Source organism: Mycolicibacterium austroafricanum (genome assembly GCF_902705885.1).
GTDB classification, from domain to species: Bacteria; Actinomycetota; Actinomycetes; order Mycobacteriales; family Mycobacteriaceae; genus Mycobacterium; species Mycobacterium vanbaalenii_A.
Map to the genome: position 1 here is coordinate 1 of NZ_CACSIP010000056.1, position 115,343 is coordinate 115,343.

At 67.8% G+C, this 115,343-nt stretch carries 88 protein-coding genes, 1 tRNA gene and 4 pseudogenes (1 of these 93 running past the window's edge); 28 read left to right on the forward strand and 65 right to left on the reverse strand.

What is annotated here, in order from left to right; genetic code table 11:
- Positions 1-139 precede the first annotated feature (139 nt).
- The 5 genes from BEMPMBAN_RS28245 to BEMPMBAN_RS28265 are packed head-to-tail and all read right to left on the reverse strand — an operon-like array spanning position 140 to position 6,844.
- A complete protein-coding gene (locus BEMPMBAN_RS28245) occupies positions 140-982 on the reverse strand; it encodes a carboxymuconolactone decarboxylase family protein (RefSeq protein ID WP_159234796.1) in 843 nt (280 codons plus the stop codon).
- 7 nt (positions 983-989) lie between these two features.
- A complete protein-coding gene (locus BEMPMBAN_RS28250) occupies positions 990-2,375 on the reverse strand; it encodes a metallopeptidase TldD-related protein (RefSeq protein ID WP_159234797.1) in 1,386 nt (461 codons plus the stop codon).
- A gap of 4 nt (positions 2,376-2,379) precedes the next feature.
- Positions 2,380-3,897 carry a TldD/PmbA family protein gene (locus BEMPMBAN_RS28255; protein WP_159234798.1) on the reverse strand — a complete coding sequence of 506 codons (1,518 nt, stop codon included), beginning with the start codon at positions 3,895-3,897 and terminating at the stop codon, positions 2,380-2,382.
- 29 nt (positions 3,898-3,926) lie between these two features.
- Positions 3,927-4,769: a CbiQ family ECF transporter T component gene (locus tag BEMPMBAN_RS28260; RefSeq protein WP_159234799.1), complete on the reverse strand. Its 843-nt coding sequence runs from the start codon at positions 4,767-4,769 to the stop codon at positions 3,927-3,929.
- Entirely contained in the window at positions 4,766-6,844 is a 2,079-nt protein-coding gene (locus BEMPMBAN_RS28265; protein ID WP_159234800.1) for an ATP-binding cassette domain-containing protein, read from the reverse strand. Before BEMPMBAN_RS28265 ends, BEMPMBAN_RS28260 begins: the two co-directional genes overlap by 4 nt.
- A gap of 108 nt (positions 6,845-6,952) precedes the next feature.
- Between BEMPMBAN_RS28265 and BEMPMBAN_RS28270 the strand changes: the two genes are divergently transcribed.
- Both BEMPMBAN_RS28270 and BEMPMBAN_RS28275 read left to right on the forward strand, forming a co-directional pair.
- On the forward strand, positions 6,953-7,432 hold the full coding sequence (locus BEMPMBAN_RS28270; protein WP_159234801.1) for a MarR family winged helix-turn-helix transcriptional regulator: 480 nt from the start codon (positions 6,953-6,955) through the stop codon (positions 7,430-7,432).
- Positions 7,433-7,439: 7 nt separating this feature from the next.
- On the forward strand, positions 7,440-8,651 hold the full coding sequence (locus tag BEMPMBAN_RS28275; RefSeq protein WP_159234975.1) for an MFS transporter: 1,212 nt from the start codon (positions 7,440-7,442) through the stop codon (positions 8,649-8,651).
- 3 nt (positions 8,652-8,654) lie between these two features.
- On the opposite strand, the gene BEMPMBAN_RS28280 is transcribed toward BEMPMBAN_RS28275, so the two are convergent.
- A complete protein-coding gene (locus BEMPMBAN_RS28280) occupies positions 8,655-9,389 on the reverse strand; it encodes a VIT1/CCC1 transporter family protein (protein ID WP_159234802.1) in 735 nt (244 codons plus the stop codon).
- Positions 9,390-9,491: 102 nt separating this feature from the next.
- Between BEMPMBAN_RS28280 and BEMPMBAN_RS28285 the strand changes: the two genes are divergently transcribed.
- On the forward strand, positions 9,492-11,456 hold the full coding sequence (locus tag BEMPMBAN_RS28285; protein ID WP_159234803.1) for an acyl-CoA dehydrogenase family protein: 1,965 nt from the start codon (positions 9,492-9,494) through the stop codon (positions 11,454-11,456).
- 16 nt (positions 11,457-11,472) lie between these two features.
- Here the strand turns inward: BEMPMBAN_RS28285 and BEMPMBAN_RS28290 are convergent, their stop codons facing one another.
- Both BEMPMBAN_RS28290 and BEMPMBAN_RS28295 read right to left on the reverse strand, forming a co-directional pair.
- Positions 11,473-11,715, reverse strand: a complete 243-nt coding sequence (locus BEMPMBAN_RS28290) for a hypothetical protein (RefSeq protein ID WP_159234804.1) — start codon at positions 11,713-11,715, stop codon at positions 11,473-11,475.
- A 145-nt stretch (positions 11,716-11,860) separates the two neighbouring features.
- On the reverse strand, positions 11,861-12,340 hold the full coding sequence (locus BEMPMBAN_RS28295; protein WP_159234805.1) for an LppP/LprE family lipoprotein: 480 nt from the start codon (positions 12,338-12,340) through the stop codon (positions 11,861-11,863).
- 225 nt (positions 12,341-12,565) lie between these two features.
- Between BEMPMBAN_RS28295 and BEMPMBAN_RS28300 the strand changes: the two genes are divergently transcribed.
- The 3 genes from BEMPMBAN_RS28300 to BEMPMBAN_RS28310 all read left to right on the forward strand — a co-directional run bounded on the left by BEMPMBAN_RS28300 (position 12,566) and on the right by BEMPMBAN_RS28310 (position 14,507).
- Positions 12,566-13,726 carry a tyrosine-type recombinase/integrase gene (locus tag BEMPMBAN_RS28300; RefSeq protein ID WP_159234806.1) on the forward strand — a complete coding sequence of 387 codons (1,161 nt, stop codon included), beginning with the start codon at positions 12,566-12,568 and terminating at the stop codon, positions 13,724-13,726.
- Positions 13,727-13,950: 224 nt separating this feature from the next.
- Positions 13,951-14,127 (forward strand): helix-turn-helix domain-containing protein, encoded by a 177-nt coding sequence (locus BEMPMBAN_RS28305; protein WP_234897746.1) that lies wholly within the window; start codon positions 13,951-13,953, stop codon positions 14,125-14,127.
- Positions 14,124-14,507 carry a hypothetical protein gene (locus BEMPMBAN_RS28310; RefSeq protein ID WP_159234807.1) on the forward strand — a complete coding sequence of 128 codons (384 nt, stop codon included), beginning with the start codon at positions 14,124-14,126 and terminating at the stop codon, positions 14,505-14,507. Before BEMPMBAN_RS28305 ends, BEMPMBAN_RS28310 begins: the two co-directional genes overlap by 4 nt.
- An 82-nt stretch (positions 14,508-14,589) precedes the next feature.
- Here the strand turns inward: BEMPMBAN_RS28310 and BEMPMBAN_RS33230 are convergent.
- Together BEMPMBAN_RS33230 and BEMPMBAN_RS28315 are read right to left on the reverse strand one after the other, a co-directional pair.
- A pseudogene (locus tag BEMPMBAN_RS33230) lies at positions 14,590-14,682 on the reverse strand (hypothetical protein); the annotation flags it as partial.
- A gap of 306 nt (positions 14,683-14,988) precedes the next feature.
- Positions 14,989-15,414, reverse strand: coding sequence for a hypothetical protein (locus tag BEMPMBAN_RS28315; RefSeq protein WP_159234808.1), 426 nt, complete (start codon positions 15,412-15,414; stop codon positions 14,989-14,991).
- Positions 15,415-15,508: 94 nt separating this feature from the next.
- Between BEMPMBAN_RS28315 and BEMPMBAN_RS28320 the strand changes: the two genes are divergently transcribed.
- Positions 15,509-16,261 (forward strand): hypothetical protein, encoded by a 753-nt coding sequence (locus tag BEMPMBAN_RS28320; RefSeq protein WP_159234809.1) that lies wholly within the window; start codon positions 15,509-15,511, stop codon positions 16,259-16,261.
- Between the two features lie 139 nt (positions 16,262-16,400).
- Here the strand turns inward: BEMPMBAN_RS28320 and BEMPMBAN_RS28325 are convergent, their stop codons facing one another.
- Together BEMPMBAN_RS28325 and BEMPMBAN_RS28330 are read right to left on the reverse strand one after the other, a co-directional pair.
- The gene (locus BEMPMBAN_RS28325; RefSeq protein ID WP_159234810.1) at positions 16,401-16,769 is read right to left on the reverse strand and encodes a hypothetical protein; all 369 of its coding nucleotides are present in this window, start codon (positions 16,767-16,769) and stop codon (positions 16,401-16,403) included.
- Between the two features lie 525 nt (positions 16,770-17,294).
- A tRNA-Asn gene (locus BEMPMBAN_RS28330) sits at positions 17,295-17,370 on the reverse strand.
- 157 nt (positions 17,371-17,527) lie between these two features.
- Between BEMPMBAN_RS28330 and BEMPMBAN_RS28335 the strand changes: the two genes are divergently transcribed.
- Positions 17,528-17,782, forward strand: coding sequence for a hypothetical protein (locus BEMPMBAN_RS28335; RefSeq protein WP_159234811.1), 255 nt, complete (start codon positions 17,528-17,530; stop codon positions 17,780-17,782).
- Here the strand turns inward: BEMPMBAN_RS28335 and BEMPMBAN_RS28340 are convergent.
- The 3 genes from BEMPMBAN_RS28340 to BEMPMBAN_RS28350 all read right to left on the reverse strand — a co-directional run bounded on the left by BEMPMBAN_RS28340 (position 17,779) and on the right by BEMPMBAN_RS28350 (position 21,407).
- On the reverse strand, positions 17,779-18,078 hold the full coding sequence (locus BEMPMBAN_RS28340; protein ID WP_159234812.1) for a DUF7155 family protein: 300 nt from the start codon (positions 18,076-18,078) through the stop codon (positions 17,779-17,781). The two genes, BEMPMBAN_RS28335 and BEMPMBAN_RS28340, sit on opposite strands and share 4 nt — an antisense overlap.
- A gap of 82 nt (positions 18,079-18,160) precedes the next feature.
- Positions 18,161-20,107, reverse strand: coding sequence for a DNA primase (gene dnaG, locus BEMPMBAN_RS28345; protein WP_159234813.1), 1,947 nt, complete (start codon positions 20,105-20,107; stop codon positions 18,161-18,163).
- Between the two features lie 31 nt (positions 20,108-20,138).
- Positions 20,139-21,407 (reverse strand): deoxyguanosinetriphosphate triphosphohydrolase, encoded by a 1,269-nt coding sequence (locus tag BEMPMBAN_RS28350; RefSeq protein ID WP_159234814.1) that lies wholly within the window; start codon positions 21,405-21,407, stop codon positions 20,139-20,141.
- A 65-nt stretch (positions 21,408-21,472) separates the two neighbouring features.
- On the opposite strand from BEMPMBAN_RS28350, the gene BEMPMBAN_RS28355 reads away from it, so the two are divergent.
- Together BEMPMBAN_RS28355 and BEMPMBAN_RS28360 are read left to right on the forward strand one after the other, a co-directional pair.
- Positions 21,473-23,473, forward strand: a complete 2,001-nt coding sequence (locus BEMPMBAN_RS28355) for a TPM domain-containing protein (protein WP_159234815.1) — start codon at positions 21,473-21,475, stop codon at positions 23,471-23,473.
- A gap of 155 nt (positions 23,474-23,628) precedes the next feature.
- Positions 23,629-24,507, forward strand: coding sequence for a type IV toxin-antitoxin system AbiEi family antitoxin (locus tag BEMPMBAN_RS28360; RefSeq protein WP_159234816.1), 879 nt, complete (start codon positions 23,629-23,631; stop codon positions 24,505-24,507).
- Positions 24,508-24,576: 69 nt separating this feature from the next.
- Here BEMPMBAN_RS28360 and BEMPMBAN_RS28365 read toward each other — a convergent pair whose 3' ends face one another.
- Complete coding sequence (locus BEMPMBAN_RS28365; protein ID WP_159234817.1) at positions 24,577-25,992, reverse strand: glycine--tRNA ligase; 1,416 nt, start codon at positions 25,990-25,992, stop codon at positions 24,577-24,579.
- Positions 25,993-26,090: 98 nt separating this feature from the next.
- Between BEMPMBAN_RS28365 and BEMPMBAN_RS28370 the strand changes: the two genes are divergently transcribed.
- Together BEMPMBAN_RS28370 and BEMPMBAN_RS28375 are read left to right on the forward strand one after the other, a co-directional pair.
- Positions 26,091-26,462: an ArsR/SmtB family transcription factor gene (locus tag BEMPMBAN_RS28370; protein WP_159234818.1), complete on the forward strand. Its 372-nt coding sequence runs from the start codon at positions 26,091-26,093 to the stop codon at positions 26,460-26,462.
- Positions 26,459-26,860: a Fur family transcriptional regulator gene (locus BEMPMBAN_RS28375; protein WP_159234819.1), complete on the forward strand. Its 402-nt coding sequence runs from the start codon at positions 26,459-26,461 to the stop codon at positions 26,858-26,860. Before BEMPMBAN_RS28370 ends, BEMPMBAN_RS28375 begins: the two co-directional genes overlap by 4 nt.
- On the opposite strand, the gene BEMPMBAN_RS28380 is transcribed toward BEMPMBAN_RS28375, so the two are convergent.
- From BEMPMBAN_RS28380 to recO, 4 genes are read right to left on the reverse strand one after another with little or no spacing between them, the layout of a single operon-like run.
- Complete coding sequence (locus tag BEMPMBAN_RS28380; protein WP_159234820.1) at positions 26,857-27,045, reverse strand: hypothetical protein; 189 nt, start codon at positions 27,043-27,045, stop codon at positions 26,857-26,859. The genes BEMPMBAN_RS28375 and BEMPMBAN_RS28380 overlap by 4 nt on opposite strands.
- 27 nt (positions 27,046-27,072) lie before the next feature.
- A complete protein-coding gene (locus BEMPMBAN_RS28385) occupies positions 27,073-27,492 on the reverse strand; it encodes a hypothetical protein (RefSeq protein WP_159234821.1) in 420 nt (139 codons plus the stop codon).
- 7 nt (positions 27,493-27,499) lie between these two features.
- Positions 27,500-28,384 (reverse strand): decaprenyl diphosphate synthase, encoded by an 885-nt coding sequence (locus BEMPMBAN_RS28390; RefSeq protein WP_159234822.1) that lies wholly within the window; start codon positions 28,382-28,384, stop codon positions 27,500-27,502.
- Entirely contained in the window at positions 28,329-29,162 is an 834-nt protein-coding gene (gene recO, locus BEMPMBAN_RS28395; RefSeq protein ID WP_159234823.1) for a DNA repair protein RecO, read from the reverse strand. Before recO ends, BEMPMBAN_RS28390 begins: the two co-directional genes overlap by 56 nt.
- Before the next feature lie 63 nt (positions 29,163-29,225).
- Between recO and BEMPMBAN_RS28400 the strand changes: the two genes are divergently transcribed.
- Both BEMPMBAN_RS28400 and BEMPMBAN_RS28405 read left to right on the forward strand, forming a co-directional pair.
- Positions 29,226-30,743, forward strand: a complete 1,518-nt coding sequence (locus BEMPMBAN_RS28400) for an amidase (protein WP_159234824.1) — start codon at positions 29,226-29,228, stop codon at positions 30,741-30,743.
- A 10-nt stretch (positions 30,744-30,753) separates the two neighbouring features.
- On the forward strand, positions 30,754-31,239 hold the full coding sequence (locus BEMPMBAN_RS28405) for a CAP domain-containing protein (RefSeq protein ID WP_159234825.1): 486 nt from the start codon (positions 30,754-30,756) through the stop codon (positions 31,237-31,239).
- Positions 31,240-31,242: 3 nt separating this feature from the next.
- On the opposite strand, the gene era is transcribed toward BEMPMBAN_RS28405, so the two are convergent.
- The 10 genes from era to hrcA form a co-directional block, all read right to left on the reverse strand.
- Entirely contained in the window at positions 31,243-32,175 is a 933-nt protein-coding gene (gene era / locus BEMPMBAN_RS28410; RefSeq protein ID WP_159234826.1) for a GTPase Era, read from the reverse strand.
- A gap of 70 nt (positions 32,176-32,245) precedes the next feature.
- Positions 32,246-32,566, reverse strand: coding sequence for a cytidine deaminase-like protein (locus BEMPMBAN_RS28415; RefSeq protein ID WP_159234827.1), 321 nt, complete (start codon positions 32,564-32,566; stop codon positions 32,246-32,248).
- Positions 32,563-33,870 carry a hemolysin family protein gene (locus BEMPMBAN_RS28420; RefSeq protein ID WP_159234828.1) on the reverse strand — a complete coding sequence of 436 codons (1,308 nt, stop codon included), beginning with the start codon at positions 33,868-33,870 and terminating at the stop codon, positions 32,563-32,565. The genes BEMPMBAN_RS28415 and BEMPMBAN_RS28420 overlap by 4 nt, the downstream gene beginning before the upstream one ends.
- Positions 33,867-34,403 (reverse strand): rRNA maturation RNase YbeY, encoded by a 537-nt coding sequence (ybeY, locus tag BEMPMBAN_RS28425; protein ID WP_159234829.1) that lies wholly within the window; start codon positions 34,401-34,403, stop codon positions 33,867-33,869. Before ybeY ends, BEMPMBAN_RS28420 begins: the two co-directional genes overlap by 4 nt.
- 11 nt (positions 34,404-34,414) lie before the next feature.
- Complete coding sequence (locus tag BEMPMBAN_RS28430; protein WP_159234830.1) at positions 34,415-35,461, reverse strand: PhoH family protein; 1,047 nt, start codon at positions 35,459-35,461, stop codon at positions 34,415-34,417.
- A gap of 81 nt (positions 35,462-35,542) precedes the next feature.
- Positions 35,543-38,431, reverse strand: coding sequence for an MMPL/RND family transporter (locus BEMPMBAN_RS28435; RefSeq protein ID WP_159234831.1), 2,889 nt, complete (start codon positions 38,429-38,431; stop codon positions 35,543-35,545).
- Positions 38,431-38,850 (reverse strand): MmpS family transport accessory protein, encoded by a 420-nt coding sequence (locus tag BEMPMBAN_RS28440; protein WP_159234832.1) that lies wholly within the window; start codon positions 38,848-38,850, stop codon positions 38,431-38,433. The genes BEMPMBAN_RS28435 and BEMPMBAN_RS28440 overlap by 1 nt, the downstream gene beginning before the upstream one ends.
- Positions 38,851-38,960: 110 nt before the next feature.
- Entirely contained in the window at positions 38,961-39,701 is a 741-nt protein-coding gene (locus BEMPMBAN_RS28445; RefSeq protein WP_159234833.1) for a 16S rRNA (uracil(1498)-N(3))-methyltransferase, read from the reverse strand.
- 6 nt (positions 39,702-39,707) lie between these two features.
- Positions 39,708-40,853, reverse strand: coding sequence for a molecular chaperone DnaJ (gene dnaJ, locus BEMPMBAN_RS28450; protein ID WP_159234834.1), 1,146 nt, complete (start codon positions 40,851-40,853; stop codon positions 39,708-39,710).
- A gap of 44 nt (positions 40,854-40,897) precedes the next feature.
- Complete coding sequence (gene hrcA / locus BEMPMBAN_RS28455; RefSeq protein ID WP_159234835.1) at positions 40,898-41,929, reverse strand: heat-inducible transcriptional repressor HrcA; 1,032 nt, start codon at positions 41,927-41,929, stop codon at positions 40,898-40,900.
- A 157-nt stretch (positions 41,930-42,086) separates the two neighbouring features.
- On the opposite strand from hrcA, the gene BEMPMBAN_RS28460 reads away from it, so the two are divergent.
- Both BEMPMBAN_RS28460 and BEMPMBAN_RS28465 read left to right on the forward strand, forming a co-directional pair.
- Positions 42,087-42,401: a type II toxin-antitoxin system VapB family antitoxin gene (locus tag BEMPMBAN_RS28460; RefSeq protein ID WP_159234836.1), complete on the forward strand. Its 315-nt coding sequence runs from the start codon at positions 42,087-42,089 to the stop codon at positions 42,399-42,401.
- Positions 42,402-42,636: 235 nt separating this feature from the next.
- A complete protein-coding gene (locus tag BEMPMBAN_RS28465) occupies positions 42,637-44,163 on the forward strand; it encodes a hypothetical protein (RefSeq protein ID WP_159234837.1) in 1,527 nt (508 codons plus the stop codon).
- A 231-nt stretch (positions 44,164-44,394) separates the two neighbouring features.
- Here BEMPMBAN_RS28465 and BEMPMBAN_RS28470 read toward each other — a convergent pair whose 3' ends face one another.
- From BEMPMBAN_RS28470 to BEMPMBAN_RS28505, 8 genes are read right to left on the reverse strand one after another with little or no spacing between them, the layout of a single operon-like run.
- Positions 44,395-44,610: an MbtH family protein gene (locus BEMPMBAN_RS28470; protein ID WP_159234838.1), complete on the reverse strand. Its 216-nt coding sequence runs from the start codon at positions 44,608-44,610 to the stop codon at positions 44,395-44,397.
- Positions 44,588-45,904 carry an NADPH-dependent L-lysine N(6)-monooxygenase MbtG gene (gene mbtG / locus BEMPMBAN_RS28475; protein ID WP_159234839.1) on the reverse strand — a complete coding sequence of 439 codons (1,317 nt, stop codon included), beginning with the start codon at positions 45,902-45,904 and terminating at the stop codon, positions 44,588-44,590. Before mbtG ends, BEMPMBAN_RS28470 begins: the two co-directional genes overlap by 23 nt.
- Positions 45,901-50,448, reverse strand: coding sequence for a non-ribosomal peptide synthetase (locus tag BEMPMBAN_RS28480; protein WP_159234840.1), 4,548 nt, complete (start codon positions 50,446-50,448; stop codon positions 45,901-45,903). The genes mbtG and BEMPMBAN_RS28480 overlap by 4 nt, the downstream gene beginning before the upstream one ends.
- Positions 50,445-55,664: a non-ribosomal peptide synthetase gene (locus tag BEMPMBAN_RS28485; RefSeq protein WP_159234841.1), complete on the reverse strand. Its 5,220-nt coding sequence runs from the start codon at positions 55,662-55,664 to the stop codon at positions 50,445-50,447. The genes BEMPMBAN_RS28480 and BEMPMBAN_RS28485 overlap by 4 nt, the downstream gene beginning before the upstream one ends.
- A complete protein-coding gene (gene mbtD, locus BEMPMBAN_RS28490) occupies positions 55,657-58,617 on the reverse strand; it encodes a mycobactin polyketide synthase MbtD (RefSeq protein WP_159234842.1) in 2,961 nt (986 codons plus the stop codon). Before mbtD ends, BEMPMBAN_RS28485 begins: the two co-directional genes overlap by 8 nt.
- Positions 58,617-59,930, reverse strand: a complete 1,314-nt coding sequence (locus tag BEMPMBAN_RS28495) for a beta-ketoacyl [acyl carrier protein] synthase domain-containing protein (protein WP_159234843.1) — start codon at positions 59,928-59,930, stop codon at positions 58,617-58,619. Before BEMPMBAN_RS28495 ends, mbtD begins: the two co-directional genes overlap by 1 nt.
- Positions 59,927-60,670, reverse strand: coding sequence for a thioesterase II family protein (locus tag BEMPMBAN_RS28500; protein ID WP_159234844.1), 744 nt, complete (start codon positions 60,668-60,670; stop codon positions 59,927-59,929). The genes BEMPMBAN_RS28495 and BEMPMBAN_RS28500 overlap by 4 nt, the downstream gene beginning before the upstream one ends.
- Positions 60,667-64,167, reverse strand: a complete 3,501-nt coding sequence (locus BEMPMBAN_RS28505) for a non-ribosomal peptide synthetase (RefSeq protein ID WP_159234845.1) — start codon at positions 64,165-64,167, stop codon at positions 60,667-60,669. The genes BEMPMBAN_RS28500 and BEMPMBAN_RS28505 overlap by 4 nt, the downstream gene beginning before the upstream one ends.
- 110 nt (positions 64,168-64,277) lie before the next feature.
- Here BEMPMBAN_RS28505 and BEMPMBAN_RS28510 point away from each other — a divergent pair, with 110 nt between their 5' ends.
- Positions 64,278-65,972: a (2,3-dihydroxybenzoyl)adenylate synthase gene (locus BEMPMBAN_RS28510; protein ID WP_159234846.1), complete on the forward strand. Its 1,695-nt coding sequence runs from the start codon at positions 64,278-64,280 to the stop codon at positions 65,970-65,972.
- An 84-nt stretch (positions 65,973-66,056) separates the two neighbouring features.
- Positions 66,057-66,251, forward strand: a complete 195-nt coding sequence (locus tag BEMPMBAN_RS28515; protein ID WP_159234847.1) for a hypothetical protein — start codon at positions 66,057-66,059, stop codon at positions 66,249-66,251.
- A gap of 12 nt (positions 66,252-66,263) precedes the next feature.
- Here BEMPMBAN_RS28515 and BEMPMBAN_RS28520 read toward each other — a convergent pair.
- Positions 66,264-66,542, reverse strand: a pseudogene (locus BEMPMBAN_RS28520) (acyl carrier protein); the annotation flags it as partial.
- A 596-nt stretch (positions 66,543-67,138) separates the two neighbouring features.
- Between BEMPMBAN_RS28520 and BEMPMBAN_RS28525 the strand changes: the two are divergent.
- Together BEMPMBAN_RS28525 and BEMPMBAN_RS28530 are read left to right on the forward strand one after the other, a co-directional pair.
- Positions 67,139-67,329 (forward strand): annotated as a pseudogene (locus tag BEMPMBAN_RS28525) (transposase); the annotation flags it as partial.
- A gap of 525 nt (positions 67,330-67,854) precedes the next feature.
- Positions 67,855-69,039 (forward strand): hypothetical protein, encoded by a 1,185-nt coding sequence (locus tag BEMPMBAN_RS28530; protein WP_159234848.1) that lies wholly within the window; start codon positions 67,855-67,857, stop codon positions 69,037-69,039.
- A 1,416-nt stretch (positions 69,040-70,455) separates the two neighbouring features.
- On the opposite strand, the gene BEMPMBAN_RS28535 is transcribed toward BEMPMBAN_RS28530, so the two are convergent.
- Complete coding sequence (locus BEMPMBAN_RS28535; RefSeq protein ID WP_159234849.1) at positions 70,456-75,576, reverse strand: type I polyketide synthase; 5,121 nt, start codon at positions 75,574-75,576, stop codon at positions 70,456-70,458.
- A gap of 122 nt (positions 75,577-75,698) precedes the next feature.
- Positions 75,699-76,079, reverse strand: a complete 381-nt coding sequence (locus BEMPMBAN_RS28540; RefSeq protein ID WP_159234850.1) for a nuclear transport factor 2 family protein — start codon at positions 76,077-76,079, stop codon at positions 75,699-75,701.
- A 47-nt stretch (positions 76,080-76,126) separates the two neighbouring features.
- Here BEMPMBAN_RS28540 and BEMPMBAN_RS28545 point away from each other — a divergent pair, with 47 nt between their 5' ends.
- Positions 76,127-76,987, forward strand: coding sequence for an LLM class F420-dependent oxidoreductase (locus BEMPMBAN_RS28545; RefSeq protein WP_159234851.1), 861 nt, complete (start codon positions 76,127-76,129; stop codon positions 76,985-76,987).
- A gap of 5 nt (positions 76,988-76,992) precedes the next feature.
- Here the strand turns inward: BEMPMBAN_RS28545 and hemW are convergent, their stop codons facing one another.
- The gene (hemW, locus tag BEMPMBAN_RS28550; RefSeq protein WP_159234852.1) at positions 76,993-78,198 is read right to left on the reverse strand and encodes a radical SAM family heme chaperone HemW; all 1,206 of its coding nucleotides are present in this window, start codon (positions 78,196-78,198) and stop codon (positions 76,993-76,995) included.
- A 72-nt stretch (positions 78,199-78,270) separates the two neighbouring features.
- Here hemW and BEMPMBAN_RS33235 point away from each other — a divergent pair, with 72 nt between their 5' ends.
- From BEMPMBAN_RS33235 to BEMPMBAN_RS28565, 4 genes are all read left to right on the forward strand, one after another.
- Positions 78,271-78,366 (forward strand): Ms4527A family Cys-rich leader peptide, encoded by a 96-nt coding sequence (locus tag BEMPMBAN_RS33235; RefSeq protein ID WP_425295019.1) that lies wholly within the window; start codon positions 78,271-78,273, stop codon positions 78,364-78,366.
- A gap of 114 nt (positions 78,367-78,480) precedes the next feature.
- Entirely contained in the window at positions 78,481-80,190 is a 1,710-nt protein-coding gene (locus BEMPMBAN_RS28555) for a nitrite/sulfite reductase (RefSeq protein WP_159234853.1), read from the forward strand.
- Entirely contained in the window at positions 80,187-80,894 is a 708-nt protein-coding gene (locus tag BEMPMBAN_RS28560) for a phosphoadenylyl-sulfate reductase (RefSeq protein WP_159234854.1), read from the forward strand. The genes BEMPMBAN_RS28555 and BEMPMBAN_RS28560 overlap by 4 nt, the downstream gene beginning before the upstream one ends.
- Entirely contained in the window at positions 80,873-81,592 is a 720-nt protein-coding gene (locus tag BEMPMBAN_RS28565; RefSeq protein ID WP_200846150.1) for a sirohydrochlorin chelatase, read from the forward strand. The genes BEMPMBAN_RS28560 and BEMPMBAN_RS28565 overlap by 22 nt, the downstream gene beginning before the upstream one ends.
- On the opposite strand, the pseudogene BEMPMBAN_RS28570 reads toward BEMPMBAN_RS28565, so the two are convergent.
- The 3 genes and pseudogenes from BEMPMBAN_RS28570 to BEMPMBAN_RS28580 form a co-directional block, all read right to left on the reverse strand.
- A pseudogene (locus BEMPMBAN_RS28570) lies at positions 81,589-82,011 on the reverse strand (DUF1214 domain-containing protein); the annotation flags it as partial. The gene BEMPMBAN_RS28565 and the pseudogene BEMPMBAN_RS28570 sit on opposite strands and share 4 nt — an antisense overlap.
- Positions 82,012-82,229: 218 nt before the next feature.
- Positions 82,230-83,261 carry an extracellular solute-binding protein gene (locus tag BEMPMBAN_RS28575; protein WP_234897748.1) on the reverse strand — a complete coding sequence of 344 codons (1,032 nt, stop codon included), beginning with the start codon at positions 83,259-83,261 and terminating at the stop codon, positions 82,230-82,232.
- A 64-nt stretch (positions 83,262-83,325) separates the two neighbouring features.
- On the reverse strand, positions 83,326-83,538 hold the full coding sequence (locus tag BEMPMBAN_RS28580) for a hypothetical protein (protein ID WP_159234855.1): 213 nt from the start codon (positions 83,536-83,538) through the stop codon (positions 83,326-83,328).
- A gap of 86 nt (positions 83,539-83,624) precedes the next feature.
- Here BEMPMBAN_RS28580 and BEMPMBAN_RS28585 point away from each other — a divergent pair, with 86 nt between their 5' ends.
- Positions 83,625-85,628: a glycoside hydrolase family 15 protein gene (locus BEMPMBAN_RS28585; RefSeq protein WP_159234856.1), complete on the forward strand. Its 2,004-nt coding sequence runs from the start codon at positions 83,625-83,627 to the stop codon at positions 85,626-85,628.
- Between the two features lie 9 nt (positions 85,629-85,637).
- On the opposite strand, the gene BEMPMBAN_RS28590 is transcribed toward BEMPMBAN_RS28585, so the two are convergent.
- The 8 genes from BEMPMBAN_RS28590 to lepA all read right to left on the reverse strand — a co-directional run bounded on the left by BEMPMBAN_RS28590 (position 85,638) and on the right by lepA (position 103,132).
- On the reverse strand, positions 85,638-86,363 hold the full coding sequence (locus tag BEMPMBAN_RS28590; protein WP_234897765.1) for a sensor domain-containing protein: 726 nt from the start codon (positions 86,361-86,363) through the stop codon (positions 85,638-85,640).
- A 37-nt stretch (positions 86,364-86,400) separates the two neighbouring features.
- Positions 86,401-87,144, reverse strand: a complete 744-nt coding sequence (locus tag BEMPMBAN_RS28595) for a sensor domain-containing protein (RefSeq protein ID WP_159234857.1) — start codon at positions 87,142-87,144, stop codon at positions 86,401-86,403.
- 149 nt (positions 87,145-87,293) lie between these two features.
- Positions 87,294-88,871: an HAL/PAL/TAL family ammonia-lyase gene (locus BEMPMBAN_RS28600; RefSeq protein WP_159234858.1), complete on the reverse strand. Its 1,578-nt coding sequence runs from the start codon at positions 88,869-88,871 to the stop codon at positions 87,294-87,296.
- A gap of 78 nt (positions 88,872-88,949) precedes the next feature.
- Positions 88,950-90,392: a class I adenylate-forming enzyme family protein gene (locus BEMPMBAN_RS28605; RefSeq protein ID WP_159234859.1), complete on the reverse strand. Its 1,443-nt coding sequence runs from the start codon at positions 90,390-90,392 to the stop codon at positions 88,950-88,952.
- The gene (locus tag BEMPMBAN_RS28610; RefSeq protein ID WP_159234860.1) at positions 90,389-91,228 is read right to left on the reverse strand and encodes a leucine-rich repeat domain-containing protein; all 840 of its coding nucleotides are present in this window, start codon (positions 91,226-91,228) and stop codon (positions 90,389-90,391) included. Before BEMPMBAN_RS28610 ends, BEMPMBAN_RS28605 begins: the two co-directional genes overlap by 4 nt.
- Positions 91,225-93,948, reverse strand: coding sequence for a type I polyketide synthase (locus tag BEMPMBAN_RS28615; RefSeq protein ID WP_159234861.1), 2,724 nt, complete (start codon positions 93,946-93,948; stop codon positions 91,225-91,227). Before BEMPMBAN_RS28615 ends, BEMPMBAN_RS28610 begins: the two co-directional genes overlap by 4 nt.
- 80 nt (positions 93,949-94,028) lie before the next feature.
- Positions 94,029-100,499 carry a type I polyketide synthase gene (locus tag BEMPMBAN_RS28620; protein ID WP_159234862.1) on the reverse strand — a complete coding sequence of 2,157 codons (6,471 nt, stop codon included), beginning with the start codon at positions 100,497-100,499 and terminating at the stop codon, positions 94,029-94,031.
- A 701-nt stretch (positions 100,500-101,200) separates the two neighbouring features.
- Positions 101,201-103,132, reverse strand: a complete 1,932-nt coding sequence (gene lepA, locus BEMPMBAN_RS28625; protein ID WP_425295020.1) for a translation elongation factor 4 — start codon at positions 103,130-103,132, stop codon at positions 101,201-101,203.
- 35 nt (positions 103,133-103,167) lie between these two features.
- On the opposite strand from lepA, the gene BEMPMBAN_RS28630 reads away from it, so the two are divergent.
- On the forward strand, positions 103,168-103,779 hold the full coding sequence (locus BEMPMBAN_RS28630) for a type II toxin-antitoxin system PemK/MazF family toxin (RefSeq protein ID WP_159234863.1): 612 nt from the start codon (positions 103,168-103,170) through the stop codon (positions 103,777-103,779).
- Positions 103,780-103,783: 4 nt separating this feature from the next.
- Here BEMPMBAN_RS28630 and BEMPMBAN_RS28635 read toward each other — a convergent pair whose 3' ends face one another.
- The 10 genes from BEMPMBAN_RS28635 to BEMPMBAN_RS28680 form a co-directional block, all read right to left on the reverse strand.
- Entirely contained in the window at positions 103,784-105,172 is a 1,389-nt protein-coding gene (locus BEMPMBAN_RS28635; RefSeq protein ID WP_159234983.1) for an NADH-quinone oxidoreductase subunit N, read from the reverse strand.
- A 24-nt stretch (positions 105,173-105,196) separates the two neighbouring features.
- Complete coding sequence (locus BEMPMBAN_RS28640; protein WP_159234984.1) at positions 105,197-106,687, reverse strand: complex I subunit 4 family protein; 1,491 nt, start codon at positions 106,685-106,687, stop codon at positions 105,197-105,199.
- A gap of 23 nt (positions 106,688-106,710) precedes the next feature.
- Positions 106,711-108,576, reverse strand: a complete 1,866-nt coding sequence (locus tag BEMPMBAN_RS28645; protein WP_234897750.1) for a proton-conducting transporter transmembrane domain-containing protein — start codon at positions 108,574-108,576, stop codon at positions 106,711-106,713.
- A 4-nt stretch (positions 108,577-108,580) separates the two neighbouring features.
- Entirely contained in the window at positions 108,581-108,883 is a 303-nt protein-coding gene (locus BEMPMBAN_RS28650; RefSeq protein ID WP_159234864.1) for an NADH-quinone oxidoreductase subunit NuoK, read from the reverse strand.
- Positions 108,880-109,443, reverse strand: coding sequence for an NADH-quinone oxidoreductase subunit J family protein (locus BEMPMBAN_RS28655; RefSeq protein ID WP_159234865.1), 564 nt, complete (start codon positions 109,441-109,443; stop codon positions 108,880-108,882). The genes BEMPMBAN_RS28650 and BEMPMBAN_RS28655 overlap by 4 nt, the downstream gene beginning before the upstream one ends.
- 4 nt (positions 109,444-109,447) lie before the next feature.
- Positions 109,448-110,287, reverse strand: coding sequence for a complex I subunit 1 family protein (locus BEMPMBAN_RS28660; RefSeq protein WP_200846159.1), 840 nt, complete (start codon positions 110,285-110,287; stop codon positions 109,448-109,450).
- A gap of 56 nt (positions 110,288-110,343) precedes the next feature.
- Entirely contained in the window at positions 110,344-111,417 is a 1,074-nt protein-coding gene (locus BEMPMBAN_RS28665) for a hypothetical protein (protein ID WP_234897751.1), read from the reverse strand.
- Positions 111,408-111,752 (reverse strand): NADH-quinone oxidoreductase subunit A, encoded by a 345-nt coding sequence (locus tag BEMPMBAN_RS28670; RefSeq protein WP_159234867.1) that lies wholly within the window; start codon positions 111,750-111,752, stop codon positions 111,408-111,410. The genes BEMPMBAN_RS28665 and BEMPMBAN_RS28670 overlap by 10 nt, the downstream gene beginning before the upstream one ends.
- A gap of 76 nt (positions 111,753-111,828) precedes the next feature.
- A complete protein-coding gene (locus BEMPMBAN_RS28675) occupies positions 111,829-112,440 on the reverse strand; it encodes a GNAT family N-acetyltransferase (RefSeq protein WP_159234868.1) in 612 nt (203 codons plus the stop codon).
- A gap of 5 nt (positions 112,441-112,445) precedes the next feature.
- Positions 112,446-112,874 carry a CBS domain-containing protein gene (locus BEMPMBAN_RS28680; RefSeq protein WP_159234869.1) on the reverse strand — a complete coding sequence of 143 codons (429 nt, stop codon included), beginning with the start codon at positions 112,872-112,874 and terminating at the stop codon, positions 112,446-112,448.
- Positions 112,875-112,983: 109 nt separating this feature from the next.
- On the opposite strand from BEMPMBAN_RS28680, the gene BEMPMBAN_RS28685 reads away from it, so the two are divergent.
- Positions 112,984-113,844 (forward strand): ribonuclease Z, encoded by an 861-nt coding sequence (locus tag BEMPMBAN_RS28685; RefSeq protein WP_159234870.1) that lies wholly within the window; start codon positions 112,984-112,986, stop codon positions 113,842-113,844.
- Here the strand turns inward: BEMPMBAN_RS28685 and BEMPMBAN_RS28690 are convergent.
- Positions 113,828-114,667, reverse strand: coding sequence for a transglutaminase family protein (locus BEMPMBAN_RS28690; protein ID WP_159234871.1), 840 nt, complete (start codon positions 114,665-114,667; stop codon positions 113,828-113,830). The two genes, BEMPMBAN_RS28685 and BEMPMBAN_RS28690, sit on opposite strands and share 17 nt — an antisense overlap.
- Positions 114,668-114,731: 64 nt before the next feature.
- Positions 114,732-115,343 carry the 3' portion of an alpha-E domain-containing protein gene (locus tag BEMPMBAN_RS28695; protein WP_159234872.1) on the reverse strand. It continues 363 nt past the right edge of the window, so the window shows 612 of its 975 coding nt (coding positions 364-975); the start codon falls outside the window, past its right edge; it ends in the stop codon at positions 114,732-114,734.

The following is a 115,343-nucleotide window of genomic DNA, read 5'->3' on the forward strand; positions in this document are numbered from 1 at the left end:
TTCCTCCCTCCTGAGCGGTCGCGTGGGCGCGGAGAGGGGTATACGCGCCAGACCAATGGATTGCGAGTCCCCGGCTCTAACCGACTGAGCTACCGCCCCGGCGCGACGTGCGCGGCCACCATGGTCGCATACGGCCGACTCAGGCGAAGATCGTCTGTCCTGCGTCGTCCACCTCGTAGCGCTCGGTGCCCTCGGCGACACGCGGCTCGTCGGCGGCCAGCGAGACCGCGATCTTGTTCGCCGCGTTGCGCATCACGTCCAGCGTCAGCTCGATCATCTGCTTGCCCGAGAAGTGCTTGCGCACCCCGTCCGCCACCGACGGGTCGATCTGCGACGGCGTCCAGATCAGCGCGTCGACATAACGCAACGCAGCCTTGTGCGCGTCCGAGAGCTCGTCGGCGGACTCGAAATCCGCGATCTGGCGGTACATGTCCTCCGACCCGCCCGCGTCGAGCGCGTGCCCTTCCCGCAGCGACTGGCACAGCCGGCAGTGGTGCGCCGCCGCGCCACGCAACCGGACGACCTCGGTGGTGACGGGGTCGAGCTTGCTCAGTCGGGCCACCGCGGGCACGAAACCGTTGAGCAGCGCGTCGATCGGGTCGGTGTCGAGGTCCCACCGTACGTCGGCGGTGCGCCCCGGATGCCCAAGGTCGAGGGCCTCACAGCCGGCCCACACCCGCGGCACGAAATCGGCGATGAAGATCGCCACCGCGAGCCGAAAGGCGTTGTCACCCGCGGCGGCGAGGAAACGCCCGCGCTGGTTGTCCCCGATGTTGGTCACGTCCACCGAGAACTGCTCGGCGAAGGCCGCGAGGACGGAGTGCTCCTCGGTGCGCTCATCGGCCAGATCACCCGGCGTCGGTAACGCCGGCAGCGCCAACGCCCGCCCGCACGTCAACCTGATCAAGGTGTCGGTGTTGCTGTCCCCGCAGGACAACGCCACCAGTCCGGCCAGTCGCTCCGAGGGCGTGGGTTCACTCACACCAGGATTATTGCGCCTGACTGACCGAGGACATGTGAAAGTCGGGGATCCGAAGCGAGGGCATCTGGGCGCGGGTCGCCCAATCACCCCACTCCCGGGGCAGGGTGAGCTCGCTGACGCCGGCCTGGGTGGCACGGCGCAACAGGTCCAGCGGGCTCTCGTTGAAGCGGAAGTTGTTCACCGCGGCCGTGACTTCGCCGTCCTCAACGAGGTACACCCCGTCGCGGGTCAGCCCGGTGAGCAGCAGCACCGCTGGATCGACCTCGCGCATGTACCACAGCGTGGTCAGCAGCAGGCCCCGTTCGGTGCCGGCGATCATGTCCTGCAGGCTGTCCTGGCCACCGGTCATCAGCAGGTTGTCGGCGCCCACAGTCACCGGCGCGTCGAACTCCGCGGCCGCCGACCGGGGATACGACAGCGCATTGATCACGCCGTCGCGGATCCAGTCGACGCGCTCGATCTCCAACCCGTTGTCGAACACCGAGGCCCGCTCCGAGGAACTCGCCGTCGCGACGAACGGTGCGCACTCCAACCCGGCCGCGCCGGGGTCTGAATACAGCGTCAACGGCAGCGAGGTCAGTTTCTCCCCCACCCGGGTTCCGCCGCCGCGCGCCGCCAGTGCGGTGCGGCCCTCCTGTGCGCCCCGTCCGCCCATCATCCAGCTCAGGTAGATCATCATGTCCGCCACCGTGGACGGCGGCATGATCGTCTCGTAGCGTCCGGCAGGCATTTCGATGATGCGCCGCGCCCACGACAACCGCGTCGCAAGCTGTTCGAGCATCGGATCCGTTGGAACAGCGGCGAAATCGGGGGTGCCGACGCCCACCCACGCGCTGGCGCCGGCACGCTTGGCGTTGATCTCCACCGAGCCGGTGGGTTCGGTGAACCGCCGGCGCAGTCCGTTGGAGGTCGCGATGAACGTGGTCTCGACGATGTGGCGGGCGTATCCGAACAGCGTGTCACCGCCTGCCGAACCGCCCCTGAAGCCCCGCGACAACGCGCCGGCCACATCACCGAAGACTTCCGCGCCGGTTCCGGGGACGGGCGCGTCCCAGTCGGGCGGCGCATCGGCACCCGGCAGTGCCGGCGCGGCGTCTCTGGCGTGTGGCGCCACTGCTGCGGCCTGTTGGGAGGCTGCCACCAGGTCGGTGATGACGCCCGGGCTCACCGAGCCGGACCGCACGGATCCGACGCACGCGTTGTCACCTTGTCGGACAATCGAAATGATCGTGGTGGTGCGGCCGGTCGATTCGCCGTTGGTGGTCATGGTGTTGTTCGCCCAACGCAGGGAGGCATCCATGCGATCGGTGACCAACACGATGGTTTCGTCGGCCCTGCCGAGTCGGCGCGCTTCGGCCAGCGCAATGTCGACGGCCTGCTGTGCGGTGATCACTGCGCTACCGCCCGCTCTCTTCACGGGTGTTGAGCACGGTGATGCCTCGGAAAAGAGCCGACGGGCAGCCGTGGCTGACCGCGGCGACCTGACCGGGCTGCGCCTTACCGCAGTTGAACGCGCCTCCCAGCCGCCACGTGTCCGGTCCGCCGACGGCCTCGAGCGCTCCCCAGAAGTCGGTGGTGGTCGACTGGTAGGCGACGTCGCGCACCTGCCCGTCGAGCCGTCCGTCGCGGATCCGGAAGAACCGTTGCCCGGTGAACTGGAAGTTGTAGCGCTGCATGTCGATTGACCAGCTCTTGTCGCCGACGATGTAGAGACCGTCGGCCACCCGGGCGATCAGATCGTCAGTGCTCACCTCGTCGTCGCTCGGTTGCAGTGAGACATTGGCCATCCGCTGGATCGGCACGTGGTGGGCGGAATCGGCGTAGGAACAACCGTTGGAGCGCGCCACCCCCAGCCGCGGCGCGAACACCCTGTCCAGTTGATATCCGACGAAGATCCCGTCACGCACCAGATCCCAGCTCTGCGCCCGCACCCCTTCGTCGTCGAAACCCACGGTCGCCAGGCCGTGTTCGACGGTACGGTCGGCGGTCACGTTCATCACCGCCGACCCGTACTTCATGGTGCCCAGCTTGTCCGGCGTCGCGAACGACGTGCCCGCGTAGGCGGCTTCGTATCCGATCGCGCGGTCGTATTCGGTGGCGTGGCCGATCGATTCGTGAATGGTGAGCCACAGGTTGGTCGGGTCGATCACCAGATCGGTCGGGCCGGCCACCACGCTCGGCGCCTTGGCTTTCTCCGCCAGCAGCGTCGGCAGCTGCGCCAACTCGCCGGACCAATCCCACACCTCGTCGCCGGCAACGGCTTCCCAACCCCGCGCGGTCGGCGGCGCCAGCGTGCGCATGGTGTCGAACGTGCCGGCCGCCGTATCCACGGTGACCGCTTCGAAGTTCGGCAGCACCCGCACCCGCTGCTGGGTGATCGAAGACCCGAACGTGTCGGCGTAGAACGTCTGCTCCTTGGCGGTGTGCAGCCCCGCCGACACATGGTCCACGCCGTCGGAGGCCAGCAGCCGGCCCGAGTAGTCCTGCAGCACCGCGACTTTGTCCTCGGCGGCCACGGTGAACGGGTCGATGCGGTACTCCGACACCCAGGACAGGTCGCGGTAGACGGGTTCGGGCGCCAGTTCGATGCGCTCGGCGTTGAGCGCGGCCAGCGTGGTCGCCACCTTCACCGCCCGCCGCGCGGTCTCGGCCGCCGCCGCGGTGTCCAGTTCGGCGTGCGAGGCGAAGCCCCAGGTGCCGTCGACGATGACGCGCACCGCCAGCCCGATCTCGTGGTCGACGACGGCGTTCTCCAGCACACCGTCGCGCACCTGCACGGTCTCGGTGGTGATGGCGTGCACCCGCAGGTCGGCATAGCTCGCACCGGTGGCAAGCGCAGAGGACAGCGCCGCATCCGCCAGCTCATGGCGTGGCAGCGCGAGGAAGTCGGCATCGATTCGTCGGGACCCCGTCACGCGAACCACCGTAGCGGCTGCGTCGGGGATCAGCGCCCGGTGCCGCTGGTGCCCAACACGGTCAGCTCCAGCGCCAGAGCGGTCCCGCACACCGCGATCACGATCGCGAACGCCACCCAGTCCCGACGTTTGGGCCGTGTCGGCGCCGCCGAGATCTGCCCGGCGCCGCCCCGGGCGGTGATCGCGTCGCCCATCTCGTCGGCGCGGCGCAGCGCGACGGTGATCGCCGCGGCGAGCAGATCGATCAGTTCGGCGGCCCATCGACGTCTGCGGCTGCGCCGGGTCGCGTCGACGTCGCGGGGACGCAACTGGCGCGCGGCGTAGAGCACCCGGAACTCCTCGACCAACATCGGAAATGCCCGCAGCGCCAACGCCAGCGTCACCGCCCAGTCGTCGACCGGCACCCGCAACGGGCGCAACGGGCGGCCCAGCGTCGCCACCGCGGGAGCGACCTCGGCGACGTTGGTGGTGAACGACACCATCGCACCGAGTCCGAGCAGCACGATCGTCAGCGCGGCGATCCGCAGGAAGTTCAGCAGCCCGCCCAGACCGATGTCGATCGAGCCGGCCGGGATCACCGGGCTGCCGCCGGCGAACGCCGCGGTGATCGCCCCGAGCGCCACCAGCACCCACAACAACCTCGGCACCGTCGGGAACGCACCGCGCGGGATGTGCGCCAGCCGCGCCGCCACCACGATGAGAACGGCGACGGCGCCGATTGGTACCCAGCCGGGGTAGAACGTCAGCAGCACCCCGATGCCGGCGACGATCAGCAGCTTCGAGCCGGCCCACAGGTCGTGGATGACGGTCTGGCCCGGCACCGGCCGCAGCAGCACCACCTGCCTGCGTTGCTTGCGCGGCGCGTCGGTCATGACAGTCCCCCCGCCGCCGTCGGCACCGCGGCCAGCATCCCGTCCTCGAGGTGCAGGGTGCGCGGGCACAACTCCTCCAGCCCGACGAAATCATGGGAGATCACCACCAGGGTCAGCCCCTCGCGGCGGCGCAGTTCCACCAGCAGCCGCAGCAGACCACGCTGGGAGGCGGCGTCCAGACCTGCCAGCGGCTCGTCGAGGATGAGCGCGCGTGGCTTGCGGGCCAGCAGGCCGGCCAGTACCACCCGCCGCATCTGCCCGCCGCTGAGTTCGTCGACCCGCCGGGAGGCCAGCGTCGGGTCCAGACCCACGGTGTGCAGCGCCTCGGTCACCTTCGCCTGGTTGTATATCGAGAACCCCGCCGACGAGGCGATCTCCAGGGCGACATGGCTACGCATCAGCTGCAGTCGCGCCGCCTGAAATGAGATCGCCACGGCGCCAACCTGATCCGAGACCGGTGAGCCGTCGAGCAGACAGCTGCCCGCCGTCGGCACCGTCAGACCGGCCATGATCCAGGCCAGGGTGGACTTGCCGGACCCGTTGAGGCCGTGGATCAGCACCCCGTCACCCTCGTGGACCGCGAAGTCGATATCAGTCAAAGCGCTTTTTGCCCAAGGGGTCCCGCTGCCGTACTCGTGGCAGACACCGTTGAGTTCGAGGACCGGCGCGCCCCGGGGTTGCTCACCGGCCGTGGTGGCCGCCGGGGCCTCGGCGGTTTCCACCATGTCGACGTTGTCGGCCCCGCCGGTGTTGTCGGAGTCGTCGGCGGCAGCGGAGTCGTTGCCGGTCAGGTTGACGGTGCGGTCGGCGGCATCGGCTTCGTCGTTGTAGTGGGTGATGTGCACCAATGACGTGCGGTGGCGCCCGGTGAGCCCGGACAGCACCGACATCAGGTCCTCGCGCCCGTCCTGGTCGACCATGCTGGTGACTTCGTCGGCGATCAGCAGCGAGGGTTCCCGGGCCAGCGCCGCAGCCACGGCCAGCCGCTGCAGCTCCCCTCCCGACAGCCCCCCGGTGTCTCGCTCGGCAAGCCCGTCGAGGCCCACCTCGGAGAGCAGTTGGCCCACGTCGGTCGACGTGCCGGGCGGCAGACCCCAGACGACGTCATCGGCGACCCGGGTGCCCAGCACCTGACTCTCGGGGTGCTGCATCACCACCGCGGTGCCGCCGAGCTTGCCCAACCCCACTGCGCCGGGCCGTTCGACGGTTCCCGAGGTGGGTTCACGGCCCGACAGCACCAGCATCAGCGTCGTCTTGCCCGAGCCGTTGGCGCCGGTCACCGCCACGTGCTCGCCGGGCTGTACCGACAGCGACACCGGACCGAGTGCGTCGCGGTCGGCCCCCGGGTAGCGGAACCGGACCTCGCGCAGCTGCAACGGCACCGGTTCGACCGGGCCGGCGTCCACCGACGACTCCAACTTGTGCACGTCGGGGATGCCCACCAGGCGTGACATCACCCGCGACAACGCCCACCAGCCGACCAGGCTGACGAACAGGATGCTGAACACACCGGTGGCGAAAAACAACAGCGGCCAGTAGTCCAGCGCTGTCGCAAAGTCCTGCTTGACCCGCTCGGAGGCCTGCTCCATGCCCGGGATGCGGGCCAGGATCGCGGCGGCGCCGGTGACGTTGGCGGTGACCGATTCGAAGATCAGGTGACGCAGCCGGCTCAGGATCGCCAACGCGACCACGGTGCCGGCGCCGAACAGCGCACCGGCGACCAGCGCCGTCGCGACGACCGTCGGGGTGCCGCGGCCGCGGCGCTTGACGATGCCGGTCAGCCCGCCGATGTAGGCGCAGTTGACCACCGTCATGAAGCCACCCATGCCGGCGATGAGAAAGGCGACAAGACCACCGGCAACGGTCGCGGCGATCAGCACCCGCAGCCGGTACCGATAGGCGAGCAGACCCATCGGGACCGTGCCCAGCAGCGACAGCCCCGCCGCGAACGGGACCACGACCGCGATGATCGCGATGGCCGCACACAACGCCGCCATCACGGCGGCTTGAGCGAGTTCGACCGGTTGAAGCGAACCAGTCCGTCGAGGGGCACTCTCCGGGCCGGCCGAGGTCATCTCTTGATTCTGCCAGTCGCACGGGTACTGGCCTGCCGACCGGGTGGTGACCGACGCCACCCCCGACACCGTTGATATACATAGCAATTCTATGTAAACATTGGCGTCATGTCGTCAACTCTCGGCGCGGACCTGCTTTCGGTGGTGGCCCGGATCAACCGGCTGGCCAACCAGCGAGTTCGGATGCCGATTCCCTTCGCCCAGGCCCGGTTGCTGTCCACCATCGAGGACCAGGGCGAGGCCCGCATCTCCGACCTGGCCGCGCTCGACCACTGCTCCCAACCCACGATGACCACGCAGGTCCGTCGGCTCGAGGACGCCGGCATGGTCGCACGCACCCCCGACCCGCTCGATGCGCGCGCCGTGCTGATCCGGATCACCCCCGACGGTGTCGCGGCGTTGCGTCAGGCCCGGCTGGATCGCGGTGCCGCAGTTGATCCGTATCTGGAGCGGCTCAGCGACGACGAGCGCGAGTGCCTCACCGAGGCGCTCGTCGTGCTGCGACGGCTGATCGAGGACGCCACCGCACCCGGCACCGCTGCCCGCCGCCACGACGCCGGCGACAGGAGTACCGCGCCCGGTGTCTGAGAAATCGATGTGGCACCAGCCCAAGGCGGTCTGGGCCGTCGCGTTCGCCTGCGTAGTCGCCTTCATGGGTATCGGCCTGGTTGACCCGATCCTCAAGCCGATCGCCGACAATCTCAACGCCTCGCCGTCGCAGGTGTCATTGCTGTTCACCAGCTACATGGCGGTGATGGGGGTGGCGATGCTCGTCACCGGCGTGGTGGCCAGCCGCATCGGACCCAAGCGCACTCTGCTGCTGGGCCTGGTGATCATCATCGCCGGCGCGGGACTGGCCGGGATGAGCGACACCATCGGCCAGATCGTCGGCTGGCGCGCGTTGTGGGGCCTGGGTAACGCGCTGTTCATCGCCACGGCGCTGGCCACGATCGTCAACTCGGCACAAGGTTCGGTGGCGCAGGCGATCATCCTCTACGAGGCCGCGCTGGGCCTCGGCATCGCGGTCGGGCCACTGGTCGGCGGGCTGCTCGGCTCCCTCTCGTGGCGTGGCCCGTTCTTCGGGGTCTCGGTGTTGATGGCCGTCGCGGTCGTGGTGACCGCGCTGCTGTTGCCGTCGACACCGCGGGCGGTGCGGGCGACCACGCTGGCCGACCCGTTCCGGGCGCTCGCCCACCGCGGCCTGCTCGGCGTCGCGATCACCGCGCTGCTGTACAACTTCGGGTTCTTCACCCTGCTGGCGTTCACACCGTTCCCGCTGGACATGAGCGCCTACGGGATCGGGCTGATCTTCTTCGGCTGGGGTCTGGCGCTGGCCTTCACGTCGGTGTTCGTCGCCCCTCGGCTGCAACGCCGCTTCGGCACGATCCGCACGTTGTGGGTGAACCTGCTGTTGATGACGGCGACGCTGGTGGCGATGGCGGTGTGGACCGACCACAAGGCCGTGCTGGCCGGTTGTGTCGTCATCGCCGGGTTGTTCATCGGCGTCAACAACACCCTGATCACCGAGACGGTGATGAAGGCCTCGCCGGTCGAGCGCGGGGTGGCGTCGGCGGCCTACAGCTTCGTGCGGTTCTCCGGGGCGGCGCTGGCGCCGTGGCTCGCCGGGATGCTCGGTGAGCGGATCAACGCACACGTGCCGTTCTGGGTGGGTGCGGGCGCGGTGCTGCTGGCCGCCGGCGTGCTGGCCGCCACGCGCGCACACCTACCCGACATCGACGCCCCCGAGCCCGAGATCGACGAGCTCAGCGACCATGCCAGGGCGGTCACCGTCGGCAACGACAGCTGACCGTCAACTCACCGCGACCCCGATGAGGTGGCCGACGAGGTAGGTCGCTGCGATCGCGAACCCGCCGAACGCCAACTGCCGCAACGACCCCAGCACAAGCGGCCGGCCGGTGATCCGGGCCGCGGAACCACCGGCGAGCAGCAGTCCGACACCGCCGAACGCAAGGCCGAGCCACAGCGACCCGTATCCGAGCAGGTACGGGATCAACGGGATGATCGCACCGACGGCGAACAGCACGAAAGACGACCCCGCCGCCACCCACGGGGACGGCTTCTCCCGCGGGTCGACCCCGAGTTCCTGCACCAGGTGAAAGTTCAGCGCCCGGTTCTCGTCCCGGTGGATCTCCTCGGTCGCGGTGGCGGCGGTCTGAGGCGTCATCCCCATGTCGGTGAGCATCGCCGCCAACTCGGCCCGCTCGGCCTGCGGATGCAGCCGGAAGGATTTGCGCTCCACCAGCACCTCGGAGTCGATCTGCTCGTTGGCGGTGGTCACCGATGTGTACTCCCCTAACGCCATCGAGAATGCGCCGGCGAGCAGACCGGCGACGCCGCTGAGGACCACGGTCTGAGCGCTCGCACTCGCCGCGACACCCGCGATCAGGGCCGTGTTGCTCACCAGCCCGTCCATCGCGCCGAACGTCGCTGCCCGCAACCACCCTCCGGTGACGTTGGCATGCCGGTGGTCGGCGACGTGCGGCATGCCCGTCGGCGACACGGACGGATCGGCGGAGTCGGCCATGGTGATGATTGAACGCCTGCCGTTCGGCGCTCCGGAAGTCAGGTTCACCTAGGTTTGCAGCATCACAGTTTGTATCCGCGACCCGCGGGCTACCGTCGAGATATGACCACCACTGCGGAGCATCTACGCAACACACTGGACGGCCGCTTTCGCGACGTGAAGAACCGGGTGCGCCAGGAACTCACCCATCAGGTCTTCCGGCCGCACTACACCCCCAACACGGTGATCGCCCGCACCAAGGTGGGTGAGCAGATGCGGATCATGGCCGCCCAGGGCGCGGCCGAAGACGGATTCAAGAAGGAACACGGCGGCAACGGCGACGTGGGCGCCGCCGTCACGCAGATCGAGATGCTCGCGATGAGTGACCTATCGCTGATGGTGAAGGCAGGCGTGCAGTGGGGCCTGTTCGGAGGTGCGGTCGAGAACCTCGGCACCGAACGGCACCACCAGGAATACGTCCCCCGGATCATCAGCCTGGACCTGCTGGGCTGCTTCGCGATGACGGAGACCGGGCACGGCAGCGACGTCCAGTCGCTGGAGACGACGGCGACCTACGATCCGGACACCCAGGAATTCGTCATCGACTCCCCCACCCCGTCCTCACGCAAGGACTACATCGGGGGCGCAGCCGAAACCGCGCGGGTGGCAGCGGTTTTCGCGCAGCTGATCACCCCGGACGGCGAAGGCCACGGGGTGCACTGCCTGATCGTGCCGATCCGTGACGAGGAGGGCAACGACCTGCCCGGCGTGACCACGTCGGACTGTCACTACAAGGGCGGGCTGCCCGGGGTGGACAACGGCCGCATCCAGTTCGATCAGGTCCGTGTCCCGCGGGAGAATCTGCTCAACAAGTACGCCGACGTGGCCCCCGACGGCACGTACACCTCGCCGATCGAGAACATCGGTCGCCGGTTCTTCACGATGCTGGGCACCCTGATCCGCGGCCGCGTCACGGTCGGCGGCAGCGCGGGCGCCGCAACGCGGGTGGGGCTGGACATCGCCACCAGGTACGCGTTGGAGCGCAGACAGTTCTCCGCCCCCGACGACGAGCAGGAAGTGCTGCTGATGGACTACCTGGTCCATCAGCGCCGACTGCTGCCGCTCATCGCACGGTCGTATGCGTTGCAGTTCGCGCAGAACGAACTGGTCGCCAAGTGCCACGAGCTGCAGACCGCCGACGACCCCGACCCCGAGGAGCAACGAGAGCTGGAGTCCCGCGCGGCGGGCCTGAAGGCCGCCAACACCTGGCATGCCACCCGCGCCATCCAGGAGGCCCGCGAAGCGTGCGGCGGGGCAGGCTATCTCGCCGAGAACCGGCTGATCGCGCTCAAGGCCGACACCGATGTGTTCACCACGTTCGAAGGTGACAACCACGTCCTGACCCAGCTGGTGGCCAAGGAGCTGCTAACCGCCTACGCCGACGACATCAAGGGGATGAGCCCGGTCGAGTGGGTGCGCTTCGCGGCGAACTTCGCCGGCGAGCGGGTGATGAAACGCACTGCGGCGCAGACGATCATGCAGACGATCCTGGACACCCGGCAGGACAACGAGGAGGAGGGCAGCCTCTTCAACCGTGGCACCCAGGTGAAGATGTTCGAGGACCGCGAGGAGTACATGCTGGCGTCGGTCGCCCGGCGACTGCAAGGTAAATCCAAGGAGATGAGTGCCTTCGATGCGTTCAATGCCGTGCAGGATCACGTACTGCACGCCGCGACCGCGCACATCGACCGCATCATCCTGGAGGCGTTTGTCGCCGGAATCGACACCTGCGAAAACGACGACGCCCGCGAGATCCTGGAAATGGTGTGTGACCTGTACGCGTTGTCGGTGATCGAAGAGGACAAGTCCTGGTTCGTCGAGCACCGTTTCCTGTCCACCGAACGCTCGAAGGCGGTCACCCGCGGCATCAACGACCGCTGCCGGCGGTTGCGGCCGCACGCGGAGACACTTGTCGACGGGTTCGGCATCCCTGAGCAGTTGCGCTACGCCGAGATGCTGCACCCCGAGCACATTCCCGACGCCGATGACCACACCGAGCAGGACGCCACCAGCGCCGGGGTCATCTGACCGGAAGGCGCGGAGCTCAGCCGCAGCCGCCGCCCCACGCCACCGTTCCGCAGCCCGGTTCGGCGTGCACCGGCGGGCTGAACGACGCCGTCGCCAGCGTCGTCGGGTCCGGGGAGGGTTCGACGGTGGCTCCTGTCCCGCCGACGTGGAACGAGCCACCCTTCGGGTAGGTGCCGGCGTTCGCAACGTCCACGCCGACACCCGTCAACAAGGCGACCGCACCAAGACCTGCCGCAAAGAACCTGAATCGCTTGGACATCTGCTGTCCTCCGAATAGCGGTATCGCGATACTGCGGCGACTGTGCCGATCAGCTCTGACGCTCTCAGGATATGTGCGGTGCGCCGGAAAGTGATTGCCGCGCAGCGCATCAGCAGCAACCTGCCAGTGATCCCACGGCTTTGACTCAGGGGCCGGGGATGGGGTCGAGCACGGTGAGCCTGCCGTCCTCGAGCGTCACCCGGGCCGACCCGATCCCGGTCGGACAGCACGGCTGATCCTGCCCCTGACGCCACTGGTACTGCACGTGCGCGTGGTGGTCCCCCTGTGGGATCACGGTGATGTACGGACGCGGTTCGGGGGTCGGTGAGCCCACCGGGTCGGTGTCGTCGAAGAAGAGCACCTGCTGCGGGCTGTCGGGCGCCTCTCCGTCGGTGACCACCACCCAGTTCAGCCGACAGTCCGGCGCGTTGCCGCGGGCGGTCTCCCGCCACTGGCCGGGCGGCAGCAGTAAGAACTCGGAGGTGACGACCTCAGCCGTCGGTCCGGGGCCGCACGCGGCGGTGCTCGTCGGCGCCGGAGCAGACGGGCTCCACCCGCAGCCCACCGCCACCGCAGCCAGTGTCACCAGCATCACCAGCGCCGCCAGGGGGCGCGAAACTCGCATGCCGCAAGACTAATGCCGCACCGGGCGGTTGCCCGACATCTGAGACGTGTGCTCCCCCGGCTGGACTCGAATTAGCCAAGCAGCAAATAGACACTTGTGGACTTGAGCGGACATAACTGCTCTCACCAGGACTTATCTTTCATGTATGCTGTCCTCAGCAACATCCATAAACTAGGCCAGATAGCACGCGGATGGCCAGACAGATAGCACGAACTGGGGTACTTCATGGCGGGGAAAGCAGGGCGCCGGAGTTGGGGCTGGGTTCGGAAGCTTCCCTCCGGTCGCTTCCAGGCGAGCTACATCGGACCAGACCTAGTCCGTCACCGTGCGCAGCGGACCTACACATCGAAGCTGGACGCCGAGCGGTGGCTGGCCGACGAGCGGTGGGCGATCGAACGCGACCAGTGGACTCCCCCGTCGCAGCGCGCCGCCGAGGAGAAGGCGAGAGGCGTGACCCTCGCGGACTACGGCCCCACCTGGATCGAGCAGCGCACCAAGGGCGGGCAGCCGCTCAAGCCGCGGACAAAGAGTCACTACACGGCCCTGTTCAACGATCACATCAAGCCGAAGCTGGGCAAGCTGGCACTGAAGGACATCACCGCGCAGGCTGTCCGCGACTGGCACGCCCACACCCTTGTGGCAACACCCACCTACCGGGCGCACGCCTACGGGCTGCTGCACGGCATGCTGGCGACCGCCGTCTCCGACGAGTTGATCGCCGTCAACCCTGCACAGATCAAGGGTGCGGCCAAGACCAGCCGGAAGCGACAACCCGTCATTCTCGACGTCGCGGAGGTCGGCGCGCTCGCCGAGGCGATGCCGGAATGGTTGAAGGCGTGGGTACTGATCTCGGCTTGGCTCGGCACCCGCTGGGGCGAGTCCACCGAGTTGCGCCGGAAGGATCTGAACGAGGACTGTTCGGAGATCACCATCAGACGTGGCGTCATCCATCGCGACGGCAAGTGCGTAATCGACACCCCCAAGTCGGGCGACGGTCGCAAGGTGGTCGTGCCGCCACATATCCGCGACGACTTGAAACACCACCTGGACGCCCACGTGGGTAAGGCCTCCGACGTTCTGTTGTTCCCGCCGGCCCGCGGTGGCTGCCATATCCGAGACCGCGTGTTCCGTGACTCCTACTTCGATCCGGCCCTGACCAAGATCGGCCGCGACGGCGAGGCGAAGCCGCGTCCTGCCATCCACGACTTGAGACACTTCGCCGGGACGAACACTGCGCGCGTCGGCAACCTCGTTGAGACGATGGGCCGGCTTGGTCACAAGACTGTGGGCGCCAGTCTCATCTACCAGACGATCGCGCAGGGTCGCGATGCCGAGGTGGCAGAGGCGTTGTCGAAGCTTGCAGAGGTGTCTAAGAAGGCGTCATAGCCGCTCTCCGTGTATGGACCAAAGCATACAAACCCCTTGTGAGCAGCGATAATTCAGTCCCGAAAATGAGACGTCCTGCCTATAGGATTTCGCCACCTCCTTGTTCTAGAGTGCACATCAGCGCCCACGGTCCACGTGGAGCGCCACAACTAAACAGGCGTTCTCACACGCCCACCTTCGACTTCGGCCGAGGGTGGGCTTTTTCGATCCCTATGGAAGGCAATATGTCCAACGAACTGCCGCTACGTCCGACGATCCAACAAGGCGCGGACTATCTCAACTGCTCGACAACGCACGTGCGCCGGCTCATCGCCGAGGGAAAGATTCAGGCACGACGAATCGGCAAGCGTGCCATCCGAATTGAGCGTGACTCGCTTATCAAACTCGGCGGCGCGGTGTGACGGAGACCGATTATGTACCCCCTGACGACTCCTACACGAATGCCGACCAACCAGTGCTGTGGGAGGAACCCGAGGACGACGTTGCCGGCGATGACTTCTCCCACCTCGGCGAGCTGTGGCTAGACGAGGGCGATGGGCACTGGCTCGACTGGGGCGTCGCCGGCGAGGGTTTCCAGCCCCTCAAGGGCGACCTCTACGGCGCCCACGGTCCACACACCGTCCACGAACGGCCGCACCGGCTGGCCGGCGCGGTCCTCCCACTTGTACAGGTGGACGTGGTCAACGGGTGGGGCAAACGTGGTCATCGCTTGTTCCTCTCAACACAATGCGGCGGACAATACGACAACGACCGTAACCCGAGAATGTTCGTTCACCAATAGGCAGTAGTTGGGCGAAAAATGCAGTGTAAGAACACATCTCTCAGATTTTGACGAAGTATTTCAAAGCTTGGCCAAGGTTCGCCTAGGACTCCGGTCCAGCGAATCCGCACAACTCGTGCTCCTCGTCATCGCCGGGGCGGTAGTAAGTGACGCGAATCCATCCCGGCATCCTTTGGGTGATTACGTCACCGGCCCCTTCGACTATCCACTCTTCAGATCGAAGTGCGTAGAACACGTACCCAGGGAGAGTGCGAAAGACGAATGGCACCTTTCCACCGCGAATCCGCGGGGTGTCGGTCTCTCCGCAACCCACCGGACCCGATCCGCCTGATTGACTCAGGATTCGTGGGGCTTCTCTTCGTGCGGTGAAGTCAAGGAAGCCTTCGGAACGAAATCCGCCCTCAGGGTCCGTTGAACGGGTGACCGTGAAACACACATCCGGTAGTCCATCGAGTTTGAAAGCTGCTGTGTCGTCCATCTTCTAGTTCACGTCCCTCTCGTGTACGCGAGCGATGAGATCGCTAATCCAATCGGCGTTGATGACGGCCAGGGTTTCACACTTGGTTTTCCCGCAAGCGCAACCGTTCTCGGTCTCCCTGTGATACCGATAGAGCTTGTCGAACTGGCGCAAGATGTTGTCACGCGAACGGTAAGCCGCGTGCATCTTGGCGCGGTAATCGTCTGCGAGGTCGAGTGCGTCATTGAGTTCGTCGGCCGTCTCACCCCAACGCACTCGGACTTCATATTCGTGATCCTGAGCCATTTTCAGCGGATTACCCTGATGTTCGTTGCAGATCCGACAGCGCCATCCCCGAATCAACCCGTGCGCGTTCCGCACTGCTGACGCCATACGTTCGGCAATTGCCAGCTCGCAGCATTCGCATTGAACTGTGATTGGCAGGTCCATGCATCAACGGTGGCACGCGCCACCGACAACCTTCCGATTCGACTCGCCCGACGCGTCTATGAGTCCAGCCGACCAATCGAAATAGGCTCATGGCATGACACCACCCGCCGAGCAGCCCGACCAATCAGACAGCCGGCACATTCAGCGGTTAGACGAGACCCGTCGCTCCGTAACGGCAACCAGGGAGGCCGAGCAACGTGCCCTCACGCCGGCGGACACTATGGAGGCTCTCGCCCTTCAAGTCATCGGCGGCTGGGAGTCCGTCACGACCGACATCACATGGATTCGGTTCCACCTTGCAGGGTTCGACGCCGACGAACTTGAGGAAGACAGCAAGCTCGCCAGGATCATGCGTGTTGCCGCCGACGAGATCGGAGTTCGATGGCCCCACCAACCATTCGCGTCCGCTATCACGTTCGCGAACAACACTCGGCGCACGCTGGCGCACTTGCTCTACATCGAGTCAATCGTCGGCGAGCGACCTCACCGCACGATGAGAATCGTTCGTCCCGGCGCACCTGGCGAACCTCGCCAACGCACCCGCGGTCTGTCGTGGAGAGATGAGACCTGGTCAATGCAGACCCGCCACCGTGCCGACATTCTTGAGCAAGATCTCATCGCAGCCCTAGCCGCTATCCGATCGGTCCGTGATTGCCTTCACGGGCTAAATCGAATCCGCGGCATCCTGAGCGAAGAGGGCACGCGAGAGGGTTTGGCCGACGACAAGATCATCGATCCGTTCATGTGGCAGGTCAATTGGTGGCTGCCTGAATGGGGCGAACTCTGGTCAAGGCCTTTAACGGTGGCTGACGTTTTCCTACAGCCTGGCGAGACGAATCCTGCCTAAGGGAGCACCGGCAGAGGCACAACATACGCAAACCAAGCTGTGGCAACTAGAGAAGGCAGCCCCTCCCTGGGTAGCGGGAGGGGCTGCCTTCTTAGTACGGCGCAGCGGCGGGCCACTTCCCCAAAGCCCGCCCTCCTTGCTATCCGGTGTCGCCCTTTTCGTCGAGCATCCTCTTCAGGATGGGATTAAGCAGACGTTGCATCTCGCCGTTCGGAAACGCCGGACGTTCCTCTTCTGCCAGATAGCCGGAGTGGTCGTCGTCCGACTCGTACCTCACTGGGCCAACAGGCTGCGACAGGTAGAACGTGCGGTCAGCCACGCGGCCGTCGTTCTTGCGCTTCATTCGCTCCAGTGCGGGGCGCAACAGCTTCTCCTGCCAGGGGGCGACAACCGCCGCTCCCCGCTTTAGATTCAGCCCTAGATCCTCGGCAGCCTCTTGAGCCTGGCGAGTCTTTAGGCCACACTTGCCGGCAAGTCGTGCCAGCGTCAACTTTTTCTCCTGTGGCATCAACCACATCCCTTGTCGTCGAAACGGCGGAAACACGCAGTTCACGACAGGGTGGACACTCCGACGACGGCGCTTAGATCTGCCAATCCTCTGCGGACTGACAGCGCTAGCGCCTAGGCTCGGGCAGGTATTGTCCAGATACAGCACGAGGCCCTGACGGAGTACCACTCGGTCAGGGCTTTTGTGTTCCCGAACCAGCGGTATCGCTAGTCCGATCTAGCGTCGCACAGTTTCCCGACACGTTTTCGGTAGTTACCGTCTTGTTATAGACGCCTGAGTCGTCCATCACAGACAGTTGGTGGCGCTCTGCCAACCCCCGACAGTGAGCCTCGGATGAGGTCGAGTCGACCCTCCAAGCCGCCGCGGTACACCACCCGACCGAGTGCGATAGCGAAGGGATCAGGCAGGCCTTCCATACGGTCCACTCTGCTGCGGGCCACAGACACCGAGCAGATCGGATAGCACGCGAGATAGCACGCGATTCGCTTCGTACGGCTAAATACTGGCACTGAACTGCATGTACTTTGGCTCCCCCGGCTGGACTCGAACCAGCAACCCTTCGGTTAACAGCCGAATGCTCTGCCAATTGAGCTACAGGGGATTGCCCTCCCACGGTCGTTGCGCCGCGGGCCAGAGAGCACTTTAGCCTACGTCCGCGCCGCCTCGCCAATACGCTCCCAGCCGGGCGCGCACTGCCCGCGGTGAGGCAGGATGGACACCGAGCACGCAGTCCCGCGAAAGATATCTGGAGGAGCCCTGTGATCGGGTATGTCGCCGTTCTGGCCGTCGGCTACGTGCTGGGAACCAAGGCGGGCAGACAGCGCTACGAGCAGCTCTCGGGAACCTACAAGGCCGTCACGGGCAGTCCGGCGGCCAAGGCGGTCATCGACGCGGGACGGCGCAAGATCGCCGACCGGGTGTCGCCCGACCCGTCGATGGTGGAGTTGACCCCGATCGATTCCGGCACCGAGGTCCTCGAGCCGGAGCAGATGACGAAGAAGAAGGCCCGTTAGCCGAACTGGCGGGTGATGGTGGTGCCGGGCAGCAGCGGCCCGGTCTCGAACGGGATGCCGACCCCGATGCCGTCGCCGTAGAGGCCGATCTCCGGGGTGCCGACGACGACGGGCGAACCGTTGGAGTAGCCCATGCAGTTGCCGTCTTCTTTGTTGCCGAACCAGGCCAGGCAGGCCGGCTGCGCGGTCACCTGCGGAGCGGCATCGGTGCTGTTCAGCGACGCGTAGAGCGGCACGGTCACGGCTGCAGCCGCGAACGCCCCAGCGATCAGCCGGGTGCTGTTGGTCCGAATCATCTGTCCAAGCATCGCCAACTCGCCTTTCTCACACGTTCCTCACGGACCCGACCGCACGCCCACAATAACCCGGCAGGCGTGATCATGCAGTCAGGTCGTCGCCACTTGCCTGTTCGAGCAGGCTGCGCCGGTAGCTCTCCATGGCTACCAGGTCGCCGAACAGCGCGTGGTATTCGTCACCCTGTTCGACCGGCGACATCCGCTGCAGCTTGGACTTCACCTCGGCGATCTGGCGTCCGATCCAGACTTCCTGCAGCCGGGCCAGCACCCCGCCGATGTAGCGGGGCAACCGCTCGTCGTCGGCGTTTATCGCCTCGGCGCTGAGTTCGTTGACCAGCCCGGCCGCCATCGGGGAGGCGGTCTGGTCGCGGACCGCCTCGATCCACTGCGCGCCGGTCACCCCTGCCGACGTGCCGCCGGCCGCGTGGATCGCCACCCGAACCGCCGCATAACCGGGGTGGGTGAAGCTCTCGGTGGCCAGCGAATCGAAGACCGGCCCGGCTAGCGCCGGGTACTGCAACGCCGACTTGAGCGCTTCGCGCTGCGGCCACAGCGTGGGGTCGGCCGGGTGGGGCCGGGCCGCGGCGGGCGTCGCTCCCGCCGGGGCGCCCGGCGCCGGGGCGGGTTCGGGGGTGCCGCGGCGGCGCGCCCGGTCAGGCATCCCTCGCTTGCCGGCTTCTTCGCGCACCCGACTGAGTACCTGGCCCTCGTCGCGCCACCCCGTCCAGCCCGCCAGTCGGCGCGCGTATTCGTCACGCAGCGCGTAGTCCCGGATCTGGGCGACCAGCGGCACGCACCGGCGCAACGCGTCGACCTGAGCCTGCGGATCGTTGTCCAGTGCGTCGCCGTCGGGGATCAGGCTGCGGATCGCGAACTCGAACATCGGGATCCGGCGCGCCACCAGGTCCCGAAGAGCGCCGTCACCGGACTTCAGCCGCAGGTCACACGGGTCCATACCATCGGAAGCGATTGCCACAAAGGATTTTCCGGCCACCTGCTGGTCGCCGTCGAACGCCTTGAGGGCCGCGGCCTGACCGGCCGCGTCGCCGTCGAACACGAAGATCAGCTCGCCGCGGTACCAGTTGTCGTCCATCATCAGCCGCCGCAGCAGCGCCAGGTGGCCGTCGCCGAAGGCGGTGCCGCAGGACGCGACCGCCGTGGTCTCGCCGGCCAGGTGCATGGCCATCACGTCGGTGTAACCCTCCACGACGACGGCCCGGTGCGCCTTGGCGATGTCGCGCCTGGCCAGGTCGAGGCCGAACAGCACGGCCGACTTCTTGTACAGCACCGTCTCGGGGGTGTTGACGTACTTGGCTTCCATCTGGTCGTCGTCGAAGATCCGCCGGGCACCGAACCCGATGACCTCCCCACCCCCGGCCCTGATCGGCCACAGCAGCCGGCGGTGGAACCGGTCCATGGGTCCGCGGCGCCCCTCCCTGGACAAACCGGCCGCCTCGAGCTCCTTGAAGTCGAAGCCCTTGCGCAGCAGGTGCTTTGTCAGCGAATCCCACCCCGACGGCGCAAAACCGCAGCCGAACCGGGCGGCGGCCTCCGCGTCGAAGTTGCGCTCGGTCAGGTACTGCCGCGCCGGGGCGGCTTCCTCGGACTGCAGCGCGGCGGCATAGAACTCCTGCGCGGCGACGTTGGCGGCCAGCAGCCTGCTGCGGCTGCTGCGATCACGCTGCACGTTGGTCGTCGACGACCCGGTGTAGGTGACGGTGTAACCGACGCGGTCGGCGAGCAGCTCCACCGCCTCGACGAAGCTGACGTGCTCGATCTTCTGCAGGAAAGCGTAGGCGTCGCCGCCCTCCCCACACCCGAAACAGTGGAAGTGCCCGTGGTTGGGCCGAACGTGGAACGACGGGGATTTCTCGTCATGGAAGGGACACAGGCCCTTCATCGAATCCGCGCCGGCACGCCGCAGCTGGACGTACTCACCGACAAGATCCTCGATGTTGACCTTCTCGCGGATAGCGGCGATATCGCGATCAGGGATCCTGCCCCGCCCCCGAGTCCCGTCGCCCGCCACCCGGCCAGTCTAGAGCCCGCAGCGGTGGCGGCTACGCGGGTTCGAGGCGCTCCAGTCGACCTTCGGTGTAGGACGCCACCTGGTCGATCACCACCCGCAGCCGGGCGCCGTCGTCGGGGGCGGAGTTGAAGTCGGGAACCAACAGCGGATCCAGTGTCGCCGGCGCGCCCGCGCGGATGAACTGCACCGCCGCGTCGATCCGGTCCCGCTGCTGCGCCTGCAGGTCCAGGTGCCGGGGGTCGGACATGATGAACTGCAGCGCGAGGATCTTCAGCACCGCCACCTCGGCGCGCACCACGGTGGGCACCTCGAGGTCTGCGCGATACCGCACCAACCGCCCCGGGCCGGCCACGGCGCGGGTGGCCGCGATGGCCGACGACGCGAAACGGCCCACCAACTCACTGGTCATGGTCTTCAAGGCCACCGACGCCGCCAACGTCCCGTCGTACTTGCCGACGGCGGCCACCGCGGGCAGCAGTGACAGCCGCTCAGCAGCCTCGACCAGATCCGCGGCCGCCAGGCCGCCGCCCATACCGTGGGACTGGCCCAGCCGGCCCAGCGCGCTCACCGCGTCGTCGTCGGCCAGTACCCGCAGGTCGATCCGTCCGGAGGTGACTCCGTCCTCGACGTCGTGCACGGAGTAGGCGACGTCGTCGGCCCAGTCCATGATCTGCGCCTCCAGGCACGGCCGCCGGTCCGGCGCGTCACCGCGCACCCAGGCCGCGGCGGCGGCGTCGTCGGCGTAGAAGCCGAACTTGCCGCCCTCCGGTGCCCGGTACCACGGATACTTCGTCACCGCGTCCAGCGCGGCCCGTGTCAGGTTCAGCCCCGCACTGCGCGGCTCCTCTGCCTGCGTGTCAAGAACTTTGGGTTCCAGTCGGGTCAGGATGCGGAAGTTCTGCGCATTGCCTTCGAACCCACCGCACGCCTCGGCGAGCTCGTTGAGCGCCCGCTCCCCGTTGTGCCCGTACGGCGGGTGACCGATGTCGTGCGCCAGCCCGGCCAGGTCGACCAGATCCGGGTCGGCACCCAGGCCGACGGCCATTCCCCGGCCGATCTGCGCGACCTCCAGCGAGTGGGTGAGCCGGGTGCGTGGAGTTTCGCTCTGCCGCGGTCCGACCACCTGGGTCTTGTCGGCCAGCCGGCGCAACGCGGCCGAGTGCAGCACCCGAGCCCGGTCGCGCGCGAAATCGGTGCGGTGCTCAGCGGCCGTGCCGGGCAACGCAGCACTCTTCGCCGGTTCGACCACCAGACGCTGGCGGTCGAACGCGTCGTAGCTGTCCTGCAGTCGTGGGCTCACCGAAGCACAGTCTGCCAGCACTGCCGATCGGATCCTGACCACCGCCGCGCACTACATTGACGGATATGCGCATCGCCCGACTCATCGGCCTGCTGGTCGCCATCCTGACGACGACCGCCCTGGTGGCCCCCGGTGCCGCGGCGGCCCCGCCGCTGCGGCTTCCGGCGTACATCACCGACGACGCGAACGCCTTGGACGCGGCCGGCGAGGCCCGGGTGCAGAGCGCGATCGATCGGCTCTACGACGAGCAACGAATCCGGCTGTGGGTGGTCTTCGTCGAGGACTTCGCCGGCCAGCCCGCGCAGGCGTGGGCGCAATCCACCTATCAGCGCAGCGATCTGGGCGACCAGGACGCGATCCTGGCGGTCGCCACCGTGGACCGGGCGTACGCGTTCCTGGCGCCGACCGAGGCGCTGGGCGGCGTCGACATCGACGAGGTACGGCGCAACGACGTCGAACCGCTGCTGCGCACCGGCGACTGGGCCGGCGCGGCGGTTGCGGCCGCCGACGGCCTGGCCGACACCAGCCCGTCGGGTGGTTCGGGCAGCTGGGTGGGCATGCTCGTGCTCCTCGGGGTGATCGCGCTGGCGGTCGGTGCGCTGCTGCTGTGGCAGCGCCGCCGCAAGCGCAAGCGGCGCGAGGCCGAGTTCGCCGCCGCGCAGCGGGTGGACCCGTCCGACCCGAATGCCCTGGCGTCGGTGTCTGTCGACGCGCTCGACGACCTGTCCAAGAAGATCGTCGTCGAGGTGGACAACGAGGTGCGCACCAGCGAGAACGAGTTGACGCTGGCGGTCGAGGAATTCGGCGAGAAGGACACCACGGCGTTCACCCGCGCGGTGACCAACGCCAAGACCACGCTGGCGCAGGCGCTCAACGTGCGCCAGATTCTCGACGACGCGGTGCCCGAGACGCCGCAGCAGCGCCGCGACCTGCTGACCCGGGTGATCGTCGCCGCCGCCCGAGCCGACCAGGAACTCGAGGCCCAACGGGAGTCGTTCGCCCAGCTTCGTGACCTGGTGATCAACGCGCCCACCCGGCTGGACAAGCTGACCCAGCAGATGGTCGACCTGACCGCCCGGCTGGCCCCGGCCGAGCAGGCACTCGCCCGGCTGCACTCCCAATTCGCCGAGAGCGCACTCGTTTCGGTGGCCGACAACATCGACGAGGCCAAGCAGCGGCTGGAGTTCGCCGACCAGAACATCGGCACCGCCCGCGATCTGGTGTCGCGGCCGTCGAACCGGCAGATCGGCCTTGTGGACGCCATCCACGCGGCCGAGGCGGCACTGGGTCAGGCCCGCACGCTGCTCGACGCCGTGGACAGCGCGGGCACCGACATCAACCGGGCGGTGGCCGGTCTGCCCGCCGCGATCGCCGACATCCAGAACGGCATCAACCAGGCGGGAAACCAGCTCGCGCAGGGCGGCGTCGCGGTGGCCACCGAGCTCAGTTCCGCCCGCGACGACGCGGTGCAGGCGGTGGCGCACGCCCAGAGCGCGGGCAACTCCGACCCGCTCGGCGCGTTCACCCGGCTGACCCAGGCCGACGCCGAGTTGGACCGGCTCCTCGAAGAGGTGGCCCACGAACGGGAAACCACCGAACGCCTCAGCCGAACCTACGACCAGGCACTGTTCAACGCCCAGTCCCGGGTGCGCTCGGTCTCGGACTACATCGACACCCGCCGCGGCGTCGTCGGCCCCGAGGCGCGCACCCGGCTGTCGGAGGCGGTGCGCCAGTTGCAAGCCGCGCAGGACAAGCGGTCCACGAACCTGGCCGAAGCCACCGCCCACGCGAACGGCGCCGCGATGCTGGCCGCGCAGGCCCAGTCGCTGGCCAACTCCGACGTCGCTGCCGCCCAGCGCCACTTCAACGGACCGTACGGCGGCGGCGGTCGCGGGGGTGGCGGTCAGATGGGTGCCGTGATCGGCGGCATCCTCATCGGCAACGTGCTCTCCGGAGCGCTTCGCGGCGGGTTCGGCGGTGGCGGGTTCGGTGGTGGCTTCGGCGGCGGCGGCTTCGGCGGTGGAGGTGGCGGCGGCGGGTTCAGCGGCGGCGGCGGCCGCTTCTAGCTCCCGCGAGCGTGCGCGTCCGCGGCCGACACGCCGCCGCTCTCCCGAACTTTGCGCACGTTCGTCACCGCCGCCGTTGTCCCCAATTTCCCTTTGATCCCCAACCCGCGGGCTTGGGGCGCCGACGCCGGCTACCTCTGGTCACGATCGTCGACATGCTCGACGAATTGTTCGCCACCCAGGGTGGTGTCGCGACCACCGCCCAGCTGCTCACGGCATACAGCCGCAGCCGCCTCGACACAGCCATCCGCGACGGAGCGCTGCTCAAGGTGTGGCCGGGCGTCTACAGCCGCGAAGAACCCGACATCCTCATCAGATTGCGCGGTCTGGACCTCCGCGCCGGCGGACCCGTCGCAGTGTGCCTCGGCACGGCCGCCGCCGCGTACGGTTTCGACACCCAGGACACCACCGACCTACACGTGCTCACACCGCCGGGCCACCAGCTGCGCAACTCCGCCGGCCTTGTCGTGCACCGGCGCGACGGTGCCCCGCTGGGCACGATCGAGGGCCGCCCGGCCACCACACCGGAGTGGACCGCTGTCGAGGTCGCGCGATCTCTGCGACGTCCCAGAACTCTCGCAACGCTGGATGCGGCGTTGCGTAGCAACACCTGTGGCCGGCGGGGATTACTCGCGACTGCGGCCGCACAGGCTGGTCGACGCGGGATCGTTGCCGTGCGTGAGCTCATCCCGCTGGCAGATCCGCTGGCCGAATCTCCGATGGAGAGCGAGGCGCGCCTGGCCATGCTCGACGGCGGACTGCCGCCGCCGGTGTTGCAACACCGGATCATCGACCGAAACGGCAGGACGTGGCGCCTGGACTTCGCCTGGCCCGACCATCGTCTCGCGGTCGAATACGACGGGTTCGACTGGCACAGCGACCCAGATCAGTTCCGCCGCGATCGGCAGAAGCGCGCGGCGTTGACCGAGGTCGGCTGGTCACTGCTGTCAGTGGTGTCCGATGACGTGCGGAGACGGTCGCGGGACATGGTGCGCCGCATCGAGGTCGAGCTCGCGCGATCCCGTGCGGCGTGAGCGTGCGCAGAGTTGGGGAAATGTGCGGCGTGTCCGCCACTGACCCGCACGCTCGCGAGGGAAAGGAGCTCAGCAGCCCTTGAGGCGGACGGCCAGGTAGTCGGGTACCTGGGAGATCGCCACCCGCTCCTGGGTCATGGTGTCGCGCTCGCGGATGGTGACCGCGTGGTCGTCGAGCGAATCGAAGTCCAGCGTCACGCAGAACGGCGTGCCGATCTCGTCCTGACGGCGGTAACGCCGGCCGATCGCGCCGGCGTCGTCGAACTCGATGTTCCACGACGTACGCAGGTCGGCGGCCAGGTCCCGGGCCTTCGGCGACAGGTCGGCGTGCCGAGACAGCGGCAGCACCGCCGCCTTGACCGGCGCCAGCCGCGGATCCAACTTCAGCACGGTGCGCTTGTCGACGCCGCCCTTGGCGTTCGGTGCCTCGTCCTCGTGATAGGCGTCGACGAGGAATGCCATCAGCGACCGGGTGAGACCGGCTGCCGGCTCGATCACGTAGGGCACATACCTGGTGTCGGAGGCCTGATCGTAGAACGACAGGTCGACGCCGGAATGCTTTGAGTGCGTGGACAAGTCGAAGTTGGTGCGGTTGGCGATACCTTCGAGCTCACCCCACGGGTTGCCCGCGAAACCGAACTTGTACTCGATGTCGACGGTGCCGTCGGAGTAGTGGGACAACTTCTCCTTGGGATGGTCGTAGAGCCGCAGGTTGTCACGGTTGATGCCGAGGTCGACGTACCAGGCCAGCCGGGTGTCGATCCAGTACTGGTGCCACTCTCCGGCAGTGGACGGCTCGACGAAGAACTCCATCTCCATCTGCTCGAACTCGCGCGTGCGGAAGATGAAATTGCCGGGGGTGATCTCGTTGCGGAAGCTCTTGCCGATCTGGCCGATGCCGAACGGCGGCTTCTTGCGTGACGTGGTGACCACGTTGGCGAAGTTGACGAAGATGCCCTGCGCGGTCTCGGGCCGCAGATAGTGCAGACCTTCCTCGGTCTCGATCGGCCCGAGGTAGGTCTTGAGCATCATGTTGAAGTCGCGCGGCTCGGTCCACTGCCCCCTGGTGCCGCAGTCCGGGCACACGATGTCCGACATCTGCACCGAATCCGGATCCACGGCGGTGTCGCGCGTGCTCTTCTTCTCGGCGTACGCCTCCTGCATGTGATCCTGCCGGTGGCGCTTGTGGCAGTTCAGGCACTCGACCAGCGGGTCGTTGAACACCTCGACGTGACCGGAGGCCACCCACACGTCGCGGGGCAGGATGATCGCCGAGTCCAGGCCGACGACATCGTCGCGCCCGGTGACCACCGCGCGCCACCACTGCCGCTTGATGTTGTCCTTGAGCTCGACACCGAGCGGACCGTAGTCCCAGGCGGACTTGGTCCCGCCGTAGATCTCCCCGGACTGGTACACCAGCCCACGGCGTTTGGCCAGGTTTGCAACGGTGTCGATGATCGAGGAGGACGAGGAGGACGCAGCCACGGCTCCACAGCGTAGCGAGGCCGGTTGGGTGGTCGGGGCGCGGGCGAGGGCACCCCTGCTGGTTGACATGCGCAGTCGCGCATGTATCGTGGCATCAAATGAAAACCGTTTCCACTATGCCTGATTCGCCGGACGCGCACGACCCGGCCCTGGAAGCAGGCACGCCGCCCCCCGACCTGCCGCCACGCGAAGTACTGGACACCGCGGGCGACCTGCTGCGCGCACTGGGCGCACCGGTGCGCATCGCCATCGTGTTGCAACTGCGCGAAGATGCCCGCTGTGTCCACGAACTGGTGGATGCCCTGCACCTCCCACAGCCGCTGGTCAGCCAGCATCTGCGGATCCTCAAGGCTGCCGGTGTGGTCGACGGGGCGCGGTCAGGCCGGGAAGTGTTGTACCGCTTGGTCGATCACCACCTGGCTGACATCGTCGTCGCCGCTGTCAGCCATGCCGGGGAGGAGCAGCGATGACGGGCGCCATCCGGGCGACGCGCCAGCGCGCGGCCATCTCCGCGTTACTGGAGAACCTCGACGACTTCCGTTCGGCGCAGGAGTTGCACGACGAATTGCGCCGCCGTGGCGAGGGCATCGGCCTGACCACCGTGTACCGCACGCTGCAGCAGATGGCCGCGACCGGGGCCGTCGACACGTTGCGCACCGACACCGGCGAGTCGGTGTACCGGCTGTGCTCGGAGCACCACCACCACCACCTGGTCTGCCGGGCCTGCGGATCGACCATCGAGATCCAGGGCGGACACGTCGAGAAGTGGGCCGCCGAGATCGCCCGCGAACACGGCTTCACCGAGGTCAGCCACACCATCGAGATCTTCGGGCTGTGCCGCAAATGCGCCGCGGTGGCGGACAACTAACGCTTGAGGCCCCGCCACCCGGCGACGGCGACGATCACGCCGACGATCGCGATGATCGGCCCGAGAACGGTCCAGGTGGTGGTGTTGCTCATCGGGCTCCCCGACACCGCCCCGAGACCTTGGAAGAAGAACAGGAGACCGGCGAGGGTGACCACCACGCCGACAATGACCACCGTTGTACGCATACCCGCGACCCTAGTCGGGCCGCACCGTCACACGACCAGCGCGCGACGTACATCGGTGCCGGTGGCCAGCACCATCAGGATCAGCGTGCGCAGCGCGTCGTCGGTCAGGCCCGCGGCCGGGAAGTTGTAGCGCAGCAGCACGTCACCGGTCTTCTTGGAACGGCCCTTCTCGGGGCCTACCTGGGCACCGACCTTCTCCACCAGCGACACCGTGCCGAGCAGGGTGTCGTGGGCATGCTTGGCGACCCGGGCGCGGATCTTGCTGTCCAGCGGCAGATCCCACGCCAACACCTGGGTGAGCGACACCAGCTCGAGGTCCTGGGCGATCGGCACCACCCGCAGCGACGCGAAGGTATCGTCATGCTGCACCGTCAGGGCTCCGTCGTCCTCGTGCTGGACGGGCAGAATCTCCGCGAGGACAGCGGCGAGCCGGTCGTGCAACTCCATCAGACCGTCACGCCCTACCGAAGCGCCGGTTGCGGTGGACGTACTCCTCGCACGCAGCCCACAGATCCCGGCGGTCGTAGTCGGGCCACAGCTTGTCCTGGAAGACGTATTCGGCGTAGGCCGCCTGCCACAGCAGGAAGTTGCTCGCCCGCTGTTCGCCTGAGGTGCGGATGAACAGGTCGACGTCGGGGATGTCGGAGCGGTGCAGGTGCTTGGCGAAGGCCGCCTCGCTGATCCGGCCGGGGTTGATCTTGCCGTCCACCGCTTCCTGCGCGAGTTGACGCGCCGCCTCCACGATCTCGGTGCGACCGCCGTAGTTCACGCAGTAGTTGATGGTGATGACGTCGTTGTCGACGGTCATCTGCTCGGCGATGTCGAATTCCTTGATGACGCTGCGCCACATCCGGGGCCGGGAACCGACCCAGCGCATCCGCACGCCCATGTCGTTGAGGTTCTCGCGTCGCCGACGCACCACCTCGCGGTTGAAGCCCATCAGGAATCGGACTTCCTCGGTACTGCGCTTCCAGTTCTCGGTGGAGAACGCGTACACCGTCAGGTGCTTGACGCCGATCTCGATGGCGCCGCAGGTGATGTCGATGAGCACCGCCTCGCCCATCTTGTGCCCCTCGGTGCGGTGCAACCCGCGCTGGGTGGCCCACCGTCCGTTGCCGTCCATCACCACAGCGACGTGGCTGGGCACCTGGTCGGCCGGGATCTGCGGGGCGGCGGCCTTGGACGTGTGCTGCGGCGGGCGGGCGAATTTGCCGTTGGTGCGCGGCGGCAGCTCCGGAAAGACGACCGGCCAGCTCGACTTGTCCGGGAAGCTGGGGTAGTCGTCAGGCGCCGGGGGCAGCTGCGGGTAGCGGTTCTTCCCCGTCCGCTTGGTGGCCATGTGCTTCATCCTGCCCGATACCCCTACTGCTCATCCGGTCAGCCCGGTACACACGTTCGACCAGCGGCAACGTCCGAAGCTGCCGCTCCAGATGCCACTGCAGGTGCGCGGCGACGAGCCCGCTGGCCTGGCTGCGGTGCTGCGACTCGGACGCCTGCGCGTGCTCCCAGTCACCGTCGTGGAGCGCGACCATCAGGTCCAGCACGGCTTGCGGCGGTGTCACCGACCCGGACGGCCGGCAGTGCACGCACACACTCCCGCCCGCCGCGACGTGGAACGCCCGGTGCGGGCCGGGCGTCGCGCACCGGGCGCACTCGGTCAACGCCGGGGCCCACCCGGTGATGCCCATCGCCCGCAGCAGGTAGGCGTCCAGCACCAGTTCGCGGGGACGGTTGCCGTCGGCGACCGCACGCAGCGCCGCCACGGTCAGCCGGTGCAGCGCAGGCGCCGGGGCGCGCTCCTCCCCCGCGAGCCGCTCGGCGGTTTCGAGCACCGCGCAGGCACAGGTGTAGCGGCCGTAGTCGGAGACGATGTCAGAGGCGAACGCGTCGATCGCCTGGACCTGGGTGACGATGTCGAGATTGCGGCCCGGATGCAGCTGAACATCGATGTGCGCGAACGGTTCCAGCCTCGCCCCGAACTTGCTTCGGGTACGCCGCACGCCCTTGGCCACCGCCCGCACCAAACCGTGATCGCGGGTGAGCAGGCTCACGATACGGTCGGCTTCGCCGAGCTTGTGCTGGCGTAACACCACCGCACGATCCCGGTACAGACGCATTCGGCCAGTCTTGCATTGCCAACCGACTAAAACCGGTCCGCAGCGCCGATACTCTCGTAAGTGATGGTCAAGACTCCTCCCCGCCGTGATCGCCCCGCCGCCAGGTTCCCCACCCTGACTCACCAGCTCTATCAGCTGGCGAGTGGGAGTTGCACGTCCGGCGAGCTGGTACGCAGATCGCTGGAGGCCATCGAGGCGAGCCAGGACACACTGAACGCTTTCCGGGTGGTGCTCACCGATCAGGCCATCGCCGACGCCGCCGCCGCCGACCGTAAACGCGAGGCGGGCCAGGACATTTCGCGGTTCCCGTTGCTGGGCATCCCGATCGCGGTCAAAGACGACGTCGACGTCGCCGGCGTGCCCACCCGGTTCGGCACCGAGGGCCGGGTACGGGTCGCCGAGGCGGACTCCGAGGTGGTCCGGCGGCTGCGTGCCGCAGGCGCCGTGATCGTCGGTAAGACCAACACCTGCGAGTTGGGTCAGTGGCCGTTCACCAGCGGTCCCGGCTTCGGCCACACCCGTAACCCCTGGTCGCGAGAGCACACCCCGGGCGGCTCGTCCGGCGGCAGTGCCGCCGCGGTCGCGGCCGGCCTGGTGGCCGCTGCGATCGGGTCCGACGGTGCGGGAAGCGTCCGCATCCCGGCGGCCTGGACCCATCTCGTCGGCATCAAGCCGCAGCGGGGCCGGATCTCCACCTGGCCGCTGCCCGAGGCGTTCAACGGCATCACCGTCAACGGGGTGTTGGCCCGCACCGTGGCCGATGCCGCGCTGGTGCTCGACGCCGCCTCCGGCAACGCCGCCGGCGACCTGCACAAGCCGCCCCGGATCGAGGCGTCGGACTACGTGTCGCGTGCGCCGGGACCACTGCGGATCGCGCTGTCCACCAAGTTCGCGTTCGCCGGGTTCCGGCCCACCCTTCACCCCGAGATCAAGACCGCGCTGGAAGCCGTGGCCGGTCAGCTCGAACAGCTCGGCCACACCATCGTCGCGGCCGATCCGGACTACGACCTGCGGATGTCATGGAACTTCCTGGCCCGCTCCACCGCGGGCATCCCGGAGTGGGTCGAGCGGCTGGGCTACGGCGTCACGTTGGACAAGCGCACCCGGTCCAACGCCCGGATGGGTCAGCTGCTGTCCCAGCACATCCTGCGCAAAGCCCGAGCACACGAATCGGCCTCGCAGCGGCGGGTCGGCTGGATCTTCAACCTCGCCGACGTGGTGCTCGCGCCCACCACCGCCCAGCCCCCACCGAAAGTGGAGGCGTTCGACCAGCTCAGCGGACTGGCCACCGACCGCGCGATGATCCGCGCCTGCCCGGCGACGTGGCCGTGGAATCTACTCGGCTGGCCGTCGATCAACGTGCCTGCCGGGTTCACATCCGACGGCCTACCGATCGGGGTGCAGCTGATGGGCCCGGCGCACAGCGAACCCCTGCTGGTGTCACTGGCCGCCGCACTGGAGGCGATCAACGGCTGGGCGGCGCGGCAACCGCAGATCTGGTGGGAACCGCGTCCCCAGATCGCGCCCGACCCTGCCGCGAATCTGTCCGCTCCGCCCTCGATCGCCGACGAGGTCGCGTAAAGTCCCCGCTGTGACCAGCAGCAAGCTCGTGCGCGCTCTACCCGCGGTGGCGCTCGTGGGCGCCGCGATCGTCGGCACCCCCGCCGCCCAGGCCGACAACCGACGGCTCAACGAGAGCGTGGTGGTCAACGTCTACACGATCCAGCATCGCAACGACTGCGAGACCGAGATCAAGATCAACCCCCAGCTTCAGCTGGCCGCGCAGTGGCACACCAACGATGTGCTCCACAACCGCGCCCTGGGCGGCGACATCGGCTCCGACGGGTCGACTGTGCAGGACCGGGCGAACCGCGCAGGGTTCGTGGGCACGGTCGCCGAGACCGTGGCGATCAACCCGGCGTTGGCCATCAGCGGCGTCGAGATCATGAACCAGTGGTATTACCGACCGGACTACATGGCCATCATGTCGAACTGCGCCAACACCGAGATCGGGGTGTGGTCGGAGAACATCTGGGACCGCTCCGTCGTGGTGGCGGTCTACGGTCAGCCGGGCTAGTTCCTAGAAGCCGAGCCGCCCGAGCTGCTTGGGATCTCGCTGCCAGTTCTTCGCGATCTTGACCCGCAGGTCCAGATAGACCTTGGTGCCCAGCAGTTTCTCGATCTGCGTGCGGGCTGCGGTGCCCACCGCGCGAAGACGCTCGCCGCCCTTGCCGATCACGATGCCCTTCTGGGAGTCGCGCTCGACGAAGAGGACGGCGTGCACGTCGATGAGGGGCTGGTCCTCCGGGCGGCCCGGCCGCAACTCCATCTCTTCGATGACCACGGCCAGCGAATGCGGTAACTCGTCGCGGACCCCTTCGAGTGCCGCCTCCCGGATCAGTTCCGCGATCAGGGTTTCCTCGGGTTCGTCGGTGAGTTCGCCGTCGGGGTAGAACGCCGGGCCCGGCGGCAGCTGCGCGACCAGCACGTCGACCAGCACGTCGAGCTGCTCCCCGGACGTCGCCGACACCGGGACGATCTCGGTGTCGGGACTGGTGCCCGACCCCTCCTCCGCGCCGACGAACTCGCTGACGGCCATCAGCTGCGCGGCGACCTGCTCCTTGGACACCTTGTCCATCTTCGTGACGACCACCACCAGCGTGGTCCTCGGTGCGACCGCGCGGATCTGCTCGAGGATCCACCGGTCCCCCGGCCCGATCTTCTCGTCGGCAGGGATGCACAACCCGATCACGTCGACCTCCGAGTAGGTGCCTTTGACCAGGTCATTGAGGCGCTGCCCGAGAAGTGTCCGGGGGCGGTGCAGGCCCGGGGTGTCAACCAGCACGATCTGGAAGTCGTCGCGGTGCACGATGCCGCGGATGGTGTGCCGGGTGGTCTGCGGCCGGTTCGACGTGATCGCCACCTTGGTGCCCACCAAGGCGTTGGTCAGCGTGGACTTTCCGGTGTTCGGCCTGCCGACGAAACACACGAAGCCGGAACGGAACTCGGTCATCTCACCGTCCCTAGTGTGCGGTGAGAGTGTCCCGCAGGCCGAAATCGCGATCTGTGTGCACACTCGGCGGTCACGCGAGCACCGCGCCGGCCCGGTCGGTCACGATGATCACGGCATCGCCGAAGAGCTCGCGGACCGCGGCGACGCCGGGGTCGTCAGCCGATCCACCTGCGAGCACGGCCGCTTCCAGACCGGTTGCGCCACTGGCCACCGCGGCGGCGACAGCGGCTTGCAGCGCGGTCAACTCCAGAGCCGCCAGCGCGACCGGGGCACCCGCGTAGGTGCGGCCGTCGGCGTCGCGCACCGCCGCACCGGTCGCGGTCTCGGCCCTTGCCATCGCGCCGCGGGCCAGCACCACCAGCTTCGCGTCTTCGGGATCCAGCTCGGTCATCGGCGTTCTTCTCCGTCGTCATCGTCGTCGGGATCCGGTGCGACCGGGCTGACCAGCACAGTGCCGATCCGGACCCGCCCACGCGGGTCGGGGCCACCTTCGGCGCGCAACCGCAGCCCGTCCCATGTCACCTCGGCGCCGGGCAGCGGCACCCGTCCGAGCTCGAGCGCGACCAGACCCCCGACGGTGTCGACGTCGAGGTCCTCGTCGAACTCGACGTCGTAGAGCTCGCTGAGGTCTTCGATCGGCAGCCGCGCCGACACCCGGTAGGACAGGTCCCCCAGATCTTCAATCGGCGCCACCTCGTCGGTGTCGTATTCGTCGGCGATCTCGCCGACGATCTCCTCGAGCACGTCTTCGATCGTCACCAGACCGGCGATCGCGCCGTACTCGTCGACCAGCAGCACCATGTGCACCCGGTCGCGCTGCATCTCCCGCAGCAGCGCGTCCAGTGGTTTGGAGTCGGGCACGAACACCGGTTTGCGCATCACCTCCGACACCGACGTGTCACGACCGCCGTTGATCGAGTGGTAGGTGCGCTGCACCAGGTCCTTCAGATACACCACGCCGACGACGTCGTCGACGTTCTCGCCGATCACCGGGATCCGGGAATGCCCGCTGAGCACCGCCAGCGAGGTCGCCTGACCGGCGGTCTTGTCCCCTTCGATCCACACCATCTCGGTGCGCGGCACCATCACCTCACGCGCGGGGGTGTCCCCAAGCTCGAACACCGACTGGATCATCCGGCGTTCGTCGTCAGCCACCACCCCGCGCTGCTGGGCCATGTCGACCACCTCGCGCAGCTCGATCTCCGACGAGAACGGTCCGTTGCGGAAACCCCGGCCCGGGGTCAGCGCGTTGCCGATCAACACCAGCAGTCGGCTGACCGGGAGCAGCAGCACCGAGATCGCCTGCAGCGGAAGGGCTGTCAGCAATGCGATGGTGTAGGCGTTCTGTCTGCCCACCGTGCGGGGTCCGACGCCGATCGCCACGAAGCTGACCACCACCATGATTGCGGCGGCGGCGACCAGTCCCCACGTCACGCCGAGACCGCCGTCGAGGTAGGCCGCCAGCAGCACCGTGGCGCTGACCTCGCAGGTGATGCGCAGCAGCACGATGAGGTTGATGTAACGGGGCCGTTCGAGCATCACCGCGGCCAGCCGCACAGCACCCGGGCGTTCGTCGCGGACGAGTTCCTCGACCCGCGCCATCGACACGGTGCTCAGCGCGGCATCGATCGCCGCGAAAAGCCCACCGAAGGCGACCAGCACGATGGCGCTGATCAGCTGACCGACGGGGCTCACGGTTCGTCGAACAGTCGGGATCTGTCCACGAGCCGGCGGTCCTTCTCGACCTGCCGGTCCTGGTAGTAGGCCTCGACCTGGTCGGCCACCCACTCTTCGAGCAATTGGCGCTGCAGTGAGAACATCTCTTTTTCCTCGTCAGGCTCGGCGTGGTCGTAGCCCAGCAGGTGCAGGACACCGTGGACCGTGAGCAACGCCAATTCCTGACCCAGCGTGTGCCCGGCGTCCGCGGCCTGCTTGGCGGCGAACTCGGGACACAGCACGATGTCGCCGAGCATCGACGGCCCGGACTCCGGCGCATCGGGCCGGCCGCCGGGTTCGAGTTCGTCCATCGGGAAACTCATCACATCGGTCGGGCCCGGCAGGTCCATCCACCGCATGTGCAGGTCGGCCATCGCCGCGGTGTCGAGCAGCACCATCGACAGCTCCGCGGCCGGATTGACGTCCATCTTGCGGATGACGAACTGGGCGACGCTGATCAGTTCCTGCTCGGAGACGTCGATGCCCGATTCGTTGGCAACCTCGATACTCATGGGGAGCTCTGCTACCGCCTCGGTCTGCCCGTACTGGTCGAACGCCGCTGCGCACGGTTCATCAGGGTCGGCTCCTCGGATCTGGCGTAGGCGTCCACGATCTCGCCCACCAGGCGGTGGCGGACCACGTCGGCGCTGGTGAGTTCGGCGAAGTGGATGTCATCGATCCCGTCGAGGATGCGCATCGCCGCGCGCAGGCCGGACGCGGCGCCACCGGGCAGGTCGACCTGCGTGATATCGCCTGTCACAACGATTTTGGAGTCGAAGCCGAGCCGGGTGAGGAACATCTTCATCTGCTCTGCGGTGGTGTTCTGCGCCTCGTCGAGGATGATGAACGCATCCGAAAGGGTTCTGCCACGCATGTACGCAAGCGGCGCCACCTCGATGACCCCGGCGCTCATCAGCTTCGGGATCAGCTCGGGATCCATCATGTCGTGCAGCGCGTCGTAGAGCGGACGCAGGTAGGGGTCGATCTTCTCGCTCAGGGTGCCGGGCAGAAAGCCAAGGCGCTCACCGGCTTCCACCGCCGGGCGGGTCAGGATGATCCGGCTGACCTGCTTGGTCTGCAACGCGTTGACGGCCTTGGCCATCGCCAGGTACGTCTTGCCGGTGCCGGCCGGACCGATGCCGAACACGATGGTGTGCGCGTCGATCGCGTCCACGTAGCGCTTCTGGTTCAGCGTCTTGGGGCGGATCGTCTTGCCGCGCCGCGACAGGATGTCCAGGGTCAGCACCTCGGCCGGCGACTCGTCGACCGTGCCCGTCAGCATGGCCACGCTGTGGCGCACCGCATCCGGTGTCAGCGTCTGGCCACTGGAGACGACCTCGATCAGTTCCGAGATCGCCCGCTCGGCCAGCGCGACGTCGGCAGGTTCGCCGGAGACCGTGATCGCGTTTCCGCGGGCATGGATGTCGGCGCTGAGAAGATTCTCCAGGGCACGCAGGTTCTCATCGGAGGAACCGAGCAGGCCCACGATGAGGTCGGGCGGAACAGTCATGCTGCTGCGGACCGACGGCTCAGGCGTGTCCGAGGCGGCGTTCGTCTCGCGGGGGCTCACGTGTGGTTTTCTGCCTGCTTCCTGTGTCTCGACCCGAATCGAAAACTCAGTTTAGCGCCGCCGACCGTCACGTCCCAACGCTCAGGGCGGCGGCCCGACCGGCGTCGGCTCCGTCGTCTGCACCGGCCGCGGCCCAGGCGGCCGCAACGGCCGTTCGCGAACCACCACCGGCCACCAGAACCACCGGCCCAGCAGCGTGGCGATCGACGGCATCATGAACGCCCGCACCACAAACGTGTCGAACAGCAGGCCCAGTCCGATCGTGGTGCCGACCTGCGCGATCACCCGCAGGTCACTGACCACCATGGAGGCCATCGTCAGCGCGAAGACCACCCCCGCCAGCGTCACCACGCTGCCGGTGCCGCCGATCGCGCGGATGATGCCGGTCTTGATACCCGCGTCGATCTCCTCCTTGAACCGCGAGACCAGCAACAGGTTGTAGTCCGACCCGACGGCGATGAGCGCGATGATCGACATCACCAGCACCATCCAGTGCAGCTCGATGCCGATGATGTGCTGCCAGATCAACACCGAGACCCCGAACGACGCGCCCAGCGAGAGCATCACGGTACCGACGATGACCAGCGAGGCAACCAGGCTGCGGGTCAGCAGCAGCATGACCATCAGCACCAGGCTCAGCGCGGCGAGGACGGCGATCATCATGTCGTAACGGGACCCGTCCGACATGTCCTTGAACGTCGCCGCGGTACCCGCGAGCTGGATCGTGGCGTCTTCCAGCGGGGTGCCCTTCAACGCTTCGATCGCCGCGACCTTGATCGGTTCGACCCGGGCAAGCGCCTCGGGTTCGGTCGGGTCGCCGCGGTGGGAGACCAGCATTCGCACCGTCTTGCCGTCGGGCGAGAAGAAACTCTCCATCGCCTGTTGGAAGTCCTTGTTGTCGAACACTTCCGGCGGCAGATAAAAGGAGTCGTCGTTTCTGGCCGCATCGAACGACTTCCCCATCGCCGTGGAGTTCTCGCTCATCTCGTCCATCTGATCGTAGAAGCCGCCCATGGTGGCGTAGGTGGTCAACATCATGTGACGCATGCTCTCCATGGTCTCGATCATCGGCGGGAACGTCGCGAGCATCTGCGGCAACAACGTCCGCATCGTCTCCATGTTCACCAGCGCCTTGTCGAACGAGTCGGTCATGGTGCTGATGCCGTCCATCGAATCGAACAGCGACCGGAACGTCCAGCACATCGGGATGTTGTAGCAGTGCGGTTCCCAGTAGAAGTAGTTGCGGATCGGACGGAACTGGTCATCGAAGTTGGCGATCATGTCGCGGACCTGATGCACCGTCTGCTGCATCTCGGTGAAGTCGTCGATCATCACCGTGGTGACGTTCGACAACTGCGTCATCAGCCCGTACATGGTGTGCATCGTCCCGATCGTGCGGCCCAGGTCGTCGGCCTGGACACGCATGTCCGCCATCCGGTCCTGCATCAGCTTCATGTTCTGCTGCTGACCGACGCCCTGCATGCTGATCAGGAACGGGATCGAGGTGTTCTGGATCGGCGCACCGTCCGGACGGGTCGGGGCCTGCACGCGTGCGACGCCCTCGACCCCGAAGACCCGCTTGGCGAGGCGGTCCAATACCAGGAAGTCGGTCGGGTTGCGCAGGTCGTGGTCGGCCTCGACGAGGAGGATCTCCGGGCTCATCCGGGACAGCGAGAAGTGTTCGGTCGCAGCCTCCAACCCGGCATTGGCCGGAATGGACTCCGGGATATAGCGGGTGTCGTCGTAGCTGGTCTGGTAGCCCGGCAGCGCGGCCAACCCGATGAAGGACAACGCCAGCGACGCCACGAGTATCGGCCCGGGCCAGCGGACCACCGTGGTGCCGACACGACGCCAGGCGCGGATCCGCATGGCGCGCTTGGGCTCGAGGAGACCGAACCGGCTGCCGACGGTCACGACGGCCGGTCCGAGGGTGAGCGCGACGGCCATCCCGGCCAGAGTGCCCACCCCGCACGGCACCCCCATGCTCTGGAAGTAGGGCATGCGCGTGAACGACAGGCAGAACATCGCACCGGCAATGGTCAGACCGGACCCCAGCACGACGGGCGCCGTGCCGTGGAACATCTCGTAGTAGGCCTCTTCATGGGTGGCGCCGGAGGTTCGGGCCTCCTGATAACGGCCGACGAGGAAGATCGCGTAGTCGGTGCCCGCCGCCACAGCCAGCGAGATCAACAGGTTGGTCGCGAACGTCGACAGACCGATCAACTCGTAGTGGGCCAGCGCAGCGACGACACTTCGTGCCAGCCCCAACTGGACCAGAACCACCGCCAGCAGCAGCAGCACGGTCGAGATCGAGCGGTAGAAGAACAACAGCAGCACGGTGATCACCACGAAGGTGACCATCAGCACGAGCGCCATGCTGCGCTCACCGGCGATGTTGACGTCGGCGGTCAATGGCGCCGGCCCGGTGACATGCACCCGCACCCCGGGCGGCGGTGGTGAATTGGCGACGATGTCCCGGACCGCTGCTACGGCCTCGTTCGACTCGGCCTCGCCCATGTTGCCGGCGAGGTTCAGCGTCGCGTACGCCGCTCGGCCGTCCGAGCTCTGCGCGGCCGCCTCGGTCAGCGGGTCACCCCACATGTCCTGGATGTTGCGAACATGATCGTCGGCGCCTTGCAGGCTGGCGATCAGGCCGTCGTAGTAGTCGTGCGCATCGTCACCGAGGGGTTTCTCGTTCTCGCTCTCCAGCACGATCAACGCGATCGAATCCGAGTCGGCCTCCTCGAAGAGCCGGCCCATGTCGGCCATGGCCTGCATCGACGGCGCATTACTCGGGCTCATCGAGACCGAATTCTCGGCAGCGACGACCTCCAGTTGAGGCACGAGCACGTTCAGGGCAACAAGCAGAAGCGTCCAACCCACGATGATGGGGATCGCCAACCGTCGGATCCACTGCGCGAGGAACCTCGGGCGGCGCAGCTCCTCGCTGCGGTTGCCGGCGACGGTCATCACGCCGCCTTCGTGAAGCAGTAGATGTAGGCGCTGACGTTACTGATGGTGCGTTCGTCCTTGACTTCTCCGTCGGCAGTGATCCGACATCCGATGAAGTCGCCGTTTCCCTGCGCCACGATGTTTCCCGACATCGCCGGGGAGTCGGTCTCGATGTCGATCGACCACGGCAGGGCGGCACCCACAAGCTGGTTGGGGTCGCCCTCGGCGTCGACGTAGTTGATGTCGGCGACCGCGCCCGATTCCCCCCAGACCTCGTATCGCACGATCTTCGGGTCGGACTTGTTGGAGTCCTCGGTTATGCTCCCCGCATACGTGGGCAGCTGCTGGGAGCCGAAAATGCCGCGGATCCGCCACACGCTGAACGCGCCGACAGCGAGCACGACCACCAAGACGAGCGGTATCCACGCTCGTGCCAAACGGGTGAGAATCAGAAGTCCTTCGCCCTCGGGTGCTTCATCTGGGTCATTCAGAAGGGAAGGCTAACCTATCTAAAGGTGGGCGAGGCAGCTACCCCCCGGGGGTGTGGTCAGTGCCAACGTTGCGTCAGCACTCCGAGCGCACCCAGCGCCACCGCGGCGGCCGTCGACGTCCGTAACACCGTCGGCCCCAACCGGACCGCGACCGCGCCGGCCTCCGTCAGCTCCGCCAGCTCGGCGTCGGCGATGCCGCCTTCGGGCCCGACGACCAGGGTCAGCGCCTCCGCCTGTGCCAGCGCCACCTCGGTGAGGGGGCCGGCGGCCGACTCGTGCAGCACCAGCACCGTGGCCGGCTCGGCGGCACGCACCCGGTCGACGAGTTCGGCGGTCGACACCACACCGTCGACGGCGGGAATGTAGGGCCGGCGGGACTGCCGAGCGGCCGAGCGCGCCACCGCCCGCCAGCGCCGCAGGCCCTTCTCGACCTTTGCAGGTCCGTCCCACCGAGCCACACATCGCGACGCCTGCCACGCCACGAACGCGTCGGCTCCCACCTCCGTGGCGAGTTCGACGGCGAGCTCGGAGCGCTCGGATTTGGGCAATGCCTGCACCACGGTGATCTCCGGAACCGGACGCTGCACCTGGTGACGCTCCTGCACCCGGGCCGACAGCCGACCCTTCGCGACGTCCTCGACGACGCAGTGCGCGAGGGCGCCCGCGCCGTCGCTCAGGTCGAGATGTTCCCCAGGGCGGGTTCGGCGCACGTTGGCAGCGTGGAAGCCCTCGTCGCCGTCGACGACGGCGAGGTCACCGACCGGGGGCACCGCGTGGACGTAGAAGAGACTGCGCACTGCGCGCTAGCGGCCGGTAAACGTTTCGCGCAGCCGGTTGAACAGACCGCCGCCGTGCGACGAGTTGTTGCTGTGGGCGGTGCGCACCTCGGCGATGCCTTTGGTGCGCTCCTTGAAGGCCCGCAACAGCTCGATGTCGTCGTGGTCGAGCCGCGACGGAACCACGACGTCGATGTGGGCGTGCAGATTGCCGCGGACACCGGAGCGCAGGTGCGGCATGCCGTGGCCGCGCAGCGTGGTGACCGAGCCGGGTTGGGTCCCGGCGCCGACGGTGATCTCGATGGGGCCGTCGATGATCGCGTCGACGGTGACCGAGGTGCCCAGCGCCGCGTCGACCATCGGCACCGAGATCGTGCAGTGCAGGTCGTCACCGTCGCGGACGAACACGTCGTGTGGCTTCTCGTGGACCTCGACGTACAGGTCGCCTGCGGGTCCGCCGCCGGGCCCGACCTCGCCCTGCGCGGCCAGCCGCACCCGCATCCCGTCCCCCGCCCCGGCGGGGATCTTGACGCTGATGTCGCGGCGGGCACGCACCCGACCGTCCCCGGCGCACCGATTGCACGGGTCCGGGATGACCTCGCCGACGCCACCGCACACCGGACAGGGACGAGAGGTCATCACCTGTCCCAGCAGGGAGCGCTGCACGGTCTGGATCTCGCCCCGTCCGCCGCAGGTGTCACAGGACACCGGAGTGGAGTTGCCGTGGGTGCCCTTGCCCTGGCACAGGTCGCAGAGCACCGCGGTGTCGACCGTCACCTGTTTGGTCACCCCGGTCGCGCACTCCTCGAGGTCCAGCCGCATCCGCAGCAACGAGTCGGAACCGGGACGAACCCGCCCGGTCGGCCCGCGCGAGGCGGCACCGCCGCCGAAGAACGCCTCGAACACGTCCCCGAGACCGCCGAACCCGGAGAAGCCACCGCCGCCGGCGGCCGCGGATTCCATCGGATCGCCACCGAGATCGACGATCCGGCGCTTCTCCGGATCGCTGAGCACCTCGTAAGCGACGCTGATCTCCTTGAACCGGGCCTGCGCGGCCTCGTCGGGATTGACGTCGGGGTGCAGCTCGCGAGCGAGCTTGCGATAGGCGCGCTTGATCTCCGAGTCACTCGCACCGCTGCTCAACCCGAGCAGCCCGTAATAGTCGCGTGCCACGCTCAACCTTTCCCACCCGCTGATCTGTCCGAAACGAACACCGATCAGCGGCTACCTAGGACCTCGCCAATATAGAGAGCAACCGCGGCGACGTTGGCGATGGTTCCCGGATAGTCCATCCGAGTGGGACCCACCACACCCATGCCGCCGAACACCTTGCCCGAACTACCGTATGCCGTGCTGACCACCGAGGTGCCGGCCATCTGTTCGGCCTCTGTTTCATGACCGATCCGGACGGTGACCTTACCCGCCTCCTGCTGCGCGGCGAGCAGCCGCAGTACCACGACCTGCTCCTCGAGCGCTTCGAGGACCGAGCGCAGCGAACCCCCGAAATCCGCGGTGTTGCGGGTGAGGTTGGCAGTGCCGCCCAACATCAGCCGCTCCTCGCTGTGTTCGACCAGCGACTCCACCAGAACGGTCGCCGACCTGCCGACCGCATTGGCGAGGCGACCCTGGCCGTTGAGCTGTGAGGCCAGATCGGAGACCGCGATGGAGGCGGCGGCCAGGGGCTTGCCCTCCAGCGCCTGCCCGAGGAGGTCGCGCAGCTGGGACAGCTCGACGTCGTCGATGCCGTCGCCCAGCTCGACGATCCGCTGGTCCACCCGGCCGGAGTCGGTGATCACCACCAGCAGCAGCCGCGCCGGCGTCAGCGCCACCACCTCCAGATGCCGCACCGACGACGTCGACAGCGTCGGGTACTGCACGATCGCGACCTGGCGGGTCAGCTGGGCGAGCAGTCGCACCGCACGGCGCAGCACGTCGTCCAGATCGACCCCGGACTCCAGGAACTTCAGGATCGCGCGCCGCTCCGCGCTGGACATCGGTTTGACGTTGTCGAGCCGGTCGACGAACTCGCGGTAGCCCTTCTCGGTGGGCACCCGGCCCGAGCTGGTGTGCGGCTGGGCGATGTATCCCTCCGCCTCCAGCACCGCCATGTCGTTGCGCACCGTCGCGCTCGACACCCCAAGGTTGTGACGCTCGACCAGGGACTTGGAACCGATGGGCTCCTTGGTCGAGACGAAGTCGGCAACGATCGCGCGCAGCACCTCGAATCGACGATCGTCAGCGCTACCCATTGTTCACCCACCTCTCGTCGGCCGTACCGGTCGACGTTCAGTTTACGGTGACCAGCGGCGAGTCCACTCCGCGGAGCAACCCGACGCGCCCGCCAGGCAGGGGTTAACCTGGCAGACGGTCGAATATTGCGGGGGCAAGGGCAGCGAAGGCACGTCGATGATCTTCAAGGGAGTCCGTGATGGCAGGCCCTACCCCGACCACGGGCTGTCGCACCGGCAGTGGGCCCAGATCCCGCCGCGCCAGATCCGCCTCGACGAGTTGGTGATGACGACCACCGTGCTCGCGCTGGACCGACTGCTCTCGGAGGACTCCACCTTCTACGGTGACCTGTTCCCCCACGCGGTCCGGTGGCGCGGCAGTGTCTACCTCGAAGACGGCCTGCACCGGGCCGTGCAGGCGGCGCTGCGCAACAGGACCGTGCTGCACGCACGGGTGTTCGACATGGACACGCCGCTCCCCCAGCCCGGCTGACCCCCGATATCGCCGGGCAGTTGAACATCGCCGACCCCTTCACTGCGGTGAAACCGGGCGAGTAGCGGGGCAAATTCGCCACTGCCGCCGGAACCCGGCCGCCGCCGTACGAGTCCGAACGGCGAAACTCCTGGCCATCATAAATTAGGTTAGGCAAACCTATTGGCACTTAGGTAATCCTCAGCTAATATCCAGGCGTCTCACAGGGAGATACTCAGCGACTACAGGAGATGCTGTGCAACAACAACTTCGTGCCGGCTCGGTGGCATGCGACTACGACGAGCCGGGTCGCTCACCATGGGCTGACCGGCGCAACAAGTTCGCGCTGGCCGGTGCGGCCGTCGTCACCGCGAGCGCGCTCGCCATCACGCCGGTAACGGTCATGCCCGCCACGCCCGCTCTGCCCGATGCCCACCCGGCAGCGGTCGAGCTCTCGGCGTTCGAGAACCCATTGGCCCTATGGGGGACAACAATTTCGAACACGCTCACCACGACCGGCGGTCTGGGCCACAACATCGTGGAACAGATGACGGCGCTGGGAGAGTCATTGGGCAACCCGGCCCTGCACGCCGAAATCGTCGACGTGGTGATGTCTTCCCTGACGAACCCGCTGTCCATCCTGAGCGAGACGCTGATGTTCCCGTTCACCTATGGCGGTCGCATCGGAGCAGGTATCGAGGCGCTGTCCTCGGCCTCGTCAGAAGCGTTCTCCAAACTGCCCGCTGCCCTTCTCACCTCGTTGGGCTACCTTGCCCAGGGGCAGTTCCTCGCGGCCTATGGCCAGATCAACAACTGGTTTCTGGTAGACGCTCTTTCGACCGGGCGAGCGGGACTGCTCGATGCGCTGAGGGTCCCCGGAGATTTCCTGGAGTCCATCGGGCTCGACCCCCTCGCGCGCATTCTCGGCACGTCGTGGATGGACGAAGGCACCGCCGGACCCGGCTACGGAGCCGGCCTGCTCTCCCGTGGCGTGATCGGCAACCTCGGTCGAGCGCTGTTCGCTCCTGGCGTCACTGCGATCTTCCAGACCGTGGAGATTCTCGACCGCGCGCGGGAAGCGCTGTTGTCCGGCGACTTCGTCACCCTGGCAAGCGAGATCCTCAACGCGCCCGCCAAGATCACAAACGCCTTCCTCAACGGGTACGTCCCGGCTTTCGTCGATGATCCCGACAGCCCCTTCCCGCCAGACGGTCCCGGACGGAACTTCCCGGGGCTCTTCTCCCCGACAGGCACCTTGGATTTCTTCTTCGTCCAGATACCCAGGGAGATCGCCCGGGCGCTCAATCTTCAGCGACCGGAATCCACAACTGAGACCACGCTCGAGACACCTGCCCCGCTGACAGCGGTGTCATCGACCGACGTCGCCCTCAGCAGCGACTCGATCACGCTCGACGTCGATCCCGTGGTGTCCGAGAAGGTGTCTGCCCCCGATCCCGAGGGCGACGCTTCGGGGATCGTGGTCCACGACGAGGTCGAGGATGAGGTCACCGACGATACCGATACGGCCACCGGCGACACCGAGGACTCAACTCAGGCGACCGAGGACGCCACCGACGACGAGTCAGGCGAGACCGAGGACGCCACCGACGACGAGTCAGGCGACAGCGCGGACGCCACCGACGAGTCAGACGACGGCGCGACGGACCGAGACAAGAAGTCCGATGACGACAAGTCCGACAGCAACGCCAAGTCGCGGGCCGACAACAACTCCGACAGCGACGGCAAGTCCGATGGCGACGGCAAGTCCGACAGCGGTGAGTGAGCGTCTCTGAATTGAGTTGAGGGCCACCTCGGCGACGAGGACCTACCTTGGGGATAGCCGGATCAGGCTATCCCCAAGGGCTCTTCGACTGCGGTTACTCAGCCCGGTTGAGCATTCGTGCAACACTCGCGGGCTTCGAGCGCGCGCAGAATGACGGCAATTGCGGCGCGCCGACGTGCAGACACGCGCACTCGCGGCCCGGACCGGGTGCTCGCGGTACGGGCCGCGTGCTTACGGACCGGACATCGCCTCGCGCAGGCTGCGGGGACGCAGGTCCGTCCAGGTCTCCTCGACGTAGGCCAGGCAGTCGGCCCGGGTGCTCTCCCCGAACACCACCCGCCAGCCCGCCGGGACGTCGACGAACGTCGGCCACAGGCTGTACTGCTCCTCGTCGTTGACCAGCACATAGAACGTGCCGTTGTCGTCATCGAACGGGTTGGTGCTCATCGCTTCTCCTCGTCGATCGAATCGAATCGTCCGGCGCGGCATCGGGGTATCTGCTCCCCAGCACGCGGTCGGACAGCAGCCCCAGACAGCTCAGGTTCGGAAAGCCGGGGCCCTGGGTGAGACCGGCCAGGCCGGGCAGGAACAGTTTGGGCTCCACACCGCACACCGCGAGATCGTGACCGATCGATTCCTGCAGCGCATCCCCGGTCAGTGGCCGCCGCAGACCCAGTTCGAGCAGATCACGGGCATCCTGGCTGAACAGCGGCAGAAACCACATCGAGTCAGCGCCCGAACCGTCGATGACGAGGTCGAACCCGTGCACCGTCTCCAGTCGCTCACCCCCACGATTTGTGCTCAGCGTCAACCGGATTCGTTCCTCGAGTGCCACGGCGTGGGCAACCCTGCCCCGCAGATGCCGGATCCGGTCGTCGGCGAGCAGCGCGTCCTGCACCCTGGCCGAGAAGACCCCCCGGTCGGTGCGGGCCAGCGCATCGCGGCGTTCGGCCATCGTCAGGCTCGACCAGTCCGTCGGGTCGGAGAACAACGTGTTCTCGAAGAAACTCTCGCCACGGGTGAACAGGGTGACCTGCGGGGAGATCACCGTGATGGTCGAAACCCGGTGCCGGAAAAGCTCGTTGAGCATCGAGGCGGCCGTCTCGCCGCCGCCGATGACCGCGACCCGCTCGGCGACGATGAGTTCGTTGCGCGCCGCGCGCTGCCAGAATTGGGCTATCGACAGCACCCTCGGATCGTGCGGGAGGATGGATCGCTGCGCCTGGCCGGGACCGGTGATCATCACGCCGTCGGCGTGCACTGTCTGCCCGCCCGTGACCAGCGCCCACCGCTGACCGTCGACCGAGATACGTTCCACCTCACCGGTGATCAGCGACATGCCGACCCTGTCGGCCACCCAGCGCAGATAGCGGCTCCAGCCCCAATGGGTCGGCGCCGGACGACCGCGATCCACCCATTCGGCGAACTGGGCGCTGGCGATGAGATAGGACTGCCAGCTGTGCCGGGTCATCCGCTCGTCGAGTTCGGCGTTGCGTCGCGGGACCAGCGACGAGCGGTACGGGAACCCGACGTCCTTCTCCGGGCTGGTGCCAAGGCGGTGCTGACCGTCCGTCCAGCCGCCGACTGCCTGCCAATTGGCCGCGACGGTGTTGCGTTCGATCGCCACCACATCGGGCACGTCGACGCCCATGCCCTGCAACTCAGCGGCTTTCGCGGCGACGGCGACGGCCTTGGGGCCGGCGCCGATGATGGCGAGGGTGCGTCTGGGTGCCGGGTTCACAGTGCCTCCCCGAGGGTGGTGACGGCGCGCCGCCAGTGGTCGGTGAGACGGTCGACGTCCGCGGCGCTCGACAACCGGTCACTCCACCGCCAGCTGGTTCGCAGCCGAGGTCCTTCGGGGCTGCCGTGGACGACCGAGATGACGTCGTATGTATAGCGCAGCGGCAGTTCGGGTTCCGGCGACGTCGGCATCAGCCCGTTGAGTGTGCTTTCGGTGACCAACGACCACTCGGTGGCGGCCCGGTCCGCACTCAGGTCGTAGCGGCCGACGTAGTTGAACTCCACCTGCGGGCCGGGGAAGTGCGCCAGCGCGTTGCCCCCGTCCTGTGCGCCGTCGTATGGGTACCGCAACAGGCCGTAGTCCAGACCCCGGTTCGGCACAGCTAAGAGCTGCTCGGTGACCGCCCGCAACAGAGTTCGGGCCGCCGCCGGATTGCGCTCGGCGGTGTCGACGTCGATGGCCGCCTCGCCGGCTCCGAGCCGCACCGGGAACACCGAGGTGAACCATCCGACGGTAGCCGAGGTGTCGACCGAACCCGCAGGACCAGAGACCACCACGTCCTCTCGGCCGTGTCCTTCGAGGGCGATCAGCGCGCCGTGGTGCGCCGGCTGGTCGCGGGCCACCCGCCACGACGCGATGGTGATCGTGAGCGCGGTGAGCAGGAAGTCCCGCATTTCGATGCCGGCGCCGTCCAACCGGCTCAGGATCGTTCGCGTGGTGGCGGGGTCGGTGAGGACGTCGGTCAGGTGCAATGACGCCCAGGTGTCCTGCGTCGGGTCGGGCAACCTACTGCCCAGCACCGGATCGGGGGCGGCCAGCTGCCGGACCCAGTAGTCCCGCTGGTCGGCGACCTCTGCTGAGCGGCTCCGCTGTTCGAGCAACGCGGTCCACTGCCTGTAGGTGGTGTATTCGGCCTCCCGCCCGGGGGCGGCGCCGGCCTCGATCTCGGCGGCGAGCTGCGCCAGCGCCCCCAGGATGACGTACCAGGACACCACGTCGGTCGCCAGATGGTGCACGCAGAGCATCAGCACCGACGGTTGCCCGCCGAACCAGACACCCTGCAGCATCGAGCCGCGGACGGGGTCGATACGGTCAAGCGCGGCAACGGCTTCCGATGCCAGCGCATCCTGCAGCTGGTCGGGACCGGGGTCCACCCGGACCAGCACATCGTCGGCTGCGACCGCGCCGGGGGGACGTGTGGTGAGTCGGTACCCGCCGGTTGTGGTGGTCTCGAGGATCGAACGCAGCATGTCATGGCGGTTGAGCAGCGCCTGCAGAATCTGGAGCAGCCGGTCCCCCGTGATGTCGGGCGGCAGCGCGATCAGCACGTTCTGGGTGAACCGACGGAAGTGGCCGTGCTCGTACATCCACGACATGATCGGCGCGGGGGTGACCGTCCCGTACCGTTCGGGCACCACCGCGGCGGGCGCATGCTCCGACGCACCGGCGTCGATCGCTGCGGCGAGCTCACGAATGTTGTCGCATTCCAACATCAATCGGGCCCGCATCTCGATGCCGCGGCGGCGGGCTGCCTGCACCGTCGTCAACGCGACGATGCTGTCCAGACCCATCTCCAGGAAATCCGTGGTCACCGCGACCCGGGCACCGTCGAGCACCTCGGTGAGCAGGTCGACCAGGGCGGCTTCGGTCGGTGTCTGCGGCAGCGAGGACGGACCCTCTGCCTCCGGGGAGTCGACGGTGATCGCCGCCAGTGCGGCCTCGTCGATCTTGCCGTGCGACGTCAACGGCAGTTCCTCGACGACGAGGAGCTCCTGCGGGACCATGTAGCGCGGCAGCCGCGCCGCCAGCCATGCGCGCAGTTCGGATACCACCGGCGGCCGGACGGCGCCGGTGACGTAGGCGGCCAGCCGCGGTCCCTGGCTGCGCACCCGAGGGGTGACGTGGGCGTCGCGTACCTCCGGATGGCTCTGCAGCACAGCCGCGATCTCGCCCGGCTCGACACGGAAGCCCCGGATCTTGACCTGATCGTCGAGCCGGCCGAGGAACTGCAGGCCACCGTCGGCGGCGCGGCGCACCACATCACCGGTGCGATACATCCGGGCTCCCACCGTGAACGGGTCGGCGACGAACCGGCCCGCCGTCTCGGCCGCGCGCCCGAGGTAGCCGCGGGTGAGCTGACTGCCGGACAGATACAGCTCACCGGTCACCCCGTCGGGCACCGGGCGCAGCCACGCGTCGAGGACGTGCGCACGGGTGGCCGCGGTCGGACGACCGATCGAGGGCCGCTGGTGGGAATCGATGGCGGCGACGACCGCCTCCACGGTCGTCTCGGTCGGCCCGTAGCAGTTGAACGCCGTCATCCCGGTGCGGGCGCATTCGTCACCGAGCAGGCGCCAGGTGGCGATGCTGACCGCCTCACCGCCGAGCGCCAGCACCGCCAGTGGCACGGTGCTGAGCAACCCCACGTCGTGCAGCTGCGCGAACATCGACGGTGTGGTGTCGAGCATGTCGATCCCAAACCGGCCGATCGTCTGCACCAGGGCTTCGGCATCGCGCTGGGCGTCGTCGCCGACGATGTGCACCGAGTGGCCGTCGAGCAGGGCCGCCAACGGCTGCCAGGCGGCGTCGAACGTGAACGACCAGGCGTGCGCGACCCGCAGCGGTCGTTTGACGCGCGCGGACGCGGGTCGCAGCACGTGCTCGACGTGATCGTGGGCGTAGGCGAGCACCGCGCCGTGGGTTCCGACCACCCCTTTGGGCCGGCCCGTGGTCCCGGACGTGAACACCGCGTACGCGGCCTGCGAGGCGGGCACGTGCACCGGCCGGTAGTTCGACGGCGGCTCCGGGTACGACGACGCCGACGCGGCGACGAACGCCTCGTCGACCACCACCTGCGCACCGGACTGCTCGAGGATGTCGGCGACCCGCTCGGCGGGCATCGCCGGGTCGAGCGGCACGATCATCGCCCCGGCCTTCAGCACACCCAGCATCGCGACGACGTATTCCGGTCCCCGGGAAAGCATCACGGCAACCGGTGTCTCGCTGTGCACGCCGGTGTCGAGCAGCGCCGCGGCCACCCGGTCGGCGGCCTCGTCGAGCTCCCGGTAGGTCAACGCGCCGCCGTCCCACGTCAGCGCCTGCGAACCCAGCCGGCTGCCGGCGACCTCGGTGAACCTAGTGTGCACACCGGTGACCGACCATCCGTCGGATGCGGGCGGGGCCGCGGATGGGGTGTCCTCGTCGGGCAGTAGCACGCCGACCTCGCGAAGCGGCCTGTCCCAGTGACTGATCAGTCGCTGCACGATGTGCAGGACGCGCCGGCCGAGCGCATCGGGCGGCAACGGCCCCAGGGCGCCGTCGAGCACCTCGACGAACACCGTGAGCTCCTCCTCCGCCAGGTGTGCCGCGATCGTCACCGGGAAGTGGGACAGGCTCTCCAGTGCCGCGGGGATGAATGTGGCGCCGTTGGCCGGGAACTCGGTGGTGCCCACCACCCCACCCGGGGGGAAGTTCTCGTAGACCAGCAGCGTGTCGAACATCTCGCCGATGCCGGCGAGCGCGCGCATCTCGGAGTGGCTGAGGTAGCTGTGCTCGCGTAGCGCCGCGGCCTCGCGTTGCAGCGCCAGGCACTGGCTGCGGGTCGATTCGGCGGGGTCCAGGCGCACCCGCAGCGGCACGGTGTTGATGAACAGCCCCACCATCCGCTCCACGCCGGCGAGCTCACCGGGGCGGCCCGAGACCGTCACCCCGAACGTCACGTCGACACGGTCGGTGATCACCGACACCACGGTGGCCCAGGCCATCTGGACGAGCGTGTTCACGGTGACGCCGCGGGTCCGGGCCGCCTCGACCAACTCCCGGGTGGCCGTCGCGTCGAGCGTGACCTCGGTGAGCTTCGGGCGGCCCGCCGGGGGCGCAGTCGACGTCAGCGCCGGGGTCAGCAGCGTGGGTGCGTCCACACCGTGGAGGTGGCGCCGCCACGCCTGACGGCTGACGTCCTGGTCGCGGTGGGCCAGCCAGCCGATGTAGTCGCGGTAAGGTCGCGGCGGCTCCGGCAGCGCGGACACGTCCCCGCCGGCCCGGTACAACGTCACGAGCTCACCCATGAACAGCGGCAGCGACCAACCGTCGATCACGATGTGATGGGCGGTCACCACGAACCGCCAGCGTTGCGGTGATTCGATGAGCAGGAACCGGATGACCGGCCCACGGGCGAGATCGAACGCCGTTGCCCGCTCCAATGATTCGACGGCACGGACGGACTCGTCGGAGTCGACGGTGACGTGCCGCCACGGCAGGTCGACCCGGCTGGGGATGACCTGGACGGCTCGGCTCAGATTCCCCTGGACGAAGCTGGCCCTGAGGTTGGCGTGGCGCGCCAGCAGCGCCGCGGTGCACTGGCGGAGCAGTTCCACATCGAGCGAACCGGTGACGTCGGCGGCCATCGCGATCAGGTACGGGTCGGCGTCGCCGGTGGTGCCCTCGGTCAGCGTGGCCATCGAGAACAGGCCCTGCTGCAGCGGGCTCAACGCCAGCACATCCTCGATGGCCGGCGGCTCCAGTTGCGGTTCGGTCTGCGTCATCCGGTGCTCCACGCAGCGGTCAGCTCTGAGAGTTCGTCCTCGGAAAGGCCCGACGCCGACATCGGCGCGTGATGGGTGTCCTCCGCCGGCCGCGACGATTCGCCGCTTGCTGCGCTGTCGACCGCGGTGGCGAGTTCGGCCACAGCCGGATGTTCGAACACCATTCGCGCGGTCAGCTCCATCCCGGCCTCGCGGGCGCGGGCGGCCAGTTGCACTGCCAACACGCTGTCGCCGCCGAGGCCGAAGAAGTCGTCGTGGCGGCCGACGTCCTCGGCGCCGAGCAGATCGGCCAGCAGCTCCGCCAGCGCGCGTTCGGTGTCGGTGCCCGGCGCCTCCCACTCCACGGCCGGGGCGTCGTGCGGGGTCTCGACGGCGGCACCCGGGCGGACCTCGCCACCGAAGATCTCCAACCGGCCGTCGTCGCCCCATCTGGCGCGATCTGCGGTGCGGTACAGCGTCGCCCCGGGCACAGTGCGGAACGGGTCGGGCACCAGCCGTGCCGCGGTGTCTCCGGTCTGATGCCAGGATGCGGCAGAGAACGGACCACCCGAGAGGTACAGGTCGCCGAGCACCCCGGCCGGCACCGGCGTGAGGTCGGCGCCGAGCACGTACACCTGCGCCGGGCCCGCGGCGGTGCTCCACTGTCCCAGGATCCGTTGCTTCTCGTCGGTGCCGAGGATCTCGACGTCGCGCAAGGTGCGGTCGGGCTTCTCGGCGAACGTCGCGACGACCCGGCTCAACCAGTCGGCGAGACGCTCCACGGTCCGGCGGGTGTACAGCTCGGGTCGATAGATCAGGTGCCCCCGGTAGCCAGCCCGCTCCACCGAGCCCTCGGATGCCTCTCCTGCCAGGAAGTTCACTGAGAGGTCCGCCTGGGCGATGTCGAAAGTCGGCTCCAGCGCCGTGAACTCGGTGTCCTCGTCGATGCGCTGCCGCTGCGGCAACTGCTCACGGACATGCACGACGACTTGGAACAACGGGTTGCGCGCCAGCGTGCGGGGCGGGTTGACCGCGTCCACGATCTGTTCGAACGGAAGGTCCTGATTGGAGTACGCCGACAACGCCATGTCGCGGGCACGGCGCAACACATCACGCAGAGTCGGGTTGCCGCCCAGGTCGTTTCGCAGCACCACGAAGTTGACGAAGAACCCGACAAGCTGCTCCAGCTCGGTCTCCGACCGGCCCGCGACCGGGGTACCCAGCGGAATGTCCTGACCGCCACCGGCTTTGTACAACACCACGGCCACCGCCGCCTGCAGCAGCATGAACTCGGTGATGCCGAGATCTCGGCACAGCTCCGCCAGCTTGTCTCGGGTCTGCCCGTCGATGCTGAACTCGACGGCGTCCCCCTTGCCGCTGGGCAGCCTCGGGCGGGCGAAGTCCAGCGGCAACCCCGCTTCCACCGGGGCGCCGTCGAGCTGGCGGCTCCAGTACTCCCGTTGCGGTCCGACGACCCCCGCTTCTTCGTTCAGCAGATCTGCTTGCCAGGCACCGTAGTCGGTGTACTGCACCGGGAGCGGAGCCCAGTCCGGCTGCTGCCCGGACCTTCTCGCGCGGTAGGCCGTGACCAGATCGGTGAACAGCACGCCGCCCGACCAGTGGTCGCCGGCGATGTGATGGATCACCAGCGAGAGCACGTGCTCACCGGCAACACTCAGGACCGCCGCCCTGATCGGCCAGTCCCGCTCCAGATCGAAGGCGTGTCTGCGTTCTTTGGCCAGCTCGGCCTGCAGCCATTCCTCACCCGGTCCGCGGGCCCGCCGCACGGCGACCTCGGCAGGTGGGTTGACGACCTGATGGGCGGTTCCGTCGATCTCGCAGTAGGTGGTGCGCAGGATGGCGTGCCTGTCCACCACGTCGCGGATCGCGGCCACGAACGCGTCGATGTCCACCGGGCCCGACAGCCGTGCGGCGAACGGGATGTTGTTGATCGGCGTCGGCCCCTCGATCCGGTAGCCGAACCACGACCGCAGCTGAGACGACGACAGCGGTGCCGGGCCATCCTGCGTTCTCGCGACCAATTTCGGCCGTGCCGAACGGGTTTCGCCGACGGCCAGCGCGTCGATGTGGGCGGCCAGCCGCGCGACGGTGCCCAGCTCGAAGATGTCGCGCACCCCGACGTCGACACCGAGCCGCGACCGCACCTCGGCCACCAGCTTGGTCGCCAGCAGTGAATGCCCGCCGAGGTCGAAGAACGAGTCGTCGGCGCCGACCGGATCGTGACCGAGCAGGTCGGCGAACACCTCCGCCAACTGCTGCTCGGCACCCGCGGCCGGTTCCCGGAACTCGGTGACCACCGACGTCTCCGGTGCGGGCAGCGCGGCGCGGTCGATCTTGCCGTGCGCGGTGATCGGGATCTCGTCGACCACGACGTACCCGGCCGGCGTCATGTACTCGGGCAGGGCCGCCGCCACCCGGGCGCGGACGCGGTCGACGTCGACGGTCGCACCGTCCGCGGGGGTCAGGTACCCCACCAGGCTCTTGCCGAGATGCGGCAGATCGCTGACGACGACGACCGCCTGCCCGACACTGGGGTCGACGGTGATGGCAGCGGCGACGTCGCCGAGTTCGATGCGGAAGCCGCGGATCTTGACCTGCTCGTCAGCACGCCCGACGAACTCGATGTCGCCGTCGGCGTTGCGGCGCGCCAGGTCGCCCGACCGGTACATCCGGGCGCCCGGCGTGAACGGATCCGCGACGAACCTCTCGGCGCTCAGGCCCGGCCTGCGGTGGTACCCGCGGGCGACATGGGTCCCGCCGATGTAGATCTCGCCGATCGAGCCGACGGGCACCGGCTGCAGCGCGTCGTCGAGCAGGTGCAGAGTGGTGTTGATCTTGGGTTTGCCGATCGGCACGATGCGGGTGCCCTGCCTGCCCTCGACCTTGAAGCGCGACGCGTTGATCACGGTCTCGGTGGGACCGTAAAAATTGTGCAGCAGCGCGTCGAAAGTGGCGTGGAACTTGTCGGCGACCTCACCGGGCAGTGCCTCGCCGCCGATCGGCACGCGCTGCAGCGTGCGCCACTGGTTGACGCCCGGCAGTGACAGGAACAAGCCGAGCAGCGACGGCACGAAATGCATCGCGGTGATGCCCTCGTCGCGCAGCAGATCGGTGAGATAGGCGATGTCACGCAACCCGTCGGGACGATGGATCACCAGCCGGGCCCCGCAGGCCAACGTGCCGAACACCTCGGCGATGGACACATCGAAGCTCGGCGAGGCGACCTGCAGCAACCGGTCGTTCGCGTCGACCTGATAGTCACCCTTGAACCAGACGAAGTACTCGGCGACCGGTCGGTGCGGCACCGGGACACCTTTGGGCAGACCGGTGGATCCGGAGGTGTAGATCAGGTATGCGGTGTTCTGCGGCCGCAGCGGGCGCACCCGGTCGGCATCGGTCGGATTCTCGCCGCGGTAGCTGTCCAGCCCCGAAACAGGTTCGCGGATCACCTGTTTCGCATCACAATCACCGAGGATGAAGTCCAGCCGGTCCTGCGGGTACGTCGGGTCGATCGGCAGGTACACCGCTCCGGCCTTGAGCACACCCAACGCCGTGACGACCAGTTCGGGTGACTTGTCAAGCAGCACGGCGACCCGGTCCTCGGTGCCGACACCCTGTTCGATCAGCCAGTGCGCGACACGGTTGGCGTGTTCGTTGACCTCCCGGTAGGTGTAGTGGCGCCCTTCGTAGACCACCGCGGTCGTTTCGGGGGTCCGGGCGGCCTGCGCCTCGACCAGATCGCACAGAGTCGTCGGCGGGGTGTGGAACTCTTCCCCGTGGGACACTTCACGCAGCCACCCGGCGTCGGCGGGACCCATCAGGTCCAGATGGCTCAGCGTGGTGTCGGGCTCGGCGAGCGCACTGTCGAGCAGCACGACGAAGTGATCGAGGAGCTGCCTGGCGAGCCTGGGCTCGATGATCTCCACCAGATGCTCGAGTTCGACCAGAATTCCCGATGTGTCGAACTCGACCATCAACCCCAGGGGCAGATGGGTCAGATGGGCGCGCAGTTCAGCACGTTCGCAGTGCACTCCTGGCGGCGTGAAGCCGTACCGGTCCGGGCCGCGGAACCCGAAGCTGACCCGGGTCATCCGTTCGGTGCCGTGGCGCCGGTCGGGGTTGAGCTCGCGGACCATCCGGTCCAGGCCGATTCGCTGGTGGGCGAACGCGCCGAGAGCGGTCTCGGTGGTCTCGGCCAGGAACTCCCGGAAGGTGACCTTCGACCGCGGCCGCAACCGCATCGCCACCGTGTTCCCGAAATAGCCGATGACGTCTTCGGCGTCGCCGCCGCGGTTGAGCACCGGCGTCGCCACCAGGAAGTCGTCGGCGTGGCTGTACCGGTGCACGAGAACCCCGAATACCGCCAGCAGCACCGCATATGGCGTCGCCCCCGCATCATTGGCCAGCGTCGTCACCCGGGCGGCGACATCACCGTCGAGGCGCGTCGTGGCGCGCTGCGACCGCCAGCTCGACGGCACCGTCGAACCCGTCGGGCCGGGCAGTTCGAGCGGCTCCGGCGGGTCGGCCATCACCCGGCGCCAGTACGCCACGTCCGCCTCTTCGGACGCGGCGCCGGCGACGACGGGGGGCGCCACCGGCGGCAGCTGCGCCCCGCCGTAGGCGCGGGTCAGGTCGGTGAAGAACACCTCCCAGGATCCGTCGTCCCAGGCGATGTGATGGGCGACCAGCAGCATCACCAGCTCCGCGGGGCCCGTCCGGATCATCGTGATGCGCAGCGGTGCATCGGCACTGAGGTCGAACGGCGCGGCGAACTCGCGCTGCGCCAGCACTTCGAGCCGGAGCTGGCGGGCCCGCTCGGACAGCTCCGACAGGTCGTGTTCCGCCCAACCGGGCTTCAGGTCGGGGTGCATGGTCGGGACCGGGACGCCGGTGTCGGCGCCGGATTCGGTGACCTCGGTGCGGTACGTGGTGCGAAGCACGCTGTGCCGCCTTGCGACTGCGTCGACGGCCTCGTGCAGCCGGGACAGGTCGACGTCGCCGGTGAGGCGGTAGGACAGGCAGACGTTGAGCAGCGCGCCGCTGGGGTCCGCGGCGTGGACGAACCACATCCGCAGCTGTCCCTCGGACAAGGCCGGGGCGTCGGCTGCGGTGTCCGCCGACGCCTCGGCGCCGCGGAGCCCCCGCTCATGCAGCTTGCGACGCAACAGCTCCAGGCGCTGCTCGTCCAACCGTGCTCCGGCGTCGATGTCAGTCACGCGAAGAATCCACCTTCTCTGAGAGTTCGGCTATCAGGTCGGTACCGGTGATTCCGCCGAGCAGCCTTGCCAGCGGAACGGTTTGTCCGGTCAGCCGTTTCAACCGCTTGCGCAGGTCCAGCGCCAGCAGCGAATCGACACCGAGGTCGAACAGCGACGAATCGAGGTCCAGCAGGGCGGCCTCGACGCCGAGCACGGCGGCGAGCTGACCGCGCACCACAGCGGGTCCGGTTGTCGCTTCTTCGTCGGATGCGGCCGAAGGGGCAGTGACCTCCCGGAGCTCGGTGTCCGACTCCCCGAAGAACATCTGCAGCCGTAGCGGATCGGCCGCAAGCACCAGCGGGTCTTCCTGGTAGTCCTGCAGGCCGGCCTCCACGGCGAGCGCGGGTGTCATCTGCCGCAACCCGGAGCGCTCGACCCGAGCGATCTCGGCGGCGTCGACGATCCCGCTGCCCTCCCACAGTCCCCACCGCACGGCGACGCAGTTGCGCCCGTCGGCACGCAACCGGGCGGCCATCACGTCGAGCATCCGGTTCGCGGCGGCGTACGCCGCGACCCCTTTGCCTCCCCACACACCGGTGACCGAGGAGCACAGCATGATTCGTGCATCGGCGGCGATCGGCCACACCTCGGTCAACCGCTGCAGCCCGCCGAGCTTGGCCGCCGACAGGTCGACCAGCGACCGACCGGTGATGCCCGAGTGATCGGCGAAAGTGGCGGTTCCGGCCGCGTGGATCACCAGCGTCGCCGCACCGCCTGCATGCTCGGCAGCGGCAGCGGCGAGTTGGTCGGGGTCGGTGATGTCGCAGCGGGGCGCGACGATCTCGACGTCGTGGCGCGCGCAGAGGTCGGCCAGCACCGCGGGTTCGCCGCCGCCGCGGCTGAGCAGCACGACGCGCTTGGCCCCCCGGCCCGCCAGGGCACGTGCGAAACTCAGCCCGATCGCCCCGGAACCACCGGTGATCACCACGCGCTCGAATACCGCGGGGTCCAGCGGCCGGAACGGCGCCGACGCGGCGTCCTGCCCGAGGGTCCGCCGAAAGACGCTGGGACCTGACGGCTGGTGACGAACCGCCATCTCGCCGGCCTCGCCGAGCGCCGCGCTCACCACCTCGGCGAGCAGGGACGCCGGGTTCTGCGCGGGCAGGTCGAGATGGTGAAAACTCTGGTCTGCGAACTCGAAGCCCAGGCTGCGGTGCATCGCCGCCAACGCGGCCTGGCCCGGGTCGGGCACCGGGTCGGTTGCCGTGACACGTTCGGCGCCCGCGGTGACCAGCCAGACGTCGCGGCACCGGGGACCGAAGGCGTCGACATAACCCAGCAGGCCGGTGTCGATCCGGTCGGCCAGATCCCGAACGACGCCGACGATGTCGGTCGGCGCCGGTGGGAACGCCACAGCGAGTAGCACGTCGGCGTCGGCCGCATCGGTGAGCACTGCGCCGCTGTGGGATTCGACGGCATCCCGCAGCGCTGCGGTGAGCGGACAGTCGGCCTGCAGGCCGAGCACCGCCACCGAACGTGTCGTCCCGGTGGGCTGCGGACGTGTCGGGTGCTGCTGCCATCTCTCGGCGGTGACGGTCGGCGCCGGCGCCGGCGGCAGCGGTTCGGCTCTGGCCCAGAGGTGTTCGGAACGCATCGGCGCACCGGGAAAGCCACGCAGCGGTTCGGGCCGCCCGTCGAGCAGGTCGGCCCACCGATAACCCGGATCGGCGATCGCGGCGGCGACGATGTTGGCTGCCAGCTGGTCGGCGAGCGGGCGGTCACGATGGCCTGAACCGACCACCACGGCCGGATCGCCGACGGCGTCGGCGCCACGTTCCGTCGCGTCCTCGACGGCGAACAGCAACGACGGGTGCGCCGACATCTCGACGAAAATCCCTGCACCGCCGGCGATCGCTGCCTGCACCGCCCGATCGAAGCGGATGGTGTTGCGCAGGTTGGCGTACCAGTAGGGCCCGAACTCGGTGCCCGCCGCGACAACGGCACCGGTGGCCGAGCCGATGAACTGCACTGCGGAGTCCCCGAATCGGGCGGGCGGGAGTCGTCGGAGCAGCTCGTCGCGCTGGGCGTCCATCGCGCTGGTGTGGGCCGGGAAGCTCATCGCGAGCTCGCGGGCGAACAGGCCCCGCGCGGTGGCAGCGGCGGCGACCGACCCGACGGCGTCTTTTTCTCCGGCCACCGCAACGGATTCCGGGGCGTTCACCGCAGAGAGCTCCAACCAGCCCGCCGTGGCATCGATCAGTTCAGCGGCCCGCGCCGGGTCGACACCCAGCACCGCGACGCCGTGGCGGCCGGGAATGCTCTCGATCGCGTGCGCCCGGGCGGCGACCACGCTGATCGCGTCGCGGAGCGTGATGACTTCGGCCACGTAGGCGGCGGCGATCTCACCCAGGCTGTGGCCGATGGTCAGGTCGGGCACGATGCCGCAGGCGCGCCACACCGTTGCCAGCGCCACGGCGTGGATGAACTGCGCGCCCTGCAGTTCCAGCTGTGACACGGCGGCGGTCTCGGTGTCGATCGTCAGGAACGCCAGCGGCGACGGCAGCCCGGCGGCCAGGAATGCCGCGTCGAGCCGGTCGGCCTCGGCGCGGTACCGGGGCACCGACCGGTAGGCGTCGGCGCCCATTCCCGGCCACTGGCTGCCCTGGCCGGGGAACACGAACGCGGTGCGGGTGGCGGCCCGGCGCTCACCGCGCTCGACGAGCGAGTGCGGCTGGCCCGCGGCGACGGCACGCAGTCCGGCGGCGAGTTCGTCATGGTCGTTGGCTCTGACGACTGCCCGGTGGCGCCGGACCCGCCTGGTGGCGGTCAGCTGCGCAGCGATCTGTGCGACGTCACACCGGTGGCGGTCCAGATAGTCCCCGAGCGCCGTCGCGTCGAAGGCGAGCAGCCCCTCGTCGTGCGCGCTCAGCAGCACCGCCACACGGCCATCGGGCAACCGGCTCGACACCATCAGGCCGCGCTGCCTTCCGCCGGGCGGGCGGGCATCGCGACCACGACGTGGGTGTTGGTGCCACTCATCCCGAACGCCGACACTGCCGCGAGCCGGACACCGTTCACCGCAGGCCACGGCGTGGACTTGTCGGCGAGGCGCAGGCCTTGCCCGTCCCAGTCGATCTCGGCGCTGCGCTCGTCCGCGTGCAGGGTTGCGGGCACGGTGGCGTGTTCAGCGGACAACAGCACCTTGGCGAGCCCGAGCGCCCCGGCGGCGGCCTGGGTGTGTCCGACGTTGGATTTCACCGACCCCAGAAACGGGCCCTTTCCCGGGGTGCCGGCGCCGTAGGTCTCCGACAGCGAGTTCAGCTCGGTGCGGTCACCCAGGCGGGTACCCGTGCCGTGGCCTTCCACCATGCCCACCTCGTCGACATCGACGTCGGCCGCGGTGAGTGCCCGCCGGAACAACCGGACCTGCGCCTCCCGACTGGGAGCCGTCAGCCCCACCGATCTGCCGTCGGAGTTGACGCAGCTGGCACGGACCTCGGCGAGGATGCGGCGGCCGTCCCGCCGGGCCGCCGACCTGCGCTGCAGGACGAACATCGCGGCGCCTTCGGCCCACACGGTTCCGCTGGCATGGGCGCTGTACGGCCGGCAGTGGCCGTCGTCGGACAGTGCATGCTGCTTGGAGAACTCCACGAAGTACCCGGGTGAACCCATCACGCAGACGCCGCCGGCCAGCGCCAGGTCGCAGTCGCCCGACCGCAGCGCCTGCACGGCGACGTGGAACGCGGACAGCGCCGACGAACACGACGTGTCTACGGTCATCGCGGGCCCGGCCAGCCCGAGTGTGTAGGCGATGCGTCCGGAGATCACACCCAGCGAGGTTCCGGTGATGAGATGCCCACTGTGGTGCGAGAACTCGGCCATGGCGGGTCCGTACCGCATGTCGGATGCCCCGATGTAGCAGCCGACGTCGTGTCCGGACAGCTCGTCGGGGTTGATGACGGCGTCCTCCAGCGCATGCCACGCGACCCGCAACGCGACCCGCTGCTGCGGGTCCATCGCGATCGCCTCCCGCCGCGATATCCCGAAGAACTCGGGGTCGAAAGACCCGGCACCGCAGAGGAATCCGCCGAGATCGTGGATGCGTTTGAAGCCGTCCCTGCGAGAGCCGTCGAGCAGGTCGCGGATCGACCAGCCACGGTCGTCGGGGAACGGGCCGAGCGCCTCGCGCTGCTCGGCGAGCATCGCCCAGTAGTCGTCGGCGTTGTCGACACCGCCGGGCGCCTCGAGCGCCATCCCGACGACGACAACCGGGTCGTTGATCATGTGCAACTCACCAGTTCGGCGACCTCGTCGAGGTGGTCGTCGACGTAGAAGTGGCCGCCGTCGAAGAGCGTGAACGTGGACGCGCCGTCGGTGTGGAACTCCCACTGGCGCAGCAGGTCCAGGTCGACACGATGGTCGTCCCGGCCGCCGACGGTGTGGATGTCGGCGTTGATCCGGACGGTGCGCTCGCAGCTGTAGCGGTTGAACGCCTGATAGTCGGCGCGGACCGCGGGCAGCAGCAGTTCGAGGAAGTCCTCGTCGTCGAGCAGGCTCGCGTCGGTCCCGCCGAGGTCGACGATGTCGGCCAGCAGTTCGCCGTCGGTGGTGGGCACCGGCCGGGAGCCGGCGACCGTCGACGGGGCCTGGCTCGCCGAGGCCCACAGCTCCCGGACGGCGACGCCCTGGTGCTCTGCGATCCGGGTGAACTCGAACCCCACAAGGGCGCCCATGCAGTGCCCGAACAGCCGGAGTGGCCCCAGTCGGGCCCAATCCGCGGCGCTGAAGATCTCCGCCGCCAACCCGCCGACGGTTCCGGGTGCCGGGTCGGCCAACCGCTCGCCGCGTTGCGGGTACTGCACGAGGTAGGTGTCGACACCACGGGCCGCCAGCGCCAGGCCGAAGGAGCGGTAGGCCGCGGCGGCGCCGCCGGCGTGCGGGAACACCAGGGTCGCCGTTCCCGGCTCACCGGGGATCCGCTTGAGCCATGGCTTGACGTCGAGCTGGCGTTGTTCGTCGATCATCGAGCAGGTGCCGAGCTGGTCTCGAGCGCAGACACGACCTCAACGATGGCCATTGCGGCGACCTCCAGATACACCTGCGCCACCTCGGCCAACCGGTCGCCGCCGTCGGTTTCGTGGGCGGTCAGCCGGGCCGCCAGCGCCGCGACAGTACGGGTGGCGAAAATGTCGGCGACCATCACCGTGGGCGTGTCCAGCCACTTGCGAATCCTGGCCACCACCTGGGTGGCCAGCACGGAATCCCCTCCGACGGCGAAGAAGTCGTCGTCGGCGCCCACGGCCGGTCCGGTGCCGTCACGACCGAGCACCTCGCCGATGATCCCGGCAAGCGCGGACTCCAGCGGTGTCGACGGCGCGCGGTACCCGACGCCGGTGCGGATGTCGGCGGCATCCAGCCGGCGTGCCACCGCGACCCGGTCGATCTTGCCGCCCGCCGTGAACGGGATCCGGTCGGCGGGAACGAGTAGTTGCGGAATCATGTGCGGCGGAACGAATTCGGCCATCGCGGTGGCGACAGTGTCCGGGTCGACTGCGCCGTGGCTGCCGTCGGCGGTCACCAGCGCGGCGAGCACCTCCCGGCCCCCGTCGGCCGTCACGACCGCTGCCACCGCGGCGTCGACACCCGCGACGCGGCGCAGCGCGGCCTCCACCTCACCCAGTTCGACCCGGTAGCCACTGATCTTGATCCGGTGGTCGGCCCGTCCCACGAACTCGATGAGACCATCGGGTTGGTAGCGCACCAGGTCGCCAGTGCGATACCAGGTCCTGCCGTCATGGGTGACGAATCGCTCGTTGGTCAGGTCCGGACGGGCGCAGTAGCCGCGGGCGATACCGCGGCCACCGATCCACAGTTCACCGGGCACCCAATCGGGACAGTCTCGTCCGTCCGGTCCGACGACCCGGCATTCGTTGTTGGGCAGCGGCACGCCCAGCGGCACCGACGTCCAATGCTCAGGCAGCTCGCCGACTTCACAGATGGTGTTGTGCGTGGCGGTTTCGGTGGCTCCGCCCAGGCCGGCGAACCGTACCCCGGGGGCGCGCCTGCGCAGGGCGCGGACCATCTCCGGCCTCACCCAGTCGCCGCCGGTGGGCACCACCCGCACCGAGGACAGGTCGCCGTCGACCTCCAGAAGCATCTCCAGCCAGCCCGGCATGAAGTGCAGCACCGTGACCCGGTGCTGTTCGATGAGTCGTGCCCAGGCATCCGGATCGCGCCGATCCTTCTCGTCGACGACGACGATCGAGGCGCCCACGCGCAGCGTGGCGAACACGTCGAGCACCGACAGATCGCATTCCAACGTCGACAGCGCCAGACACCTGTCACCAGGGCCGATCTCGAAGTGCGCGTTGATGAACTCCACGGTGTTCATCGCCGCGGCGTGCGGCATCTCCACGCCCTTGGGCTCGCCGGTGGACCCTGAGGTGAACAGGATGTACGCCAGGTCCTTCGGGTCGACCACCGCCGGGGTGAACCCGCTCTCGCGGCGGCCCACCCGGACGGCCTCGGCGACGGTGAGCCCGCACCGGCCGGGGACCGGCTCGTCTCCGCAGGCCAACACCATGCGGGCGGCGCTGTCTTCGAGCATCCGGTTCGCGCGTTCGGCGGGGTGGTCGACACCGACGGGCACGTAGACCGCTCCGGCGGCCGCGATCGCGAGCAGCGCGACGACCTGTTCGAAGTTCTTGGGGCCCATCACCGCGACCGGGTCGCCGCGCCGCACGCCGGCCACCGTCAGCCCCGCGGCGACTGCCAGGACCTGCTCACGCAGTTCGCCGTAGGTCAGGTCGCCGTGGCTGCTGTACACCGCGGGGGCGTCGGGGTGGGCTTCGGCGTGCCGGAAGAAGCCGTCGTGCAGGGCATCCCCGCTCGGCGGGGCCGTCCTGGAGTTGAGGGTGTCGCGCACGGTCTGCTGCTGCGGTGTGACGGCCGACAGATCGACCGCTTCCCAAGAACTCTCGTCGGTGGCCAACCGTTCGAGCTCGGCGAGATGGTGAGCGAACATCGCGTCGGCGACGCCAGGGCGGAAAGCGTCTTCGCGGACGTCCCAGTTGATCATCAACCCTTCGGCGACCGGCGTCGCCTGGGCGTCGAGCAGCACCTGGGGCCCCTGCGAGATGGTCCACACCGGACGGCCGAACTGCGCGGTCACTTCGCCGGCGAACAGGTCGCCGAGGCCCAGTGCGCTGGTGTAGACGAACGGCGCCAGCGTCGGCGTGCCGTGGTGGCGGGTCAGGTCGCGCAGCACGGACAACCCGGAGTAGCTGGAGTGCCGCGCCGTGGTGTGCAGGGCCTGCTGCGCCACCCGCGCCCGTTTCAGCGGGGTGTCGGCGTCGGACAGGTCCAGATCGAGCATCAGCGACGACGTGAAGTCGCCCACCAGTTTGTCGACATCGGGATGGAACTGTTCACGACCGAACATGGGCAGGTTCAACAGGAACCGACGATTCGTCGACCACCGCGCCAGGGTGCCGGCGTAGGACGCCGCGACCGCCATCGCCGGGGTGATGCCGCGGCGGCGCGCCGCGGCGAAAAGCGCGTCGCGGGTCGCGACATCGAAGATGTGCCAGCGACGGGTCCCTCGTCGCGGATCGGCCTGCTCGGAGCGCGGAACCAGCGGCAGCGCAGGGCCTTCCGGAAGCTGCGGAATCCGCTGCGCCCACCACTGCCGGTCCTCGTCGGACTCCGTCACCGTCGAGGTCAGCGCGGTGCGGTACTCACGGTAGGAGTAGCCAAGGTCGGGCAGCTGTCCCCCGCGGTAGAACACCGCGAGGTCGGACATGAAGTTGCGGTAGCTGACCGCGTCGGCGGCCTGCATGTCGAGATCCACGTGCAGGCGGGTGCGGCCATCGGGCAGCAGCGACAACGACAGCTCCAGTACCTCACCGTGGAGAAGCTGGTGTGACTTCTCGTCGCGGATCTCCTCGAGGCGGAGTTCTGCCGCGGCGACGTCGAGGTCACGCAGATCGTGAACCTTGACCGGCAGGCCGCGCTCACCGATGCGCTGGGTGCCGTCGGGCAGGATGTCCACCCGCAGCATCGGATGCCGCGCCGCTAGGTCGGCGGCCGCGGCGCGCAACCGTTCGGGGTCCACACCGGTGCCGTCGAATTCGACGTACAGGTGGGCAGCGACGCCGCCGAGTTGCTGCTCGTCGTTGCGTCCCACCCACAGCGCGTGCTGGATGGGCGCGAGCGGGAACGGGGTGTTGTCCTCGGCGGTGTCGGCTGCCGGGGACACCGTGGACGTCGCGGCGGCGACCGGCGGTACGGCGTTGGCGGCGATGAGATCGGCCCACGCCTGCACGGTCGGATTGGCGGCCAGCGCCGCGAACCCCACGTCGATCCCCTGCCTACGCCAGCGACCCGACAGTGACATCATCCGGATCGAATCCAGGCCCGAGGCGATCAGATCGGCCTGCGGGTCCAACTCGTCGGGGCTCACACCGAGAAGCTCGGCAACCTCGTCACGGACAGACTCCGGCCTCGCCGCTGTTACGCCCACCAATCCTCCTCGACTGCCTCCAGAATTAAGCCCAGGCTGCCCTAACTTCGTGGAGGCTACCCTATATTCGGGTTACCGAAAACTCCTACCCAGAGCGGCGATTTTGACTGATGAGCACCGGATTCCTGCCTGAACAGGGCGATCACCAACACCTCGGACCCGGTGACGGACCAGGCCATACCGACTTGGCCCGCGGGTTCGTCCCGTTCCCCTCAGATCGAGCCGAGGAATACCGAAGCGCGGGCTACTGGACGGGGCGTCCGCTGGACTGCCTGCTCACCGATGCGGCTGCGGCGTGGCCACAGCGGACGGCGATCATCGACGCCACGACGGCCTACACATTCGCCGAACTCGACACCGTGGCCGACCGGGTCGCCGCCGCTCTGGTCGACCAGGGTATCGCCGAGGGCGAGCGGGTGCTGCTGCAGCTGCCCAACTCCTGCCAGTTCGCCGTCGCGCTGTTCGGGCTGCTGCGCGCCGGAGCGGTCCCCGTGATGTGCCTGCCGGGTCACCGAACCGCCGAGTTGGGCCACTTCGCCGAGGTGAGCGGCGCCGTGGGGCTGATCGTCGCCGACCGGGCGGCCGGTTTCGACTACCGCGAGATGGCCGTCGCTCTGACGGCCGACCACCCCGCGCTCCGGCACGTCATCGTCGACGGTGATCCTGGCCCGTTCGTGTCGTGGTCGGGCCTCGTCGACTTCGACGGCCCGCCGGTGCCACGTCGTCCGGTCGACCCGGCCCTGCCCGCGCTGCTACTGGTGTCGGGGGGCACCACGGGGCTGCCCAAGCTCATCGCACGCACCCATGACGACTACGTCTACAACGCGGTCGCGTGTGCACAGGCGTGCGAGATGACCGGCGACGACACCTATCTGGTGGCGTTGCCTGCCGGACACAACTTCCCGCTGGCGTGCCCCGGCCTGCTCGGCTCGATGACGGTCGGGGCCACCACGGTGTTCACCGCCGATCCGAGCCCCGAATCGGCGTTCGCGTTGATCGACCGACACCGCATCACCGTGACAGGCCTGGTGAACGCGCTGGCCAAGCTGTGGGCGCAGGCGTGCGGGTGGGAGCCGGTGCTGCCGACGTCGCTGCGCTTCGTCCAGGTGGGCGGCTCCCGGATGAGCCCCGAGGAAGCCCGCTTCATCCTGGACAACCTGACCCCGGGCATGTCGCAGATCTTCGGCATGGCCGAGGGGATGCTGAATTTCACCCGGCCCGGTGATCCGGTCGACGTGGTCGTGCACACCCAGGGGCGGCCGATGTCGCCGCACGACGAGATGCGCGTTGCCGACGAGAACGGCAACGAGGTACCCGCCGGCGAGGAGGGCGAACTGCTGGTCCGCGGGCCGTACACGCTCAACGGCTACTACCGTGCCGACGACGCCAACGCCCGCTCGTTCTCGCCCGACGGCTTCTACCGCACCGGCGACCGGGTGCGCATCTTCGCCGACGGCCCGAGGGCCGGCTACGTCGAGGTGACCGGCCGGATCAAGGACGTCATCCACCGCGGCGGCGAGACCGTGTCCGCGACGGACCTCGAGGATCATCTGCACACCCACCCGGCGATCTACTCGGCGGCCGCGGTCGCCCTTCCCGATGACTACCTTGGTGAGAAAATCTGTGCCGCAGTTGTTTTCCACGGCCGGTCGGTCACGCTGGCGGAGCTGAACGGATTTCTTGACGAGCGCGGCGCGTCGACCCACGCCCGGCCGGACGTGCTCGTGCCGATGACGTCGCTGCCCACCACCGCCGTCGGCAAGGTCGACAAGAAGAAAGTCGTCGCGCAGATCACGATGACGTAATCCGCTGGCCGAAGGGCGAAGGTCCCTATTGCCCGCACGGGCCGCAGCGCACAGTGGAGCGGTAGCGGCGAAAGGAGCCCACCGATGACCGAGGCGACCACGGTTTACTGCAAGGTGTGCGGCCATGCCAAGGAACACCACGACCTGAACGTGCACCTCGAAGCCGGCACCGACCACGCCAGAGCCCGGGAAGAAGCCGGCCGGGGCCACGGTGCATGCCATGACATGTCCTACGGCGAGCATCCCTGCGTCTGCCTGGAGTACCAAAGCTGGACCTGACCGTCGGCGCGGTCAGGACATCTGCGAAACATCCTGCGGGGTCAGCAGTTCGACGATGCGCGCGGTCACGGCAGCTGCCGTGGGGTGCTCCCACAACAGGGTCGGTGGCAGCGCCAGACCGGTGCGCTTCTCGAGGGAGCGGCGCAGTGCGACGGTCATGATGGAGTCGACGCCGGTCTCGACCAGCGGGACGCGCGCGTCGACATCGCCTGCGGGCAGGCCCAGTTCATGGGCCACCGCCTCGACGACATCGGTGTCACCGGGCCCGACCACCACGTTATCGGCATCCGGTTCACGTTGCACCGGCAGAAGCGGCTCGGGGCGGCCCTCGACGAGTTACCGCAGAGCTGATTGTTGGTCCGGTCCGCGCGCGACTCCGCAACGAGCTCGAGTCCGTGAAACTGCCGGCCCGCTAAGCGGTCAACGAGCCGATGAGCTCACCGCTGCACGCGGAGCTCATGTCTCAGCTGCAGGGTTGGCGTCGCCACGCCCCGTTCCACGGCTGGATCGAGGCGACGGCGGTACGCAGGCTCGCGCAGAAGGCAGAGCGAACTCAGCGCCGCCTGATCACCGCACTGGAGGCCGATGACGCAGAGCTGCTACACGGGGCGCTCAAGCCACCCAAGGCGAGCCCGTTACACCGCCGAGGTGGTGCTCCGATCGATCCCAAGGCTGTCAAGCAAGAACGGCAGCATTTCAAGCACATTCAGAGTGTTTCTCGGCGACCACCAGGACACCGTGGTCGCCATGTCCTGGTTGCGGTGAATCGGTGTCCCTCGCGGGGCCACAGACGGCGAGAACAGTTTCACCTTCAGTCTGCTGTACGGCCGCCGCGAACTGGCGTTGGGCTAAATGCCGACGCGCGGTCCAAGCACTGAAGTGATTTCAAACTAGCCCTGGAATGTGGATTGGCTGCCGAGCTGGCGATCATCTCGGCTATGAGAAGGGCGAGCCGATCGGCCGGGAGCTGCCCAACGCCCGAAACGGCGGCTCAGCGAAGACTGTACAGACGGACCACGGCCCCGTACCCGTGGGTGTGCCACGAGACCGCAACGGCTCGTTCCTCCGCAACCTGGTCCTTGCACGCCGTCGACACCAAATACCTGGCCGGCCGACGACCGAAACCGAACCGAGAACCCTCTCATCCTGCGGAGAAACCCCCAATAATCGAGCAGCGCCTCTCCGCGCCGAAGGGAAGCGCGTCCCCGAGAGGCCCCGGCTTTCTGTTTCAGGAAATCGCCAGACGATTCCGAGGCCGCGACCGTGTCATCGGCACCTCATTCGCCGATGTGTCATAACCAAGGGCGGAATGCAGACCGGGACGGTTTACCAGACGGAGCTTGCGTTTGTTAAGCTGCACCAAAAGGGGGCCCAACATGTCGCTTAGCAACTTTGCTGTCTTCGCTCGTGGACTGCCACGCCTAGTTGGATGTCATTGGAGCGAAGCGAAAAGCTTCCGGCTCATGTACACGTATGCGGCCGGCAAGGGAACCATTTTTGGGGGGAACGTGAGACGGCCTGGCCACGCAAGACAGATCGTACTCGTATCAATGGCAGAACAAAGTTACAGCTACTGGACCGCTCTGCAGTGAGTGTCAGCTAAATGAAACGGAAAGGTCAATCGACTGCGCTAATTGTAGTCCTCGCTTTAAACATTGCTCTTGCGGGATATTTCGTCGCATCCTTTGAGGACCAAGACCCGGGTAAGTGCGGATCAGCAGTAGACAGCCTGGGGGTCGACCTTTCTTCTCTGCGACCAACTTGGAATCCCCGAGATATCCCAGATTACATCTCCTCCGATAACGTTTCCGCTCCCTACTTCAATGCCAACAGCGATAACCCAGAAGTTATATGCGGAGATGAACGCCGGTTCTTACTCTTACGAGAAGCAGGCACCGGCGAAGCCTACTCTCGGACCATCGTGCTTGAACCGAGCAAGAAGTACGAGGCATATATATTCTTCAAGAACGACGCGTCCTTTCAGGATTATGAAACTGATAGCCGTAATACACGGGTCCGGCTAAAGGTTCCCAATGTGGTAGCTAATCCAGTAGCTTTCGAAGCAGTAATTACATCAGACAATGCCGTTGTTCCTAGCACGTTTAGTTCCGCAGTTGCTGAGCCAAGAATAGGTTCTAAGTTCCCGTACATTGAGGTCGCTTCCGCCATACTTAATGACAGCGAGGGTAGGAAAATCGCCGATTTGTCGATTGATTCACTTACCGATTCTCAGGGCGTGCTTGTCGGCTGCACCGAAGCGGATGGTCATGTTCCCGCCGGCTGCTCAGGGTCTATTACGGTGAGCTTTTCGACCAAGAAGAGTAGCTTCGATGCCCGAATATCAAGTGCCTACAACGACCCAGATGGTCCATGGAACAATTCAATTAGAATTGGGAGCACACACGGGTTCTGGATCAGATACAGATACCGGAACGTCGGCGAGGTGCCACACGACGGTGTAACCGTTCGCCTTTGGGTTCCCAGTACGTTCCCCTTCCTTCGAGGCAGCGACTCCGAAGCCTATCTAACAGGTTCGAATCGTACACGAAGAGCTATCGAACATGCTGAACTTTGGTCCGAGGCCGGGGTCAACCTAGAGCGATTAGCTGTCAATGAATCTGCGGAGATACACATTCCATTCACCGTCGAAGACGGATGGCTGCAGCAGATTTGTGAAACCAACTCAGAATCTACGTGGATAACGGCCGAAACCACAGTGCCTGGATACTATGCGAGTACGGCAAATTTCTTCATCTATCCCGCAGATGACATGTGCTCAGGAGGTTAGGGCAGCGTGACAGAGAGACGGTCAGTCCGAGTCTGGAATCGGGTTAAAAACTCTGCTGGGAATGTAACTAGTCCTGAGTGGTTGACCTTCATCGTTGCGAGTGTTGCATTGTGTGTCGCGACGTATGTTCCATTTGCGGTCGAGGAGCGGTCCCGACAGGTCCAGAATCAGGGTAATTGCACCCAAGCATTGTTTGCGCTCCGCAAAGAGTTGGCATCGTACTATGCTCTCGATAAGAACGAAGATGGAACTGTCAAAGAGTCAGACGAGTCCACCTCCGATGAAGAAAGAGCCCGGAATTACAGCACTAGAGTTGATTTACAAAGCGCCCGCGACTCCGTTTATGCCGCTTGCGTAACTATTTGCGACAACGAAGGCGCTAAGATAGTGCATGCGGATTCCGATCCATGGATTGATTCTCCGACATCATTGTCGGATCGCTGGCTTCGAACTAATTTAGATGAGTTATTGCGTGCAACATCGACCAGCATCGACAAAATTTCAAAAATTTCGACTGGCTCATTCTTCAACCCTTTGAATTGGATGGGCGCCGACACATGCACTCGATAACAGCTTTTTCGTCCGATCTTCAGGTAAGTGAAGGCAGTCGGCCTATTAGAAACGGCGGGTGGATAGGTCAGGACTACGGGGTCGCTACAAGGGTCAACTTGCAAGTTCGCTCGTCGAGCTTTGACCTACGCTACGGCAGGGGTACCCACGTGGATCCGTCCCAGGTTCCCCAGCTACCTTGTCCGCTGTCCCAAACTATATGTGCGTCCGGCAGCCATGGTGGAGCCGGTGGAGGGGGCGGCACCCAGGGTGGCGGTGAAATGGTGTCTCGCCAGTCTGGCGGCTCGGTCATCGGCCCAGGTTGCCATCCCGGCGTCGGCGGTGCATCGGAATCCTGTGGTGCATACGGACCAATGGGGTCTTGCGGCAGAAACGAGATGCGGGAAAAATAATATGGCACGTTCGAAGATTTTGAGTCCGCGTACGCGGTATATCTCCAGCAACCTTGCGTAGCCGTGTGCCACTCAGCGGGACATTCCGTTAATGGAGTCGCCAACGAAATCTGCAGACCTGGCCCCTGCGTTAGAGCGGTCAAGGCAGCAAATGCAGCCGCGACAGCTCCTGGAAACACACTCCGTCTACGGATCATAAGCCGCGCAACTCTCCTTCCGCACGGGACATTACTCCTGATGATTTCATCGTCTAATAGCAACGCGCTGTTACATTGCGCGTCTTGCCGTGCTGGGTCCACATCGTCAGTGGTCATCGACATTTTTGAACGAGGGCCGCTCCATGCCCGGAGCCCTGAACACCGGCCAAACCCGCGTCAACAACCTACTACCACCCCGATCGCTACTTCATACCCGAGGAGGTCGGCGGGAAGCAACGACGAGGACGCTCCCTAGCTCAGGAGACCTCGACCTCTCGTCGGTCGACTGGCGAGTCATCCTGCGGGGTCAGCAGTTCGACGATGCGCGCGGTCACGGCAGCTGCCGTGGGGTGCTCCCACAACAGGGTCGGTGGCAGCGCCAGACCGGTGCGCTTCTCGAGGGAGCGGCGCAGTGCGACGGTCATGATGGAGTCGACGCCGGTCTCGACCAGCGGGACGCGCGCGTCGACATCGCCTGCGGGCAGGCCCAGTTCATGGGCCACCGCCTCGACGACCTGCTGCGCGACCCACTCGTCGACGTCGGCGTCACCCGGTCCGACCACCGCGTCGCCGGCGTCCGCGTCCGCCTGCCCGGTCGGCGCGACATCGGCCAGGATCGGCACCGCGGCCGCGCCCGGGAGCACCGGCAGCACAGCGACGTTGGGTTCTCCGGTACGCATCGCAGAATCCAGGGCCCGCATCGCGTCGTCGGCACCGATCGTGCCCATGCCCAGCGCTTCCAGCTGGGCCGCCACGAATCCCGAGGTGGAGCCCATCCCCAGACCACGCCAGGCGGTCCACGCGACGGCGACCGTCCGGTCTCCACGACGGTGTCGGTGCCGCGCCGTCGCGTCGAGGAAGGCGTTGGCGCACGCATAGGCGCCCTGCCCCGGGAAACCCGCCAGATACCCGCAGGACGAGTACAGCACCATCCAGTCGAGACGACCGGGCGGGAACAACTCGTGCAGGGCCAGGGTGCCGGCGACCTTGGGCCGCATCGCGGCCTGCAGGTCCTCGGGTGTCGTATTGGTCAGCAGGGCACCGGCTTCCACCCCCGCGGCGTGCACGACACCGCGGACCGTCGGCAGCTCCCGCAGCACCGCACGCAGCCGCTCCACCGCGCCGCCGGACGCGATGTCGATCGCCTCGACGTGCACCGAGACGCCGCGTTCTTCGAGCGCCGAAACCCCGCGAACCAGTTCGGATTGACTGCCGGCCCACTGTTCGCGGTGGGGCATGCCCGACCGGGACAGCAGCACGAGGCGACGAGCGCCGAGGTCGGCGAGGCGATGTGCGATGCGCAGGCCCAGCGCCCCGGTGCCACCGGTGATCAGATACGTCCCGGCGGGACTGCACGTCATCGCGGTGTCGGCGCCCAGGTGTGCATGGGCGAGCCGCGCCGTCAGGGCGACGCCGTCACGCACCACCACGACGCCGTGACCGTGCAGCGACGCCAGCACGCCGACTGGCAATCCGCCATCGGAGATGTCGAGCACGCCACCCCACAGCTGCGGATGCTCGGCAGCGGCAACCCTGGCCATGCCCCACAACGGAGCGTGGACCAGGTTGTCACCCTCGTGCACGCGTCGGGTCAGCACCCAGACACGTGCCGCAGAACCGTTGTGGTGCAGATGCTTCAGTGTCCGCAGCACCGTCTCCGCCGCTGCCTCGGGAGTTCCGTCCGCGGGTGGCAGCACCAACACGACCGTCCCCGCCGGGTGATCACCGGGCAGTTGATCGGGCGCGGCGCACCCTCGGCTCGGGATGTCCGCGGCGCCCAGATCGTGCTGCAGCCGGCCGAGTTCGTCGTCGTCCCCGCCGACGAGGACGACCTCGGATGGGCGGTCCTCGCGCCGGTACGGCGTCGGGTGCCACGACAGCTGGTGCAGCATCCGCGACGGATCGCCACCCCCGGAGTTCTCGAGCTCTTCGAACGTCATCGCGGTGATGACGGCGAGCACCGCGCCGGTCTCGTCGGCGATCGAGACGTCGGTGGTGGTGCCCTCCCGGTGACGCACGTGCAGCTGTGCCACCGTCGGCGGCTGCCCGTGGACGTGCACCCGCGCGATCCGCGCGGGCATCCGCAGCCGTGGCGGGCCGTCGAACACTGTCGACGCCGCCGACGTCGCGGCGTCCAGCAGACCTGCCCAGGTGGTCGGCTTCGATCCGTCCGCCTCGGCCGACACCAGGGCGGAGAGTTCCCCGTCGCCTCTCCTCAGCTCGAGCACTTCCCAGCCGAATCCCATGGCGGCCACCCCGACGCCGGCGAGGGTGTCCACCACATGGCCGGCCGGTAGCTGCTCCACACACCCCGCGCCGATGTCGAGGCTGCCGACGGTCAGTTCGTCGGGCGCCAGCATGGCACTGCTGTGGGTGAGCCAGGAGCTGTCCGCGTCGCCCGCGTCGTCCGCCGTCAGACGTGACGACAGACGCAACGAGCGGCCCTGCAGGACCACCTGGATGTCGCGCTCCCGGGCGGGCGCCACCGGTGTTCGCAACCGCACGTCGGTCAGATCGCCACCGGCTGCGGTCAGGAATGTGTTGAGCAGCACCGCCGCCGGCACGATCTCGGTGTCCTGGACCGGATGGTCCCCCGGATAGGGCCGGTTCGCCATGTCCAACCGGGTCTGCCAGACCCGCGCCGGCACCGCCCCCGCCACCTCCACCACCCCGCCGAGCAGGGTGTGCGACCCGACATCGTGGATGGCGCGAATGCCCGGCGGCGGCGTCGGAGTGCGCCAGAACCGGCGATGCCGCCACTGCGTGCCCGGCAGGTCCGCAGCCCACGCGGTCGCCGTGGTGAGCCCGTGGGCCACCGGCGCCCCGTGGCAGTACAACGCCCCGATCGCCGCGCCGAGCGCGCGGCGCTCGGGCTGGTCGCGCCGCAGCACCGGCACCACCGCGTGCTCGGTGGCGTTGCAGTGCAGCAGCGTCTCGACCACCGAGTGCGACACCACCGGATGTGCCGACACCTCCAGGAACAGTCGATGTCCGTCCTCGGCGGCTGCCTGCACCGCCTCGGCGAAACGCACCCGGCCCCGGAGGTTGACCACCCAGTAGCCGGGACCCCGCGGCGCCGTCGACCGCGGGTCGGGCAGCGCGGTGGTGTAGAGCGGCACCCGGGCCGCGCCGGCCACCGGCAGGCCACCGACAAGTCGCGCGAGCTCGGCGGTCAGCAAATCCATTGCGGGGCTGTGGAATGCCACGTCGGTGTTGACCCTGCGCACCATGGTGCCCTCATCGGTCCACGCCTCGACCACCTCGTCGACGGCCGCCACCATGCCCGACACCACCGTGGACTCGGGCGACGCGCTGATCGCCGCCACCACATCGGTGCGGTCCCGCAGCCGGTGTTCGGCTTCGGCGAACGGCAACCGCACCAGCGCCATCGCGCCCTCGCCCATCACCGATCTGAATCCCCGCGCCCGGAAGCAGGCCACTGCTGCGCCGTGGACGAGGTCGAACACCCCGGCCACCACACAGGCGGCGACCTCGCCGACGGAGTGCCCGATCACCGCCGCGGGTGTCACCCCGCGGTCCCGCAGCACCGCGGCCAGGCCGACCTGCATCGCGAACGTCAACGCCTGCACCTGGTCGGTGCCGCCCAGCTGCTCGGCGGTCAGCGCCTCGCGGGCGGAGAAGCCGAGCTCGCGGCGGAACACCACGTCCACCTCGTCGATGGTTTCGGCGAACACCGGTTCGGTCGCGAGCAACTCGCGCCCCATACCCGCCCAGTGCGATCCGTGGCCCGAGAACACCCACACCGCACCGCTTTCCGCACCGGGCACCACAGAACCGGTCACGACGCGCGGGTCACGGACCTGCAGCGCCATCGCGTCGAGCGCGTCGACGGCGGCGGACGCGGCGGCGGCCTCGGTGAGACCGTCGGTCACCACTGCGCCCCGGACCGGCTCGTGGGAGCGGCGCGTCCACATCGTCGCGGCGACGTCGTCGACGCCGAACTCCGCTGTCCGCAGATGCTCGGCCAGCGCCGATGCCTGTGCGCCGAGTCGCGTCTCCGAGCGCGCCGACAGCGGGATGACGACCGCCCGCCCCGGCGCCTCCTTCGGGCAGGCAGCGGCGGGGGCCTCCTCGATCAGCACGTGGGCGATCGTGCCGCCGTAGCCGTAACTGCAGACCGCGGCGCGGCGCGGGTCGGCGCCCCGCGGCCACGGCTCGACCGCGGTGGGCACCCGCAAGCCACTGGCGGCCCAATCGACCGCGGTGGTCAGCGTTTTCACCCCCGCGGTGGGCGGCAGCAGTTCGTGGTGCAGCGCAAGCGTCGCCTTGATCAGCCCGACGACGCCTGCTCCACCTTCGAGGTGACCGGTGTTCGGCTTCACCGACCCGATCGCACACGGCTCCGCGGCGCGGCCCGCTCCGTAGACGGCAGCCAGCGCATTGACCTCCACCGGATCGCCGGTGGGCGTGCCGGTGCCGTGCGCCTCGATGTAGCCGACGCTGGCCGGGGCGACATCGGAGGCCCGGCACGCCAGCCGGAACAGATCCTGCTGCGCCTCGCCGTTGGGCGACATGATGCCGACGGTGCGGCCGTCCTGGGCCACCGCCCCGCCGCGGACCACCGCGAGCACCCGGTCACCGTCGCGCTGCGCGTCGTCGAGTCGCTTGAGCACGACGACGCCGGCGCCCTCACCGCGCCCGTACCCGTCGGCCGACGCGTCGAACGTCTTGCACCGACCGTCGGGGGCGGTCGCCCCCGCGATGTCGAGCACCCTGGTCAACCCCGGCCCGATGAGCGCGCTGACGCCGCCGGCGAGCACGAGCGACGTCTCGCCGTCGCGCAGCAGTTGACACCCCTGATGCACGGCCACCAGCGACGCCGCGCACGCGGCGTCCAGTGCGACGCTCGGGCCGCGCAGGTCCAGCAGGTGCGAGACCCGGTTGGCCACCCCACACAGCGAGGTGCCGATCCCGGTCCATGCCTCGATCCCGGCGAGATCCTCCATGATCAGCTTGCCGTAGTCGTCGGAGTTCACCCCCATCAACACCGCGGTGTCGCTGCCGGCCAGTGACCGCGGCGAGATTCCGGCGTGCTCGAGCGCCTCCCAGGAAACCTCCAGCGCCAACCGCTGCTGCGGGTCCATCAACTCGGCCTCGCGCGGCGACACCCCGAAGAATTCGGCGTCGAAACCCGGCAGGTCGTCGATGAAGGTGCCCCACGGCGTCGTATCGCGCAGCACCGCCGCGTTGCGCGGGTCGCGATGCAGATAGGGCTCCCACCGCTCGGCGGGCACTCGTCGCACGGCGCTGCCCCCGGCGAGCAGGAACGACCAGAATTGTCCGGGGGTGGTGATGGCGCCCGCCAACCGGCAACCGATACCGACGATGGCGATCGGCGCGCGAGCGGTCAGTTCCACGGTTGGGTCGCCGGAGCGACTCGCGGCGCGAGTGTGTGGTTAGCCTTTCCTAAGCCTGACTTCGGCATGCCGGACATCCTGGCACACCGTCCGTCCGGACAGGGAGGTACGTGGCCCGGTTCTCACCCGGGCGGCGGCTGCGCGCCCGGGTCCCCGAGATCGATCTCGACCGCGTAAGACGTGATGGCGCGGATCTTCTCGCCCTCGAACTCGTAGATCGCGCAGCTCGCCACCGCGGTGACCCCGTCGGGGCGGACATACCGGACGACGGTGTCCACGGCGACGACGTCGGCACCTGCGGCGGTCACACAGCGGTCGAACTCCATCGACGTGCCCTCGAGACTGTCGAGGGTCTCCTGACAGGTGCGCCGCACGGCATCAGCACCCTCGAGGACCATGTAGCCGACGATCGTCCACTTCACATCCGTGGCGAGGTAGCCCAACGCGTCCTGGAACCGGTGCTCGGAGAACGCACGGCCGACGGCGCCGGGATCGAATGCCATTCAGGGACCGTAGCGCCCCGAGCCCGGGGCACGGTAAGAGTGGAGGCATGAAGCTGTCTGGGATCGGCCTGTGGAGTTCGCAACTGCGCTACGGAAATCCGGCTGAAGCGGCCGAAGCCGCCGCCGAACTCGATGAACTGGGTTTCACCGCGCTGTGGATTCCCGACGTCGGCGGCCCGGTCCTGGATTCGGTCGACAACCTGCTGTCGGCCACCGAGAAGACGGTGATCGCCACGGGCATCCTGAACCTGTGGATGCACGACCCGGCAGAGGTGGCCGCGCGTTACGCCTCGCTGACCGACACCCACGGCGAGCGTTTCCTGCTCGGCATCGGGGTGAGCCACGCCCCGCTGATCGATTCGAAGGAGCCGGGCCTGTACCGCAAGCCGTTGGCCGCCACGAAGGCGTTCCTCGACGGCATCGACGGTTCGCCGCAACCAGTCCCGACGGCCAACCGCGTGCTCGCCGCCCTGGGCCCGAAGATGCTCGAGCTGTCGGCATCTCGGGCCGGCGGCGCGCATCCCTACCTGAGCACCCCCGACCACACTCAGACCGCGCGCGGAATCCTCGGTGACGGCCCGATGCTGCTGCCGGAGCAGACCGTCATGCTCACCGACGACAGAGACCAGGCGCGGGCCGTCGGAACCGAGTGGCTGCGTTCGTATCTGGCGCTGCCCAACTACGCCAACAATCTGCTGCGGTCAGGCTTCAGCGAAGACGACGTGGCCTCGGTCAGCGATCGCCTGTTCGACGCGCTGATCGCCTGGGGTGACGAGGACGCGGTCGCGGCTCGGATCGCCGAGCACCGTGACGCGGGCGCAGACCACGTCTGCATCCAGGTGCTCACCGCCGACCCCCGGGAATTCCCGCGTGAGCAGTGGCGCCGGCTGGCGGCCGCGCTGCTGTAGCGCCGTCACGCCAGCAGGTCCCGCACGACCGCGTCGGCCAGCAGTCTGCCGCGATCGGTGAGCACCAGCCGCTCACCTTCAGTGCGCAGCAGCCCGTCGTCGACCGCCCGCGCCGCATGATCGTTTTCGGCCGCGGACAACACCGCCGCCGGCAGCCCCGACCGCAACCGCACCCGCAGCATCACGTCCTCAACGTGCGAGGTGTCGGTGTCGAGCCGTTCGAAGTCCGCGACCGGGAGCGCGCCGCCGCCGACAGCTTCGGCGTAGGCGTTGGGATGCTTGACATTCCACCACCGGGTGGAGTCGATGTAGCCGTGGGCGCCGGGCCCGGCACCCCACCATTCGCCGCCCTGCCAGTAGCCGAGGTTGTGCCGGCACTCGCCTCCCGGCCGCGCCCAGTTCGACACCTCGTACCAGTCCAGGCCCGCGTCGGCGAGCCGGCGGTCGAGCAGTTCGTAGCGCCGGGCCAACACGTCGTCGTCGGGAGCGGGCATCTCGCCCCGGCGCACCCGCCGGGCCAGCGCGGTGCCGTCCTCGACGATCAACGCGTAGGCCGAGACGTGGTCGACGCCGGCAGCCAGTGCGGCGTCGACCGACCGCAGCAGATCGTCATCGGTCTCCCCCGGCGTGCCGTAGATGAGATCGATGTTGACGTGGTCGAAGCCGGCCGCGGTGGCTTCGCGCGCCGCGTCGAGCGCCCGGCCCGGCGAATGCACCCGGTCCAGCGCGGCCAGGACGTGCCGCGCGGTCGACTGCATGCCCAGCGACACCCGGGTGAACCCGGCGGAGCGCAGCCCGGCGAAAAACCCCGGCGACGTCGACTCCGGGTTGGCCTCGGTGGTGACCTCGGCGCCGGGGGCGAGCGGGAGATGTGCGCGGACCGCGTCCAGCACGGCCGTCAGCCCTGCTGCGCCCAGCAGCGACGGCGTGCCACCGCCGACGAACACGGTCTGCACCTGTGGCACGTCGCCGAGGTGGACCGCGGCCAGCCGCAGTTCGTCGCGCAGCGCGGCCAGCCAGCCTTCCGGGGTTCCACCCCCGAGCTCGGCCGGGGTGTAGGTGTTGAAGTCGCAGTATCCGCAGCGTGTCGCACAGAACGGCACATGCACGTAGACCCCGAAAGGACGCGACGGACGCGCGGTCAGCACCGGCAGCGTCGTCTGAGTCGCCGTCTGGGTCCTCGCGGTCACCGGACCAGTCTCCCAGAGCATGCGGCGGCCGGTCGTGAGCGCTGATTTCGCCCAGTTAGGGCCGGTGGCGGCATCCGTGGCACAATTGGTTGCGTGACTGCAGCCCACAGCCTCTCCCGCAGGGTCTCGCTGGTGGCGCGCCTTCATGTCGACTTCAAGCGCGTTTGTTCTTCCTGCTGTCTGCCTTGACCTCGTAGAACCTGCCCACCTGAACTTCAGCTGGCCGCCGGATCTGCGCCGCCGGACAGCCACCGGTGACAAGCGCGCGATCCCCACGCCGGCTCCGACGAGGAGCACGACACGATGACCACCGCACCGAACACATCTACCGGTTCACCGGCGCCTGCCAAGGCCGCCAAGCCCGCCAAGCGTCCCCGCGGCGAAGGCCAGTGGGCGCTCGGCTACCGCGAGCCGCTCAACCCCAACGAACAGTCCAAGAAGGACGACAACCCCCTCAACGTGCGTGCCCGCATCGAGGACATCTACTCGAAGAACGGCTTCGAGAGCATCGACAAGGGTGATCTGCGCGGCCGATTCCGCTGGTGGGGGCTGTACACCCAGCGCAAACCCGGCTACGACGGCACCTGGACCGGCGACGAGAACACCGACATGCTCGAGGACGAGTACTTCATGCTGCGGGTCCGCAGCGACGGCGGCGCCCTCACCACCGCTGCGCTTCGCACCCTCGGCGGTATCTCCACCGAGTTCGCCCGCGACACGGCAGACATCTCCGACCGGCAGAACATCCAGTACCACTGGATTGACGTCAAGAACATGCCGGAGGTCTGGCGCCGCCTCGACGAGGTGGGCCTGCAGACCACCGAGGCCTGCGGCGACTGCCCGCGCGTCGTGCTGGGCTCTCCGCTGGCCGGCGAGTCGCTCGACGAGGTGATCGACGGCACACCTGCGGTCGACGAGATCGTCAGGCGCTACATCGGCAAGCCGGAGTACTCCAACCTGCCGCGCAAGTTCAAGACCGCGATTTCCGGTCTGCAGGATGTCGTGCACGAGGTCAACGACGTGGCGTTCATCGGCGTCGAGCATCCCGAACACGGCCCCGGCTTCGACCTGTGGGTCGGCGGTGGGCTGTCCACCAACCCGATGCTGGGCCAGCGGGTGGGCGCCTGGGTGCCGCTCGACGAGGTGCCCGACGTCTGGGAGGGCGTGGTCAGTGTGTTCCGTGACTACGGCTACCGCAGGCTGCGCGCGAAGGCGCGACTGAAGTTCCTGATCAAGGACTGGGGCGTGGAGAAGTTCAGGAAGGTTCTCGAACAGGAATACCTGAAGCGGCCCCTGCTGGACGGACCGGCCCCCGACCCGGTGACCCGGCCCATCGACCACGTCGGTGTGCAGAAGCTCAAGAACGGCCTCAACGCCGTCGGCGTCGCCCCGATCGCGGGCCGCGTGTCCGGCACGATCCTGACGAAGGTCGCCGACCTGGCCGAGGCCGCCGGCAGCGACCGGGTCCGGTTCACGCCGTACCAGAAGCTGATCGTGCTCGACGTGCCCGACCACAAGCTCGATGAGCTGCGCGCCGGACTGGACGCGCTGGGGCTGCCCTCCACCCCGTCGCATTGGCGGCGCAACCTGATGGCCTGCACGGGTATCGAGTTCTGCAAGCTGAGCTTCGCCGAGACCCGCAGCCGGTCCCAGACTCTGGTTCCAGAGCTGGAGCAGCGGCTCGAGGACATCAACTCCCAGCTCGACGTCCCGGTGACCATCAACATCAACGGCTGCCCGAACTCGTGCGCGCGTATCCAGGTCGCCGACATCGGATTCAAGGGCCAGATGATCGACGAGGGGAACGGCCCCGAGGAAGGGTTCCAGGTCCATCTGGGCGGCAGCCTCGGTTTGGACAGCGGCTTCGGCCGCAAGCTGCGTCAGCACAAAGTCCTGGCCACCGAGCTCGGCGACTACATCGAGCGGGTTGTTCGCAACTTCGTGAAACAACGCGAGCATGGTGAGCGTTTCGCTACGTGGGCACTACGAGCAGACGAGGCGGACTTGAGGTGACGGATTTGATCGCGGACACGGATCTGCAGGCGCTGGCCGAGCGTGGCGCGGCGGAACTCGGTGAGGACGCCAGCGCCGAGGACCTGCTGCGCTGGACCGACGAGAACTTCGGTGCCGACTACATCGTGGCCTCCAACATGCAGGATGCGGTGTTGGTCGATCTGGCTGCCAAGGTCCACCCCGGGGTGGACGTGCTGTTCCTCGACACCGGCTACCACTTCGTCGAGACCATCGGCACCCGCGACGCGGTCGAAGCGGTCTACGACATCAACGTCGTCAACGTGCGCCCTGAGCTCACCGTGGCCGACCAGGACTCGGTGCACGGCAAGGACCTGTTCGCCCGGGACGCGGCCGCGTGCTGCGGGATGCGCAAGGTCGAACCGTTGGGCAACGCGCTGAAGAACTACTCCGCATGGGTGACCGGAATCCGTCGGGTGGAAGCACCGACACGCGCCAACGCTCCATTGATCAGCTGGGACAAGGCTTTCGGGCTGGTGAAGATCAACCCGTTGGCGGCGTGGAGCGATGAGGCCATGCAGGATTACATCGACAACAACGGCATCCTGGTCAATCCTCTTGTCTTCGAGGGTTACCCGTCGATCGGTTGCGCACCTTGCACGGCCAAGCCGCTCGAGGGCGCGGATCCGCGCAGCGGCCGCTGGGCCGGCCAGACGAAGACGGAATGCGGGCTGCACGCGTCGTGACGCTCGTGCTGACCGCGCACGGCAGCGCCGACCCGCGATCGGCGGCAACGGTGCGGTCGGTCGCCGACTGCATACGCCGGCTGCGGCCTGGTCTGGACACCCGGGTTGCGTTCTGCGAGCAGAACTCTCCGAATCTGCGCGACGTGCTCGCCACGGTGACGAATCGCGCGGTGGTCGTCCCGCTGCTCCTAGCCGACGCCTACCACGCCCGGGTCGACATCCCGGCGATGATCGCCGAATCCGGCGCCGACGCCCGCCGGGCCGAGGTGCTCGGTGAGGACGACCGGTTGATCCATGTGCTGCGTCAGCGGCTCGAGCACGCCGGGGTCTCGCGACTGGATCCCGGCGTCGGGGTGCTGGTGACCGCGGTCGGCTCGTCCCATCCACAGGCCAACGCACGCACCGCGGTGGTGGCGCGTGAACTCACGCTCACCACCCTCTGGACGGCCACCACGGCGTTCGCAACCGGCCCGCAGCCCACGCCGGCGGAAGCCGCCGCGGAACTGCGTGCGCGGGGAGCCACCCGGCTGGTCATCGCGCCGTGGTTCCTTGCCCACGGTCGCATCACCGACCGGGTGGCGAAGTTCGCACGAACAGAAGGCATTCCGATGTCTGCGCCGCTGGGCGCACATCGCCAAGTGGCCGAAACGGTGCTGGACCGCTTCGACGCGGCGAGCGCCTCCCGGATGGCCGCCTAAGCGCCGGTCGCAGCGACCGGTGTGGGCACCGGCGGGGTCCAACGCCCGTCGAGTATCTCGGCACGAGGCCGGTAGAGCCGGATCAGATAATTCCACCCGTCCGGGGTCACGATGGCATTCGGCGGGACTTCGCCCTCGGCCGACGGGACAAAACACACAGTGACCGAGCCGTCGGCGTCCCGGACACCCGTCACGCTGTTGACGGTGTAGAGGTTCGCGGCGTTCGGTTCGAAGAATCCGCGTGCGTTGTACACCGACACCGACCAGAACGCGTCGACCGGCACGTCGGTGAACACCATCTGATAGTCACCGGGCGGAACCTGCGGGTCGCCCCCGATGTACGTCGCCTCCGACGTCGGCAGCCCACCCCACCCGGCAGCACATCCGATCAGGTGCCGGACCGGATCGACCTCCCCCCGGCCACGGCCTGGTTGTCGGAGAACATCCGGTGGGTCTCCGCCCGGACGAAGTTGTCGACGTTGACCCGGATCGCCATCGCGTAGTCCCCTGTCTCTTCCGCGCGCCCGCGCAGCGAATCGGAACTGCAGGCTATCGGAATCGCCTCAGCTCGGTGCGGCGCCGGCAGGGTTGCCGGCCCGCAGGGACTGGTCACTGGCGGCGACGGCCATCTCCGTGGTCATCCAGTCGCCTGCTTGTAGATCTTGGTGATGGCGCCGTGGTCCTTGTCGAACAGCTCGGGATCGACCTTCTCCCAGCCGCCGAGGTCGTCGATCGTCCACAGCTTCTCCGGGGCCGGGAACTTGTCGGCGAACTCGGCCAGCACGGCCGGGTCCACGGGCCGGAAGTTCGCCTCGGCCCACAGCGTCTGTGCCTCTTCGGTGAACTGGAAGTTCAGGAAGTCAGTCGCCTTGTCCCGGTGCCGACTGGTCGTCACCACCGCCGCCGGGTTCTCGATCTTGAACGTCTGCGGCGGGTTCACGTACTCCAGATCGAAGTTGAGCGCCTCGTTCTCGTAGGCCAGCAGCACGTCGCCGCTGCCCTGCTCGAACACGTCGGTGGCCTCGCGCCCCGATGCCGGGCGCAGCTTGACGTGTTCGGTCACCAGTTCGTCGACGAATGCGATGCCGGCCTCGGGGTTTCGGCCACCGTCGCTGGCCCACGCGTACGGGGCCAGCAGATTCCACTTGGCCGCGCCCGAACTCAGCGGACTCGGGGTGATGACCTCGATTCCCGGCGCCAACAGGTCGTCCCAGTCCCGGATGTTCTTGGGGTTGCCGGGCCGCACCGCGAAGCTGACCACCGAACCGAACGGGATGCCCCGGGTGGCGCCCGCATCCCAGTCCTCGCTGACCTTTCCGGCCTCGACCAACCGGGTGATGTCGGGCGCGACCGAGAAATTCACCAGGTCAGCGGGCTTGCCGGACTCCACGTCCCGCGACTGGTCGCTGGAGGAGGCATACGACACGGTGACCGCCACGTCGGCACCTTCCTCGGTGGCGGCGAACGCGGGAGCCGCCTTGGCCCACCCGGGCTCCGGTACCGCGAACGCGGCCATGGTCAGGGTGATCTCGGCGTCGGACGGGCCGGTGTCCTCGCCGACCACGTCACTGGGTCCACCGCCGCAGGCCGCGAGAAGGGTCACCGCCAGAGCGAGGGCCGCCCCCGTGCGCCACCGGGACGTGCCCCCGATCACCGGGTGAGCAGCCACATGACGATGACGAGGACGATCAGCGCGACCAGCGCCATCGTCACGCGTGACCGCGGCATGCCGCTCATGAGTCTGCTCCTTCGCTGTCTGCGACGTCCCGGTGACGGCGCATCCGCTGGCGAAGCCGGATACCGTTACCCAGGGCACCGTCGAGCAACACCGCGATGCCGTACGCCAGCGACAGCACCACCGGCATCACCACCACCGTCTGCACGACGAACGGCAGACCGGTGAGCCAGAGCTCCACGCCGTCCCACCAACCGAGAAAGCCGTTCATCCGGTCAGACTATGCGTCCGGCGATCACCGAACACACCCGGTGTTCTGAGTAGACGACGGGGTGCCCGGCAGTTGATGATGTGCCAATGGCTTTGCAGCAAACCGAGGCTTCCGACGGCTCGACCGGCGACGGACGCTCATCCTTCACCGTGGTGCCCCAGCCGCTCTCGTACCCCGGCAGTACTCTGCGAAACCCGTTTCCTCCCATCGCGGACTACGCCTTCCTGTCCGACTGCGAGAACACCTGCCTGATCTCGTCGGCCGGTTCGGTGGAGTGGCTGTGTGTGCCGCGGCCCGACTCGCCGAGCGTGTTCGGGGCGATCCTGGACCGGGGCGCGGGACATTTCCGGCTGGGCCCCTACGGGGTGTCGGTGCCCGCGGCCCGTCGCTACCTGCCGGGCAGCCTGATCCTGGAGACCACCTGGCAGACCCACACCGGCTGGCTGATCGTGCGTGATGCGCTGGTGATGGGCCCGTGGCACGACCTCGAGACCCGGTCCCGCACCCATCGCCGTACCCCGATGGACTGGGATGCCGAGCACATCCTGCTGCGCACCGTGAAGTGTGTGAGCGGCACCGTGGAAGTGGTGATGAACTGCGAGCCGTCGTTCGACTACCACCGGGTCAGCGCCGGCTGGGAGTACTCCGCCCAGGCGTACGGAGAGGCGATCGCGCGCGCCAACAAGAACCCTGACTCGCACCCGACGCTGCGGTTGACCACGAACCTGCGCATCGGGCTCGAGGGCCGCGAAGCCCGCGCCCGGACCCGGCTCAGTGAGGGCGACAACGTGTTCGTCGCGCTGAGCTGGTCGGGGCACCCGGCCCCTCAGACGTTCGAGGAAGCCGCCGACAAGATGTGGAAGACCAGCGAGTCCTGGCGGCAGTGGATCAACGTCGGCGACTTCCCCGACCACCCGTGGCGGTCCTACCTGCAGCGCAGCGCGCTGACGCTGAAGGGCCTGACCTACTCCCCGACCGGCGCGCTGCTGGCGGCCCCGACCACGTCGCTACCCGAAACGCCCCAGGGTGAACGCAACTGGGACTACCGCTACGCATGGGTGCGCGACTCGACTTTCGCGCTGTGGGGTCTCTACACCCTGGGCTTGGACCGTGAGGCCGACGACTTCTTCGCGTTCATCGCCGACGTCTCCGGCGCCAACAACGGCCAACGCCACCCTCTGCAGGTGATGTACGGCGTGGGTGGCGAACGCAGCCTCATCGAAGAGGAACTCAACCACCTGTCCGGCTACGACAGCGCCCGCCCGGTCCGGATCGGCAACGGCGCCTACAACCAGATGCAGCACGACATCTGGGGCACCATGCTCGACTCGGTGTACCTGCACACCAAGTCCCGCGAGCAGATTCCGGAGACGCTGTGGCCGGTGCTCAAGGAACAGGTCGAGGAGGCCATCAAGCACTGGCGTGAACCCGACCGCGGGATCTGGGAGGTGCGCGGCGAGCCCCAGCACTTCACCTCGAGCAAGATCATGTGCTGGGTCGCGCTGGACCGCGGCGCGAAGCTGGCCGAACTGGAGGGCGAGAAGTCCTACTCCCAACAGTGGCGGGTGATCGCCGAGGAGATCAAGGCCGACATCCTCGAACACGGCGTCGACTCCCGCGGTGTGCTCACCCAGCGCTACGGCGACGACGCACTGGACGCCTCGCTGCTGCTGGCCGTGCTGACCCGCTTCCTGCCCTCCGACGACCCGCGCATCCGCGCCACCGTGCTGGCCATCGCCGACGAGCTCACCGAGGAAGGCCTGGTGCTGCGTTACCGGGTCGAGGAGACCGACGACGGGCTGGCCGGCGAAGAGGGCACCTTCACGATCTGTTCGTTCTGGCTGGTGTCGGCGCTGGTGGAGATCGGTGAGTTCAACCGGGCCAAGCATCTGTGCGAGCGGTTGCTGTCGTTCGCCAGCCCGCTGCATCTGTATGCCGAGGAGATCGAGCCCCGTACCGGTCGCCACCTGGGCAACTTCCCGCAGGCGTTCACCCACCTGGCCCTGATCAACGCGGTGGTGCACGTCATCCGCGCCGAAGAAGAAGCCGACACCTCCGGCAACTTCCAGCCGGCCAACGCCCCGATGTAGCGGCCCGAGCTACTTCCGGGGCACGTTGTCGATCATCGCCGTGGCGATCTCGGCGGCTTCGTCGGTGATGCGGTACCCACACGCCCACGCCTCCACCGTCAGGTTGGCGACCAGCGTCACCGCGTGCTGACAGCCCCAGCCGTCGGCACCTTCCTGGTTGGCGGTCTGGGTGATCATGGTGTCGTCCATCTGCAGGTCCTCGAGTGCCCACAGATAATCGCCGTCCCCCACCCCGATCGCGTTGTTGGCGCAGTCTGCCCAGATGGCCGCCGACTTGTCGAAGAACTCCTGGGCGTTCTCGGCGGCCGGATACAACACCGCCGTCTGCTCGACCCAGTGGTCGTTGTCGTCGGTGGGTTCGCGGGCCACCTGATCACGGACCGCCGTCCAGCCCGTGCCCGCATACACCGGTTCCTCGGCGCCGTACACCGCGCCGAGACAGTCGGGGTCGGACACCTTTGCGGAATGGTCGGTCATCTGGTCGAGTTCGCTGGTGACCTTCATCTGCGTCGCACCCATGATCCCGTTGAGCTCACCGATGGTGAGCAGCACGGCGTCCAAATCGGCCTCGTCCAGCGGCGGGACGTCCACCGGGACACCCTGGCCCGGGCTCTGACGGGTCGCCGTGCCCTGCACCGAGTGCACGCACCCCGTCAGCAGCACCGACGCAACGAGCACCGCGGCGACGGCACCGACGCAGCGGTTCGCGAGCACAGTCACCGGGTGGTCGGTCAGGGACACCCAGGCATTGTGCCCGCCGGACACGGCGTCGTCAGCGCCGCGCCGCGATCTTGTCGAGAATGAGTTCGGTGACACCGACGGCTGACCGCTCGCCGGCTGCCGCCCGGGGGTCGGTCAGCTCCACGTCGACGATGCAGTCTCCGGCCAACCCCAGAGCACGCGAGGTGGCCGTGGAACCGGGACCTGCGGTTGCGTGCAGCACGCTCGCCGAGACCACCCGATCGTCGAGCGCGACGCCGAAAACCCTGCTCAACTCGTCGGCTCCGGGCCCGGCGTGCTGCAGCGCCACCGTCTGACCGTTGCAGCGCCGCCACTGGTCGGTGAGCGTGGCGAAGAACTCCTGCGCGTCGGCGGCGCTGGCCATCTGCACCACCCCGAAGAAACCGGACACCGGAGGCCCGTCGAAGCCGCCCCCGGCCCAGGAACCGGTGGCCACCGCCTGCACGGGGCCGTCGTCGTAGACGATCTTCTGCAGGCGGTACGCGGTGCTGACGCAGTGCACCGGGGTCGCCTGCACCTCGCCGACGCTGCGCAGCAGCATGTCGGCGTCACCCTCGACGAGCTGGCCCATCAGAGCGTCGGGTCCGGTCCCGAGCGTCGCGGACAGTTCCTGCGCGTTTGGAAGGAACTGGCCGAGCGGAACCGCCCTCGAGGGTTGGGCGGCCTCGACAATGCGCACCACCGGCCGCTGGTCGACCGGTGCGCCCACACAGCCGGTCAGCGCACAACCAGCAGTCACCATCGCAGCCAGAGCCGCCCAGCGCGCTGCCGACATGCCGCCTCTTTCGTCACAGGTGCTACTTACTCTGGCGTCTTGATAGCACGCGACGGACACTCATGCGACCGCTTCGATCGACAACTTGAGGTCAGCCTTGCGCCACGTCGGCCGATCGCGCTCGACCACCGGGGCAGGAGAACCGGACACTAGGCCCACTGGTGGCAGTTACGGACGATCGCCGCGACCGCCCCGGATTCAATCAGCTGACGGGCCGCTTCGTGATCGGCGGCGGGCGAACGATCACGCCCGAGAGGTGGCACCTGCGCGCGGAGCAACTCGTGGACAGCGCGAGTGCCAACCCCGGCGCGGCCACCGCGGCAGTCGAGTGCTTGTGTCGCACAGACCAATTCGATCGATAGTATGCCCTGTAGTCTGTCGATCGCGTCCATTGCCATCAGGGCACCGGTCATGCCCATGCTCACGTGGTCCTCCTGCCCACCGGATGTCGGGACATTGTCGGTGCTCACCGGATAGGCCAGGGCTCGCAACTCACTGAGAAGTGCTGCGGCGGTGTATTGGGACAGCATGTAGCCGCTCGACGCGCCCCGCCCGTCGCCCAGAAAGGCCGGCAACCCACGGTTCTCCGACGGCGCCAGCAGCCGGAATACCCGGCGCTCGGCCATCGAGGCAAGGTCGGCAACCGCGATACGAAGCGTATCGAACCCCAATGCCAGCGCTTGCCCGTGGAAATTGCCTGCCGAGACGATGTGGGGCGGATCGGCGAAGACCAATGGGTTGTCCGTCACTGCGTTGATCTCGTTGTCAGCGATCTGGCCGAAGAATGCTGCCCCCAATCGCGCCGATCCGTGGACTTGAGGCACGCATCGAGTTGAGTACGGGTCCTGTCTGCCACCGCAGTATTCGGTGAGATGTTCGGAGCCGAAAGTAGTGTTGTATAAATTCATCGCCGTTCTGGACTGCCCCTCACCCCCGCGCAATCGTTGCACCCGCGGATCGAAAGGCGATGTCGCGCTGAGCAGCGCCTCGGTCGACATCGCAGCTGTCGCGTCGGCCGTGTCCAACAGAACTTCAACCCGGGCGGCGACAATGGCTGCGATCCCCGCCATGAAGTGCGTCCCGTTGAGCAGCGAGAGCCCTTCCTTGTACGACAGGGTCAGTGGTGCGATCTCGAGCTCTGCCAGCACCTGCGCACCTGTGACACGCCGACCGGAGCTGTCGAGCAGTTCCCCGTCTCCGATCAACGGCAAGAATGCGTGTGCCGACGGTGCCAGATCACCGCTCGCGCCCAACGAGCCGCTCCGAGGAACGATCGGGACAAAACCGCTGTTGAGAATGTGGGCGATGCGTTGCAGTACTGCTGAACGGATGCCGGAGTGGGCTCGCAGTAGGCCATTCAGGCGCACGATCACACCCGCGCGCACGACGTGGTTCGGTAACGGGTCCCCCCAGCCGGCAGCATGGCTGCGCAACAGGTCATCCTGTGCGGCAGCGCTTTCGGCTAGATCGACGTCGTTGACCATCAGCGCCCCCACGCCGGTGGTGACACCGTAGATGAGGGCCCCCTTGGCCACCAACTCGTCCAGAGTGCTCCGATTGCGATCTACCGCCTTCAGGCACTCCGGTGATAGCTCGATGTGGACGGGGCCAGTCGCCGCCCAATTGAGGGCATGCCGAGACAGGTGTCCGTCCAGGACGAGCGAATCGCGCATCTCGTGACCGCGGTCTGATGCGGTTGTCTCAAAGTCGAGGCGAGTCTCGCTCATGCGAACCTCATGGCCGTCACCGACGGTGCCGAGTGCCCAGGCTTGGGTACCGTCATTGCCGAGCCAATCCCTCCACTGTCAGGGCAGCTCACACGTCACCACCTTCCCCGACGGGGTCATGGGGAGCGTGTCGAGCAAATGGATCATGTTCGGACGCTTGTAAAAGACGAGGTGCGCCCGACAGTGCGCGGCAATCGTTGCTGAGCTGACCTGCTCGTCCGCCACGACCGCGACGTTGACCTGTTCGCTGTCAGATGCCGCGCTCTTGCCGTACGCCTTGACCGCCGACACTCCCGGAATTGCGGCGATGACGTCCTCGACTTCGCGCGGCACAACCTTGAGGCCGTTAACGTTGATGATCTCACTCTCCCGGCCGGCCAGCAGGTAAGAGCCATCAGGGCAGCCTGATACGAGGTCGCCAGTGCGGTACCAGGACTGCTCGACACTCGAGGAGTCGAGACCGTCCTCGTCGAAGTAGCCGGCCATCACCATTGGCGACCGCACCAGCATCGTCTCGAAAGCGGGTTCGGTCGCCGGGCACAATCGGATGTCGACGCCCTCGGCGGCGACGCCGACGGTGTTCGGCTGTTCAGCCTGCTCCTGGGTTCGCGCGACGGAGATCAGGGCCGTCTCGGTGGTCCCGTACATCGGGTAGGGCCACCGCGATGTGTACTCGAAGTGTTTGCGGGCCAATTCATGTGGCAGCGGCGCACCCGCGGTAAAAGTCCACGTCGGGACGGGCGTCGTCGGGCTGTAACTGGCCAGCAGCGATTCGAGCATCCCGGGCACCGCCGGCAGGATCGAGACACCATACTCCTCGATCGCACGGGCCACCGTACGCGGATGATAGCGATCGAGCGTGACGACCTGCGAGTGGTTGAGCAGTGGTGTAACCACACACATGCCGAACCCGTACACGTGGGTCATTGGCGGCGCGGCGAGCACGGTGTCGTGCCTGTCGAACCCGAGAGTGGCCAGATAGCTGTGCCCGTCGGCGACGGCGCTCGTACCGGTGCGGACCGCGAGCTTCGGACGTCCCGTCGTGCCCGACGTACAGTGCATGTACACGCCGCGCAGTGCGCCGTCGTGGCCCTCGGGCGCGGGTGACCGTCCGGCGGCGAAATCCAGCCAGGGCAGCACCTGGTGCCGATCGGCGACCATCCCGCCGACGCTCAGCGCCTCAGGTGATTGCCGTTGGGTGATGATCGCATCGGCGTGTGCGCGCGAGGCGATCCGCTGCAACTCGTACGCCGGGGTGTCGGCATGCACCAATATCGGGACCGCGTCGTGCTGGAGCAACCCCATGAACAGGGCCAGCAGAACCGGGGAATTGGCCGCCGACAGCACCACGTGGTCTGCACCGCCGACGCCCCAATCGGCCAGCCAGCGCGTCACCTCGGCCGCGCCGCGACGCAGTTCGGCAGCCGGATACCGGTGTCGGGCCGCTAGGTCGATCCAGCTGCCACGGTACTCGGCGAAAACCTCCAGAAGCCCGCGGGCCTCCGCGCCGCAGGCGGTCACCAGATGATCCTCGCCGTGTCGTCGTTGGCCGACGAGTTCAGACCCGCGACTGCGGCGGCGATGGCGCCGGCAGCGCCACGGTCGATGCGCGTCGCGCGCAACTGAAGTCGGGTCAGGGAACTGAAGGTGCACAGGTCGGGCACACAGCCATCGGTAACGGCGGTGTAGCCCAGGTGCAGTCGGGTCAGGCTCCTGGCGAGCGGTTTCAAAGCGCTGACTCCGCGATCGCCTACCTGGGTTTCCTCCAGACCCAACTCCCGCAGGGTGGCGATCGTCGCGATGGCTTCGGTGTCGTTGTCACCCAACGGTGTTGACGCGAGGTTGAGTACCGTCAGGCGGGGCGCGCCGGCCAGCGGGGCAACCGCACCAGACGCCAGGGCGGTGTAGCCGAGGTGCAGTGTCTGCAGCCTGGGAAGCGTTGCGATGACGTCGAGCACCGGCCCGGTGATCGAGGTGCCCGCAAGGTTGAGCACCTCCAGATTTCGACAGTCGGCCAGCACGGCGAGGTCGGCGTCGTCGAGCTGAGTGTTGAACAGGTCGAGAAATGTCACCTCGGGGAACGCGCTCAGCGCCGAGACGCCCGAGCCGGTGAGGCGACGACAGCTGGCCAGGGACAGCGCGGTGATCCGCGCTTGGCGCAGCCCCTCGATGAGCACCGGAAGGTATTCGTCGCCGATCCGAAAGTCCGGGGGACGCACATAGCGCCCATTCGGCAGACGCAGGGCATCGGCGAGAAAATCATCGCCGTCCTCATCGAGGTTGTCACCAAGGAACTGGTCGATGCCCCAGAAATCGTGCCGGTAAACCCGCAACGCCACATCGGTGGCCACAGTCACAATGAACTCCCTCCCCCTAGACAATTCCCGCCACCCGACCCGGCTCCTGCTCCGGGCTCTACGGGCTGCACCGGATCGACGGCAGTCGTGGTCGACAGAAACACTTTCCGATCGAACACCGAGCAGGGCGGCGGCTCGGATCCGGACACTCGTGGCGCCTGAGACGCTCGAGACACATGCGGCTCTCGCTCGATTCCCACTCCGAGGCTGTACAGCTGCGCAGCGGCACGGAGCAACGCGACGTCGTCGTCGAGACCTGGCCGCAGGGTGGTGATGATCGGGATATCCGGTCCAAGAGTGCATCTGGCGAAATCCGCCAGATGAGGAGCGGGTCCGAGTTCGACCACCGCGTCGATGTCCATCGCCTTCACCGTTTCCAGGCATAGCTGGAATTCGACAGTGCGGCGGAGGTGACCACGGACATAGGATGCCGACATCTCCTGCAGGCGCGCCCCCGAGACATTCGACACGAGCGGGATCCGCGGAGCGCGGAAGGTCAGTCCAGACGCGTATTCGGTGAAGGCGGCGATGGCGTCGCCCGATGGGGACTGCAGCGGAGGAGACACCGCCACCTCAAAGTAGCCGATGTTCCTGTCGGACAACAATGATGACAGTTTGGCGAGATCGGACCGGGGCACCGACACCACCACGCTGCGGGGACCGTAGACGACCGCAACGTCAACCTCTGCGAGTCCGTGCGCAGCAGCCAGGTCACCGAGGTCCTCATCGCTTGCCGCCACCGAGACCATCGCGGTGTCGGCGGCAGCTCGGTGCACCAACGCGCCGCGTCGACACACCAGACGGGCAGCGTCGGGTAGGGCGATCACACCCGCGACGACGCTGGCGACGAGTTCGCCCACGCCGCAGCCCAGAACCACCGACGGATTCAGCTGCCTGGAACCGAAAGACTGCGCCAGCGCGTAGCCGATCGCGAAGATCGCGGGTTGTCGGTACCGTGGCTGAGTGAGCCACGGCTCCGCAACTGGCGGCGTCTCGGACAGCAGCGTGGGCAACGGCCGGTCCAGCTCGGTGGCCATCAGCTCCGCGACCTCGTCGAACGCGGCGCTGAACAGCGGATCCGATTGGTAGAGACCGGTCGCCATCCCGGCGTATTGACTGCCCTCACCGGTGAACAACAGGGCGATTCGCGGACGCTTCGCCACCGATCCGGTCCAGCTGCCGGCCTCAACTGCGGCTCCGGTGCTGAATCGTCGCAACGCCGAGATCGCCTCCGTCGCGGTGGACGCCACACACGCGAATCGCTGCGACCCTCGAGCGTCCAGGCGACGTAGATGGGACGCCACGGCAGCCAGATCTACCGACGGGGTGGCTCGTAGATATCGCGCCAGACGGCCGGCCGTATGGCGCAGTTCGTCGGTGGTGCGCGCCGAGAAGGCAAGCACGAACGGATCGGCCCGGCTTGGCGGCTCTGCATCGGTCATCGGCGCCGGAGCGACGATCATGTGGGCGTTTGTCCCGCTGAAACCAAAGGAACTCACCGCGATCCTCGACCGGCCGGGCGGCAGGGGACGCCGGACCTCTGCGATCGCCAACGGGTTGGCGTCAAGGTCGAGATGCCTACTGGCGCGATTGAAATGCAATTGCGGGAACACTTCGTTCATCTGGACCTCGAGGACGGCCTTGATCAGGCCGGCGATTCCGGCGCTGGCCTCCAGATGGCCGATGTTGGTCTTGACCGAACCGACCGCGACCCGCTGGCCGGGCGGCCGCCTGCTGATGACCGAGGCCAGCGCGTTGAACTCGATTGCGTCTCCGAGCAAGGTGCCGATGCCGTGGGCCTCCACGCAGCCCAGGTCGTCGGGCGGCGTTCCGGCCGCCTGCAATGCCCGCCTGATGACCGCCTGTTGGGCCGGACCGTTGGGTGCGGCCATCCCGTGGCTGCGTCCGTTGTGATTGACTGCGCTGCCAGAGATCAGCGCGAACACCGGGTCGCCGTCGCGCTGGGCGTCCGAGAGCCGCTTGAGCATGACCAGCCCGCAACCCTCGCCGCGGCCGTACCCGTCCGCCCGGTCGTCGAAAGTCTTGCACCGGCCGTCGGGGGCCAGCATTCCAGCGAGTGAAAACGCGATGTGAACGCTCGGCGAGAACATCGCATTGACACCGCCGGCCAGCGCGGCATCCACCTCGCCGCTGGCCAACGCGCCGCAGGCGCGGTGCACGGCCACAAGGGCGCTCGAACAGGCTGTGTCGATGCTCTCCGCCGCGCCGTTGAGATCGAAGTGATAGGCCAGTCGGCCCGCGGCCGCGCTGTGTGCGAGCCCCGTGCCCAGCAGCCCGCCGAGGTCATGGGCAGAAAATCGCTCGTAGTAATCGAACGTCGAAATACCCACGTAAACACCGGTTGCCGTGCCTGCGACCGATTCCATACTAAGGCCGGCCGAGGCCAGAGTTTCGTGACCGACCTCCAGAAGGACCCGATGCTGGGGGTCCATCCGCTCCGCCTCCTCGGGCGAGATGGTGAACAACTCATTGTCGAAAGCGGCGAAATCCGAGCAGAATCCGCCGTGCCGGACCGGCGTCTTGCCCCTGCCCCCCGCTGTCCCCGCGCAGTAGGCGTCGGCGTCCCAGCGTTCGGATGGAACGGAGCCAACCGCGTCGATACCGTGCAGGAGCAGATCACGAAACTGGCCCACCGACTCTGCGCCGGGAAACCGGCACGCCATGCCGATCACTGCGATGGGCTCGTTCTTGGCGATCATTCCCCGTGCCAATTCCGCAAGCCGCCGTTTCCCGGCTCCGGCAGAGGGGGTCCGGTGGGGGCGCGACGTCGACATCGTCACTATCCCTCCAGAATCCGAGCGAGCAAGTCGCGTTGGGCCGTCTCGGGCAACGACTCGATTTGCCTCACCAGATCCGACACGACGTCCTCGTCGAGGACCTCAGAAATCGGCTGCACCACCACATCGTCCGCAACGTCGGTGTCGGCGTCGGTGTCGGTGCCGAGCCCGAGCTGGTCGTAGGCGAGGTGATCGGCGAGCGATGACAGCGACGGGTAATCGAAGAGCAGCGTGGCCGACAACGTCAGGCCGAGCCGTCGGCCGAGAGTGTTGCGCAGCTCGACAGCCATCAGCGAATCAAGCCCCAGTGCCTCCAGCGAAGCATGGGCATCGATGACGAACTCCGGGTCCAGATAGAGCATCTTGCGGATTTCGTTCTCGATCAGCGCCGCGACCGTTTCGACAGTTGCTGACGAGAGGTCTATGCCGCCGGCGTCGGAGCTGCGCCGGCGCTGCACTGCACCACCCAGTCTGCTGAGCGTGACACGCAGGTGCTCGGGCGCCTGCGGCAGGTAGCGCCCCCAGTTCGCCGGGAGGACCGCGACCTGGCTGTGACCTGAGCCGAGCAGGGCGGTGAACGCTTCCGCGCCGTCCGGCGGCGCGATGGGATCGATTCCCGACGCCTTGATCGCCGCCAACAGCGCGCCACCGTCGCGAGCAGCCATCCCGATGTCGCCGAACCCGCCCCAGTTGATGCTCACAGCAGGAAGGCCGTGGCTGCGGCGATGATGGGCAAGCGCGTCCATATATGCGTTGGCAGTTGCGTAGTTCGCCTGGCCCACGGTGCCGAGCAATGCGGTCACCGACGAGAACATCACGAAGTAGTCCACACCGGCGTTGAGGGTGGCGGCGTGCAGGTTCTGCGCGCCGGCAACCTTTGCCGCCAGCACCTGCTGCATCGACTCCCAGGTCTGCTGGGTGAGCAATCGATCGTCGAGAACCCCGGCGGCATGGATGATTCCGCGCAGCGGAGGGTACTGGGACCTGATCGTGTGCACCACATCGTCGACCTGATCACGGTCAGCGACGTCGCACGGCAGTACTACGAGTCTGCGTCCGGTGGGGTCAAGCTCGTGCACCGAGTCCGCCACGTCGGCCGCGGTGACGTTGCGGCCGGTCAGCACCACGTTCGATGCACCCGCGTCGAGCAACGTCTGTGCGGTCAGCTGTCCCAGCGCGCCGAGACCGCCGGTGACCAGATATGTTCCAGGCCCAGCGTCGAACTCTGGACCGGCACACTGGCCGAATCGCAATGCCAGCTTGCCGACGTGTCGGCCACCGGCCATGTGCCGGAACGCCTGCACGGCATCGGTGGCATCGAACTGCTGTGTGGGCAACGGGTGCAGGTCGCCGCGGCCGATACGAACCAGAACGTCGTCCAGCATCGTCCGCAGTTCCTGATCACACAGATCGTTAAGGTCGAAATGGAAGTACCGGATTCCCTCAGGCACTTCCGCCGCGCTCAGCACGGTGACCTTCCCGATCTCGACGAAGCGCCCGCCGCTTGCCATGGTGCGCAGCGTGGCCGGGACGAACTCGTTCGCCAAGGAGTTGAGCACGACATCGACACCGCGCCCTTCGGTGAGTTCAAGCACCTGGTGCTCGAAGTCCAGCGTGCGTGAATCCAGTACGTGCGCCACTCCGCGTGCGTGGAGTAACGCACGCTTCCGCCGACTGCCTGCAGTGGCGATGATCTTTGCCCCGTAGGCCTGTGCGCATTGCACCGCGGCTTGTCCTACCCCACCGGCGGCCGCGTGGATCAGGATGGTCTCCCCCGGGCGTAGCTTGGCCAGATTGGTCAGCGCGTGTTCGGCGGTCAAGAAGGCAACAGGCAGGGTGGCGGCGTGCGCGGCGGTGAGATTGGAAGGCCGGGCAACCACCCTGGCAGCCTTCGCGTTGACGATCGACCGGAATGCTCCGCCGGTGAGCGCGATGACGGGATCGCCCACGGCGAAACCGGATACTCCAGCTCCTACCGCGGTCACGCGCGCGGCACATTCGTTGCCCAAGGGTTCGGGATCCCCCGGATAGACGCCCAGCGCATTCATCACATCTCGGAAATTCACACCGGCAGCTTCGACGGACAGCTGCAACTCGTCGTCGGCCGGTGCGGGTGCGGCACACGGCTCCAGCGCCAGCTCGTCGAGCACACCTGGCATGCGGGACGTCAGTGCGTACGCGGGCGCCGAGGGTCGGTCGAGTGATGTCCGATCACTGAGCTCCGACAGCCGGAATACGAATCGATCCTTCCCGCGTAGCGCAGCCTGCCACTCCCGATCGCTGGACTGGAGCGAGGCCAACAGCGCATCTGCTTCTTCTACGCCGGCGTCACCGCCACTATCGAGATCAACCATGCTGCAGTGGAGTTCGGGATGTTCCACGCCGATGACGCGGCCAAGACCCCAGACCGCAGCCTGCGCAGGAGAACCCTGTTCGGTGTCGAGAACCCGGTGCGCCCCGCGGGTCACCACCGTGAAGTCAGGCGGTTGAGCGCCCTGCTGCGACAGCAGCGTCTGCGCCACGTGCAGGACGCCGCCGGCTGCCGAGCGGAGGATTGCCGTCGTGGCGTCGACGTCGAGACTGTCGTCAGCGTGGCTGACGCCGGCACGCGCCGTCGGCCCCGCCTCGAGACCCGCTGGCCAGAGGCACACCACACGGTCGAACCGCTGCACACTTGACAGAACTTCGCCGACCGCGCGAGCCGCGCTTTCGGGACAACCAGGCTCGACCGCGCCGTCGCGGCCATCGTCAGCGACGGTCAGCAGCGTCGGCGTCACGTCGCGTGTCTTCAACGCCGCGACGGTGCTGCGGGTCAGTTCGTCCTCACCGCCGATCACAAGCCAGCTTTGGCCGGCGAACAGGTCCGGGTGGGCAGCGGGAATTTCAGCAGCCTTCTCCCACACAGGAATCAGGAATGCATCGGTGATCGATGATCGCGTGAGCTTGCGCAGAGCGGCGCTGTCCGCACGCTGCAGGGCCAACCCGTGCAGCCTCATCGCCAGCACTCCCGCATGGTGGACATCGATATCGGCGCTGAGCGCGTCGGCATTGCTGGTGGGGCGTACCCGCACGTGGCACAGCACGTCACAGAGTGGCTTGCGGTCATCGCCGCCCTGCCCCGGCACCTGAATTCCGCGTCCGAGCTCGATGCGGTCCACTCCGACTGGCAAGAATGCCCCCGGGGCCACCGCGAGTCCGCGCTGCGCCGCGCCGATCGCGTGCAGGCACGCGTCGAGCAGCGCCGGGTGGATGAGGTAGGACCGGGCGGATACATATCCCGGCAGCACAACATCGGCCACGGCTTCCGCCGGGCGCGCGACGGAGCCCTGCAAGGTACGGAGCCCGCGGAATGATTCGCCGTAGTCGAGTCCGTCGGCGGCCATGTCCGCATAGTGCTTCTCGATGTCGATAGCGTCGCCAAAGGACTGACGCAGCACGTCGGTGTCGACGCTGGCCGGCGCCTCGTCACCGGCCGTACCCAGGACCGCCATCGCAGTCGCATGCCGTTCCCACGACTCGTCGGTCGATGGCGAGTCCGGATGACGGCCAAAGACTTCGACACGGATCGCGCCACTATCGTCGAGTTCGAATCGCGTGCAGAAGGTCCGTCGCCCGTCGTCCGGCAGCACCGCGGCCCGCTCGAAGATCACCCCGCGAAGTTCGACTCTGTCATCTGGCCATTCGCACTGCAATGCTTCGAGCATCATCTCGACGAACGCCGCGCCCGGGAAGACCGGGGTTCCGGCCACTCGATGGTCAGCCAAGTAGGCAAATTGTTCGAAGTCGACGGTTGTGGTGTACAAGTCCGGATCGGGCGGCGCAGGGCTGCGTTTCTGCGCCAAAGGTCGAAGGTGGTTCTCTGGACCACTCCGTGACCACATCGGACCCCTGTCGGTCAACCAGAAGGGTTTCCGCTCGAACGGCATCGTGGGCAACGGTATTCGCTGCTGCTCACGCCCGGCGAAGAAAGTTGACCAGTCCGGTTGCACTCCCACGCAGTAGAGCGACGCCGCGGCCCGCAGTGCCGATTCGGCACCGTCGCGCCCGCGCACCTGCGTCCCGACCACGTGGCCGTCGGGCACGAGCTGAGAGACCAGCGGGGACAGCACCGGATGGGGTCCGATCTCCACGAACACATTGCAACCGTCGGCGGCCAGCGACGCTACGCCGGGCCCGAACTGCACGGGTTGACGGACGTGGTCGCGGAAGTAGCGACTGTCGAGTGTGTCCGGCTCGGCGGGCAGGCCGGTGAGGTTGCACATCAACGGGAGTCGCGGTGCGCCGTAGTGTATCTGGCGCGCGCTGTTCTCGAATTCCTCCAGGATGGGATCCATGTGCGGCGAATGGAACGCGTGTGACACCGTCAGGCGGGTGGTTCGGATATCGAGCGCTTCCGCCGCTTCGATGATGTGGTCGATCGCCGTACTGTCCCCGCTCAGCACTGTGCTCCGGGGACTGTTGATAGCGCCGAAACCGACGACATCAGCGAACGGAGCCAGCAACTCGGCCATCTGCTCGGCGGATGCCGAGAACGCCACCATGGCGCCCCCGGGTTGCGCAGACGCCATGCAGCTGCTGCGCCGTTCGACCAGCCACAGCGCGTCCTCGAGCGACAGCACGTCTGCGGCGCACGCGGCCGCGTACTCACCAATGCTGTGGCCGATGACCGCATCCGGGACGATCCCCCAACTCGCCAGCAGTTCAGTCATCGCGTACTGGAACGCGAACAGGCAGGGCTGCGCGTAACGGGTGTCGTGAATCGTGCCGCCGTTGTCGAACATCACCTCGAACAGCGGTTGATCGAAACGGCCATCGAGCAGCTCGGCGCAGCGCGTCAGCGCATCCCGGAAGATCGGCTCGCTGTCGAACAGGTGCCGGCCCATCCCCGGTGTCTGAGACCCCTGTCCCGAGTATAGGAACGCCACCCGGGGAGCCTTGATGACGCGGCCCACGATGAGGTTGTTGTGGTCGTTTCCGGCGGCCACGGCGGTGAGTGCTTCGCGAGCAGTCTTCGCAGTCGAGCACACGATCGCGGCCCGGCGTTCGAAGGCTGACCGACCCACCGCAAGCGTATAGGCGACGTCGGCCAACTCTGCACTCGGCGACGCGCGCAGAAACCGGTCCAGATTCCCGGCGATGGCGCCCAACACCGAATCTGTCTTGGCGGACAGGCAAAGCAGCTGATGCGTGCGTTCGGTCTCGCTACGCCGCCCGAAGCCCTGCCCTTGTTCGAGCAGCACATGTGCGTTGGTCCCGGAAAACCCGAATCCGCTGACCCCGGCTAGACGTCGCCCACCGGCCGAGGGCTGCCACGGGACGCGCTGCACCGGCACGCGTGCCGGGGCGCCGGCCAGGTCGAGGGCGGGATTCATCGATCCTGCATGCAGATTCGGAGCGATCTCACAGCGTTGCAGATTCAGGACCGTCTTGATGAGGCCGGCCATTCCGGCCGCTTGCTCGAGATGTCCCAGATTGGTCTTGACCGCTCCAAGTGTCAGCCGATTCCGTCCAGCGGCGCCGAACGCCGCCATGATGGCCTCGACTTCCTTGGGATCGCCGACTGGTGTACCGGTGCCGTGGGTCTCGACAAAGGTGATGTCTTCGGGCCGCATTCCGCTCTTGCGCAGCGCTAATTCGAGGACCTCGTGCTGCGCCGTCGCCGACGGAGCGATCAACGCGGGGGTATGTCCGTCGTGGTTGATCGCGGTGGCCCGCACAACCGCCCGCTCGGTCATACCCCGTTCCCGGGCCGCGCCCCGGGGCATCACGATCAGCGCACCGTTCCCTTCCGAGCGAGCGAAGCCGTCGGCATCCTCGGCGAAAGTCTTGCAACGCCCATCCGGCGACAACACATCGATCTCGGACAGCAGGAGGTGCTGGATCGGGTTGACGATCGCTTGTGATGCCGCCACCACCGCCATGTCACATTCGCCGGCTGCCAGGCTTTGGCACGCCATATGCAGAGCCACAAGTGAACTCGAGCATGCGGTGTCGAGGGCGACCACCGGACCGGCGAGATCGAGGAAGTGTGCGATGCGGCCGGCGGCCATACAGAGCAAGCTGTTGACGCCGCCATAGCCCGCCCCGGTGAAGCTCGGCGCCAGATATTCGTTCTGGGCGGGGCCGACGAAGACTCCGGTTCTGCTGCCGCGCAGAGACAACGGAGCGACGCCGGCATCCTCCAAGGCCGTCCATGTGGTCTCGAGCAGCATTCGGTGCTGCGGATCCATCCCGCGCGCCTCGGCCTCGCTGATGCCGAAGAACGCGGCGTCGAATCCGTACATATCACGCACGAATCCGCCGCGACGCGTGCTCATCATTCCCTCGGCCCGCTCGGCCGAATAGAGCTCGTCGACGTTCCAACGCTCAGCCGGTATCTCGGAGGTCGCGTCGACGCCGCTTTCCAGGATCGACCAGTAGGAGTCGAGATCGTCTGCGCCGCCGGGGAAACGACACGCCATACCGACGATCACGGGCTGACTGTCCGGTGCGACAGTCACTTCGCGGCCCGGTTCGCCCGGAAGTCGCGGAGTGCCCCTAGACCGCGTCCATCCACATCCAGGAATTCACGCAAATCGACCATCGCCCCCTCGATCCTGACTCACGAGTAACGTTACTGGTAGGTAATATCGCCCTACCGGAGCGTAAACCACGCGAGCGTAAAATGTGCAATGTTCCTGACGAATGTTGCGGATTTAGCAATCGCAGACGCGTCGCCAGTCGGAGCCGAGGTCGAAGCGATCGCACACGGTTGCCGGGGCGAGTCCGAGCGACCGTGTCGAGGCCGGTGGCGTCCCGCACACGCACAACGCCAGCCAATGACGACAGGGTCCCGTGCCCACCGATGGCTGATAATCCTTTGGGCAGCAATTGGTTTGCCGGGCAATCGGCAGTCACGCGAGGAGGGCAATAGCCCAGCCGCGATGGCGCGGCGGCGCTCCAGAGCAGCCGCGCACCCACGCAGTCACGGTGTTCACAGACTGTCCGGCGGTGTCTCCTCGCTTGTCCCGCATCGGCGGTCCGGTCACCGCACCGTCACGCCAGCAAAGTCAGCCCGGTAGCTGACGGCGATCTGCGCGACGGTCGGCCAGTCGGCTGGTCGGGAATATCTCGCGCTTTGACACCCATACGTCACGTGGTGCTGTCGCAACGGCCAACCCGCGACAGCCCATCGCTATTTCTTGGGCTTGTCGGCCGCCGATTCGCTGGACAGTGCCGCAACGAACGCTTCCTGCGGCACCTCGACCCGGCCGATGGTCTTCATCCGCTTCTTGCCTTCCTTCTGCTTCTCCAGCAGCTTGCGCTTGCGGGTGATGTCACCGCCGTAGCACTTGGACAGGACGTCCTTGCGGATGGCCCGGATGTTCTCGCGGGCAATGATCTTCGAGCCGATCGCGGCCTGCACCGGCACCTCGAACTGCTGGCGCGGGATGAGCTCTTTGAGCTTGGTGGTCATCTTGTTGCCGTAGGCCGCGGCCGAATCCTTGTGGACGATGGCGCTGAACGCATCGACGGCCTCGCCCTGCAGCAGGATGTCGACCTTGACCAGCTGGGCTTCCTGTTCGCCTGCTTCCTCGTAGTCGAGGCTGGCGTAGCCGCGGGTGCGCGACTTCAGCGAGTCGAAGAAATCGAAGATGATCTCGCCCAACGGCATGGTGTAGCGCAGTTCGACCCGCTCCGGAGACAGATAGTCCATGCCACCCAACTCGCCGCGCCGTGACTGGCACAGCTCCATGATGGAGCCGATGAACTCACTGGGCGCGATGATCGTCGTCTTCACCACCGGCTCGAAGACGGTGCGCACCTTGCCTTCTGGCCAGTCCGACGGGTTGGTCACCATCAGCTCTGTTTCATCGTCTTTGATCACCCGGTAGACCACGTTCGGCGACGTCGAGATCAGGTCGAGGTCGAACTCACGCTCCAGACGCTCCCGGGTGATCTCCATGTGCAGCAGCCCGAGGAACCCGCACCGGAAACCGAACCCGAGCGCCACCGACGTCTCCGGCTCCCACATCAGCGCGGCGTCGTTGAGCTGGAGCCGGTCCAGCGCGTCGCGCAGGTTCGGGTAGTCCGAACCGTCGACCGGGTAGAGGCCGGAGTAGACCATCGGTTTGGGTTCGCGGTATCCGGTCAGCGCCTCGGTGGCGCCGTGGCGGGCGGTGGTAACGGTGTCACCGACCTTCGACTGCCGAACGTCTTTCACCCCGGTGATCAGGTAGCCCACTTCGCCGACGCCGAGACCCTCGGTGGCCTTGGGCTCCGGGGACACGATGCCGACTTCCAGCAGTTCGTGGGTGGTCCCGGTGGACATCATCTTGATCTTCTCGCGCGGGCTGAGCTTGCCGTCGACCACCCGGACGTAGGTGACGACACCGCGGTAGATGTCGTAGACGGAGTCGAAGATCATCGCCCGCGCCGGGGCGTCGGCGTCGCCGACCGGCGGCGGGATCAACCGGACCACCTCGTCGAGCAGCTCGGTGACGCCCTCCCCGGTCTTGCCGGAGACCCGCAGCACGTCACCCGGTTCGCAGCCGATGATGTGGGCGATCTCGGCGGCGTAGCGGTCCGGGTCGGCGGCGGGCAGGTCGATCTTATTGAGCACCGGGATGATCGTCAGGTCGCGGTCCAGGGCCAGGTACAGGTTGGCCAGCGTCTGCGCCTCGATCCCCTGGGCGGCGTCGACCAGCAGCACCGCGCCCTCGCACGCTTCCAGCGCGCGGGACACCTCGTAGGTGAAGTCGACGTGGCCGGGAGTGTCGATCAGGTGCAGCACAAACTGCTTTGCATCCTGCCCCTCCCCGACGCTCCACGGCAGCCGCACGTTCTGCGCCTTGATCGTGATGCCGCGCTCCCGCTCGATGTCCATCCGATCCAGGTACTGGGCGCGCATGTCCCGGTCCGCGACGACTCCGGTGATGCCGAGCATCCGGTCGGCCAGCGTCGACTTGCCGTGATCGATATGGGCGATGATGCAGAAGTTCCGAATCTGCGCCGGCGCAGTGAAGGTCTTGTCGGCGAAGCTACTGATGGGAATCTCCTGGTTGACCGGTTTTGTCTGCTTGGGCAGGCCAGACAAGAGTATCGAGCGCAGGCCTTCCCGACACAATCGAGCGTCCCGGCATGCGCCTATGCTCGGTCGGTATGGCGTCATCGTCATCGGGCTGGAGGACGTTTCAGCGGTTCGTGCGGAAGAACACCGAGAACCTCGTCTTCAACGAGGCTCCGAAACTCGTCCGCCAACTGCAGAGATCCGAGACCCTGCAGCGCGGCATCCAGCAGGGCATCCGGATCGGCCTGGAGACCCTGGCCGGCTCGCCCGACGACCGGGCGCCTGAGCTGCCTGCCGGGCGGCCGGTGTCGCGCAATCTCGTCCCGACCGCGCACCGCGCCCGCAGAGTCGTCTACGCGCCGGATCTCGACGGCCAGGCCGACCCGGGTGAGGTCGTGTGGACCTGGGTGGTCTACGAGGACGATCCGAGCCGCGGCAAGGACCGCCCGGTGCTGGTCGTGGGCCGGGACCGCCGCATCCTGCTCGGCCTGATGCTGTCCAGTCAGGACCACCACCGCGACGATCCGAACTGGGTCAGCATCGGCAGCGGCAGCTGGGATTACGAGGGACGCACCAGCTGGGTGCGTTTGGATCGGGTGCTCGACGTCCCCGAGGAAGGCATCAGGCGCGAGGGCGCGATCCTCGACCGTGCGGTGTTCGACATCGTCGCGGCCCGGCTGCGCGCCGACTACTCGTGGAGTTGACCGCTCAACCGGCCAGCACCGGCCATGCCAGACCCGCGGCCACACCCAGAACCAGGCTGAGTCCGGCGGCCCCCACTGCCGCACCGGCCGACCAGCGGTGCGCGCTGAACGCGTCATCGTCGGGGTCGGGACGCTGGACGGTGGGGATGATCCAGCGCAGGTAGTAGAACAGGCTCACCACGGTGTTGACGAACACCGCCACGACCAGCCAGGCGGCGTCCCCCTCCCAGGCGGCGGCGGTGGTGGTGAGCTTGCCGAGGAACACCGCGGTCGGCGGGGTGCCGAGCAGCCCGAGCAACGCCACGATCAGGGCCGCGCCGATCCACGGCCGCGACCGCATCAGCCCGCGGTAGGCCTGCACGTCCCGCAGCGTGGGTAGCGCGGTCGACACGGCGAACGCCGCGCTGTTGGTCACCGTGTAGGCGGCCAGGTAGAACAACAGCGCAGGCTGCGCCAGTTCGGCGCGGCCGGCGACCGCGACCGGCACCAGCAGGTAGCCCACCTGACTGACGGTCGACCAGCCCAGCAGTCGCCGCGGATCGGTTTGCCAGAACGCGGCCAGATTGCCCAGGGTCATGCTCGCCACCGCCAGCACCGCGATCAGCAACGCCCATTCGACGGTCTCCGGCAACGTCTGCACCAGCCGGTAGATCGCGACCAGCGCGCCCACCTTGGGCACCGTGGTGAGGAACAGCGCCGCGGTGCCGGTCGTGGCCTGCGCGGCGTCGGGCACCCAGAAATGTGCGGGTACGCCGCCGGCCTTGAACAGCAAGCCACCCAGGATCCCGACCGTCCCGGCGGCGACGACTGCCGCGGGAGCACCGGTCAGCTCGGTGGCCATCTCCGGGTACCAGGTGCTGCCGGTCACGCCGTAGAGAAGCGTGACACCGGACAGCAGCAGGATGCCGAACAGCGCACCGAGCAGGTAGGTCTTCATCGCGGCCTCCGCGGCCTGCGGCGAGCGGGCCAACCCGATCAACGCGTACAGCGGGATGCTGGCCAACAGGTAACCGGCGATCAGCACCAGGAGGTCGGCCGCGCCGGCGAGCACCAGCACCCCGCTGGTGGCGAACAGCAGCAATGCATAGGTCTCGCTCTCCCGCGGTGATCCCGCGATCTCGTCGCCGGCCACCGCAAGCACCAACAGAGCGCCGAGCACGACCACGATCCGCGCCACCCCGGTCGGGGTATCCACCGCGAACGTGCCGTCGAACGCCGCGGCGTCCGGCCTGGACAGCTGTACCGCGGCCACAGCGGCGGCGGCGGCCAGGGCCGTCGCGGAGACCACCCGGCCCCACCACTGGCGCTGCCGCGCCAGAAACGACCCGCCCAGCAGCACGGCCAGCCCGGCGCTGAAGACCAGGATCTCCGGCAGCATCAGCGACAGCTGCATGTCGTCGTGGGAGGGCACCGGCCGCTACCGCCCGACGAGCGTGACGAGTGTGTGCGCGGCCGGCTCGATGGTGTCCAGCAGCACCCGGGGCAGCAGGCCGATCACCACCGAGAGCGCCAACAGCGTTGCAGGCGACCATATTTCGACGCGGCGCAGGTCGGTGAAGCCCTCCGACAGGCCGGCGGTCGCACCGGTGAACAGCCGCTGGAAGGCGCGCAGGAACAGCGCAGCGGTGATGAGGATGCCGGGCAGCGCGACGGCGGTGACGGGCGCGGCGGCGATGCTGCCGGTGAAGATCTGGAACTCGGCGATGAACCCGGAGAATCCCGGCAACCCCAGCGAGGCGAAGGCCCCCACCGCGAACAGCGCGGCGAGCTTGGGTGCCGGGCCGGCCAGGCCGCCGTAGTCGGCCATCCGGTAGCTGCCGGTGCGCGTGTAGAACACCCCGGCCAGCAGGAACAGCGCGGCGGTGATCAATCCGTGGCTGACCATCTGGGTCACCGCGCCGGTGACCGCGATGTCGCGGGCCTCAGCGGTGCCGGCCGCGGTCAGGCCGGCGGCGCCGACGGCGAGCACCACATAACCCATGTGGTTGACCGAGGTGTAGGCGATCATCCGCTTGAGGTCCTGTTGGGCGAGCGCGACCAGCGCGCCGTACAACACCGACACCACCCCGATGGCGATGATCACCCATGCCCAGTCCCGCCAGGCCTGCGGCAGCATCGGCATCGCGATGCGCACCAAGCCGTAGGTCCCCATCTTCAGCAGCACCCCGGCCAGGACCGCGGAACCGATCGCCGGGGCATCGGTGTGCGCGGGCGGCAGCCAGGTGTGGAACGGGAACGTCGGCGTTTTGATCAGCAGCCCGATCAGCACCGCGGCCAGCACCAGCCCACCTGCCAGCGGCCGGCCGGCCAGTGGCGTCACCGCGGCCAGTTCGACCATGTCGAAGGTGTGCGGTTCGGCGCCGATGTAGAGGCCGATGAAGCCGACGAGCAACGCCAGCGATCCGAGAAAGGTGTACAGGAAGAACTTCAGCGCCGACCGTCCCGCATCCCCGTGACCCCAGCCGGCGATGACGAAGTACATCGCGACGATCGACAGGTCGAAGAAGACGAAGAACAGGATGAGGTCGGCGGCCACGAACACCCCGAAGCTGACCGTCTGCAGGAACAGGAACAGCGCGGCCTGGGTGCGCGGGCGGTCGCTGTCACGCAGGCTGTACACCGCGCACGCCAGGAAGATCACCGCGGTCATCGCGACCAGCGGCAGCGACAGGCCGTCGACGCCGACGTGGTAGCTGCTGTTGACGCCGGGGATCCACGCCACCTGCTCGTCGAAGGCCAGCGTGTTCGGCGGCGGGGTGTCGTAGCGCAGCCACACCGCCGCGACCAGTCCGACCTCGGTCGCGGTGACCGCCACCCACGACCAGCGCACCGCGGCATCGGTCAGCGCCGGGACGGCGAGCAGCACCAGGGCAGCGGCCAGCGGCAGGAACACGATCAGACTGAGCACATCCACCTCACAGCACATCCACCTCACGCGAGCAGTAGGACGACGGCGACGACCATAATCACCGCGGCGACCATGTAGTACTGGTGCAGTTGACCTGTCTGCGGTCTGCGGGCCAGCTCCCCCAGCCGCCGGGTGAGCGCCGCCGTCGCCTCGACCGCACCGTCGACGCGGTGGTCGGCGCGGGCGAGCCGGTCGGCGGTACCGCGCGCCACCGTCGCTGTCGCCTCGACGGCGCCGTCGATGACCCGGTCGTCGAAGCGCGCCGCAACCCCGGACAGCCGCGTCAGCGCGAGCGCGGCGCTGGACACCGACCGGTCCAGAACCTGGTCGTCGAACCGTGCCAGGCTGTCGGCCAGTCGCAGCGCAGGTGCCACCACCACCCGCTGCGCGGCCCGCTCGAGTCCGAACCAGGCCTGCGCCCACCGCGGCTCGGGAACACCCCACCGCCACACCGCCAGCACCACCGCGCCGGCCAGCACCGCCGAACCGGCCAGCTCGGTCACCGGCGCGCTCGCGGTGATGCCCAGCGGTGGCAGCGCGAGCACACCCGCCCCCGCCGCGCCGATCGCCAGCACCACCAGAGGTAGCTGCTCCAACCCACCGGGCGCCGCACCGACGGTGTTGCGGTCGGGTGCCGGACGCCAGAGGACCAGCAGGATCTTGCCCGCGTAGGCCGCGGACAGCGCAGTGGCCAGCAGACCCGCCGCGTACCACCACACCGAGTGTTCGAGCGCGACGGCCAGCACCGCGTCCTTGGTCGCCCACAGCGACAGCGGCGCGACACCGGCCAGCGCCAGCGCCGACACCGTCGCCGCGACGCCGACGACCCGCCACTTCCGGGCCGCCCCGCGAAGGTCGTCGAGGTTCTTGCTGCCGAGCAGCGTCAACCACGCCCCGGCCGCGAGGAACAACCCGGCCTTGGTGAACGCGTGCGCGACGAGTTGTGCCGCACCGCCGCCGATTGCGCCCAGCCCGGCGGCCATCACCACAAAACCCAGCTGCGCGGAGGTGGACGCAGCCAGCAACTGCTTGAGATCGCGCTGCGCGACGGCCACCAGGCCCAGCCCCACCGCGGTCGCCGCGCCGAGCCACACGGTCGCGGTCGCGGCCCAGCCGGTGGCAGCGAGCAACGGCGACACCCGCAGCAGTAGGTAGGCCCCCATCGCCACCATCGCCGCCGAGTGCAGCAGCGCGCTCACCGGGCTGGGGCCCTCCATCGCCCGCGCCAGCCAGAACGAGAACGGCAGTTGCGCCGCTTTGCCCAGCGCGGCGACCAGCACACCCGCGGCGATCACGTGCCGCCAGCCCGGCGTCGAATCGGCCAGGTCCCCCAGCGCCAGCCCGGCACCCCCGGCCAGCGCGGCGCCGGCGGCGAGGTACAGCCCGAGATCCGCGGTGCGGGTGGTCAGGAACGCGGTCAATCCCGCCGAGACACGATGCTGGTCCTGCCACCGGAAGCCGATCAGCGCGTAGGACGCCGCCCCCATCACCTCCCACGCCAGCAGCAGCGCCGGCAGGGTGGTCGCGGTGGCGGTCAGCATCGCGGCGGCGGCGAACACCAGCATGTACCCGTGGAACCGGTGGCCGGCCACCGCGCGCTCGCCCGCCGCGAACGTCAGTACCAGCAGCGTGATCACGGCCACCGCGGGCACCACCGTGCCCGACAGGCCGTCGACCCCCAGTGCGAAGTCCGTTCCCGCCAGGAACGCCACCCCGACCGCCGGCCGGGTCACCGCGACCACCGCCGACAGCGCGGCCACCACGGCCGACACGCCGATGGACACCGCCGCGGCGGCGCGCACCGGTGTGTGGGTCAGCAGCAGCGTGACGCCGGCGAGCGCGGGCAGACACACCAGTGCCCACAGCGCCAGGTCGGGAAATGTGAGCACCGGGCTATCCCGACAGGTCCGTGGCCATGTCGGTCATATCGGCCCGGCGGTCACGGTGCAGCAGCGTGGCGACGGCGAATCCCATCGCCATCTCCACCGTCATCGCGGCGATGATCACCATCAGCAGCACCTGACCCGTCGGCGCGGGCGCCAGGAACCACCACAGGCCCGCGGCAGCGAGGATCACGGCGTTGATCATCAGTTCCAGGCCCATCATCACCATGACCACCACCTGCTGGGACAACGCACCGTAGAGGCCGACGCAGAACAACGCGGCGGCCACCAGCAGCAGCATCTGCAGGGTCATCGTCCGACTCCGCCCGGTTGCGGATCCCGCGGCGGCCGTTGGTCGAGGTGGTCGCCGAAGCGGTCGTACCGTCCCCGGTGCGCCGCCAGCACCACCGCCCCGACGATGGTGGCCACCATCACCGGGCTGATCACGATCATCGCCAGCATCTTGGGACCCATCAGCGCCTCCCCCAGCGCGACCGTGACGTCCGCGGGTGGCGTCCCGCGGCGGGCCGGCCAGTCGACCAGCAGGATGCCTGCGCTCAGCAGCAGGAACAGCCCGACCGAGAGAGCCAGCGACAGGCGTTTGCCGTGGACCATGCTCATCGGCATCAACGCCGGGTTCATCCCCATGAACATGACCATGTAGACGGCCATCACCGCCATCTCCATGACCATCATCAAGATGACGACCACGCCGACGTAGTTCTGCTGCAGCAGCAGCACCACGACCCCGACCGCGATGAACGACGCGGCCAGCGCGTAGGTGGCCCGGGCCATCGAGTCGACCGCGAACACCGCGGCCCCGGCGGTCACGGCCACCGCGGCGGCGATCCAGAACACGATGTCGGTGATCACAGTGTCAGCCCCTCCAGACCGCGATGACGGCGACAACGAGGTCCTGTGCGAGCACCAGGGGCAACAGCACCATCCATCCCACCTCCATGAACTTGTCGGGTCGCCACAGCGGAAGGCGGCGCCGCACCAAGACGAACAGCGTCAGCAACACCACGGTCTTGACGAGCACCCACAGCCAAGCCGGAAGCAGCGGGCCGGCGCCGCCACCGAGGAACAGCGGGACCGCGAACGCCGCTCCGGCAGCCAGCAGGGCGTACCGGCCGACCTCGAACAGCAACCGGTCGACGCCGGAGAGTTCGGCAGTCACCCCGCCGGCGATGTCGTCACCTACCGCGGCCGACAGCGGACCCCACACCGAAAATCCGGTCACCCCAAGGCAATACACCACGAATGCGACAGGCATCCAGACCACGAACCACAGGTCCTGCTGGGCGGCCGCGACGGTGCCGACGTGCAGGCTCTGCGCCGCGATCGCCGGAGCGACCAGCGCGAACATCAGTGGCAACTCGTAGCCGAGCCCCTGCGCGAGGAAGCGGTAGCCACCGATCAGCGAGTGTGTCGAGTTCGGCCCCCACCCGGCGAGCCACACCAGCGCCCAGACCAGCACATCCATCGCGTTGAACCAGACGACCCCGACATCGAGGTCGAACAGCACCCACTTCCCGAGCGGCACCACCGTGATCATCAGCAACGCGGCCACGAGCAGGCCACCGCCACCGAGACGCCACAGCGGCCGATCCGCCTCGATCGTCACCCGGCGCCGCTGCCGCATCAGCCGTGCCGTTTCACCCACCGGCGCCGACAGCTGCGCTCTGTCGAGCGCGGCCGCGTAGTACGCGAGCATCAGCAGCAGCGCCGCAGCCACCGGCGCCCAGGCCGCCGACACCACCGTCGTCCCGGTCACGGCGCCCCCAGTTGTGCGGCCACCGTCGTGTCGACACCGAGCCCGGCGATCACCAACCGGACCGCGGCCACGTCGAGGCCGACGACGATGCCCGGCAGGGCGTCGGCGACTGCCGCCGGGTCGACATGCAGCCGATCAACGGTCGGCCGGTTCGACAGCAGTTCGCCGACCACCCGGATCCGGGTCTGCAACCGGTCGTAGGTGTCTCCCGCAAGCGAGGCCGGCAGCCGGGCGACGGCAAGCTGGTCGGGGCTCAGCGGTGCGAGTCCGTGCAGCGACCAGCGAAGCAACCGTGAACGGCGCACACTGCGCCGCAGCCGTTCGAACTGGTCCCGGGCGTGTTGGTCGCGGGGGTCGTCGAGCAGCAGATCGCGGCACCGGCGTGCTCTCTTCGCCAGATGCGGCCAGCCCGCCAGCGTGAGCAGGTCGACGAGGTGGTCGCACTGCCGGGCCGCGACGGGAGCTGCGGGGGCGGGATGGTGATCGGAGTCCAGCAGCGTGACCGTCGCCTCGGTCACCACGTCGCCGCTGAGCACGCACCGAAGCCGCATCCCGGAAGGCCAGTGGGCGAGGACCGGCCCCAGCCCCAGGTGCAGCACGTCCATCTCCAGTCCGTCGCGGTCGTCTGCACCGCCGGCCAGCGGGACACCGGACGGCGCCATGTCCCCGTGGTCCATGTCCCCGTGGTCCATGTCGCCGTGGTCCATGTCGCCGTGGTCGGGGCGCTGCGGGCGGCTGCGCGCGTCGCCGACTTGCGCTGCGGTGTCGAGCAATTCGGCGGCCGCACAGTCGAGCACGTCGTCGACCGCGTAGCCGTCGGCCACCTCGGTGCGGACCCGTGGCCCCGGCAGTTGATCCCAGACCAGATCGATCACCGCAGCCATCTGCGGGCCCGGCACGCCGCACACCGCCAGCACGTCGGCGTCGGCGGGACTGACCGCCATCCGCCAGCCGCGGGCCAGCACCCGGCGCTGCAGCGCGACGCGGGTCGGCCACTGCCCTGGCAGCTCCACGGCGAGGACATGCGTTCGGGCGACGGCCAGCCGCGCCGGAAACCCCTTCAGGACCACCGCAGCGCCCCTTCCCGCCAGGCCCACACCACGGCGATCAACAGTGCCGCGAGGAACACGAACATCTCGACGATCGCGCTGAAGCCCATCTCGACGACCACGACCGCCCACGGGTACATGAACAGCATCTCGACATCGAATGCCAGGAAGATCAACGTCGCCAGGTACCAACGCACGTGGTAGCGCGACAGCGCGTGTTCCTCGGGCCGCCAACCTGATTGAAACGGCAGCGACACCAGCGCCTCAGGCGCCACCGCGGTCAACCGGTGCAGCAGGTACGCGCCGACCCCACCGACCAGGCACACCAGAAGCATCGAGGCGATGCCGGCGTACATCGAGTCGACTCCTATCCGTGGGCGGGCCTACGGCTCCGTGATCGGGGCCTACGGCCAGTTCCCCGATCCTTTCGCGCTATACCGGCTGCCGCCACATCTGCCACATCGTGGGCCCGCCATCGGGCATGGTGATCTCACCCGTCACCTCGAACCCGAACCGCATGTAATAGGGAACGTTGGACTCCTTCGTCGACTCCAGGTAGGCAGGCGCACCCTCGGCGTCGCAGCGATCGAGCCGTGACCGCATCAGCACCTGACCGAAGCCGGACCCCCGGACCTCGAGGTCACTGCCGATGACCGCCAGATACCAGTGCGGCTCTTCCGGATGGTGCTCCTTCATCAGCTCGGTCATGCCCATCCCCCGCCCGACGTGGCGCCCCATCGCCAGCAGGAAGCTGGGCATCATCCGCCACTCCTCGCGCGGGGTGTGCTTCCACCGGCCCGGCGGATCCCACAGGGCGGCAGCGCCGACCTCCCCGGCCCGGCTCGCCACCTGTACCGCGCCGCCGGCGAGGAAGTGGTGTCGGGCCATCGCGCCGAACACCCGCGGCAGGGCCCTGGCCCGGCGGGCGTCGTCGGGCAGCATCCACCTCATCACCGGGTCGTCGAAGAAGGCGCGCCCCAGCACGCGCGCCAGAGCCCGCACGTCCGGCTTCTGCGCGACGCGGACGTCGATGCTGGTCGGCACGCTGCTCACCCCTGGGTGATGTAGGCCTGAAGCTGCTGCTGTTCGCGCTCGAGTTCTTCCATGCGGGTCTTGACGACGTCGCCGATGCTCACGATCCCGGCGAGCCGGCCATCGACCACGACCGGGACGTGCCGCACCCGGTTGGTGGTCATCAACACACTGAGGCTGTCCACGGAGTCCTCTGGCGTGCAGGTCGCCACCAGCGTCGTCATGATGTCGGAGACGGGCCGTGTCAGCAGCTCGGCACCCACCTCGTGCAGCATCCGCACGACGTCGCGTTCGGACACGATGCCCAGCAGCCCGTCCGGCGAGACCACCACCATCGCTCCGATGTTGTGTACGCACAGCTCCGTCAACAGGCCGGCAACCGAAGTCTCCGGGGTGATCGTGGCCACTGTCGCACCCTTGTTGCGCAGCACGTCGGATATCCGCATCGAACTCTCCGCCCCGTTGTGGGTTTCTTCCTCCAGGCTAGGCAAAAAAGACGGCTGCGTTCGGCGTTTTCGGCCGCCCGGACGCCCATTCAGAGGGTTAGGTGGTTGCATGATCGAAGTCACCCTGCTCGGCACCGGCAGCCCCATCCCCGACGCGCGGCGCGCGGGACCGTCCACACTCGTGCGCGCCGGCGGGCAGACGTTCCTGGTGGACTGTGGCCGAGGGGTACTGCAACGCACCGCCGCGCTCGGGGTGGGCGCCAACAGCCTCAGCGCCCTGTTGCTGACCCATCTGCACAGCGACCACATCGCCGACCTGGGCGACGTGCTGATCACCCGGTGGGTGTCCAACTTCGCCCCGGACCTGGCGCCGCTGCCGATCATCGGCCCGCCGGGAACCGCGGAGGTCGTCGAGAACATGCTGAAGGCGTTCGGACCCGACATCGGCTACCGCATCGCCCACCACGCCGACCTGACCGCGCCGCCGCCGGTCGAGGTGGAGGAGGTGACCGACGGTGTGGTGTGGGGCCGTGACGGCGTCTCGATCCGGGTCGCCCCCACCGATCACCGTCCCGTGGCGCCCACCATCGGATTCCGGATCGAACACGGCGGGGCGTCGGTGGTGCTGGCCGGTGACACGGTGCCCTGCCGAAGCCTCGACGACCTGACCGCCGGAGCAGGAGCACTGGTGCACACGGCGATTCGCAAGGACCTGATTGATCCGCTACCGATGCAGCGGATCAAGGACATCTGCGACTACCACTCGACGGTGGAACAGGCGGCCGAGACGGCAGCCCGCGCCGGTGTCGGCATCCTGATCCTCACCCACTACGTGCCGGCGATCCAGCCCGGTCAGGAAGAGGAGTGGCGCGCGTTGGCTGCGTCGGTGTTCGACCGTCAGATCGAGATCGGGGACGACCTGCACCGGGTGGAGGTCCACCCCGGGGTGTGCGCTAAGCCAGGCGGGTGATCTCGACGACGACGTCGAGGTCGGTCGACCCCTCGCCCGAGTAGATGCCCTTGAGCGGGGTGACATCGGCGTAGTCGCGGCCGACCCCGACGCTGATGTACTGCTCGTTGATCTCCTTGTCGTTGGTGGGGTCGTAGTGCCACCACTCCCCCGTCCACGCCTGGATCCAGGCGTGGCTCTGCCCGTCGACGGTGTCACCGAGCTTGGCGTTGCGCTTGGGGTGCAGGTATCCCGACACGTACCGCGACGGAATTCCCATGCCGCGCAACACCATCAATGTCAGGTGGGCGAAGTCCTGGCACACCCCTCTACCCTCGCGCAGCGCGTCGACCCCCGAGGTGTGCACCCCGGTGGTACCGGGCACGTACTTCAGTTCGGCCGCCACCCAGCGCGCGGCCTCGATGACGGCCTCGGTGGGTTCGTGGTACTTCGCGATGCGACGGCCCACCCGCTCGATCCGCTTGCTCGCGGGGACGTAATGCGTCGGTGCCAGCATCTCGTCGTACTTGTCGATCACCGCCTCGCCCTCGAGGTCCTCCCAGCTGATCTTCGCCTTGGGCTTTTCCGGGCGGTCGGTCTCCACCACCGACGACGCCGTCACCTCCAGTTCGGTGTGCGGCGCGTGCAGGTCGAATGCCGTCACCGCGGTACCCCAGTAGTCGACATAGCGGTAAGACCTTGTGGCGGGCGCGGTTTCGACCCGGTTGAGGATGACGTTCTGTCGCGAGTCCGACCGTGGGGTCAGCCGCGCTTCATTGAACGACGCGGTCACCGGGGATTTGTAGGCGTAGCCCGTCGCGTGCACCACGCGCATCCGCCACATCATCCACTCCTCTTCATGGTCTGCTCTTCGCCCGAGAACTCATCGCTGCGCCAGCGGTTCATCGTTAGATCTCTCCTTCTTCGATGACCAGAGCGTTGCGGCCGGCGTCGGTCCACGCGACCCACGGCGCCGAGTGGAAGTACTCCAGCGCCAATGCTTCTCCGACGTCTGCGCACGTAGCCTGAATTGCGGCCAGCCGTTCCTCCAGGGATTCCAGCAGCACCCCCTGCGGCATGAACTCCAGTTCGCTGCGGGCCCGCCCGAGCAGGCGCTGCACCTCGGCGGTGGCGCCCACCCGGGCCGGCCGCCGCTTGTGCAACTCGTCGAGGCTGTGTTCGGCCAGTCGCAGCGAGTACATCACCGAGCGCGGGAACAGCCGGTCCAGCAACATGAACTCCACAACCCGGGCGGCATCGAGCACACCGCGGTAGGTGCGCAGATACGTGTCATGGGCACCCGCCGAGCGCAGCACGGTGACCCACGCCGGCGAGGATGCGCTGTCGCCGACACGCGACAGCAGCAGTCGCACCGTCATGTCGACGCGTTCGATCGCGCGGCCCAGCACCATGAACCGGTAGCCGTCGTCGCGGGACAGAGTGGAGTCGGCCAAGCCGGCGAACATCGCGGCGCGTCCTTCCACGAAGGACAGGAATTCGTGCGGCCCGAGGCGTTTGGC

Coding starts and splice junctions, on each gene's coding strand:
- BEMPMBAN_RS28260 (WP_159234799.1), bottom strand. CDS start 4,769: ATGACCGACGCGCCGCGCAAGCAACGCAGGCAGGTGGTGCTGCTGCGG.
- BEMPMBAN_RS28265 (WP_159234800.1), bottom strand. CDS start 6,844: ATGACCTCGGCCGGCCCGGAGAGTGCCCCTCGACGGACTGGTTCGCTT.
- BEMPMBAN_RS28270 (WP_159234801.1), top strand. CDS start 6,953: ATGTCGTCAACTCTCGGCGCGGACCTGCTTTCGGTGGTGGCCCGGATC.
- BEMPMBAN_RS28275 (WP_159234975.1), top strand. CDS start 7,440: ATGTGGCACCAGCCCAAGGCGGTCTGGGCCGTCGCGTTCGCCTGCGTA.
- BEMPMBAN_RS28280 (WP_159234802.1), bottom strand. CDS start 9,389: ATGGCCGACTCCGCCGATCCGTCCGTGTCGCCGACGGGCATGCCGCAC.
- BEMPMBAN_RS28285 (WP_159234803.1), top strand. CDS start 9,492: ATGACCACCACTGCGGAGCATCTACGCAACACACTGGACGGCCGCTTT.
- BEMPMBAN_RS28290 (WP_159234804.1), bottom strand. CDS start 11,715: ATGTCCAAGCGATTCAGGTTCTTTGCGGCAGGTCTTGGTGCGGTCGCC.
- BEMPMBAN_RS28295 (WP_159234805.1), bottom strand. CDS start 12,340: ATGCGAGTTTCGCGCCCCCTGGCGGCGCTGGTGATGCTGGTGACACTG.
- BEMPMBAN_RS28300 (WP_159234806.1), top strand. CDS start 12,566: ATGGCGGGGAAAGCAGGGCGCCGGAGTTGGGGCTGGGTTCGGAAGCTT.
- BEMPMBAN_RS28305 (WP_234897746.1), top strand. CDS start 13,951: ATGTCCAACGAACTGCCGCTACGTCCGACGATCCAACAAGGCGCGGAC.
- BEMPMBAN_RS28315 (WP_159234808.1), bottom strand. CDS start 15,414: ATGGACCTGCCAATCACAGTTCAATGCGAATGCTGCGAGCTGGCAATT.
- BEMPMBAN_RS28320 (WP_159234809.1), top strand. CDS start 15,509: ATGACACCACCCGCCGAGCAGCCCGACCAATCAGACAGCCGGCACATT.
- BEMPMBAN_RS28325 (WP_159234810.1), bottom strand. CDS start 16,769: ATGCCACAGGAGAAAAAGTTGACGCTGGCACGACTTGCCGGCAAGTGT.
- BEMPMBAN_RS28340 (WP_159234812.1), bottom strand. CDS start 18,078: ATGATTCGGACCAACAGCACCCGGCTGATCGCTGGGGCGTTCGCGGCT.
- BEMPMBAN_RS28355 (WP_159234815.1), top strand. CDS start 21,473: ATGCGCATCGCCCGACTCATCGGCCTGCTGGTCGCCATCCTGACGACG.
- BEMPMBAN_RS28360 (WP_159234816.1), top strand. CDS start 23,629: ATGCTCGACGAATTGTTCGCCACCCAGGGTGGTGTCGCGACCACCGCC.
- BEMPMBAN_RS28370 (WP_159234818.1), top strand. CDS start 26,091: ATGAAAACCGTTTCCACTATGCCTGATTCGCCGGACGCGCACGACCCG.
- BEMPMBAN_RS28375 (WP_159234819.1), top strand. CDS start 26,459: ATGACGGGCGCCATCCGGGCGACGCGCCAGCGCGCGGCCATCTCCGCG.
- BEMPMBAN_RS28380 (WP_159234820.1), bottom strand. CDS start 27,045: ATGCGTACAACGGTGGTCATTGTCGGCGTGGTGGTCACCCTCGCCGGT.
- BEMPMBAN_RS28385 (WP_159234821.1), bottom strand. CDS start 27,492: ATGGAGTTGCACGACCGGCTCGCCGCTGTCCTCGCGGAGATTCTGCCC.
- BEMPMBAN_RS28390 (WP_159234822.1), bottom strand. CDS start 28,384: ATGGCCACCAAGCGGACGGGGAAGAACCGCTACCCGCAGCTGCCCCCG.
- recO (WP_159234823.1), bottom strand. CDS start 29,162: ATGCGTCTGTACCGGGATCGTGCGGTGGTGTTACGCCAGCACAAGCTC.
- BEMPMBAN_RS28400 (WP_159234824.1), top strand. CDS start 29,226: ATGGTCAAGACTCCTCCCCGCCGTGATCGCCCCGCCGCCAGGTTCCCC.
- era (WP_159234826.1), bottom strand. CDS start 32,175: ATGACCGAGTTCCGTTCCGGCTTCGTGTGTTTCGTCGGCAGGCCGAAC.
- BEMPMBAN_RS28415 (WP_159234827.1), bottom strand. CDS start 32,566: ATGACCGAGCTGGATCCCGAAGACGCGAAGCTGGTGGTGCTGGCCCGC.
- ybeY (WP_159234829.1), bottom strand. CDS start 34,403: ATGAGTATCGAGGTTGCCAACGAATCGGGCATCGACGTCTCCGAGCAG.
- BEMPMBAN_RS28435 (WP_159234831.1), bottom strand. CDS start 38,431: ATGACCGTCGCCGGCAACCGCAGCGAGGAGCTGCGCCGCCCGAGGTTC.
- hrcA (WP_159234835.1), bottom strand. CDS start 41,929: ATGGGTAGCGCTGACGATCGTCGATTCGAGGTGCTGCGCGCGATCGTT.
- BEMPMBAN_RS28460 (WP_159234836.1), top strand. CDS start 42,087: ATGATCTTCAAGGGAGTCCGTGATGGCAGGCCCTACCCCGACCACGGG.
- BEMPMBAN_RS28470 (WP_159234838.1), bottom strand. CDS start 44,610: ATGAGCACCAACCCGTTCGATGACGACAACGGCACGTTCTATGTGCTG.
- BEMPMBAN_RS28480 (WP_159234840.1), bottom strand. CDS start 50,448: ATGACGCAGACCGAACCGCAACTGGAGCCGCCGGCCATCGAGGATGTG.
- mbtD (WP_159234842.1), bottom strand. CDS start 58,617: ATGGTGTCGAGCCGGTTGCCCGATGGCCGTGTGGCGGTGCTGCTGAGC.
- BEMPMBAN_RS28495 (WP_159234843.1), bottom strand. CDS start 59,930: ATGATCAACGACCCGGTTGTCGTCGTCGGGATGGCGCTCGAGGCGCCC.
- BEMPMBAN_RS28500 (WP_159234844.1), bottom strand. CDS start 60,670: ATGATCGACGAACAACGCCAGCTCGACGTCAAGCCATGGCTCAAGCGG.
- BEMPMBAN_RS28510 (WP_159234846.1), top strand. CDS start 64,278: ATGAGCACCGGATTCCTGCCTGAACAGGGCGATCACCAACACCTCGGA.
- BEMPMBAN_RS28515 (WP_159234847.1), top strand. CDS start 66,057: ATGACCGAGGCGACCACGGTTTACTGCAAGGTGTGCGGCCATGCCAAG.
- BEMPMBAN_RS28530 (WP_159234848.1), top strand. CDS start 67,855: ATGAAACGGAAAGGTCAATCGACTGCGCTAATTGTAGTCCTCGCTTTA.
- BEMPMBAN_RS28540 (WP_159234850.1), bottom strand. CDS start 76,079: ATGGCATTCGATCCCGGCGCCGTCGGCCGTGCGTTCTCCGAGCACCGG.
- BEMPMBAN_RS28545 (WP_159234851.1), top strand. CDS start 76,127: ATGAAGCTGTCTGGGATCGGCCTGTGGAGTTCGCAACTGCGCTACGGA.
- hemW (WP_159234852.1), bottom strand. CDS start 78,198: ATGCTCTGGGAGACTGGTCCGGTGACCGCGAGGACCCAGACGGCGACT.
- BEMPMBAN_RS28555 (WP_159234853.1), top strand. CDS start 78,481: ATGACCACCGCACCGAACACATCTACCGGTTCACCGGCGCCTGCCAAG.
- BEMPMBAN_RS28565 (WP_200846150.1), top strand. CDS start 80,873: ATGCGGGCTGCACGCGTCGTGACGCTCGTGCTGACCGCGCACGGCAGC.
- BEMPMBAN_RS28580 (WP_159234855.1), bottom strand. CDS start 83,538: ATGAACGGCTTTCTCGGTTGGTGGGACGGCGTGGAGCTCTGGCTCACC.
- BEMPMBAN_RS28585 (WP_159234856.1), top strand. CDS start 83,625: ATGGCTTTGCAGCAAACCGAGGCTTCCGACGGCTCGACCGGCGACGGA.
- BEMPMBAN_RS28595 (WP_159234857.1), bottom strand. CDS start 87,144: ATGTCGGCAGCGCGCTGGGCGGCTCTGGCTGCGATGGTGACTGCTGGT.
- BEMPMBAN_RS28600 (WP_159234858.1), bottom strand. CDS start 88,871: ATGAGCGAGACTCGCCTCGACTTTGAGACAACCGCATCAGACCGCGGT.
- BEMPMBAN_RS28615 (WP_159234861.1), bottom strand. CDS start 93,948: ATGATCGCCAAGAACGAGCCCATCGCAGTGATCGGCATGGCGTGCCGG.
- BEMPMBAN_RS28630 (WP_159234863.1), top strand. CDS start 103,168: ATGGCGTCATCGTCATCGGGCTGGAGGACGTTTCAGCGGTTCGTGCGG.
- BEMPMBAN_RS28635 (WP_159234983.1), bottom strand. CDS start 105,172: ATGCAGCTGTCGCTGATGCTGCCGGAGATCCTGGTCTTCAGCGCCGGG.
- BEMPMBAN_RS28650 (WP_159234864.1), bottom strand. CDS start 108,883: ATGACCCTGCAGATGCTGCTGCTGGTGGCCGCCGCGTTGTTCTGCGTC.
- BEMPMBAN_RS28660 (WP_200846159.1), bottom strand. CDS start 110,287: ATGCTCGCGTACTACGCGGCCGCGCTCGACAGAGCGCAGCTGTCGGCG.
- BEMPMBAN_RS28670 (WP_159234867.1), bottom strand. CDS start 111,752: ATGTACGCCGGCATCGCCTCGATGCTTCTGGTGTGCCTGGTCGGTGGG.
- BEMPMBAN_RS28680 (WP_159234869.1), bottom strand. CDS start 112,874: ATGCGGATATCCGACGTGCTGCGCAACAAGGGTGCGACAGTGGCCACG.
- BEMPMBAN_RS28685 (WP_159234870.1), top strand. CDS start 112,984: ATGATCGAAGTCACCCTGCTCGGCACCGGCAGCCCCATCCCCGACGCG.
- BEMPMBAN_RS28690 (WP_159234871.1), bottom strand. CDS start 114,667: ATGTGGCGGATGCGCGTGGTGCACGCGACGGGCTACGCCTACAAATCC.